Annotated in this window: 93 protein-coding genes, 1 tRNA gene and 1 pseudogene (1 of these 95 only partly in view); 39 read left to right on the forward strand and 56 right to left on the reverse strand. The window is 59.1% G+C overall.

Features of this window, described 5'->3' with window-relative positions; all coding sequences use genetic code 11:
• From DWB67_RS05105 to DWB67_RS05115, 3 genes are all read right to left on the reverse strand, one after another.
• On the reverse strand, nucleotides 1-540 hold the 5' portion of the coding sequence (locus DWB67_RS05105; RefSeq protein WP_119806432.1) for a 3'(2'),5'-bisphosphate nucleotidase CysQ. The gene continues 240 nt to the left of window position 1, outside the view; only the first 540 of its 780 coding nucleotides appear in the window; its start codon is at nucleotides 538-540; its stop codon lies off the left edge, out of view.
• Complete coding sequence (locus DWB67_RS05110; protein ID WP_119806433.1) at nucleotides 527-1,891, reverse strand: TldD/PmbA family protein; 1,365 nt, start codon at nucleotides 1,889-1,891, stop codon at nucleotides 527-529. Before DWB67_RS05110 ends, DWB67_RS05105 begins: the two co-directional genes overlap by 14 nt.
• A 72-nt stretch (nucleotides 1,892-1,963) precedes the next feature.
• Nucleotides 1,964-3,514, reverse strand: a complete 1,551-nt coding sequence (locus tag DWB67_RS05115) for a DUF2125 domain-containing protein (RefSeq protein ID WP_182911494.1) — start codon at nucleotides 3,512-3,514, stop codon at nucleotides 1,964-1,966.
• Between the two features lie 75 nt (nucleotides 3,515-3,589).
• Here DWB67_RS05115 and DWB67_RS05120 point away from each other — a divergent pair, with 75 nt between their 5' ends.
• Entirely contained in the window at nucleotides 3,590-4,204 is a 615-nt protein-coding gene (locus tag DWB67_RS05120; RefSeq protein ID WP_119806543.1) for an enoyl-CoA hydratase/isomerase family protein, read from the forward strand.
• Here the strand turns inward: DWB67_RS05120 and DWB67_RS05125 are convergent.
• Nucleotides 4,195-4,536 carry a DUF2853 family protein gene (locus DWB67_RS05125; RefSeq protein ID WP_119806435.1) on the reverse strand — a complete coding sequence of 114 codons (342 nt, stop codon included), beginning with the start codon at nucleotides 4,534-4,536 and terminating at the stop codon, nucleotides 4,195-4,197. The genes DWB67_RS05120 and DWB67_RS05125 overlap by 10 nt on opposite strands.
• A gap of 227 nt (nucleotides 4,537-4,763) precedes the next feature.
• Here DWB67_RS05125 and DWB67_RS05130 point away from each other — a divergent pair, with 227 nt between their 5' ends.
• The 3 genes from DWB67_RS05130 to DWB67_RS05140 are packed head-to-tail and all read left to right on the forward strand — an operon-like array spanning nucleotide 4,764 to nucleotide 6,938.
• Entirely contained in the window at nucleotides 4,764-5,525 is a 762-nt protein-coding gene (locus DWB67_RS05130; protein ID WP_119806436.1) for an amino acid ABC transporter substrate-binding protein, read from the forward strand.
• A 1-nt stretch (nucleotide 5,526) separates the two neighbouring features.
• Complete coding sequence (locus tag DWB67_RS05135) at nucleotides 5,527-6,201, forward strand: amino acid ABC transporter permease (RefSeq protein WP_119806437.1); 675 nt, start codon at nucleotides 5,527-5,529, stop codon at nucleotides 6,199-6,201.
• Entirely contained in the window at nucleotides 6,198-6,938 is a 741-nt protein-coding gene (locus tag DWB67_RS05140; RefSeq protein WP_119806438.1) for an amino acid ABC transporter ATP-binding protein, read from the forward strand. The genes DWB67_RS05135 and DWB67_RS05140 overlap by 4 nt, the downstream gene beginning before the upstream one ends.
• On the opposite strand, the gene DWB67_RS05145 is transcribed toward DWB67_RS05140, so the two are convergent.
• From DWB67_RS05145 to DWB67_RS05155, 3 genes are all read right to left on the reverse strand, one after another.
• On the reverse strand, nucleotides 6,939-7,367 hold the full coding sequence (locus DWB67_RS05145; RefSeq protein ID WP_119806439.1) for a hypothetical protein: 429 nt from the start codon (nucleotides 7,365-7,367) through the stop codon (nucleotides 6,939-6,941).
• A gap of 72 nt (nucleotides 7,368-7,439) precedes the next feature.
• The gene (locus DWB67_RS05150) at nucleotides 7,440-8,843 is read right to left on the reverse strand and encodes a sensor histidine kinase KdpD (protein WP_119806440.1); all 1,404 of its coding nucleotides are present in this window, start codon (nucleotides 8,841-8,843) and stop codon (nucleotides 7,440-7,442) included.
• On the reverse strand, nucleotides 8,830-9,537 hold the full coding sequence (locus DWB67_RS05155; RefSeq protein ID WP_119806441.1) for a response regulator transcription factor: 708 nt from the start codon (nucleotides 9,535-9,537) through the stop codon (nucleotides 8,830-8,832). The genes DWB67_RS05150 and DWB67_RS05155 overlap by 14 nt, the downstream gene beginning before the upstream one ends.
• Nucleotides 9,538-9,722: 185 nt before the next feature.
• On the opposite strand from DWB67_RS05155, the gene DWB67_RS05160 reads away from it, so the two are divergent.
• The 7 genes from DWB67_RS05160 (at nucleotide 9,723) to DWB67_RS05190 (ending at nucleotide 21,256) form a co-directional block, all read left to right on the forward strand.
• Nucleotides 9,723-10,964 carry an ABC transporter substrate-binding protein gene (locus DWB67_RS05160; RefSeq protein WP_119806442.1) on the forward strand — a complete coding sequence of 414 codons (1,242 nt, stop codon included), beginning with the start codon at nucleotides 9,723-9,725 and terminating at the stop codon, nucleotides 10,962-10,964.
• 68 nt (nucleotides 10,965-11,032) lie between these two features.
• Nucleotides 11,033-11,908, forward strand: coding sequence for a carbohydrate ABC transporter permease (locus tag DWB67_RS05165; RefSeq protein ID WP_119806544.1), 876 nt, complete (start codon nucleotides 11,033-11,035; stop codon nucleotides 11,906-11,908).
• Between the two features lie 4 nt (nucleotides 11,909-11,912).
• Nucleotides 11,913-12,752 (forward strand): carbohydrate ABC transporter permease, encoded by an 840-nt coding sequence (locus tag DWB67_RS05170; protein ID WP_119806443.1) that lies wholly within the window; start codon nucleotides 11,913-11,915, stop codon nucleotides 12,750-12,752.
• 4 nt (nucleotides 12,753-12,756) lie between these two features.
• A complete protein-coding gene (locus DWB67_RS05175) occupies nucleotides 12,757-13,863 on the forward strand; it encodes an ABC transporter ATP-binding protein (RefSeq protein ID WP_119806444.1) in 1,107 nt (368 codons plus the stop codon).
• Between the two features lie 15 nt (nucleotides 13,864-13,878).
• Nucleotides 13,879-14,805 carry a glucokinase gene (locus DWB67_RS05180; protein ID WP_119806445.1) on the forward strand — a complete coding sequence of 309 codons (927 nt, stop codon included), beginning with the start codon at nucleotides 13,879-13,881 and terminating at the stop codon, nucleotides 14,803-14,805.
• Nucleotides 14,806-14,915: 110 nt separating this feature from the next.
• Nucleotides 14,916-16,778, forward strand: a complete 1,863-nt coding sequence (locus DWB67_RS05185; protein ID WP_119806446.1) for an autotransporter assembly complex family protein — start codon at nucleotides 14,916-14,918, stop codon at nucleotides 16,776-16,778.
• The gene (locus DWB67_RS05190) at nucleotides 16,778-21,256 is read left to right on the forward strand and encodes a translocation/assembly module TamB domain-containing protein (protein ID WP_119806447.1); all 4,479 of its coding nucleotides are present in this window, start codon (nucleotides 16,778-16,780) and stop codon (nucleotides 21,254-21,256) included. The genes DWB67_RS05185 and DWB67_RS05190 overlap by 1 nt, the downstream gene beginning before the upstream one ends.
• A gap of 64 nt (nucleotides 21,257-21,320) precedes the next feature.
• Here DWB67_RS05190 and DWB67_RS05195 read toward each other — a convergent pair whose 3' ends face one another.
• Both DWB67_RS05195 and DWB67_RS05200 read right to left on the reverse strand, forming a co-directional pair.
• Nucleotides 21,321-22,916 (reverse strand): PAS-domain containing protein, encoded by a 1,596-nt coding sequence (locus DWB67_RS05195; RefSeq protein ID WP_119806448.1) that lies wholly within the window; start codon nucleotides 22,914-22,916, stop codon nucleotides 21,321-21,323.
• 66 nt (nucleotides 22,917-22,982) lie between these two features.
• The gene (locus DWB67_RS05200) at nucleotides 22,983-24,314 is read right to left on the reverse strand and encodes an ActS/PrrB/RegB family redox-sensitive histidine kinase (RefSeq protein WP_255418557.1); all 1,332 of its coding nucleotides are present in this window, start codon (nucleotides 24,312-24,314) and stop codon (nucleotides 22,983-22,985) included.
• A 92-nt stretch (nucleotides 24,315-24,406) separates the two neighbouring features.
• Here DWB67_RS05200 and DWB67_RS05205 point away from each other — a divergent pair, with 92 nt between their 5' ends.
• The 3 genes from DWB67_RS05205 to DWB67_RS05215 all read left to right on the forward strand — a co-directional run bounded on the left by DWB67_RS05205 (nucleotide 24,407) and on the right by DWB67_RS05215 (nucleotide 26,074).
• Nucleotides 24,407-25,036: an SCO family protein gene (locus DWB67_RS05205; RefSeq protein WP_119806449.1), complete on the forward strand. Its 630-nt coding sequence runs from the start codon at nucleotides 24,407-24,409 to the stop codon at nucleotides 25,034-25,036.
• Nucleotides 25,037-25,111: 75 nt separating this feature from the next.
• The gene (locus tag DWB67_RS05210; RefSeq protein WP_119806450.1) at nucleotides 25,112-25,663 is read left to right on the forward strand and encodes an ActR/PrrA/RegA family redox response regulator transcription factor; all 552 of its coding nucleotides are present in this window, start codon (nucleotides 25,112-25,114) and stop codon (nucleotides 25,661-25,663) included.
• 99 nt (nucleotides 25,664-25,762) lie between these two features.
• On the forward strand, nucleotides 25,763-26,074 hold the full coding sequence (locus tag DWB67_RS05215) for an H-NS family nucleoid-associated regulatory protein (RefSeq protein WP_119806451.1): 312 nt from the start codon (nucleotides 25,763-25,765) through the stop codon (nucleotides 26,072-26,074).
• A gap of 47 nt (nucleotides 26,075-26,121) precedes the next feature.
• Here DWB67_RS05215 and DWB67_RS05220 read toward each other — a convergent pair whose 3' ends face one another.
• The 3 genes from DWB67_RS05220 to DWB67_RS05230 all read right to left on the reverse strand — a co-directional run bounded on the left by DWB67_RS05220 (nucleotide 26,122) and on the right by DWB67_RS05230 (nucleotide 27,829).
• Complete coding sequence (locus tag DWB67_RS05220) at nucleotides 26,122-26,727, reverse strand: HD family hydrolase (protein WP_119806452.1); 606 nt, start codon at nucleotides 26,725-26,727, stop codon at nucleotides 26,122-26,124.
• 6 nt (nucleotides 26,728-26,733) lie between these two features.
• Complete coding sequence (secB, locus tag DWB67_RS05225) at nucleotides 26,734-27,258, reverse strand: protein-export chaperone SecB (protein ID WP_119806453.1); 525 nt, start codon at nucleotides 27,256-27,258, stop codon at nucleotides 26,734-26,736.
• Between the two features lie 61 nt (nucleotides 27,259-27,319).
• Entirely contained in the window at nucleotides 27,320-27,829 is a 510-nt protein-coding gene (locus DWB67_RS05230) for an FxsA family protein (protein WP_119806454.1), read from the reverse strand.
• Between the two features lie 108 nt (nucleotides 27,830-27,937).
• Between DWB67_RS05230 and DWB67_RS05235 the strand changes: the two genes are divergently transcribed.
• Together DWB67_RS05235 and DWB67_RS05240 are read left to right on the forward strand one after the other, a co-directional pair.
• On the forward strand, nucleotides 27,938-28,594 hold the full coding sequence (locus DWB67_RS05235) for a Tim44/TimA family putative adaptor protein (protein WP_119806455.1): 657 nt from the start codon (nucleotides 27,938-27,940) through the stop codon (nucleotides 28,592-28,594).
• Nucleotides 28,594-29,190: a Smr/MutS family protein gene (locus tag DWB67_RS05240; RefSeq protein ID WP_119806456.1), complete on the forward strand. Its 597-nt coding sequence runs from the start codon at nucleotides 28,594-28,596 to the stop codon at nucleotides 29,188-29,190. The genes DWB67_RS05235 and DWB67_RS05240 overlap by 1 nt, the downstream gene beginning before the upstream one ends.
• 54 nt (nucleotides 29,191-29,244) lie before the next feature.
• Here DWB67_RS05240 and DWB67_RS05245 read toward each other — a convergent pair whose 3' ends face one another.
• The 3 genes from DWB67_RS05245 to hslV all read right to left on the reverse strand — a co-directional run bounded on the left by DWB67_RS05245 (nucleotide 29,245) and on the right by hslV (nucleotide 31,392).
• Complete coding sequence (locus DWB67_RS05245; protein ID WP_119806457.1) at nucleotides 29,245-29,424, reverse strand: PLDc N-terminal domain-containing protein; 180 nt, start codon at nucleotides 29,422-29,424, stop codon at nucleotides 29,245-29,247.
• Nucleotides 29,425-29,487: 63 nt separating this feature from the next.
• Nucleotides 29,488-30,795 carry an ATP-dependent protease ATPase subunit HslU gene (gene hslU, locus DWB67_RS05250; RefSeq protein WP_119806458.1) on the reverse strand — a complete coding sequence of 436 codons (1,308 nt, stop codon included), beginning with the start codon at nucleotides 30,793-30,795 and terminating at the stop codon, nucleotides 29,488-29,490.
• Between the two features lie 39 nt (nucleotides 30,796-30,834).
• Nucleotides 30,835-31,392: an ATP-dependent protease subunit HslV gene (gene hslV, locus DWB67_RS05255; RefSeq protein ID WP_119806459.1), complete on the reverse strand. Its 558-nt coding sequence runs from the start codon at nucleotides 31,390-31,392 to the stop codon at nucleotides 30,835-30,837.
• Nucleotides 31,393-31,495: 103 nt separating this feature from the next.
• On the opposite strand from hslV, the gene DWB67_RS05260 reads away from it, so the two are divergent.
• Nucleotides 31,496-32,398, forward strand: coding sequence for a hypothetical protein (locus DWB67_RS05260; RefSeq protein WP_119806460.1), 903 nt, complete (start codon nucleotides 31,496-31,498; stop codon nucleotides 32,396-32,398).
• Nucleotides 32,399-32,433: 35 nt separating this feature from the next.
• On the opposite strand, the gene trxA is transcribed toward DWB67_RS05260, so the two are convergent.
• From trxA to dapB, 6 genes are all read right to left on the reverse strand, one after another.
• On the reverse strand, nucleotides 32,434-32,754 hold the full coding sequence (trxA, locus tag DWB67_RS05265) for a thioredoxin (RefSeq protein ID WP_119806461.1): 321 nt from the start codon (nucleotides 32,752-32,754) through the stop codon (nucleotides 32,434-32,436).
• 80 nt (nucleotides 32,755-32,834) lie between these two features.
• Nucleotides 32,835-36,197, reverse strand: a complete 3,363-nt coding sequence (gene addA, locus DWB67_RS05270; RefSeq protein WP_119806462.1) for a double-strand break repair helicase AddA — start codon at nucleotides 36,195-36,197, stop codon at nucleotides 32,835-32,837.
• Nucleotides 36,187-39,135 (reverse strand): double-strand break repair protein AddB, encoded by a 2,949-nt coding sequence (gene addB / locus DWB67_RS05275; protein WP_119806463.1) that lies wholly within the window; start codon nucleotides 39,133-39,135, stop codon nucleotides 36,187-36,189. The genes addA and addB overlap by 11 nt, the downstream gene beginning before the upstream one ends.
• Entirely contained in the window at nucleotides 39,128-39,802 is a 675-nt protein-coding gene (locus DWB67_RS05280) for a nucleotidyltransferase family protein (RefSeq protein WP_119806464.1), read from the reverse strand. The genes addB and DWB67_RS05280 overlap by 8 nt, the downstream gene beginning before the upstream one ends.
• Nucleotides 39,787-41,181, reverse strand: coding sequence for a tRNA (adenosine(37)-N6)-threonylcarbamoyltransferase complex ATPase subunit type 1 TsaE (tsaE, locus tag DWB67_RS05285; RefSeq protein WP_119806465.1), 1,395 nt, complete (start codon nucleotides 41,179-41,181; stop codon nucleotides 39,787-39,789). The genes DWB67_RS05280 and tsaE overlap by 16 nt, the downstream gene beginning before the upstream one ends.
• Nucleotides 41,182-41,205: 24 nt before the next feature.
• Nucleotides 41,206-42,039, reverse strand: a complete 834-nt coding sequence (gene dapB / locus DWB67_RS05290) for a 4-hydroxy-tetrahydrodipicolinate reductase (RefSeq protein ID WP_119806466.1) — start codon at nucleotides 42,037-42,039, stop codon at nucleotides 41,206-41,208.
• Nucleotides 42,040-42,112: 73 nt separating this feature from the next.
• Between dapB and rbfA the strand changes: the two genes are divergently transcribed.
• The 3 genes from rbfA (at nucleotide 42,113) to truB (ending at nucleotide 44,255) form a co-directional block, all read left to right on the forward strand.
• Nucleotides 42,113-42,547, forward strand: a complete 435-nt coding sequence (rbfA, locus tag DWB67_RS05295) for a 30S ribosome-binding factor RbfA (RefSeq protein ID WP_119806467.1) — start codon at nucleotides 42,113-42,115, stop codon at nucleotides 42,545-42,547.
• Complete coding sequence (locus DWB67_RS05300) at nucleotides 42,537-43,292, forward strand: phosphodiester glycosidase family protein (RefSeq protein ID WP_119806546.1); 756 nt, start codon at nucleotides 42,537-42,539, stop codon at nucleotides 43,290-43,292. Before rbfA ends, DWB67_RS05300 begins: the two co-directional genes overlap by 11 nt.
• A gap of 69 nt (nucleotides 43,293-43,361) precedes the next feature.
• Nucleotides 43,362-44,255: a tRNA pseudouridine(55) synthase TruB gene (gene truB, locus DWB67_RS05305; RefSeq protein ID WP_119806468.1), complete on the forward strand. Its 894-nt coding sequence runs from the start codon at nucleotides 43,362-43,364 to the stop codon at nucleotides 44,253-44,255.
• Nucleotides 44,256-44,271: 16 nt separating this feature from the next.
• Here truB and DWB67_RS05310 read toward each other — a convergent pair whose 3' ends face one another.
• The 3 genes from DWB67_RS05310 to DWB67_RS05320 all read right to left on the reverse strand — a co-directional run bounded on the left by DWB67_RS05310 (nucleotide 44,272) and on the right by DWB67_RS05320 (nucleotide 46,904).
• Nucleotides 44,272-45,084 carry an NlpC/P60 family protein gene (locus DWB67_RS05310; RefSeq protein ID WP_119806469.1) on the reverse strand — a complete coding sequence of 271 codons (813 nt, stop codon included), beginning with the start codon at nucleotides 45,082-45,084 and terminating at the stop codon, nucleotides 44,272-44,274.
• Complete coding sequence (locus DWB67_RS05315; RefSeq protein ID WP_119806470.1) at nucleotides 45,084-46,457, reverse strand: M17 family metallopeptidase; 1,374 nt, start codon at nucleotides 46,455-46,457, stop codon at nucleotides 45,084-45,086. The genes DWB67_RS05310 and DWB67_RS05315 overlap by 1 nt, the downstream gene beginning before the upstream one ends.
• A 69-nt stretch (nucleotides 46,458-46,526) precedes the next feature.
• Complete coding sequence (locus DWB67_RS05320) at nucleotides 46,527-46,904, reverse strand: hypothetical protein (RefSeq protein ID WP_119806471.1); 378 nt, start codon at nucleotides 46,902-46,904, stop codon at nucleotides 46,527-46,529.
• A gap of 141 nt (nucleotides 46,905-47,045) precedes the next feature.
• Between DWB67_RS05320 and DWB67_RS05325 the strand changes: the two genes are divergently transcribed.
• Nucleotides 47,046-47,693 (forward strand): carbonic anhydrase, encoded by a 648-nt coding sequence (locus DWB67_RS05325; protein ID WP_119806472.1) that lies wholly within the window; start codon nucleotides 47,046-47,048, stop codon nucleotides 47,691-47,693.
• Between the two features lie 67 nt (nucleotides 47,694-47,760).
• Here the strand turns inward: DWB67_RS05325 and DWB67_RS05330 are convergent, their stop codons facing one another.
• From DWB67_RS05330 to DWB67_RS05350, 5 genes are all read right to left on the reverse strand, one after another.
• Nucleotides 47,761-48,783 (reverse strand): aspartate-semialdehyde dehydrogenase, encoded by a 1,023-nt coding sequence (locus tag DWB67_RS05330; RefSeq protein WP_119806473.1) that lies wholly within the window; start codon nucleotides 48,781-48,783, stop codon nucleotides 47,761-47,763.
• 73 nt (nucleotides 48,784-48,856) lie between these two features.
• Nucleotides 48,857-49,474, reverse strand: coding sequence for a glycosyltransferase family 29 protein (locus tag DWB67_RS05335; RefSeq protein WP_119806547.1), 618 nt, complete (start codon nucleotides 49,472-49,474; stop codon nucleotides 48,857-48,859).
• A 20-nt stretch (nucleotides 49,475-49,494) separates the two neighbouring features.
• Complete coding sequence (locus DWB67_RS05340; RefSeq protein ID WP_119806474.1) at nucleotides 49,495-50,535, reverse strand: glycosyltransferase family 4 protein; 1,041 nt, start codon at nucleotides 50,533-50,535, stop codon at nucleotides 49,495-49,497.
• On the reverse strand, nucleotides 50,528-51,718 hold the full coding sequence (locus DWB67_RS05345; protein WP_119806475.1) for an MFS transporter: 1,191 nt from the start codon (nucleotides 51,716-51,718) through the stop codon (nucleotides 50,528-50,530). Before DWB67_RS05345 ends, DWB67_RS05340 begins: the two co-directional genes overlap by 8 nt.
• Before the next feature lie 64 nt (nucleotides 51,719-51,782).
• Nucleotides 51,783-52,229 carry a hypothetical protein gene (locus DWB67_RS05350; RefSeq protein ID WP_119806476.1) on the reverse strand — a complete coding sequence of 149 codons (447 nt, stop codon included), beginning with the start codon at nucleotides 52,227-52,229 and terminating at the stop codon, nucleotides 51,783-51,785.
• Between the two features lie 152 nt (nucleotides 52,230-52,381).
• Between DWB67_RS05350 and leuB the strand changes: the two genes are divergently transcribed.
• The 6 genes from leuB to DWB67_RS05380 all read left to right on the forward strand — a co-directional run bounded on the left by leuB (nucleotide 52,382) and on the right by DWB67_RS05380 (nucleotide 60,720).
• A complete protein-coding gene (gene leuB / locus DWB67_RS05355) occupies nucleotides 52,382-53,509 on the forward strand; it encodes a 3-isopropylmalate dehydrogenase (RefSeq protein WP_119806477.1) in 1,128 nt (375 codons plus the stop codon).
• A complete protein-coding gene (locus DWB67_RS05360) occupies nucleotides 53,509-54,468 on the forward strand; it encodes a DMT family transporter (RefSeq protein WP_119806478.1) in 960 nt (319 codons plus the stop codon). The genes leuB and DWB67_RS05360 overlap by 1 nt, the downstream gene beginning before the upstream one ends.
• 47 nt (nucleotides 54,469-54,515) lie before the next feature.
• Nucleotides 54,516-54,592, forward strand: a tRNA-Pro gene (locus tag DWB67_RS05365).
• A gap of 651 nt (nucleotides 54,593-55,243) precedes the next feature.
• Entirely contained in the window at nucleotides 55,244-57,886 is a 2,643-nt protein-coding gene (locus tag DWB67_RS05370; protein WP_182911495.1) for a TrlF family AAA-like ATPase, read from the forward strand.
• 714 nt (nucleotides 57,887-58,600) lie between these two features.
• On the forward strand, nucleotides 58,601-59,260 hold the full coding sequence (locus tag DWB67_RS05375; protein ID WP_119806479.1) for a glutathione S-transferase: 660 nt from the start codon (nucleotides 58,601-58,603) through the stop codon (nucleotides 59,258-59,260).
• An 11-nt stretch (nucleotides 59,261-59,271) separates the two neighbouring features.
• Entirely contained in the window at nucleotides 59,272-60,720 is a 1,449-nt protein-coding gene (locus DWB67_RS05380; RefSeq protein ID WP_119806549.1) for a DUF6880 family protein, read from the forward strand.
• A gap of 124 nt (nucleotides 60,721-60,844) precedes the next feature.
• On the opposite strand, the gene rlmF is transcribed toward DWB67_RS05380, so the two are convergent.
• The 3 genes from rlmF to DWB67_RS05395 form a co-directional block, all read right to left on the reverse strand.
• Nucleotides 60,845-61,765, reverse strand: coding sequence for a 23S rRNA (adenine(1618)-N(6))-methyltransferase RlmF (gene rlmF, locus DWB67_RS05385; protein ID WP_119806480.1), 921 nt, complete (start codon nucleotides 61,763-61,765; stop codon nucleotides 60,845-60,847).
• A 353-nt stretch (nucleotides 61,766-62,118) separates the two neighbouring features.
• Nucleotides 62,119-63,078: a CDF family Co(II)/Ni(II) efflux transporter DmeF gene (dmeF, locus tag DWB67_RS05390; protein WP_119806481.1), complete on the reverse strand. Its 960-nt coding sequence runs from the start codon at nucleotides 63,076-63,078 to the stop codon at nucleotides 62,119-62,121.
• 12 nt (nucleotides 63,079-63,090) lie between these two features.
• Nucleotides 63,091-63,363, reverse strand: coding sequence for a metal/formaldehyde-sensitive transcriptional repressor (locus tag DWB67_RS05395; protein WP_119806482.1), 273 nt, complete (start codon nucleotides 63,361-63,363; stop codon nucleotides 63,091-63,093).
• A 148-nt stretch (nucleotides 63,364-63,511) separates the two neighbouring features.
• On the opposite strand from DWB67_RS05395, the gene DWB67_RS05400 reads away from it, so the two are divergent.
• Nucleotides 63,512-64,402 (forward strand): cation diffusion facilitator family transporter, encoded by an 891-nt coding sequence (locus DWB67_RS05400; RefSeq protein ID WP_119806483.1) that lies wholly within the window; start codon nucleotides 63,512-63,514, stop codon nucleotides 64,400-64,402.
• Nucleotides 64,403-64,811: 409 nt separating this feature from the next.
• Here DWB67_RS05400 and DWB67_RS05405 read toward each other — a convergent pair whose 3' ends face one another.
• The 3 genes from DWB67_RS05405 to DWB67_RS05415 are packed head-to-tail and all read right to left on the reverse strand — an operon-like array spanning nucleotide 64,812 to nucleotide 66,629.
• Nucleotides 64,812-65,270: a DUF305 domain-containing protein gene (locus DWB67_RS05405; protein ID WP_119806484.1), complete on the reverse strand. Its 459-nt coding sequence runs from the start codon at nucleotides 65,268-65,270 to the stop codon at nucleotides 64,812-64,814.
• A 50-nt stretch (nucleotides 65,271-65,320) separates the two neighbouring features.
• Nucleotides 65,321-66,121, reverse strand: coding sequence for a MauE/DoxX family redox-associated membrane protein (locus DWB67_RS05410; protein WP_119806550.1), 801 nt, complete (start codon nucleotides 66,119-66,121; stop codon nucleotides 65,321-65,323).
• 43 nt (nucleotides 66,122-66,164) lie between these two features.
• Nucleotides 66,165-66,629, reverse strand: a complete 465-nt coding sequence (locus tag DWB67_RS05415; protein WP_119806485.1) for a DUF305 domain-containing protein — start codon at nucleotides 66,627-66,629, stop codon at nucleotides 66,165-66,167.
• Between the two features lie 199 nt (nucleotides 66,630-66,828).
• Between DWB67_RS05415 and DWB67_RS05420 the strand changes: the two genes are divergently transcribed.
• Entirely contained in the window at nucleotides 66,829-67,077 is a 249-nt protein-coding gene (locus tag DWB67_RS05420; protein ID WP_246133167.1) for a metal-sensitive transcriptional regulator, read from the forward strand.
• 472 nt (nucleotides 67,078-67,549) lie between these two features.
• Here the strand turns inward: DWB67_RS05420 and DWB67_RS05425 are convergent, their stop codons facing one another.
• The 5 genes from DWB67_RS05425 to DWB67_RS05445 form a co-directional block, all read right to left on the reverse strand.
• A complete protein-coding gene (locus tag DWB67_RS05425) occupies nucleotides 67,550-68,482 on the reverse strand; it encodes a cation diffusion facilitator family transporter (protein WP_119806487.1) in 933 nt (310 codons plus the stop codon).
• A gap of 124 nt (nucleotides 68,483-68,606) precedes the next feature.
• The gene (locus DWB67_RS05430; protein WP_119806488.1) at nucleotides 68,607-69,209 is read right to left on the reverse strand and encodes an SCO family protein; all 603 of its coding nucleotides are present in this window, start codon (nucleotides 69,207-69,209) and stop codon (nucleotides 68,607-68,609) included.
• The gene (locus tag DWB67_RS05435) at nucleotides 69,206-69,679 is read right to left on the reverse strand and encodes a copper chaperone PCu(A)C (RefSeq protein ID WP_119806489.1); all 474 of its coding nucleotides are present in this window, start codon (nucleotides 69,677-69,679) and stop codon (nucleotides 69,206-69,208) included. The genes DWB67_RS05430 and DWB67_RS05435 overlap by 4 nt, the downstream gene beginning before the upstream one ends.
• 5 nt (nucleotides 69,680-69,684) lie before the next feature.
• On the reverse strand, nucleotides 69,685-70,278 hold the full coding sequence (locus DWB67_RS05440; RefSeq protein WP_119806490.1) for an SCO family protein: 594 nt from the start codon (nucleotides 70,276-70,278) through the stop codon (nucleotides 69,685-69,687).
• 97 nt (nucleotides 70,279-70,375) lie between these two features.
• Nucleotides 70,376-71,695 carry an Nramp family divalent metal transporter gene (locus DWB67_RS05445; protein WP_119806491.1) on the reverse strand — a complete coding sequence of 440 codons (1,320 nt, stop codon included), beginning with the start codon at nucleotides 71,693-71,695 and terminating at the stop codon, nucleotides 70,376-70,378.
• Nucleotides 71,696-71,788: 93 nt separating this feature from the next.
• Here DWB67_RS05445 and mntR point away from each other — a divergent pair, with 93 nt between their 5' ends.
• A complete protein-coding gene (gene mntR, locus DWB67_RS05450) occupies nucleotides 71,789-72,241 on the forward strand; it encodes a manganese-binding transcriptional regulator MntR (RefSeq protein ID WP_119806492.1) in 453 nt (150 codons plus the stop codon).
• 9 nt (nucleotides 72,242-72,250) lie between these two features.
• Here mntR and DWB67_RS05455 read toward each other — a convergent pair whose 3' ends face one another.
• Genes DWB67_RS05455 through DWB67_RS05475 form a run of 5 tightly spaced genes read right to left on the reverse strand, consistent with a single transcriptional unit; the run spans nucleotide 72,251 to nucleotide 76,696 of the window.
• Nucleotides 72,251-72,910, reverse strand: a complete 660-nt coding sequence (locus DWB67_RS05455; RefSeq protein WP_045980905.1) for a thioredoxin domain-containing protein — start codon at nucleotides 72,908-72,910, stop codon at nucleotides 72,251-72,253.
• Nucleotides 72,907-73,344: a disulfide bond formation protein B gene (locus DWB67_RS05460; protein WP_370453568.1), complete on the reverse strand. Its 438-nt coding sequence runs from the start codon at nucleotides 73,342-73,344 to the stop codon at nucleotides 72,907-72,909. The genes DWB67_RS05455 and DWB67_RS05460 overlap by 4 nt, the downstream gene beginning before the upstream one ends.
• A complete protein-coding gene (gene lspA, locus DWB67_RS05465; RefSeq protein WP_119806493.1) occupies nucleotides 73,331-73,816 on the reverse strand; it encodes a signal peptidase II in 486 nt (161 codons plus the stop codon). Before lspA ends, DWB67_RS05460 begins: the two co-directional genes overlap by 14 nt.
• Nucleotides 73,813-74,436: an isoprenylcysteine carboxylmethyltransferase family protein gene (locus tag DWB67_RS05470; RefSeq protein ID WP_119806494.1), complete on the reverse strand. Its 624-nt coding sequence runs from the start codon at nucleotides 74,434-74,436 to the stop codon at nucleotides 73,813-73,815. Before DWB67_RS05470 ends, lspA begins: the two co-directional genes overlap by 4 nt.
• A gap of 4 nt (nucleotides 74,437-74,440) precedes the next feature.
• The gene (locus DWB67_RS05475; protein WP_119806495.1) at nucleotides 74,441-76,696 is read right to left on the reverse strand and encodes a heavy metal translocating P-type ATPase; all 2,256 of its coding nucleotides are present in this window, start codon (nucleotides 76,694-76,696) and stop codon (nucleotides 74,441-74,443) included.
• A 90-nt stretch (nucleotides 76,697-76,786) separates the two neighbouring features.
• Here DWB67_RS05475 and DWB67_RS05480 point away from each other — a divergent pair, with 90 nt between their 5' ends.
• The 5 genes from DWB67_RS05480 (at nucleotide 76,787) to DWB67_RS05495 (ending at nucleotide 79,934) form a co-directional block, all read left to right on the forward strand.
• Nucleotides 76,787-77,224 carry a helix-turn-helix domain-containing protein gene (locus DWB67_RS05480; RefSeq protein ID WP_119806496.1) on the forward strand — a complete coding sequence of 146 codons (438 nt, stop codon included), beginning with the start codon at nucleotides 76,787-76,789 and terminating at the stop codon, nucleotides 77,222-77,224.
• A gap of 204 nt (nucleotides 77,225-77,428) precedes the next feature.
• Nucleotides 77,429-77,599: a hypothetical protein gene (locus DWB67_RS18005; protein WP_182911496.1), complete on the forward strand. Its 171-nt coding sequence runs from the start codon at nucleotides 77,429-77,431 to the stop codon at nucleotides 77,597-77,599.
• A gap of 73 nt (nucleotides 77,600-77,672) precedes the next feature.
• The gene (locus DWB67_RS05485; protein WP_182911497.1) at nucleotides 77,673-78,851 is read left to right on the forward strand and encodes a M23 family metallopeptidase; all 1,179 of its coding nucleotides are present in this window, start codon (nucleotides 77,673-77,675) and stop codon (nucleotides 78,849-78,851) included.
• A 42-nt stretch (nucleotides 78,852-78,893) separates the two neighbouring features.
• Nucleotides 78,894-79,361 carry a DUF411 domain-containing protein gene (locus tag DWB67_RS05490; protein WP_119806498.1) on the forward strand — a complete coding sequence of 156 codons (468 nt, stop codon included), beginning with the start codon at nucleotides 78,894-78,896 and terminating at the stop codon, nucleotides 79,359-79,361.
• 27 nt (nucleotides 79,362-79,388) lie between these two features.
• Nucleotides 79,389-79,934 carry a murein L,D-transpeptidase family protein gene (locus DWB67_RS05495; protein ID WP_119806499.1) on the forward strand — a complete coding sequence of 182 codons (546 nt, stop codon included), beginning with the start codon at nucleotides 79,389-79,391 and terminating at the stop codon, nucleotides 79,932-79,934.
• Nucleotides 79,935-80,044: 110 nt separating this feature from the next.
• Here DWB67_RS05495 and DWB67_RS05500 read toward each other — a convergent pair whose 3' ends face one another.
• Nucleotides 80,045-80,683: a L,D-transpeptidase gene (locus DWB67_RS05500; protein WP_119806500.1), complete on the reverse strand. Its 639-nt coding sequence runs from the start codon at nucleotides 80,681-80,683 to the stop codon at nucleotides 80,045-80,047.
• Between the two features lie 350 nt (nucleotides 80,684-81,033).
• On the opposite strand from DWB67_RS05500, the gene DWB67_RS05505 reads away from it, so the two are divergent.
• Complete coding sequence (locus tag DWB67_RS05505; RefSeq protein WP_119806501.1) at nucleotides 81,034-81,699, forward strand: L,D-transpeptidase; 666 nt, start codon at nucleotides 81,034-81,036, stop codon at nucleotides 81,697-81,699.
• A 40-nt stretch (nucleotides 81,700-81,739) separates the two neighbouring features.
• Here DWB67_RS05505 and DWB67_RS18280 read toward each other — a convergent pair whose 3' ends face one another.
• Together DWB67_RS18280 and DWB67_RS05515 are read right to left on the reverse strand one after the other, a co-directional pair.
• Nucleotides 81,740-82,177: a hypothetical protein gene (locus DWB67_RS18280; RefSeq protein WP_240493960.1), complete on the reverse strand. Its 438-nt coding sequence runs from the start codon at nucleotides 82,175-82,177 to the stop codon at nucleotides 81,740-81,742.
• A 203-nt stretch (nucleotides 82,178-82,380) separates the two neighbouring features.
• A complete protein-coding gene (locus DWB67_RS05515; RefSeq protein WP_119806502.1) occupies nucleotides 82,381-83,424 on the reverse strand; it encodes an IS30 family transposase in 1,044 nt (347 codons plus the stop codon).
• A 212-nt stretch (nucleotides 83,425-83,636) separates the two neighbouring features.
• Here DWB67_RS05515 and DWB67_RS05520 point away from each other — a divergent pair, with 212 nt between their 5' ends.
• Together DWB67_RS05520 and DWB67_RS05525 are read left to right on the forward strand one after the other, a co-directional pair.
• Nucleotides 83,637-84,569: an IS5 family transposase gene (locus DWB67_RS05520; protein WP_119806503.1), complete on the forward strand. Its 933-nt coding sequence runs from the start codon at nucleotides 83,637-83,639 to the stop codon at nucleotides 84,567-84,569.
• A 244-nt stretch (nucleotides 84,570-84,813) separates the two neighbouring features.
• Complete coding sequence (locus tag DWB67_RS05525; RefSeq protein ID WP_119806552.1) at nucleotides 84,814-85,554, forward strand: SDR family oxidoreductase; 741 nt, start codon at nucleotides 84,814-84,816, stop codon at nucleotides 85,552-85,554.
• A 262-nt stretch (nucleotides 85,555-85,816) separates the two neighbouring features.
• On the opposite strand, the gene DWB67_RS05530 is transcribed toward DWB67_RS05525, so the two are convergent.
• The 5 genes from DWB67_RS05530 to DWB67_RS18600 form a co-directional block, all read right to left on the reverse strand.
• A complete protein-coding gene (locus DWB67_RS05530) occupies nucleotides 85,817-87,904 on the reverse strand; it encodes a TniQ family protein (protein ID WP_119806504.1) in 2,088 nt (695 codons plus the stop codon).
• The gene (locus DWB67_RS05535) at nucleotides 87,901-88,821 is read right to left on the reverse strand and encodes an ATP-binding protein (RefSeq protein WP_220475097.1); all 921 of its coding nucleotides are present in this window, start codon (nucleotides 88,819-88,821) and stop codon (nucleotides 87,901-87,903) included. Before DWB67_RS05535 ends, DWB67_RS05530 begins: the two co-directional genes overlap by 4 nt.
• Nucleotides 88,822-88,846: 25 nt before the next feature.
• Nucleotides 88,847-90,895 (reverse strand): Mu transposase C-terminal domain-containing protein, encoded by a 2,049-nt coding sequence (locus DWB67_RS05540; protein WP_220475098.1) that lies wholly within the window; start codon nucleotides 90,893-90,895, stop codon nucleotides 88,847-88,849.
• Between the two features lie 89 nt (nucleotides 90,896-90,984).
• Nucleotides 90,985-91,674 (reverse strand): hypothetical protein, encoded by a 690-nt coding sequence (locus DWB67_RS17850; protein ID WP_147385911.1) that lies wholly within the window; start codon nucleotides 91,672-91,674, stop codon nucleotides 90,985-90,987.
• Nucleotides 91,675-91,894: 220 nt separating this feature from the next.
• A complete protein-coding gene (locus tag DWB67_RS18600; RefSeq protein ID WP_370453569.1) occupies nucleotides 91,895-92,179 on the reverse strand; it encodes a helix-turn-helix domain-containing protein in 285 nt (94 codons plus the stop codon).
• A gap of 81 nt (nucleotides 92,180-92,260) precedes the next feature.
• Here DWB67_RS18600 and DWB67_RS05555 point away from each other — a divergent pair, with 81 nt between their 5' ends.
• Nucleotides 92,261-92,779, forward strand: coding sequence for a hypothetical protein (locus DWB67_RS05555; RefSeq protein WP_147385912.1), 519 nt, complete (start codon nucleotides 92,261-92,263; stop codon nucleotides 92,777-92,779).
• Nucleotides 92,780-93,001: 222 nt separating this feature from the next.
• Here the strand turns inward: DWB67_RS05555 and DWB67_RS05560 are convergent.
• From DWB67_RS05560 to DWB67_RS05570, 3 genes and pseudogenes are all read right to left on the reverse strand, one after another.
• Nucleotides 93,002-93,332 (reverse strand): annotated as a pseudogene (locus DWB67_RS05560) (IS5/IS1182 family transposase); the annotation flags it as partial.
• A gap of 564 nt (nucleotides 93,333-93,896) precedes the next feature.
• Entirely contained in the window at nucleotides 93,897-94,433 is a 537-nt protein-coding gene (locus tag DWB67_RS05565; protein WP_370453570.1) for a VOC family protein, read from the reverse strand.
• 602 nt (nucleotides 94,434-95,035) lie between these two features.
• Nucleotides 95,036-95,845, reverse strand: a complete 810-nt coding sequence (locus tag DWB67_RS05570) for a GIY-YIG nuclease family protein (protein ID WP_255418558.1) — start codon at nucleotides 95,843-95,845, stop codon at nucleotides 95,036-95,038.
• Nucleotides 95,846-96,023 lie beyond the last annotated feature (178 nt).

Genomic DNA, 96,023 nt, shown 5'->3' on the forward strand with positions numbered 1-96,023 from the left:
CCGGAATTCCCGTTTGAAGGGCGGCATCACGCCGCTGCGCCAGTATTGGGCATCAGAAATGGCGCGATAGGTCAGCACCTTGGCCCCGTCGATATCGGGATCGGTGGGTGAAATCGGCTGGCCATTCAGCAAGGCGGGACCGTTTGCGGTGGCGGTATAGGTCAGATCCAGCACCGGCAGGTGAACGACCGCCGCGATAATGCGGGCACCATCTGAAATGGCCAATGAATGGGAAAAGCCGTCCTGTCCGTCGATAAAGACACGGGTGCCATCAATCGGATCGACGATAAAGCAATGTCTGGCATCCAGTCGGGCGGGGTCGCTTTCGCTTTCCTCGGACAGCCATCCGTAATCAGGGCGGGCGCTGCCCAGTATTTCCAACATGGCGTCATTGACCGCCAGATCAGCTTCGGTCACAGGGCCTGCATCGCCGCCCTTGTCCCAGACCTCGGGGTTGCGACGCCAGTATTTCATGGCAATGACGCCCGCGTCCTTGGCGGCGCGGGTCAGCAGGTCAAGATCGGCATCAGGCCCCTGCAACGGTCATCCCCTGCACCAACAGGCTGGGCACCTGAACGCCGCGCCACGGCAGGGCGTCATCGGCGGCAATCAGCGTCATCAGCATGTCACGCAGGTTGCCAGCAATGGTGCATTCGTTGACGGCATGGGTGATCTGGCCGTTTTCAACCCAGAAGCCCGCAGCGCCCCGTGAATAATCACCCGTCGTGCCGTTAATCGAGGCCCCCAGCATCGAGGTGACGACAAGCCCGCGCCCCATCTGCGAAATCAACTGGTCCTGCGTGACATCACCGGGCGTCAGGATGACATTACCGTGGGTGGGCGACGGCGATGATGCCATCCCGCGTGCTGCGGATGCCGTGCTGTCCATACCCAGCTTGCGCCCTGTGGCCAGATCCAGCGTCCAGCCCTGCAAGACGCCATTGCTGACGATATTGCGCGGACGCGTTGCTAGCCCTTCGGCGTCGAACGGACGGGACGAGGGGTATCCGACGCGCAAGGGATCCTCGGACAGGGTCATATGTTCGGGCAGGATCAGTTCGCCCATGTCCTTACGCAGCCAGCTGGCCCCGCGGGCAATGGCCGATCCGTTCACTGCTGACAACAGATGCGCGATCAGCGACGATGACACGCGGCGGTCAAACAGGATCGGAAAGGCACCGGTGGGCGGCTTTTTCGCACCCGCCCGCGCCAGCGTGCGTTCGGCGGCCAGCAGGCCGATTTCCTCGGGGGTGGGCAGATCGGCGGCGTAAACGCGGGATTCGCCAGCATAGTCGCGCTCCATCCCCGTACCTTCGCCTGTGATGGCGACGGTGGACAGGACATGGCCGGTCCGCGCATAGCCACCCGAAAATCCGTTCGAGGCCGCCATCCACATCCGCCGGTGGCTGTAGCTGGCATTGGCGCTTTCGATCTGGCTGATACCCTTGACCGACAGGGCGGCCGCTTCGGCGCGCATGGCCATATTCTGCAGATAGGCGGGGTCCGGTTCGGGCGCGTCATCGCAGATTTTCAGGCTGTCGGCATTGCGGATGGTTGCCAGCTGATCGGGGTCGGCAAGGCCAAGATAATCATCGACCGGTGCTTCACGCGCCATGGCGACGGCACGGGCGGCCATCTGTGCAATGGCCTCATCTGAATGGTCCGACGATGATACCGCCGCCTGACGCCCGCCAATCAGCACCCGCAGGCCGATGTCGATGCTTTCGGCACGTTCCGCCTGTTCCAGCACGCCCCCGCGCACATCGATCCCGACCGATCGGCCATCGACAGCCAAAGCATCGGCCTGATCTGCGCCAGCGCGTTGCGCGGCGCTGATCAGCGCCTCGGCCAAAGACTTCAGGCGGTCGGGATTGGCAGGGGTCGCGGTCATGCAGCACTCGTCTATATTGCGAAAAATGGCCAGGGGCCGCGACCATCAAGACCGCGGCCCGTTGTCTGATGGTTACTTGACCTGCTGGCCGTTTGCAAAGATAGAGCCGCCTTTGCGGAATTCCAGCTCGGTCGTCAGGGTTTCGGGGTCGCCTTCGGCAGGGCGTGCGAACATCGCCAGCATCATGCGGATGCCCATCATCTGCTGTTCGGGGGCAAGGCCCATGGCGACGGCATTGTCCAGCAGACCGTTAATACCCGTGAAGGTGCCGTTGATCTTGCCGACCGGCTGGCTGGGATCATCGCCGAAGGTCAGATCACCCGTCACATCCGCCGTCGCACCCACGGCGTCCAGCGACACATCCTTGATGGTCAGCGCGCGTGGCAGCAGGGGCGTTGTTTCGGATTCGCTGAAATCGGGGGCGAAGAAATCCTTGACCATGACGGCCATCCCCTCAAGGTCGACCATCAGGCTGGCCGGATCATGTGGCAGCGTGTTTTGCGGATCGATGGCCTGCCAGATTTCATCGCTGAGGATCAGATCCTTCAGGCCATAGGTCAGGGCAAAGGATTGTTCTTCTTCGGCAGCAAGGACGGGCATCAGGATGCGGAAGCTGTTTTCGGCCACCGAATAGGAAATCGGGAAGGGCAGGTCATCCGAAACCATCTCTGCCGACATATCCTCGGCCTTGCCCTCATAGCTTAGATGGTCCTGATCCATCGACATGGTCACAGTGCCATTGGCGGCGTCAAAAGACCCCGAGGTGTTGCTGGGCTGTTGACCGGGCATGCCAGCTGTTTGCGAGTCGATCGTGCCTGACAATGCCCCCATGGCAAAGCTTGCCTGTCCGGCATAACCCGCCCGCAGCGCACCCGAGGGGTCGGACGCCATATCGGTTTCCTGCGCGGGGGTACTGCCGTTTCCCTGAAAGGTCACGTCCTTCACGGTGATGGCGGATTTGAAGCTGTCCTTGGGGCCGTCGGGATCAACCGGCTTTACAGGCTCGCCGGTTGTTTCGTCATATTGGACCGCGGGGCCTGATGCCGAAATCTGGAAAACTGCTGATCCGACCGAACCTTCGAAGGTCTGGTCCGTTGCGCCGTTATCACCTTCGGATTGCGCCTGCTGCGCCATCAGATCGGTCAGTTTGATCACGACGGGGGTCTTGTTCACCTTGTCCAGCCCCTGACCTTCCATGGTCACCTGCGGTGCGCTGACGCTGTGGTTCATCGCCTCGGGGGTGCCGGTGGTCAGGGTTTCATTGCCGGGGGCGTCGATCTTCATCGCAAAGCCGATGGGGTCTTTATCCTCGGTCTGGCCATGCATCTCCAGATCCATCTGCCCTTCGATCACCGAACGCACATCACCGCCGCCGGTCTGTTGCAGGACAATTTTCGGCACTGTCAGCTTAAGGTCGTGGTCTTTGTCATGGGGCATCAGGACAATGTCGGTGACGGTCAGGGTACCGCCTGCCTCATCCGTGTTACCGACCTGCATCTGATAGCCCATTTCCGTATAGGTTTCGCGCAGGTTGTCCCAGACTTGTGCTGGGGTCACATCGGCAAGCAGCGGGCTTGCACCCAGAACAAGGGCGATGGTCGATGTGGCAATCGGGCGATACATGGCAAAAACCTTTCGGACGCTTGATGTCTGCAGGATTGTTGACACAGTGGCCCCTAAAGGTGAAGGGAACAGTTCGTGATCCACTGCCAGCATACACAGGGTATTTGCCTGCTGACCATTGATCGGCAGGATAAGGCCAATTCGCTGACCGCCGATATGCTGCGCGCATTGACCGCAGCCCTGAAGGTGCCGCACGACACTCGGGCGGTGATCCTGACCGGCAAGGGGCGTGTCTTTTCCGCCGGTGCCGATCTGGACGAAGCACGCGCGGGACTGGCCACGTCGCCCGAATGGGAACGGCTGTCGGCGCGGATGGCCGCAATGCCTTGCCTGACCATTGCGGCGTTGAACGGCACGCTGGCGGGTGGGGCGTTCGGCATGGCGCTGGCCTGCGATATCCGGCTGGCTGTGCCGGAGGCGCGGTTCTTTTATCCGGTAATGAAGCTGGGCTTTCTGCCGCAGCCAAGCGACCCTGCGCGGCTGGTGCATCTGGTCGGTCCGGCACGTGCCAAGGTGATCCTGATGGCAGGCCAGAAAATCACCGCCCCCGAGGCGCTGTCATGGGGGCTGATCGACCGCATCGTCGATCCCGCGGATCTGATGCAGGCAGCGATGGATCTGACCGCAGATTGCGTGACCGCCGCGCCCGAACATGTCGCGGCGATCAAGGCAATGTGCGATCAGGCGTAGGCGGCCTCTTTGCCGAAATGACGGCACAGCATGTAATAGACCACAGCACGGTATTTGCTGCGGTTGCCGCTGCCGTATTGGTCCATCACGGACTGGATCGCACCGTCCAGATCATCGGATTCAGCCAGCCCCAGCTTTTTGACCAGATAGCTGTCGCGAACGCGGGCCACCTCGGATTTGTCGCTGCCGGCGATGGTTTCGGCATCGGCGCTATAGATCGAGGGGCCGCAGCCGATGGTTATTTTGCGCAAAAGATCCATGTCGGGTGTCTGGCCCAGCTTGGTTTCGATATCGCGTGCATATTTGGCGATCAGGTCGTCACGTTTGCCCATCGGCACCTCCCGTTTGCTGTTTGACCTGATCACGATGGTCGCAAGCCAATCATTTATCAAGCGTTTCGGCCATAAGGCGGAACGATGTTCTGTCAGGGCCGTTCTGTGGCGACGGACTGTTTCGGCACGTCGGGTGCCATCCCAAAGATGTCCTTATTTCTGCGCCGCGGCTTGCGACCGGCAGGGCAAGGCCGCATCTAAGGGGCAAGAACACAAGGAGATTTTCGATGCGCCACCTTATCGTTGCAGCCGCTTTGGCCATGACCACCGCCCTGCCCGCCGCCGCTGATACGATCCGTGTCGGCATGTCGGGGGGCTATTTCCCGTTCACCTTTACCCGCGCCGACGAATTGCAGGGCTTCGAAGTCGACTTCCTGAACGCCATCGGCGAAGAAACCGGCGATGACATCGAATTTGTTACTATGTCCTTTTCCGGTCTGATCGGCGCCTTGGGATCAGGTCGCATCGACACCGTCGCCAACCAGATCACCATCACCCCCGAACGCGAGGCGACCTTCGCCTTCACCCAGCCCTATGTCTATGACGGCGCACAGGTTGTTGTTAAAGCGGGCAACGAAGATACAATTTCTGGCCCCGAAAGCCTGAAGGGCAAGTCGGTTGCCGTAAATCTGGGATCGAATTTCGAAACCCTGTTGAACGAATTGCCCTATGCCGATGAAATCGACATCCGCACTTATGAAAGCAATATTACGCAGGACACCGCGCTGGGCCGTGTCGATGCTTTTGTGATGGACCGTGTGTCGTCGTCGCAGGTCATCGCGCAAAGCCCGCTGCCTTTGACGCTGGCGGGTCAGCCGTTTTCGGAAATCCGCAACGCGCTGCCATTCCGCAACGATGACGAAGGCAAGGCCCTGCGCGACCGCGTCGATGCCGCCATCACCACGCTGAAGGAAAATGGCAAACTGGCCGAGATTTCGCATAAGTGGTTGGAAGCTGATGTGACCCAGCCTGCTGCTGCGGCTGAATAATATGCGGGGATTGGACACCGCCTATATGCTGGACCTGATCCCCGTGATCGCCAGCTATGTGCCGCTGACGCTGTTTATGGCGATTATGTCGATGATCGCCGGCCTTGCACTGGCGGCGGTCATGGCGGTCATTCGTGTGATTAAGGTGCCTTATCTGCACCGGATCGTGGCGGTGTTCATCAGCTTCTTTCGCGGCACGCCTTTGCTGGTGCAACTGTTCCTGTTCTACTTCGGCCTGCCGCAACTGGTGTCGGGACTTCAGAATCTAGATGGGGTCAGCGCCGCGATTATCGGCCTGACGCTGCATTTTTCGGCCTATATGGCCGAAAGCATCCGTGGCGCGATCCTTGGCGTCGACCGCAGCCAGTGGGAGGCTGCGGCTTCGGTCGGGATGACCCAAAAGCAGGTGCTGACGCGGATCATCCTGCCACAGGCTGCGCGGACCGCTGCGCCGACCTTGATGAACTATTTTATCGATATCATCAAAAGCACATCACTGGCCTTTACATTGGGTGTGACCGAAATGATGGGTGCCGCGCAGAAAGAGGCCTCTAGCACTTTCCTTTATCCCGAGGCGTTCCTGGTTGTTGCCGTCTTTTATTGGGTCATCGTCGAGACGCTGTCAGCCGGTCAGCGCCGCTTGGAACACAGACTTGGAAAGGCGGTCTCCAGATGAGCTGTCAGATCGACATCAAAGGATTGGTCAAGCGCTTTGGTGATAACACTGTCCTGAACGGCATTGACCTGTGCCTGCAACCGGGTGAACGGATGGCGATTATCGGTCCATCGGGCACCGGAAAATCGACATTGCTGCGGTGTCTGAACTATCTGGATCGACCAGAGGAAGGCCGTATCACGATCGGCGATCTGACAGTCGATGCAGAAAACGCGCAGAAATCCGATATTCTGGCGTTGCGCCGCCGGACAGGCTTTGTGTTCCAGAACTATGCCCTGTTTGCCAATAAAACCGCCCGTGCGAATATTATGGAGGGGCTGACCACGGTGCGCGGCTGGTCCAAGGCACAGGCAACGGAACGTGCCGATCAGATCCTGTCACAGATCGGACTGGGCGACCGTGGCGACAGCTATCCGGCAGCCATGTCGGGTGGGCAGCAACAGCGTGTTGGCATTGGTCGTGCGATGGCGCTGGATGCGGAACTGCTGCTGTTCGATGAACCCACCAGCGCCCTTGACCCCGAATGGGTGGGCGAGGTTCTGGATCTGATCCGCCGCGTTGCCGATGGTCGCCAGACGATGTTGATCGTGACCCATGAGATGCAATTTGCCCGCGAAATAGCGGACAGGATTGTCTTTATGGAAGGGGGTCGGATTGTCGAACAGGGTCCGCCATCACAGATATTCGGGAATGCTCAGGATGACCGGACGCGGGCATTTCTGCGTCGCGTGGGCTGATCACAGCCCTGCGACGTCATAGTAATTCTGTGCGTTGGTGTCGTCGTCAAAACCGATACCAGAAGCAATGATGCAGCTGGTCTGGTCCTGACGGGCAGCAACCAATGTCCAAGTGCCCAATTGGTCCGAACCCCAAAGCTCGGTCCCGTCGACCTGTTCGGCATGAACGGGCATTTCGTTAAAATCATGTTCCAGCGTCTTGGCAATTTCCGCGTCACTGGCACAATAGGGCTGATCTTCGGACGCCTGTTCCGACACGGACAGCGACTGGACGTCGCGCAACAGCGTGGCGGTGTCGGTCCCCTGCATCGCGCTCCAACCCTGAATGGGCTGGTCGGCGGGGGTGGCGGCCAAAGCGGGCATGGCCGTCAACAGCGTCACGCTGCCGACCATTGCAAGGCGGGCGATGCGGGTTGCGGTGCGGGTCATGATATCAGCCTTTCGTTTCGTTCTGTGCGTGTGTTCTGCCAGTAAAACGCGGCTTTTGACGGCAAAGTTCCCCTAGGCCCATTGGCGGGCCAGCATCAGCCGTGCTTCCAGCCCTTCGGTCTGGTGGTGAAACTCCAACCGTCCGCCATGTTGTGCCGCGATGGTCGAGACAATCGCCAGACCCAATCCGACCCCCGTTTGCGCCCCTGCATTTTCGCCCCGCTGGAAGGCACCCGTCAGGCGGGTCATGTCGGATTCCGTCAGCACAGACCCGCGATCGGTGATGCTGACCCATGCTTCATCCGCACTGGCATCCACGGTGACAACCGCTTCGCGTCCGTATTTCAAAGCATTGTCGATCAGGTTCGATAAGGCACGCCGCAGGGACGTCGGCTGGCCGCGCATCAGGACGGTGTGATTGTCGATCATCGGGCGGGTAATGGCCCGCGCAAACAACGTGCCGCTGCGGGTTGGACGGGGGGCAGCGGCAGCCAAAGTGACCGACAGGCCGACATCCTGATAATCGGCGACCACAGCCTCGGCCAGCGATGTCAGGGACAAGTTCCGGAACGGCTCGGCCCCGATTTCGGCGCGGGTATAGGTCAGAACGCCATCGATCATTGTGGTCATTTCGTCAATGTCGCGGTCCAGCTTTTCACGCAGGGCCGCATCCTCGATCAAGGCGGTGCGCAGGCGCAGGCGGGTGGCAGGCGTGCCCAGATCATGGCTGACACCTGACAGCACCATGGCGCGGTTTTCCAACGCTGCACGGTCTTGGGCCACAAACAGATTCACGGCCTCGGCGGTCTGGCGCAATTCCTCGACCCCGCCGATGGGCAGGGCGGCGTTGCGGGCGCGATGATCGCCAAGGGCGGCGGCAAAGGCGGTAAAGGCGCCCGACACTTCGGCCACCCATCCCAGCAGCAGGGCCGCAGCGCCGATCAGAATGGCGGCGGCCAGCAGGCGACGGTCCGGGGGGGCGGATTGGCATCCCCAGACAGGACTGCCATCGACGCGCAGCCAAGGGCCGGTGTCCAGTTGCACAAACAGGCGTGGGTCGCTGCAAAAACTGGCCAGCGTGCGGGTGATCGAGGCCAGCCCCGCGGCTTGCGTCCCGCCACCGACGCTTTCGACGCGCGATGCCGGATACCGGATGTCGGGCGACTGGATGCGGATCGACAGACGCGCCCCGCGCGCCAGATCGGGGCGCCCGCCCCCCGTCAGCGTGATCAGTGTTTCGCGCCATCCGGCAGGCAGTGCGGGCTGGTCCCCCAGTTGCGTCAGGCTGATACCGGCAGGCAATGCGCCGCCATTGTCCAGACTGTCATGCAGGGTCAGCCCTGCGACATAGGCGTCTGTCAGATGCGTCCGCCATGCGGCATTGCTGCCCATCCACAGCCAGACCCCAAGCCCGCCGGACAGCATGGCCAGCATCACCCACAGGCTGGCAAGGCGACGCAGGCTAAGCCGGCTCATCGGCGGTCACTTCGGCGGTCAGCACATATCCGGTGCCGCGTTCGGTGCGGATCAACGCGGGGTCGGTCTTGTTACGCAGACGGCCCACCAGCACGTCGATGGCGCGGCCTTCGGCGGCTTCGTCATCATCCAGTGCTGCGGCGATTTCTTCGCGGGTCAGGGGGATCAGGGGGTTGGCCAGAAACACCCGCAGCAATTTTGTTTCACGTGAAGAGAGCGAAACCTGCCAGCCGCCGGGGGCTGTCACCTCGTCCCGACGGGCATCATAGCGCCAGCCCTGAAAGGTCAGCGCCCCGTCGCGGCGGCGGTGCGACAGGCTGGGCGCGCGACCTGCGCGACGCAGAACGGCGCGGATGCGGGCCAGCAGCAGGTCGGGGTTGAAGGGCTTGGCGATGTAATCATCGGCCCCCACCTCGTATCCGGCCATGCGCTGGTGGTCGGCTGACAGGGCCGAGACCATGATGATCGGCACATCCTGCGCCGCCCTGATTTCCGCACATAACGCCACGCCGTCATCGTCGCCCAGTGACACATCCAGCAGGATCAGATCGACCCGCCCTGCCTTGAGCGCGGCCAATGCGCTGGCGCGGCTGTTGGCCAGCGTCACATACAGCCCCTGTCGTTGCAAATATGCCGCCAGCATTGTGGCCATATCCGTGTCGTCTTCTACCAACAGCAACCGATGCAGGCTCATGCGTTGTCCCCCCTGCCGACAGCACTTAGCACCGTGGCATGGCCTTACGTAACAGTTTGTAACACGGCAGCGTGATTTATGCGTTTTGCATGGCTGCAATGCGTTGCGGTCATGGCTAATGATTTGCCATTATAGGATCAGCATGCGGATGAGCGAATCCGCGCTGACAAGATCTGGGAGGATCCATGAACATCAAATCCGTACTGGCGGCCTCGACCGCTGTGATGCTGGCTGGCCCCGTCATGGCTGAACCGACCGTAGAGGTATTGCACTGGTGGACCTCGGGCAGCGAGGCACAGTCCGTCGCGGTCCTGCAGGAACAGTTCAAAGCCGAAGGTGGCACTTGGACCGATATGCCCGTCGCGGGTGGCGGCGGTGACGCCGCAATGACCGCGCTGCGGGCGCGCGTTCTGTCGGGCAATGCTCCGACCGCCGTCCAGCTGAAAGGCCCCGCCATTCAGGAATGGTACGAAGAAACCGGTCTGGCCGATATCAGCGCCGTGGCCGAAGAAAACAACTGGGCCGACGTTCTGCCCGCCCAGATCGCCGAGCATATGAAATGCGAAGGCCAGTGGTGTGCCGCGCCTGTCAACGTTCACCGCGTGAACTGGCTGTGGGGCAACAAGCAGATCCTTGACGATAACGGCATCGAAATGCCGACGACATGGGACGAATTCAACGCTGCTGCCGAAAAGCTGCAGGCGGCGGGCATCACGCCTTTGGCCCATGGCGGTCAAAGCTGGCAGGATGCGACCATCTTTGAAACGGTCGTGTTGGGTCTGGGCGGGCCGGAATTCTTCCAGAAGGCGCTGATCGATCTGGACCCCGAGGCGCTGAATTCCGACACGATGAAGCAGGTCTTTGACGAAATGCGGATCATCCGCGGCTATGTCGATGACAACTTCTCGGGTCGTGACTGGAACCTTGCCACCGCGATGGTCATGAATGGCGAAGCTGCCTTCCAGATCATGGGCGACTGGGCCAAGGGCGAATTCCTTGCTGCGGGCAAAGAGCCGGGCACCGATTTCGTCTGCGCACAAACCCCCGGCACCGGTTTCCTCTATAATGTTGACAGCTTTGCCTTCTTCGAGCTGGACGGAGAGGAAAAGCAACAAGGTCAGGCATTGTTGGCCAAGCTGATCATGGGTCCGGAGTTCCAAAAAACCTTCAACCTGAACAAGGGGTCGATCCCTGCGCGCACCGATATCGCGCTGGATGATTTCGACAGCTGTGCGGTGGAATCCAACAAGGCGATGACTGCCGGTGCCCAGAACGGTTCGCTGCTGCCGTCCTTTGCGCATGGCATGGCTCTGCGCGGTGCGCAGGCTGGTGCGATCACCGATGTGGTGACGGCGCATTTCAACAGCGACATGTCCTCGGATGATGCCGTGCAACAGCTGGTCGATGCTGTCGCAAATTCAATGTGATCACGACGTGACGGCCCCGCGCCTTGGCCGGATGCCAAGGCGCGGGGTTTTTCTTTGGGAGTAGTCCGATAATGGAATGGCTTGAACGCAACGTACCCAAGATGGTTCTGGCGCCGTCATTCGTGGCAATCATGATCTTTGTCTATGGCTTCATCGCCTGGACCGCATGGATCAGTTTCACGAAATCACGCCTGATGCCGAAATACGACCTTGATGGCATCGGCCAATACAACCGCCTGTTCGCAGCCCCCCGTTGGGATGTCGCGATGAACAACCTGTTCATCTTTGGCGGCCTGTTCATCGTCATCTCGATGATCATCGGTCTGGCGCTGGCGATCTTTCTGGACCAGAAAATCCGCGCCGAGGGTGTCTTGCGCACCATCTATCTGTATCCGATGGCCCTGTCGCTGATCGTGACCGGCACCGCGTGGAAATGGATCCTGAACCCCGGTCTGGGCATTCAGGAAACCGTGCGCGGCTGGGGCTTTGAAAGTTTCACCTTCGACTGGATCATCCGCCCCGAGATGGCGATCTATACCATCGTTCTGGCCGCCGTCTGGCAGGCATCGGGCTTTGTCATGGCGCTGTTCCTTGCGGGCCTTCGGTCCGTCGATGGCGAAATTATCCGCGCCGCACAGGTCGACGGCATCCCGACGCATCGTATCTATTCCGCCATCATCATCCCGACGATGGCCCCGATCTTCCTGTCGGCCTTCATCGTGCTGGCCCACCTTGCCATCAAGGCCTTCGATCTGGTGATCGCGCTGACGGGCGGTGGCCCCGGCTATGCGACCGATCTGCCCGCGACCTATATGTATGCCATGGCGTTTTCGCGCGGTGATCTGGGTCAGGCGGCATCAAGCGCCATGATCATGATGATGGTCATCTTCGCCATCGTCGTTCCTTATCTTTACAGTGAATTGAGGCCCCGCCGTGACCAGTAAAACCATGCTGCGACTGGGCCTGTATCTGATCCTGATCCTGTTCGCCCTGTTCTATCTGATGCCTCTGTTCGTCATGCTGACGACATCGCTGAAATCGCTGGAGGAAATCCGCACCGGCAGCCTGCTGGCCCTGCCCCGCGACATCACCTTCGCCGCATGGTCCGAGGCATGGTCAACCGCCTGCGCGGGCACCAAATGCGAAGGCCTGCGTCCGTTCTTCTGGAACAGCGTGTTGATGGCCGTGCCTGCGGTGATGATCTCGACCGTGGTGGGCGCGCTGAACGGTTACGTCTTTGCGCAATGGCGCTTCAAGGGCGCGAACCTGTTCTTTGCGATGATCCTGTTCGGCTGCTTTATCCCGTTTCAGGTCGTTTTGTTGCCGATGGCGCAGATGCTGGGCCTGATGGGTCTGGCGGGCACCATCCCCGGACTGATCTTTGTCCATGTCATCTATGGACTTGGCTTCACCACGCTGTTCTTCCGCAACTATTATGTCACCATTCCGCAGGAACTGGTGAGGGCGGCCAAGGTCGATGGCGCGGGCTTCTTCCGCATCTTCTGGTCGATCTTCCTGCCGATCTCGCTGCCGATCATCACCGTCTCGGTCATCTGGCAGTTCACGCAGATCTGGAACGACTTCCTGTTCGGCGTCAGCTTCAGCGGGGCGGGCAGCCAGCCTGTCACGGTCGCGCTGAACAACATCGTCAACTCCACCACCGGCGTCAAAGCCTACAATGTCGATATGGCTGCTGCGATCATCGCCGCGCTGCCGACCTTGCTGGTCTATGTCGTCGCCGGAAAATACTTCATTCGCGGCCTGACCGCCGGTTCCGTGAAAGGGTGATCCCATGCCGATCCTAGAAATCGACCACCTGCAGAAATCCTATGGTGACACCCATATCCTGCACGACATCAACATCAGCATCGAAGAGGGTGATTTCCTTGTGCTGGTCGGGCCTTCGGGCTGCGGCAAGTCCACGCTGCTGAACTGCATTGCAGGGCTGGAACCGATCAGCGGCGGCGATGTCAGCATCGCGGGGCGCAACGTCACCGGCGTCAGCCCCAAGGACCGCGACATCGCGATGGTGTTCCAGTCCTATGCGCTTTACCCGACGATGTCGGTCGCCAAAAACATCACCTTCGGCATGAAAGTGCGGGGCGTCGACAAGGCCACGCAGGACCAGAAGCTGGCGCAGGTTGCGGGCCAGTTGCAGATCGAACCGCTGTTGCACCGCAAGCCCGGTCAGCTGTCGGGCGGCCAGCGTCAGCGTGTCGCCATGGGCCGTGCCTTGGTGCGTGACCCCAAGCTGTTCCTGTTCGACGAACCTCTGTCCAACCTTGATGCCAAGCTGCGCGTGTCCATGCGGACGGAAATCAAGAAGCTGCATCAGGATCTGAACGCCTCCATCGTCTATGTCACCCACGACCAGATCGAGGCGATGACGCTGGCCACCAAGATCGTCGTCATGAAGGGCGGCGTGATCCAGCAGATCGGCACGCCGGCGGAAATCTATAACCGTCCGGCGAATATGTTCGTGGCTGACTTCATGGGCAGCCCGGCGATGAACCTGATTCCCGCCAAGGTCCGCGCCGAAGACGGCCAGACCCGCATCCAGATTGAACGCGCGGGCATGGACCCGCTGGTCATTACCGATCCGGTGGCCCGCAACCTGCCCGCCGACATCATCCTTGGCGTTCGCCCCGAGGATATCCATGAAGCGACGGGCAATGCCCATCTGCCCGGCACCGCCGAAGGCGCGGGGGGCGATGTGATGATCGACATCGTCGAACCGGCGGGTGCCGACACTTTCGCGGTGACGCAGCTGGGCGGTAAGGCGGTCACTGCCCGATTGCGGGCAGAAAGTGCTGTTAAGGCCCGTCAGCCGTTTCCGCTGGCATTCGACCTCTCGAAAGTGTCGTATTTCTCGCCTAAGGATGGCGAACGGCTGAACTGAGGAAGGGTGACGGCGATGGCAATGCTTTTGGGCGATGTGGGTGGAACCAATGCGCGGCTGGCGATCGCCCGCAACGGGGCCATCGATCCGGCGACTGTCACCCGTTTCAAGGGCGACGATTATGCCAGCTTCGATGATGTTGTGCGCCAGTATATGGCAGAACAGCATCAGCCGCATGTGTCATCCATGTGTATTGCTGTGGCCGGTCCGGTCAGCGGCGGGCGGGCCAGCCTGACAAACCGCGACTGGTCCTTTGATGAAACCAATCTGGCGCGCCTGACCGATGCCGATCATGTGCGCCTGATTAACGACCTGACCGCACTTGGCTATGCCACGCCGGTCCTGTCGGGCGATGGCGTCAGCGTCCTGCGCCCTGCCCTCGAAGATCGCGCCCGCAACGGCCAGTCGCTGGTTGTCGGTCTGGGCACCGGCTTTAACGTCTGTGCCGTGCGGGTGTTGCCCGGCGGCACCATCACCGCGCTTGAGGCAGAAGAGGGTCACACCCACCTGCCCGCTAATATCATGGCATGTCTGATTGACCGCGTGGGTGCAAATGCCGCCGCCGGTTTCTTCTCGACCGAGGAAACATTTGCAGGTCGCGGGCTGTCGCGTCTGCACGCAGCCATGACTGGTACCGAACCCGTCCGCAGCGAACAGATCGCTGCCGCGGTGGCGGCGGGCGATCCGCAGGCGATTGAAACCTATGACTTCTTCGCCCGGCTGGTCGGTCTTTTGTGCCGCGAACTGGCTTTGCGTTTCATGCCGCTGGAAGGGCTGTTTCTGGCAGGCAGCGTCGGGCGCAGTATTGCTGACCGCATGGGCCACTTCGAACCGGCCTTCCTGTCGCAGACCCATATGGGCCATATCCCCGAAAATACGCCGGTTATGCTGATCCGTGACGATATGGCGGCGTTGCACGGATGTCTGGCCGCGCTGGGCTGAATACCGCCGAACGCAGGTGTGCCATACGCATCTGTTATCCAACTATTGCTGGATTCCATGACCTAACCCTGTTTCAATTGCGTTAAGCAATTAAGAAACAGGGCGGTGCGATGCAGGCATATTTCAAGGCAATTCTGGTGGCCTCGACGGCGCTTGTTGGTCCGGGGGCGGCTTTGGCGCAATCCTCATCACCATTTTCGGGGCTGTTCGGCGGTGGTGACAGTCAGGCCGACAGCCCGGTGACACTGGACATCAATGTCACCGGCCCTGACGAGGGGCTGGAAAGCCAGATCCGCAACACCTCGTTGGTGTCGGGTGCGTTGGATGAAGACCGCACCACCGGACAGGACGTTCTTGCCGCCGCACGCGGCGATTACGCCCGTATCCTTGGCGTGCTTTACAACGAAGGCTATTACGACGGCACCGTGGATATCCTGCTGGACGGGATCGAGGCGTCGTCAGTGGCCCCGCTGGATGCCCCCGAGGTGATCCGCCGGGTCGAAATATCGGTCAATCCGGGTCCGGTTTTCCGCTTTTCGCGTGCTGAAATGGCACCTGTTGTCCCGGGCAGCAAGGTATCGGACGAATACGCCGTCGATCAGGTGGCAGGCACCGGCACAATCCGTCGTGCTGCATTGGCAGGGGTTGATGACTGGCGCAACTATGGTCACGCCAAGGCGGATCTGGGCAGTCAGGACATTATTGCCGATCACGACCGGCAAAGCGTCGACAGCCGCATCGCGCTGAACCCCGGGCCTGCAGTAACCTTTGGCCAGATGACCGTCAGCGGCAATGAACGCCTGAATGAACGTCGCCTGCGCAAGATGGCCGGCTTTCCCGAAGGCGAACGCTTTGATCCGAAAGAATTGGACACCGTCCGCACCCGCCTGCGCCGCAGCGGCGTGTTTTCGGCCATCACGCTTCAGGAAAGCGACAATCTGAATGCCGATGATTCACTTGATGTCGATCTGGCGGTGATTGAACAGAAGACGCGCCGGATCGGGGCAGGGTTCGAAATTTCCAGCACGGACGGGGCGCAGGTGTCGGCCTATTGGTTGCACCGTAACCTGTTTGGTGGCGGCGAACGTCTGCGTATCGACGGAGAGATCAAGGACGTCGGGTCCGACACCAGTGGCCGCGATGACGCCTTTACCATCCGTCTGGATCGCCCTGCGACGATCACCCCCGATACCACCGCCTATATCGAGCTGGAAACCGAACGTAACCGCGAAGAGGATTACGACGAGGATACGGCCAGCATCGGGGTCGGTTTCAACCATATCTTCAACGAACAGCTGACCGTGAACACCGAATTGGAATACCAGTATTCGCGTGTTTTCGACGATGGCGAAGAAACCGACTTCAATGTTCTTGCCCTGCCGACCGAGGTGACATGGGACAAGCGCGAAGAACCCAATAACGCCAAGCGTGGCTTCTATCTGTCGGGCGAGATCGAACCCTTCATCGGCTTTGACGACACCGGATCGGGCGCAAAGGTTCTGGGTGAGGGGCGCGTCTATAAATCCTTTGGCACGGATGACAAATTCACACTGGCCGGACGCGCCCGCTTTGGCAGCATTTTCGGCAGCGAGATCGAGGAAACTCCGCGCAACTATCTGTTCTTTTCCGGCGGTGGCGGCACCGTGCGGGGGCATCCTTATGAATCACTGGGCGTCGATGTGATCGAAGGCACGGATGGCACCATCACCACCGGCGGGATGAGCGTGGCAAACGCCACCGCCGAAATCCGTTTCCAGGTCCGCGAAAAGATCGGCCTGGTGGCCTTTGCCGATTACGGCGAGGTCTGGACCGAGGACGGTTTCGGCGGCGACAGCGGCAGCCAGTCAGGGGCCGGCGTCGGCGTCCGCTATGACACGCCGGTCGGGCCTTTGCGCTTTGACGTGGCAGGCCCCGTCAGCGGCGATACCGCTGACGGGGCGCAATTCTACCTTGGATTAGGGCAGGCATTTTGATGCGCAAGTTCTGGATATACGCTTTCGCCCTTCTGTTTCCGCTGGCCATCATGGCCCAGAGCGTGGCCGAAATTTCCGAAGATACGGATGACGACAAAGGCTTTCTGACAAACCTTCTGGAAAAGAACCTGTCCGGCGATGGCCGTCAGGTGCAGATTGACGGCTTCGAGGGCGCATTGTCGTCCCGCGCCACCTTTACCGAAATCCGCATTCTGGATGACGACGGCGCATGGCTGACGCTGAAGAACGGGGCCATCCAGTGGAACCGTTCGGCGCTTCTGCGCCGCCGCGTGGAAATTGCCGAACTCTCGGCCGAGGAAATCCTGCTGCCACGCAAACCCTCAAGCCAGGATTCGGACGTGCAGGCCGAAGCAACCGTTTTCGCACTGCCCGAATTGCCGGTGTCGCTGAACATCGAAAGCATTCAGGCCGATCGGGTCGAATTGGGCGAACCTGTAATCGGGGTCGAAGGTGCCTTGCGCATCAGTGGCGGCCTGTCCCTTGAAGGGGGCGAAGGTAAGGCGCAGCTGACCATCGACCGCCTTGACGGCCCGCGCGGCCAGTTCGTTCTGGATGCAGGTTACGCCAATGAAACACAGGTCCTTAGCCTGAACCTTGCCTTGGACGAGGCGAAGGACGGCATTCTGGTCAACCTCGCCAATATCTATGAAAAGCCCGCCGTGACCGCGCAGATCAGCGGAGAGGGCGAAATCAAGAATTTTGCCGCCGATATCCGCCTGTCCACCGACGGCACGCAGCGCATTTCGGGCCGCGTCAGTGCCAATGGCGAACAGCAGGACGGTACGGATGGCACCGGATTCCGGTTCCAGCTGGGCGGGGATGTCGCCAGTTTGCTTAGCCCCGAAAACGGTGCGTTCTTCGGGAAAAACACCCAAGTGCTGGCCGAAGGCTGGCGTGCCGAAACCGGTCGTCTGGAAATTCCCGATCTGGACATCCAGACCGAGGCGCTGCGTATCAAGGGATCGCTGTCGACCAATGACCAATCCGCCCCGCAAAAGGCGGCACTGCTGGTAACGCTTGGCCGTGATGCCGATGCACCGCAGGTTCCGGTCCAGATGCCCTTTGCGGGCGAAAACTCGACCGTGGAAAGCGGACGACTGTCGCTGGATTACGACGCGGCCCAAGGTCAGGGCTGGACGTTGGACGGGCGCGTCGGTGCGCTGAACACCGGACAGATGCAACTGGGTGATCTGGACCTGAACGGTTCGGGCGAGGTGGTTCTGGACAATGGCGCCCTGTCAGCTGTCACCGGCGGTATCGAATTTGCCGCCAGCAGCCTTGGCTTTGCCGATGCCGGACTGGCGCAGGCGATCGGCGATAAGATCGACGGCAGCGCCAATTTCGATTTTGCCCCAGGCAATGCGGTCGATATTTCGGATGTGACGATCAACGGGTCCGATTACGGGGTCGACGGGAACTTCCTGATTTCGGGCCTGTCCAGCGGCATCACCCTGTCGGTCGATACCAATGCCCGATATTCCGATCTGGGACGGCTTTCGACGCTGGCCAACCGGCCCGTGTCGGGACGTGCCGATGCCTCGGTTACGGGGTATTATACGCTGCTGAACAACAGCTTCGATATTGATGCACAGGTGGTCGGCAATGATATTGCGGTCGATGTGCCTCAGGCGGATCGCATGCTGGAAGGTCGGTCGACGATCGATCTGAAGGCCCGCCGCGACGAAATCGGCATCGAGATCGAGAATTTCGCCGTCAATGCCAAGCGCCTGACTGCCACAGCGCGGGGTCTGATCAGCAGTCAGTCCAGTGATGTGACGGCGCAAATCTCTATGCCGTCCTTGGCCGATGCCGATCCGTCCTATGGCGGGTCGTTGCAGGCTGATGCCCAACTAAGCGGTGCACAGAACGCACGACGTCTGACCATCACCGGTCTGGCCGATGATCTGAAGATCGGGATCGAGGCGCTGGACAATGCTCTTTCGGGTACCACCAACCTGACCGTCGTGGCCGCAGAAAGCGACGATGGATACCAGTTGGAACACTTCCAGCTGGCCAATCCGCAACTGAGCGCGGATGCCAGCGGCAGCTTTGCCGAAGGGGCACTGGACGCGATTGCCGAATTCGATCTGGCGGATCTCTCCTCGATCAAGCCGGAATGGTCGGGCAATTTCAACGCCCGCGCCACGCTGGGTGAACAGGATGGCGCAAGGGTGATCGATGTGACCGGCACGGGCCAGAACCTGTCGCTGGGACAATCGGGCGTTGACGGAGCCCTGACCGGCACCACGCAGCTAAGCCTGAAAGCGACCGAAAAAGACGGCGTTGTCACCATTCAGGACGGTGTTCTGAAGAACAACCAGATGAACGCCATCGTTGCAGGCACCTATGGTACCGGCGTTACGGATATTACAGGCAACGTCGATATTGCCTCGCTTGCGCCCTTCGGGGCTGGCTGGCGCGGTACGCTGAAAGCCGATGGCAGCTTCCGCGAGGCCGGCGACGGTATCCGCCAGCTGGAACTGAACGGCACCGGCAGCAATCTGTCATTCGGGCAGGCGCAGGTGGACGGAGCTTTGGCCGGCGAGACCCGTCTGCGGGTGACGGGCACCGAACAGGATGGCATCTTTACCATTCAGGACGCAGAGGTCGAAAACCCGCGGCTGACAGCCTCGGCCACGGGGCAGGTTGGCGTGGGGGCAACGGATGTCGATGCCACCATCAACGCCAGCGACCTGCGGTTTATCGGCAATGGTATCCGCGGCGCGGTTACGGCTGATGCCCAGATCTCGGATGACGGGACGACGCGGCGCATTGCGGCCACAGGGACCGCGGATGGTTTGGCCATCGGACAGGACAAGGTCGATCCGGTTCTGGCAGGCCGGACCAGCTTTGATCTTGCGGCCAGCATGGATGGTCAGGGGCTGTCTGTGCAGCGGCTGAATGTGCAGAACCCGCAGGTCACTGTCACCGCAGACGGATCGCCTGCGTCTGGGATCAATCTGGATGCGCGTCTGGCAAATCTGGGGGTGATCGTTCCGGAATTCCCCGGTCCGGTGACGGTTGCAGGGACCGTCCGCGAACAGGGTGCCAATGTGGCGGTTGATCTGCGTGCCACAGCACCGGGGGATGCGGATTTGCGTATTTCGGGAACGGCAGCACGGGATGGCTCGACCGTGGATCTGGCCATTAACGGCAGTGCGGATTCATCGCTGGCCAACAGCAGCCTGCGGACCCGCAGCGTGACCGGCCCGCTGGCCATCGACCTGCGCGTTCAGGGGGCACCGTCGCTGCAGGCGCTGGCCGGTCAGGTCAGGTTGCAGAACGGCCAGATGTCCGATCCGGGTCTTGGCATGCGGCTTGAGGGGATCAATGTCACCGCCACCTTCAACAACGGTCGCATCAATGTCGATGGGGTGTCGAATGTGGCCGCTGGCGGCAGCCTGTCGTTGCAGGGGCCGGTTGATATTTCGAACCGGACCGTGGATATTGCGATCGGTCTGAACGATGTCACGCTGCGCGACCCGAACCTGTACCAGACCGAACTGGCAGGCAATCTGCGGATTGCAGGTTCGATGACGGCGGGGCCACTGGTCTCGGGGCGTATCGATCTGGGCCAGACGGAAATCCGTATCCCCTCTACGGGTCTTGGGGGGGCGACGGCCATTCCCGACATCACCCATGTCGGCAGCCAGCGCCCGCCGGTGCGGGCCACGCGCGCGCGGGCAGGTCTGGACGGCTATCCCAGCAAGGCCGCATCCGAGGCGGGGCTGGCAGGTCCGCCCGCCACGCCGCCCGCCAATCCCCCGCGGCTTGATCTGGTGATCAACGCCCCCAACCGCGTGTTTATCCGTGGTCGCGGTGTGGATGCCGAACTGGGCGGCAGCTTCCAGATTCAGGGAACGACGCGCAATGTCATTCCTGTCGGCAATCTGGAACTGGTGCGTGGTCGGGTCGATCTGTTGGGCAACCGCTTCGATCTGACCGAAGGTCTGGTCGAACTTCAGGGCAGTCTGATTCCGGTTATCCGCCTTGTTGCCGAAACGGAACAGGACAGCATCACCACGCGTATCATCCTTGACGGTGAAGTGACCGATCCTGTCATCACCTTCGAATCCTCGCCCGAACTGCCGCAGGAAGAGGTTCTGTCCCAGCTGTTGTTCGGCCGCGGTCTGGACAGCATCAGCGCCCTTCAGGCCGCGCAACTGGCCAATGCCATTGCGGTTCTGGCTGGCAAAGGCAGCAGTGGCATCATCAGCAATCTGCGCGACAGTGCGGGACTGGATGATCTGGACCTGACGACAGATGATGACGGTGACGTGCAGTTGCGTGCCGGACGTTATCTGTCAGAAAACGTCTATACCGATGTGCAGGTGGGTGAAGGGGGAACAACCTCGATCAACCTGAACCTTGATATCACCAAGACATTGCGCGCGCGTGGTTCGGTCGGAAGTGATGGAGACAGTTCGCTGGGGGTATTCTTCGAGCGCGATTACTGATCGTTTCTGTCACATGAATGCGAAAGGCCCGCACCTGATTGGTGCGGGCCTTTTCATATCCGGCTCAATCGACACCGATTGCATGGGCCAAAACCGACGACGGATCACCCTGCCCCAATGCGATCGGTTGCCCCGACCCCACCCGCAGTCGCAGCATCTTGCGACCGCCGCTTAGGTAATTAACGGTCCAGCCCAGCAACTGACCTTGTGGTCCCGCCATGGCGCCGCTTGTGGGTGTATGACCGGTGGTTTGCATCAAGGCGTCGCGCAGCGCCGCAAAGCCGGGACCTGTCTTGCCGGTAAGGCTGCATGCGGCCAAGGCATCGGACAAAGTGGTGGCAGGATGGTCCCACAGATCGTGATAGATCTGGTTGCCCAGAACCAGTTTGCCGTCCGGTGCAAAGACCGCAATGCCATCATCCAGCGCGTCCAGCACATGTGACCCCAGCAACAGGTCGGCCCTGAACTGGCGGGTCAGTGACATTTCCGATGTGATATTTTCGAACAGGAAGGCCACGGCCCCGTCCGGATGGGGCCGTCCGGTGACGCGATAGGTCTGGCCGTCGGGCAAGGACCATGTTTCCAGATGGTGGCCGGTGGCGGCTGCATTTTCCAGATTGGCCATATGCTGGCGCCAGCTGCGATAATCCTTGGGTTCAGGTACCATACGCTGTTCGCGCAGCTGGTCCAGAAAGTCGAACAGCGTCGGTCGGGCGGTCAGAAATCCGGTTGGCAGGTGGGTCAGATCGATCAGAGCCGGATTGAACAGCTGCAATTTGCGGCTTTGATCGAAAATGGCCAGCCCGATGGGAAGATCGGCGAATGTCTTGGTCAGGGTCTGCACGAATTCCCGCAAGGACCGTTCCGCACGAACGGCAGCATCGGCGGGCAGGGCGAACATCATCAGATGGTCACCGATCCGGTGGCTGTGACAGTCGTACCATGACACGATGCCCTTATCCTCAAGCGCGGCGCGGCGGTTGCCGTGGCCTGCGCCCGGAACGGGGCGGGGGGTGTCCAGAAGTTTGGGCAAAGGCCAGCCAAGGGCCCCTTCGCTGCGCGCCTCGGCGCGGCGCAGATAGGCGGCATTGGCCCACGTGACCTGTTCATCCGCATCAAGACGCCAGACCAGCATGGGCGTCTGGTCCAAGGCACCGCGCAGCAGATGCAATTCCTCCTCCATCGCTTGCAGGGACATCGAATCGACGACCGTGCCACAATGCTGCGCTTCGGGGTCGGTGACGGTGACGCGCCACAGACCATCGCCCAGATCCTCGGCCAGCAGGCGCAGGGCGGCACTGCCCTGCCCCTGACGGCCCAGCATTTCGACCCGCCCCAGTTGCGCCAACTGTGACAAGCGCTCGGCGGCATTGTCAAAACGCGGCCCGATCCATTGCATCAGACGCAGCCAGTCGTCATCGGGCAATGCCACATGTTCCAGAAAGGCACGTGCGGGGGATGTCGCGTCGATCAGGCGGTTTTGCCGGAACAGGAAGACGACCGGCTGGACCTGACCGTCCATGGGGGCGGCAGGTCGTGTTACACTGCCCTGCCCTTGCCTGCGCCGGTCCCACATGCGGATCATCCCCACCGCCAGCAGCACTGAAACGGTTCCGCATGAAACCGCTGTCAGGACAAGTTGTGCGCCTTGCATATCCATTCGAAACGTCCCCCTGATGTCTGACGGAACATAGGACGGGCGTGATTAACAAGCTGTTAAGATGCGTCAGCTGTCGATGTTGGGATTATGTGACAGTGCCAGCCGGTCCACCGAGCGGATGCGGTCTATGGGCCAGCGCACGGATACGATGGCCCCCGGCCCGCCGTTGGCAAAGGACAGCTTGGCCCCCGACCGTTCCAGCAAGGTCTTTGCGATGAACAGCCCCAGACCCATGCCTTCGTAACTGCCGCGCTGCGCCTCCGAGCGTCGGCTGAGGTAAGGGTCGCCGATCCGTGACAACAGATGTGGCGGATAGCCCGGACCATCATCGCGCACGGTAACCGTCAGCGTTTCCCGCGTGACCTGCGTTTCGATCACCACGCGGTTTTCGGCAAAATCCACGGCGTTCTGGATCAGGTTGCGAAGGGCGTGGATGATGGCGGGATCGCGGCGGATCACGGGGCCATCGGCGATAATTTCCACCAAGGGGCCGCGATCGGCGTGGGGGGCTGCGGCATCCTCCAGCACGGCGCGCAGGGGGGCGGCGCGCATATGCAGGTCGTCTTTGCCCGCGCGCCCCATGCTGCGCAGAATTGCAGCACAGCGGTCGGCGGAATTGCGCAGGGTAATCGCATCGGCGTGCAGGTCGGGATCGTCGCTCAGCTCATCGGCCAACTCTCCGGCGATCAGTTTGATGGTGGCAAGGGGGGTGCCCATTTCATGCGCTGCTGCCGCGACAACGCCGCCCAGATGCTGCAGCCGCTGTTCGCGCGACAGCGCCATTTGCGTCGCAAACAGGGCGTTTGCCGTGTCCGACAGTTCTGCCGTGACGCGATGGGCGTAGCCTGCGAAGAATACCACCCCGATGACCAGCGCGACCCAATGGCCAAGCTGCAAGATCGGCTCCATCCGCAGGATATCACCGTCGGGTTCGCGCAACGACAGGCCAAACACCGCCGCGAACGAAATCAGCGCCACGGTGGCCAGTCCAAGCGCCAAGACCTGCCGCCCGTTCAGCGACGCTGCAGCAATGGTCACAGGTGCCAGCACCAGAAGCGCAAAGGGATTTGCCATCCCCCCCGTCAGCGCCATCAACGCTGAAATCTGCACCAGATCGAAGCTGAGCTGCAGCACCGCCCGATTGGGCGATGTCCGCTTGGGCGGACATAGAAACAGCCACAGGTTCATCAGGATCGACGCTGCGATCAGCAAGATCACCGGCGTTTTGACAAAGCCCACACCCATGAACCATGCCACGATCACTGCCGCCATCTGTCCCGATATCGAAAACCAGCGCAACAGAACAAGTGTCCGCATGCGGATGGGTTCGGCATTGGGTGTGTTGCCGGTACGCATGGCTTTGGTCAGCGGGTCGTCGGCTGGGGGCAATTGGGTCATCATGAGCCTGTGCTGCGACATAGGAAGCCTTGATACCCCTGACCCGATAAGCGATCAATGCGCGCATTTGACACTCTTAACAGGAGGCCAGCATGGTCGACCGCAAAATCCTGCTGATCGGATCCGCAGCCACGATCGCCGTATTGCTGGCGGGCACTGTGATCGTGACACAAAGCCGTGGCGGGGATGCATATGCCCAATGCACCAAAAGTGCTGTCGCGGGGGGTATGGACAGCTTTGGCACCGATTTCACCCTGACGCGTGATGATGGCGTCCGCGTTACCGCCGCTGATGTATTCACCAAACCGACGCTTCTTTATTTCGGATATACCTTCTGCCCCGATGTTTGCCCCTTGGACAGTGCACGCAACGCCGAGGCGGAAACCCTGCTGCAAGAACAGGGTAAAGATGTGCAGACCGTTTTTATAACTGTCGATCCAGCGCGTGATACTCCAGAAGTTCTGTCAGATTTTACCAGTTTGTTTTCGGATGATATGATCGGGCTTACCGGTTCCGAAGATGAAATCGCCGCAGTTAATAAAGGATGGCGAAACTACTTTAAATTGCAGAACGAAGATGAACCGGAATACTATCTGGTCGATCATATGACCAATACATATCTGGTTATGCCCGGCAATAAAACGGTTGAGTTTTATAACCGTGATACAACCCCCGAGGTTATGTCTGAAAGCGTAGGTTGTTTTATGGATGCCGCAGCCTAAGCCAAATTGTCACAGAGGTTTGAAAACGGGCCTTTTAGCGCCCAAATTCAAATGAATTGGATAAAGAGCGCAAGGATGGATAAAATGAATGTGAAAGTTGGTCCCGATCCCACGCTTTTACTTGTCGATGACGATGAAATATTCGTGACTCGCCTTGCGCGTGCGATGGAAAAGCGGGGATTTCAAACCGAAACCTCTTTGACGGTGGCCAGTGCTTTAAAAAATATCCAGAAAAACGCTCCGGCCTATGCCGTGGTCGACCTGCGGCTGGAAGATGGTAACGGTCTGGATGTTGTCGAGACTTTGCGCGAAAAGCGCCCCGATGCCCGTATTATTGTTTTAACCGGTTATGGCGCGATCGCGACAGCCGTTGCTGCTGTTAAAATGGGGGCGACTGATTATCTGGCCAAACCGGCAGACGCAAATGACGTAACATCGGCATTACTTTCCAGTGGAGAATTATTGCCGCCCCCCCCTGAAAACCCGATGTCTGCTGATCGGGTGCGTTGGGAACATATCCAACGTGTATATGAGCAGTGCGACCGGAATGTCAGCGAAACGGCCCGTCGCCTTCATATGCATCGTCGGACGTTACAGCGGATTCTTGCCAAAAGAGGTCCGCGTTAATTGTTTCTTAGCATTTATATCCTAAGGGATATATTGAATTAATATTATATGCTAATATATATAATGTTAATTATTCAGCGAATGTAAAGAAAAGCACAAATGAGCATTGATTTTGACAAGATGTCCCTGAAAGAAATGCAGGATCTGCGGACCCGTTTGGACCGCGCTATAAATTCCTATGAGGACCGTAAACGCCGCGAGGCATTGGTCGCGATCGAGGAAGCAGCGCGTGAACATGGTTTCAACCTGTCCGAACTGACCGGCAGCAAGCCAAGCCGTACGGGCACCGTTGCGCCGAAATACGCGAACCCGCAGGACCCGACGATGACGTGGACCGGTCGCGGTCGCAAACCGCGTTGGGTTCAGGAAAGCCTTGCCGAAGGTAAGGAACTGGACGACCTGCTGATCTGAGGCATACCGATTTTGTGATTTTCTTCAAAGGGGGGCATTGCCCCCCTTTATCTATTGTCGATCAATTTTAACAAATAGTCGAACTGACCCAGAAAGGCCTGCCGCGTTTCAGCGGGCGGTCGCAGGGCGATTGTCCAGTCTGTCTGCCCCAAGGCTGCAGGAATCGGAAAGAAACGCTTGGCTTCCGGTTCCGAAAATCCGGCAATGGAGGTCGCCTCAAGCCGTGCCGAGATACGATCCGCTGCTTTGATCCGTTTCTTGACGACAACAGGCAAGACCGCTGGCAATCCGAACCGGCGATGGATGGCAGATGCCAACCGTTCGTCCATGGCACCGTATTCATGCCCAAGGGCGGCTTTGACGGGCGAGATCATGTCACCGATGACATATTCCGGTGCATCATGCAGCAACGCCGCCAGTCGCCACTGCGGTTCGGCTTCGGGGTGGTGGTGGGTAAAGATCTGTTCGACCAGCAAGGAATGCTCGGCCACGGAATAGGGCCAGTCACCATGCGTCTGGCCATTCCAGCGGGCCACAAAGGCCAGCCCATGGGCGATGTCGCCAATTTCGATGTCGAAGGGGGTGGGGTCCAGCAGGTCAAGCCTGCGGCCCGACAGCATCCGCTGCCAGGCACGCGTGGGCCGGGTGGCCATCAGGTCTTACGACAGACGCTGGTCAGCAGGGGGTTGGTTCTGCTGGGCGCGGCGCGCCAGTTCCTGACGGTACAACGCCACAAAATCGACCGGATCCATGTTGAACGCGGGGAAACCGCCGTCGCGGGTCAGATCCGATACGATGCGACGCACAAAGGGGAACAACATGCGCGGGCATTCGATCATCAGGAAGGCATGCAGCTGGTCTTCCGGAACGCCGTCGATCTGGAAGACCCCGCCGTAATCCAGCTCGGCCAGAAACAGCGTGCTGCCTTCGGTCTTGTTGGTCGAGGTCACGCGGTATTTGGTGATCACCTCGAACTGGTTGTCACCACCGCGCTTGCGCGCATCAAGGCTGACCTGAACCGAGATTTCTGGTTGGACATCACCGCTGGGTGCGCCTTTCTGGGCGACCATATTCTCGAACGACAGGTCGCGGACGAACTGTGCCAAAATCTGCATACGGGGCTGTTGCTGCTGCTTGGGCTGCGGCTGTGCCTCGGCACCGTTTTGCGTGTCTTCGTCGGCCATGTTCTTCCCTCAACGTTTATTTCTTAAATTAGCATGCTTGTATCAGGCAGCATTCACTCCCTCAATCCCGTGTCCAGCCCGAACTGCCCGGAGGGTCAAGTTCCTGCGGATTACGGGGACGGGTTGGCTGATCGGGATCGGTGACGACGAATTCGCCATCAATGGTCCCGTCATCCCCACGCGGGCGATAGCCGTTGCGGTTCATCTGTGCACCCATCTGCGTCACGGTGACACGGCTGGCGATCTGTTGCATGACCTTGTCACGCAATTTCGGGATCAACAGCAGCATGCCAAGGGTATCGGTGAAGAACCCCGGTGTCAGTAGCAGCATACCGGCCACCAGAATCATCACGCCATGGGCCAGCGGTCGGGTCGGGTCGCGCATTTCGCTGAAGCTACGCTGGACTTCCTGAAAAGCCTGTGCCCCCTGACTGCGCATCAGACTGGTGCCGACAATGGCGGTCAGAACCACGATGGCCAGCGTCGGCCACAGCCCGATCAAACCGCCGACCTGAATGAACAGGCCGATTTCGACGATGGGGACCAGAAGAAACAGCCAGAACAGCCGCATGGGAATTCCCTTTCCTTTCGGCGCGGAAACTGGACTTGCGCCTGTACCGTCCCTACATAATGGCCTAACCGCCATTTACAAATCCGTATCGATCTTGAGGTTGCCCTTATGTCCAACCCTTTGCTTCAGCTGCTTGTCCTTGCCGGCATCGCGATCTTCCTGATCCTGCGGCTGCGAAACGTGTTGGGCACCCGCGACGGTTTCGAACCGCCGAAGGTGGAAACCCCATCCTCTGCCCCTGCCAGATTCGAGGTGATCGAAGGATCGGCCGATCAGGTGGATCACGACATTCAGGACCACGCCGAGGATGGCACCCCTGCCGCCGCTGCACTGGCCGCGATGAAGCAGGTAGAACCCTCGTTCGGTGTCCGCGACTTCCTGTCGGGATCGCGTCAGGCCTATGAAATGATCCTGATGGCCTTCGAACGCGGTGACCTGTCCGATGTTCGCGCCTTTCTGTCCGAACCGGTCGCGCAGGCGTTCCAATCGGTGATCGACCAGCGTACCGCACAGGGTCAGACGGTTCAGGCGCAATATTTGGGCACCCGTGATACCGCCCTTGCCGCAGCCGAATTCGATCACGCGACCGGTATAGCCGAAATCTCGGTCCGGTTCGTGGGGGAATTGATTGCTGCAACGATGGACGCAGATGGCAATGTCGTTGAAGGTGATCCCAAGGTTGCCCGCAAACAGAAAGACGTTTGGACCTTTGCCCGTCATATGGGCGAAGATGATCCCAACTGGCAGCTTGTCGCGACTGGCTGATGCGGCGGCGCAAGGGTCTGACGGCCGAAGATAAGGAAATCTGGGCGCTTGTGGCCCGAACAGCCACGCCGATGCATAAGACATCGCTGCGGCTGCCAGGCGCGGCTGAAGAACATTCGGCTCAGCCCCGCACATCTGTGACGCCACCGGTTCCACAGCCCTTGCCCCGTTTCCGCGTCGGTCAGACAGCATCCCAGCAAGCACCGCGACTGGCGAAACCCGTTTCCCCCGCCGAACGTCTGTCTGCGGCCGATCTGCGGATGGACGCGAAAACCCACCGCAAGATGAGTCAGGGCAAAATGCGGCCCGAGGCGCGGCTGGACCTGCACGGTATGACCCTGTCTGCGGCACAGCCCGAACTGATGCATTTTATCATGTCCTGCCATTCATCCGGATTGCGGCTGGTGCTGGTGATCACTGGCAAGGGGCGCGGCGATTATGGTCCGTTGCCGACGCGGCCGGGGGCCTTGCGGCATCAGGTGCCCTATTGGCTTCACAGCCCGCCTTTGTCGATGGTGGTCCAGCAGGTCACGGCCGCACATTACAAGCATGGCGGCGAAGGGGCCTATTACGTCTATCTGCGCCGGCATCCCTGACCCATGAAAAAGCGCGCCCCGATCGGGACGCGCTTTTTGTCATATCAGTCGCGGTCAAAGCGGTTTGCTTGTCTTTGGCCCCGCGAAATACCAGATGATGAAACCAATCACCGGCAGCACAAGGATCAACAGGATCCACAACAGCTTTGCCTTGGTGCTGGTGTTCGTATTGATGATCTGCGCGATCGCCCAGACATCCAAAACGAAGATGATGACGCTAAATAGCCAACCCATGTGATCCGTCCTCTGTCAGAATTCACCAACCGAACACGGTCACATGGTATAGGTTCCCTTGCCTTACAGCACGTAGCGCGACAGATCGACCGAACGCGACAGATCGCCTAGATGCTTTTCGACGAAGGCATCATCGACGCTGATGGTTTCGCCTTCGCGGTCCGGCGCGTTGAAGGACAGTTCCTCGAACACGCGTTCGATTACGGTATACAAACGCCGCGCGCCGATATTCTCGACCGAGCTGTTGACCTCGGCGGCGATGCGGGCAAGGGCGGCGATACCGTCATCGGTAAAGCTGACCGTCACCTTTTCGGTGGCCATCAGCGCCGTATACTGGCGCGTCAGGGCGTTGTCGGTTTCGGTCAGGATGCGGACGAAGTCACCTTCGGTCAGCGCACGCAATTCAACGCGGATCGGCAGACGGCCCTGAAGTTCGGGCAACAGGTCCGACGGTTTGGCGACATGGAACGCCCCCGAGGCGATGAACAGGATGTGGTCGGTGCGGACTGCGCCATGTTTGGTGCTGACGGTCGTGCCCTCGATCAGGGGCAGCAGGTCGCGCTGGACGCCTTCGCGACTGACATCACCGCCACGGCCTTCGTTCTTGGCACAGACCTTGTCGATTTCATCGATAAAGACAATGCCGCTTTCCTGGACATTTTCAAGGGCGGCAGCTTTCACCACCTCATCGTCCAGCAGCTTGTCAGCCTCTTCGGCGATCAGCAGGTCATAGCTTTCGGCGACGGAGACCTTGCGACGCACGCGACGCCCGCCGAATGCCTTCATCAGGCCCGACAGGTCCATCATGCCGCCCATCTGCTGACCGGGCTGGCCGGGCATTTCCATCCCGCCAAGCGGGTTCGAATTGTCCTGCAATTCCAGCTCTATCACGGTGTCGTCCAGCTGGCCGTTCTTCAGCTTGTCCCGGAACATCTGGCGGGTGCCGTCGCGGGCATCCTTACCGGCCAGCGCCTCGATCACGCGATCCTCGGCGGCTTGGCGGGCGCCTGCCTTGACCTCGTCGCGCATGCGTTCACGGGTGTCGATGACGGCGGCATCGACCAGATCGCGGATGATCTGTTCGACGTCACGACCGACATAGCCGACTTCGGTGAATTTCGTCGCCTCGACCTTGATGAAGGGGGCATTGGCCAGCTTGGCCAGACGGCGGCTGATTTCGGTTTTGCCGACACCTGTTGGTCCGATCATCAGGATGTTCTTGGGGTACACCTCGTCGCGCAGGTCATCGCCCAGTTGTTTGCGGCGCCAGCGGTTGCGCATGGCCACGGCCACGGCACGCTTTGCCTCTTGTTGTCCGATGATGAAACGGTCCAGTTCGGACACGATCTCGCGCGGGGTCAGGTCGCTCATGGTGGGGAATCCTTTGTTGGCCTTGGGGCGAAACGGGTCTTAGCTGTCCGCGGTTTCGACGGTCAGACGGCCATTGGTGTAAACGCAGATGTCCGAGGCAATCGCCATCGCCTTGCGGGCCACGGCTTCGGCATCCAGATCGGTTTCCAGCAGGCCACGCGCAGCCGCCAAGGCGAAATTCCCGCCCGAGCCGATGGCCGCCACGTCATGTTCGGGTTCCAGAACATCACCCGCGCCTGTCACGACCAGCAGGTCGATGCCGTCGGTGACGATCAGCATGGCTTCCAGATTGCGCAGGTATTTATCGGTGCGCCAGTCCTTGGCCAGATCCACACAAGCACGCTGCAACTGGCCGGGCGCTGCCTCCAGTTTTTTTTCCAGCCGTTCCAGCAGGGTAAAGGCGTCGGCGGTCGATCCGGCAAAGCCGACAATCACATCGCGGCCACCGGGGGACAGGCGGCGCACCTTGCGGGCGGTGCCCTTCATAACCGTCGGTCCGACGCTGACCTGACCGTCACCGGCCACAACCACCTTGCCGCCGCGGCGCACTGCCAGAATGGTGGTGCCGTGCCAGCCGGGGAATTTGTCATCTGCCATGGGGCGCTGCTCCGAAAAGATTTACGTTATGTTGCAGATATGAGCGGCCCGCCCCGCTTGCAACCCGTTGAAAATCACGCATTCGCGCCCTAGCGTGACCGATATGGGCATTGAAAAACTGCTGACCGTCTATCTGCACCAGCCGATCCTGCAAACCGCGCAGGCGGGCAAGCTGGGCTTTCTGAACCGGATGACGGCGTTGCTAAAGGCGCAAGGTTGGCAGGTCACGATCCGTCAATCGGGGGAAGCCGCGCGTGCGCAGGCCCCCGACCGGCCCGGCTATGCGCTGTTCAATATGGAAAAGCCGACCCATGACCGTGCTTTGACCTTCCGGCTGGCCTATCACTATCCCTTCTGGCGGCTGGAGCCTTTGGCCGAACGCTGGCGCTGGCCGGTGGCTTTGGCAACATTTGACGGGGCGCAGATCGATCATGCGGCGTCGCGTGATTTCGCACAAAAGCTGCGCGACCGCGTTCTGCCGGGGCCTGATCCTGTGCGGGGCGACCATGTGCTGATCCCGCTGCAAGGCCATATACGCCGCCAGCGCAGCTTCCAGTCGGCCAGCCCGCTGCAGATGGTGCGTGACGTGGCCGAAACTAGGCGGCCCTGCACTGTCACCCTGCACCCGAAAGAGGTTTACGACGATCAGGATATCGCCGCCCTGCATAAGGTCGCCAGCGCCCGTCCGAACCTGACCATTGGCGGTGATACCAAGGCCCTGCTGCGCGATTGTGCCTTTGTTGTTACACAAAACAGCGGCGTCGGGTTTGACGGGTTAATTCTGGACAAGCCAGTAGTGCTGTACGGATTGTCCGATTTCCACCATATCGCGCTGAATGTGGCACAAATGGGGGCCGATAAGGCATTGGCCCGCGCGGCGGACCACAAGCCACCGACGGCCAAATACCTTGACTGGTTCCTGCGGCAGACCGGTCTGGACATGATGGCCCCTGATGCGGATGCCCGCCTGTTGGCAGCCATGAAAAAAGGCGGCTGGCCCGTCTAAGGGGCCGCCGCCTTTCGTATTGCCTGATCAGGCGATCAGATGGATTCGTCAATCCAGCTTTTCAGCGCCGCTTTGGGGGCAGCGCCCATGCGGTTGGATACGACTTCGCCGCCTTTGAACATGAAAAGGGCCGGAATGCCGCGCACGCCCAACTGGGCCGCCTGTTCGGGGTTTTCGTCGACGTTGATCTTCACGATCTTGATCTTGCCGGCATATTCATCCGACAGTTCTTCCAGTGCGGGGCCGATCTGTTTGCAAGGGCCGCACCATTCGGCCCAGAAATCAACGATCACTGCGGTATCGGCCTGACGGACCTCGGCGTCGAATTCTGCGTCATTCACATGCACGGTTGCCATGCTCAGCTCCTATTTATTCCAGGGCCGGAGGGGACCGGCGATCGGGTTCCCCCAACAGCTAGGATCGGGGGGCGCTTTGGTCAAGGGGCGCGCATGACGCTATCTAATGCCTGATCCAGTATCGCATCAGGCAGCTCCATCATGTTTTGCGTCTGTGTCCACAGCACCGCGACCTTGACAGACCGGTCCGGCCAGATGCCCCGCAATGCCGTGCGATAGGCAGCCATCTGGCGCAAAATCCCTTCGGGCGTGGCCTCGGGCGTGTCGGGAACAGTGCTGTTGGTTTTGTAATCCACGGCCAGAACTTCCGTCGGGCTGATGACCAACCGGTCGATGATGCCGTTCAGGATACGGCCATCGGGCATGGGGGTGGTGATTGCAACCTCGGCCAGAACCTGCGTGTCGGGGGCAGGACGCAGAACCTGATCCAGCGCGGGGGCGTCGATCAGCAGCGTCACCTCGGACAGCAGGTCGTCGATTTCACCAGCATCGGCCAGACCGCCTTCGGCACCCGACAGCAGGGTACGCGACAGGCCCGCCCATGTGTCGCGCGGATAGGCGGGCAGATGTTCCAACAGCAGATGCAGCCGCGTGCCCCGCAGCATTGCGGCATCACGGTCGCCCTGCGATGGTCCGCCGATGACCTTGGCCCCGCCCAGACCGGTTGCGGTCAGGACACTGACATAATCTGCCGGATGTGGCGGCATCCGCATGGCCCAGTCGGGCGGTGCTGTCGTGACCACAGGGGCGGTTTCGGCATCGACCGCCTGTTCGGGCCAATCGCCAAAGGACAGACGCAAGCCGTCGCCCAATCCGGCCACTGGCAGTTTGCTGCGGACCAGATCGGTGCGCGTGGCCCCGTCTGCAATCATCGAATACCAGCTTTCCAAAGCATCGCCGGTATCGCCCGCCGCGGCCACGACCAGCCAGCTTTCCGCACGCGTCATCGCGACATAAAGCAGGCGGCGGCGTTCCTCGTCCTGTTTCTGGTCCCATTCGGCGACGGCCAGTGCGACGGCGTCACAGCGTTCGGTGGCAGCCCCTTTCCAGACGGGCATATCATCGACGCGCACAATCCGCTGGCGGCTGTCGGCACGGCGCTTTTGCGTTTCGGGCAGGATAACCACGGGGCTCTCCAGTCCCTTGGATCCGTGAACCGTCATCACGCGGATCAGGCCGCCCGCGCCGCTGGGCAGCTGGCGTTTGACCTGCACGTCATCGCTCTGCAGCCAGACCAGAAAACCGGTGAGCGAGGGCGTCTCGACCTCTTCATAGGCGATGGCTTGGGACAGCAGTTCGTCAATGCCGTCCTCGGCCTCGGGGCCAAGGCGGGCCAGAAGGGCGGCGCGACCGCCGTGGCGGGTCAGCAGGCGGGCGATGATGTCATAGGGGCGGACATAATCGGCACGGGCTGCCAGATCGTTCAGGATATCCAGCGTGGCCGTATGATCCGATTCCCGCAAGCGTTTCCACAGGAATTCGCCCTTTTTGCGTTGGGACAGGCGGAACAGGTCGTTTTCGGACATGCCGAACAGCGGCGACCGCAGGGCGGCGGCCAGTGACAGGTCGTCTTCGGGGGTCGCCAGAACCGAAAGGGTGGCGGTGATGTCGCGCACGGCCAGTTCTGCCGCCAGTTTCAGCCGGTCGGCACCGGCCACAGGCAGGCCGGCGACCTTCAGTTCGGCAATCAGCGATGTGAACAGATCACTGCGTCTTTGCACCAGAATCTGCACATCTCCGGCCCCGATGGCGCGCAGCTTGCCGGATTTTGCATCCAGAATGGGCGTGCCTAGCATGTCGCGGATCTGGCGGGCGACGATACGTGCCAGTTCGGTATTCGCATCGTTTTCGGCGGGCGCATCGACGGGTTGGGTCCAGTCGGGGCGGTCGGGCGTGTCGGGATCGGGCAGGGCGGGCCAGATGTCGACGCGACCGGGCAGGGTGCTGCGAAAGGCGACATGGCGGGGCGGATCGCCCAGACCCTGCGCTGCATCACCCTGAAACACCGCATCGACCAGCGACAGCACCGCGGGGGATGACCGGAAGCTGTGCGCCAGACCACGCCGCTGCATGGGTTGCTGGACAGCGTCGAAATCTTTGTCAAAGCTGTCGCGCATATCCTCGAAGACGGCGATATCGGCGCCTTGGAAGGAATAGATCGACTGTTTGGGATCACCCACCACGAACAGCGTGCGGGGGCGGTCCTGCGCGCCTTCGCCATTGGTGAATTCATCGGTCAGGCGGCGGATCACGCGCCATTGGTCGGGGCTGGTATCTTGTGCCTCATCCACCAGAATATGGTCGATGCCGCCATCCAGACGCCACAGCACCCATTGCGCCATGCTGGATTCTTCCAGCAGTTGCGCGGTGCGGTGGATCAGGTCATCGAAATCCAGCCAGCCATGGGCCGTCTTTTCCGCTGCCATACGGGTGGTAAAGGCATGGCCAAAGCGGTGCAACGCCAGCGTTTTTTCAGCGGTGGACAGGGCCAGCGCCTGCGGACGGGCCAGTTCGACGCGCACCATCAGGTCTTCGAAATCAGCCATAAAGGGCACGCAGGCTCCAAGACGCAGGTCTTTGGTGGGAATGCTGCCGGTCTTGGCGCTGAACGGAACCTTGGCGCTGCCGCCGGTCAGCAGACAGCCGCACAGGCGCCACAGATCAGCCATCGACGGATCGCGCCATCGGCCTTGGGACAGGGTGGCGGCCAGTTTGGCATCGGTGGATTTACCGGTCCGCAGAACGGGGATCAACGCGTCGAACAGATCGCCTTCGGACCCGGTAAAAACATCCGACAGCAGAGCGTCGGCGGTGACACCGCGCGGCAGGTCCAGCGCGGTCCAGATGGCATTGGCATCGGGGGGCGTCAGATAATCGCCTTCTGACAGGCCCGCCAGAAAGCCGTCCAGATTGTCGCCCGATTGCAGGCTGGTCAGATCGCGAACAGCCGGATCGTTCTTTTCGGCCATTTCATCCAGAATACGCGCACGCAGGGTGCGGGCGCTGCGATCATCCATTTCGCTGAAACCCATCGGCACGTTCGCCTCTAGGGGAAAGCGGCGCAGCAGAGCGGCGCAAAAGCTGTGGATGGTCTGGACCTTCAGCCCGCCGGGGGTTTCGATGGCACGGGCGAACAGACGCCGCGCCTCGGCCAGATCGGGGTCGCCGCCTTCACCCAGCTGCGCCAGTTCGGCCCGCAGATCGGGTTCGGGCAGCATTGCCCATTTGCCCAGACGCGACAGAAGGCGGTTCTGCATCTCGGTCGCGGCGGCTTTGGTATAGGTCAGGCACAGGATGCGTTCGGGCGCGGTGCCCGCCAGCAACAGGCGGGCCACACGATCGGTCAGCACGCGCGTTTTGCCGGACCCTGCATTGGCGGTCAGCCATGTGGTGCGGGCCGGATCGGCGGCGGCAATCTGGTTCTGCGTGGCTTCATCCATCATCGCCCACCTTTTTCGGTTCTGCGGTATCGGTCAGCGCCCATTCGCCATAACGGGCCAGATGGTCATAATCACCGGCATAGGATGTTTTTTCGGGCGCGCGCATGGCGGTAAAACCTGCCTGACCGGTCAGATAGGCGGCGATCAGTTCGACAAAGCCGTCCCATGTTTCGCCTTCGATACCGTCGCTGTGGTCACGTTCGAATGTCTTTCCTTCACCGCCCAGCTGGATATAGCGGATGGCTGTTACCTCCACCGGCCCAAGGTCGGAAAAGCCGCCACGGCGGGCCATAGCGGCCTCTAGCATTAGCTGCTTGTCGAAATGGCGGATCTGGGCATCGGTGGGCGGGCTGCCGGATTTATAGTCATAGACCACGACCTGACCGTCATTCAGCAGATCGATGCGGTCGGGTTTGGCGGTCAGGGTAAACTCCATCCCCGGCACCGACACGCGGCCACGGTTTTCAATGACCGTCGGGCTGCCTTCGCCAAGGCGGGCCAATTCGTCGGCCACGATGCGGTCGGCGATGCCTTCGATCCGTGCCGCCCAGAAGGCGCGGGCGGTGGGCCATGGCACTTCCTGTTCAAGGGTCGCATGGGTGATGGTCAGAAATTGCGCCTTCAGAACCTCGGGCGGGGTGTCGGGGGCGGGGCGGGACTTCAGCAGCGCCTCGACGATGGCATGCAGGGTCTGGCCGCGCAGCGCCGCATCCGGTTCCGAGCGTAGGGGCGGCAGAGGGCGCAGGTTCAGCACGCGCTTGGCATAGACCGCATAGGGGTCGCGGATCAGCAGCGAGATATCCGTCACCGGCAATTCGCCAAAGGGTGGCGCGGGCGGAATGGGGGATGGACGGCGCGCGGGTGCAATGGTTTCGGTCGGGCGTGCCACAGCGTCGGCCTTGGCCAGCCAGTCATTGCCACGCGCACGCATATCGGACAGCGCCTGCGGGCCGTTGCGTTCGGGCAAACCGCCCATCAGGTTCATCATCCGGTTCAACCAGCGTGAAGGGATGGTTTCCGCCTCGGCGTCGCGGCGGGCGCGGGTCAGGATGACGCGCTCGGCGGCGATCCCCTGTTGAAAGTCATGCGCCGCCAAACCGATCTGGCGTTCGGGCACCGGCAGACCAGCCGCCAGCCGCATCTGGCGCGACAGCCACGGGTCGGGGGTCAGGGGCTGCGGCCAGCCGCCTTCGTTCAGCCCCGACAGGATCACGGTGCCATTGGCATAAAGACGCGCCTCGCGCGGGCCACGGATGCGCAGACTGTGCCAAGTGGCGATATCTTCGCGCACGGCCTTGGCTTGCAATTCGGTAATCAACAGCGACCGTAGATCGCTTGGCCCGATATCGGGGCCATGATGGGCATGTTCCAGCAGATAGTCCAACACGGCGCGCGACATAGTGCCCGCTTTGTCCTGCCACAGGCGCGACGTTGCCGGATCGCCATCGGGACCCGCGGCCAATGCCTCGGCCAGTGCAATCACATCGCGCAGGCGGTCGGCCAGAGGTCGGGGACCACGGTCCAGTTCCAATGGGGTGATGCGGTCTAGAATACCGGCCAGCCAGCCAGCCCAGACCTTGCGGCTGTCATCGCCCTTGGTGGCCCAATCGGCCAATGTGTCGCTGTCGGGAAAGGCGGGGCCATGCTTACGCAACTGCAATTCCAGATCGCGGGTGTTGCGCAGGATGTCATTGCGGCCAATGACCTGCGATCCCGTGGCGGTCATCGGATGTTTCAGCAGGATCAGCAGGCGGTCAACGGTCAGCGCCTCGCCGAACAAGGATGCGATCTGGCGCAGGAACAGGCCGGGGGCGGTCAGCGACAGGGGACGGCCCGCGCTGTCATCGGGCATGATATGCCAACGGTCCAAAGCGGCGGCCACGCGGCGGATCAGCGAACTGTCGGCGGCCATCAGGGTGACGCATTCGTCGCGTTCGGCAGCATCGCGCATGACAAGGGCGATGGCTTCGGCCTCCTGGCCGGGCTGGTCGGCCTCGATCAGGGTCAGGTTTTGCGTGGCGGGGATCAGGTCGGGCAGGTCGGGACCTTCGGCAATCCATTGATCGGTCACGGGCGCGGGGCGCAGGGCCAGCGACATCAGCTTGTTCAGTTCAGGTGATGTCGGCTGGGCATCGGTCCAGCGCGTTGGATAGCCCGCATCACGAATCAACAGTGCAAACCGTGATTGCGGGTGGTCATCTGCCGCGTCGCCCAAGCTGTCCCAGACCGGTTGTGGCTGGTCGAAATCGAAACCGGGCAGGACGACGGCCCCCTGCGGCAGCGCGGCAACCGCCTGCATATACATCCGCGTCGCACCGTGGGACGCGGTCGATCCGGCGACAATCACCGGCCCGTCGGGAATGTTCAGCCCTTGCGCCCAATCGGTCAATGCAGCTTCGGCTGCGACGCGCTGGCGGGCGGCGCGGTCGCGCCATGGTTCGTCCAGATGGAATTTCGCAGCAATCGCCAGAAATCCCAATGCGTTTTGCCAGTGACGGGCGTGATCACCGGTATCGATATTTTCCAAAACCTCGAAATCCAGCCCCTCGGTCTGCATTTCGGTCATCAGCTTGGACAGAGAATCTGCCAGAGCGGGGATGGAATGTCCCGCCCCCAGTTCGGGGCGCAGTTTGACAAAGCGGTCAATCAATTGCGCCAGCTGCAGGCGGCGCGCCAAAGGGGCCTCGGGCAGTTGCGGCATCAAGACCGGCCCCGGATCGACCGAGGTGATGGTCCGCAGCTTGGGCAGCAACAATGGCCCCGCGCGGTCGAACGCCAGACGGATTTCGCCCATCGTTTGCGAGGCATTGACCAGAATGGTGACGCGGGCCAAAGCCTCGGGGGGGTGACCGGCCATGCGGGCCATCAGGCCACGGACGAATTCCTCGGCGAAATTGACACCGGGGGGCAGGGCGTAAAGGCCGCGCATGTGATCACCCATCCAGCAGCGCCTGTGCCATCGGGATGGCGGCGGGATAGCCGACATCACACCATCCGCCGTCATGGACCATGCCAAAGACGCGCCCTTTGGTGATCAGCATGTCCCACAGGATGTTCAGCGAAAAGGCCGTGTCGGTAATGTCGGCCAGTAGGTCTGGCCGGATGATCTGGGCACCGGCATAGACGTAATCGCCCTTGCGGGTCAGGCCACCGGTGGCGTCCATGCTGAAATCGCCAGCACCTTTGCGGGCTGTTGCCTGTGCGATGGGGATCAGCACCAGCAGTGCGTCCATCCGGTCGCCGTCCCATGCCGATTGCAGCGTGGCCAGCGGGTTCGGTCCGGTCCAGACGACATCGGGGTTCAGCGTCATCACCGGCCCGCGGCCCAGCAAAGGCAGCGCCTGACGCAAGCCGCCGCCGGTATCCAGAATCAGGTCAGGTTCGGGGCTGATCGCCACATCCTGTCCCGCCAGATGCGCGGCAATCTGATCGCCCAGATAATGCGTGTTCACCACCACAGGCGCACAATCTGCGTCCCGCCCCAAATCCAGCGCGCGGTCCAGCAGGGTCCGGTCCCCGACCTTGACCAGCGGCTTCGGGCAGTTGTCGGTCAGCGGGCGCATGCGTGTGCCAAGCCCCGCTGCAAAGATCATCAGGGGCAAGGGCATTTGGCGCGGGTCCTTTCGATCAGATCGGCATCAGGGGCGGGCAAGGCATTGACCTGCGCGGCCAGTTCGGCAAGCGCCGGATGTGCAAGGTTGCGTTGGATGAATTCCCAGACGCGCGGCATGAAATCCAGATAGCGCGGCTTGCCGTCCCGCAGACACAATCGGGTAAAGATCCCCATGATCCGCAGGTTCCGCTGTGCGCCCAGCAGGGCATAGGCGGCGCGAAAGCTGTGACCATCATGGCCGGTGGCGGCAAGGTAACGGTCGATGCAGGATGCCTCGATTTCGGGGGGCACATCGCGGCGGGCATCTTGCAGGGCCGATACCAGATCATAGGCCGGATGGGCGGCCACCGCGTCCTGATAATCGATCAACCCAAGGGGGGCGGACCCGCGCCAGATCAGGTTTTCGGCATGGAAGTCGCGCAAGGCAACGACGGGCGGCAGGGTTGCCAGCTGGTCATGAAGGCGGGCGATGATGGGGGCAATTTCCGCGCCACCCGTGATACCAGCCGCCTGCGGATACCATTCGGCAAACAACCCAACCTGATCGGCCAGTGCCGTCGCGTCCAGCGCGGGCATGAAATCAGGCACCGGCTGGCGGTGCAGATCGACCAGCAGATCGGTCACGCGGTCATAGACCGAGCGCGCGGCATCGGGGTCACGTTCCAGCACCCGCGCCACCAGATCATCGCCCAGATCCTGCACCAGTGCCAGACCGTTGACCTGATCCTGTGCCAGAACAGCAGGCGCACCAAAGCCGTGGTCCGTCAGCCAATTGGTCATGGTCAAAAACGCAGGCATCGCACCTGCGGGATCATCCATCAAAATCGCCGTGCCCTGTGGCCCATGCAGCCGGAAATATCGCCGCGCCGAGGCATCGCCCGCCAGCGGCATCACCCGCGCATCGCCCCAACCGGCCTGCGTGACAAAGGTCGCGCGTGCGGCCATGCGGTCGGCACCCGCGAAATCCAGATCGATCTGGCGCAGGTCGGGGTCAGGGCAATTGGCAATGGCGATCCGCAAGGGGTCGGGCGGGGTTACGTCCAGCCGGTCGGGCCATTCGATCAGGCAGATGGCGTCCTGCATGGCGTCATCCAGACCCAGCTCGAACAGCTCGGACGGGTCGGTCAGGCGATAGAGGTCGGCGTGCCAGATCTGGCTGCCCATCGGGTCGTCATAGGTCTGGACCAGCGTAAAGGTCGGGCTGGGCACATCCTCGGCCAGATCGCCTTGGCGGGCGCGGATAAAGGCGCGGGCGAAATGCGTTTTGCCCGCCCCGACAGGACCGTCCAGCAATACGGTCTGACCGGGGTGCAGATCGGCGGCCAGCATACGGGCCAGCGCGGCGGTCAGGGTTTCATCGGCGATCAGGGTCATATGTCGGCCTTTCGCAAGATTGGATTACAGCCCCAGAACGTCGTTCATATCATATTCCCCCGGACCTTTGTCCTGCCCCCAGATGGCGGCGCGGATCGCACCACGGCCAAAGATCGCACGATCGGTCGCCAGATGGCGCAGCACGACACGTTCGCCGTCGGCGGCAAAGATCACATCATGTTCGCCAACCACATCGCCGCCGCGAATGGCGGAAAAGCCGATGCTGCCGGTGTCGCGCGCGCCGGTGATGCCTTCGCGGGCAGGGGTGCGCAGGTCGTCCAGACTGGCACCGCGACCTTCGGCGGCAGCTTCGCCCAGCATCAGGGCGGTGCCGGACGGGGCATCGACCTTGTGGCGGTGATGGGCCTCGACAACCTCGATGTCCCAATCGGTTCCAAGGGCGGCGGCAACCTTGCGGGTCAGGCCGACCAGCAGGTTGACGCCAAGGCTCATGTTGCCGGCGCGGATGATGGGGGCGTGGCGGGCGGCGGCGGTCAGCTTGTCCAAGTGGTGCTGTTCCATGCCGGTGGTGCCGATCACATGCACAGCGCGGGCCTGTGCGGTCAGTTCGGCAAAGGCGACGGTCGCATCAGGGGCGGTAAAATCAATCACGGCTTGTGCCTGTGCGATGGCGGTGACGGCATCATCGGTGACGGTAATCCCCACCGCATCACGGCCCAGCACCTGGCCGACATCGCGCCCGACCCATTCATTGCCGCTGCGTTCCAGGGCCCCTGCAAGGCGGACGTCGGGGTTGTCAAGAATCAGCCGGATCAGCATCTGGCCCATGCGTCCGGACGCGCCGGTGACCACAATTCCGGGGCGTGCCGGTGCGTCTGTGTTCTCAAAATCACTCATCTGTCACCCCTGTTGGCTTTTACAGCGTCATATCCCGTTGCGGGCCGGCCCGCGACCCCCTACATCGGGGCACATGGCAGAGAACCGCAATTCCCAAGGTCGTGGCCCGTCGCAGCGTCAGTTGCGTGTGGGCGAATTGATCCGACGCACCCTATCCGACGTGCTTTTGCGCGCGGATGTGCATGACCCGGATCTTAACCGTCACTCTATCACCGTGGGCGAGGTTCGCATGTCGACCGACCTCAAGGCTGCGACAGCATATGTGCTGCCGCTTGGCGGGCGTGACGCGCAAGAGGCATTGGCCGCCCTGCGCCGTAACATCCCCGAGCTGCGCCATCTGGTGACCAAGAAGATGACGCTGAAATATGCGCCCCAGCTGATCTTCCAGCTGGACGAAACCTTCGACCGCATGGACGAAACCCGCCGTCTGTTCGAGGATGAGCGCGTCCGCCGCGATGTCGAGACACCCGATGAAGACGACATGCCCGAGGATGGCGATGACCGCTGATCTGCCCCGCCGCCTTGCGGTTGCGTTGGGGATGCTGGTCGCGTTGGCCCTGCCTGCGGGCGCGGCCACCTGTGATCGTGTCGAACATGACGGTCAGGGATATGTGCTGTGCACGGTCCCTGCATCCGAACAGGCTGATCTGCAGCTGTGGCAGAACGGGGCCGATGACAAGCCGCTGCGTAACTTCAACAATGTTCGCCGGACGTTGGGCGACGGGCAGTCGCTTGGCTTTGCGATGAATGCGGGGATGTTCCATCCCGATTATCGCCCCGTGGGCCTGCTGGTCATTGACGGTCAGGAACTGTCGCCCATTGTCACCGGTGCCAGCGACGGTAATTTCGGTCTGTTACCGAACGGTGTGTTCTGTGCGGGCGGGGACCGTCCCTTTCAGGTGATCGAAAGCCGCGCCTTTGCGGCAGCACGTCCGCAATGCCGTCTGGCAACGCAATCTGGACCGATGCTTGTGGTGGATGGTGAATTGCACCCGCGCTTTTTGGAAAACAGCGACAGCCGCTATATCCGCAACGGAGTTGGTGTGTCGCCCGACGGGCAGACCGCATGGTTCGCCATTTCCAGCCGCCCCGTGACCTTCCATGAATTTGGCCGGATGTTCCGCGACAAACTGGGCGTGCGGGATGCGCTGTATTTTGACGGTTCGGTGTCGCGGCTTTACGCGCCTTCGGTCAATCGGGCAGATTTCGGACGCAGCATCGGGCCGATTATCGGACTGGTCGAACAGAACTAAGCCCTTGGCCGGTTGACGGCGGGCACGGGCGGGGCTATGCCCCCGCCCCTTGATTTTCAGGAGTATCGGATGGCACGCAAAAAGGGCCGTGAGGTCAATGGCTGGCTGATCGTGGACAAACCCGCAGGGGTCACCTCGACCGCGGTTGTGGCAAAGGTGCGTTGGGCACTGGATGCCAAGAAGGCGGGCCATGCAGGTACGCTGGACCCCGATGCGACGGGCGTTCTGGCCGTGGCACTGGGTGAGGCGACAAAGACCGTTCCCATCATCACCGACGCGCTGAAATGCTATGATTTTCTGGTCAACTGGGGGGGCGAAACGGCCACCGACGATGCCTCGGGCGAAGTGGTCAAGACCGCCGATGCCCGTCCGACTGAAGCGCAGGTGCAGGACGCCTTGGCCACCTTCACCGGCGAAATCATGCAGATCCCGCCCGCCTATTCCGCCGTCAAGGTCGATGGCGAGCGCGCCTATGATCTGGCCCGCGAAGGCATTGAAATGGAATTGGCCGCCCGCCCCCTGTGGGTCGAAAGCCTGAAGTTGCTGGAGGCCGGTTCCGACACCGCGCGTCTGGAAATGGTGTGTGGCAAGGGCGGCTATGTCCGGTCCATCGCCCGCGATCTGGGCCGTGCCTTGGGCTGCCTTGGTCATGTCGCGCATCTGCGCCGCACATGGTCCGGCCCGTTCGAGGCCGAAAACGGTGTTGCCTTCGACAAGGTCGACCGTGAAGGTCAGGAATGGCTGGAAAGCCAGCTTTTGCCACTGGAAACAGGTCTGGCCGACCTGCCCATGGTTCGCGCCACGACCGAAGGTGCCATTCGCATTCGCAATGGCAATCCGGGCGAAGTGACCAATGGTGCCGAATGGGGCGAACTGGTCTGGGTGTCCGATGCGACCGGTCCGGTTTGCATTGGCCGCTATCAGGGCGGCATGGTCCAGCCGGAACGCGTCTTCAATCTGTAAAGCCGACCGGCGCGCGTCACCTTGGGCGGCGCGCGCCCTGAAACGGCCCGTGGCCCGCCGCATCGATGCGGGCAATCGCATCGGGGATGGATTCGCGGATCACCGCCATCTGCCATGCCGTTGCGTGGATCATCATGTCAGATGACAGCGCCACCGCCACATGCCCCGGCCAGAACAGCAGATCACCGCGCTGGATGCTGTCTGTCACCGGAAACGCATCACGTTGCAGATCGCTGTCACCGGGGCAGGAAATGCCGCATTCGGTCAGTGACAACTGCGCCAGCCCCGAACAATCAATGCCCGACCGGCTGTTACCGCCCCACAGATAGGGCGTCCCCAACAGCGTTTCCGCCACCTGCGCCGGATCGGTCGCAGGCTGGTTGCCGATATGCTGGGCGGGGATAAAGCCGCCGCCGGCCAGTTCGGCAAAGCCATCGGCAATCGCCACAACTGACAGACGCGACCCGCGCGTCAGGGACATGCGTTCGGGCTGTTTCATATTCGCGACCGGATAGACATGCGTGGCAGGGGCCGTGACGCGATGGGTTAGCGTGGGCAGGTCATAGGTCAGCGCATCTGCGCGGACCCAGCCGCAATACCGGTCCAGTCCGGACTGGATAAAGGCAAAGCCGTCCTGTTCGTCGATCACTGTCAGGTCAGTGCCAAACACCAGCTGCCTGTCGCGACGACCGTCGGGGGCAGTCAGGATATCGGTCAGCGGCACGACCAGCCGCGCAGGGCGTCCGGCGGTATAGGCGGGGCGGTCCAGCTGGCCGCGCAGGGTATCCAGCGCGACGCGGTCTGTGGCGGGGGTCAGACGGCGATCCATCAGGACAGGATCGCGGGCAGGGCGGCCAGAATGGCCCGCGATCCTTGGCCGACGCCACCCTTGGGGCGACCGGGGGCGGCGGTGGGTTGCCAGCCATAGATGTCCAGATGGGCATAGCGACCTGCGCCATCTGCAAAGCGCTTCAGGAACAGCGCTGCCGTGATCGACCCCGCCATACCGCCCGATGGCGCGTTATCCAGATCGGCGATGCCCGGTTCGATCAGACCTTCATAGGGTTCCCAGAAGGGCATGCGCCACAGCGGGTCATCGGCCTGCATCGCTGCCGATTGCAGCGCAGTGGCCGTCGCATCATCATCGCAATAAAACGGCGGCACATCCGGCCCCAAGGCCACGCGCGCAGCCCCCGTCAGCGTCGCCAGCGAGATCATCAGATCGGGGTTTTCCTCGGCCCCGTAAGTCAGGGCATCGGCCAGCACCAGACGGCCCTCGGCGTCGGTGTTGTTCACCTCGACCGACAGGCCCTTGCGGCTGGCAAGGATGTCACCGGGGCGGAAGGCATTGCCCGCGACACTGTTTTCGACCGCCGGGATCAGCACCCGCAGCCGGATGTTCGCCGCCGCACCGGTTTTTACCAGCATTTTCAATAGACCAAGCGCCGTCGCCGCCCCGCCCATATCCTTTTTCATCAATCCCATAGAGGCACCGGGCTTCAGGTTCAGCCCGCCTGTGTCATAGCAGACGCCCTTGCCGACAATGGTCAGCATCGGTCCGGTGTCACCGATACGAATGTCCAGCAGGCGCGGCTCGGTTGCCGAGGCACGACCGACGGCATGGATCAGCGGGAAATTGTTTTTCAGCAGGGCGGTGCCGGTGGTTACCTCGATCTTGCCGCCCAGATCGTTGCAAAGGGCACGGGCGGCTGCCTCCAGCTTGTCGGGGCCAAGGTCGCTGGCGGGGGTGTTGATCAGGTCGCGGGTCAGGAATTCGCCCGCTGCAATGGCCAGCATGCGGTCCATATCCACGCCCTGCGGACAGACCAGACGCGGACCCTGCGGGGCCACACCGGCATAGCGGGTAAAGCGGTACTGGCCCAGCAGCCAGCCAAGCGTCAGCTGGTCGGGGGTCAGGCCGTCGGGCTGGTTGGCCAGATGCCAGTCGCCTTTCGGCAGCGCATGGGCGCGGGCCAGCTGGAAACGGTCACGTCCGCTGGAATTGCGGTCGCCCAGACCCATCAATGCCCCGCGAACCCCGCCATCTTCGGACGGCAACAGGCAGATCTGACCGGCCTTGGCAGTAAAGCCACTGGCGTCGGGCCATGCGCCTGCCTTTGCCTCGGCGGGCAGATCCTGACCGCTCCACAGCAGCCACAGGGGGCGAGTGGTTTCGGAATCGGTGGCGAATTCGGGGGTCATGATGTGTTCCTTAGCAGATCGGCGCCAGCCTACAGATCGTGCAATTCGCTGCAACCCCAACCGCCGGTGTCACGATATGGCCGCCCGATCCCAGATAGCGGTCAGGGAAAGGTTGCCCACACGTTGCAGCCGCGCCCTGATGGCGGCCAATGCGGGCAGATCGCCCCGTTCGGCTGTGCTGCCCAGATCCATCGCCACGCCTGCCAGCGATAAAAGCCCGATCTGCCACGCCAGACGCGCCATATGTTCTGAATCGGCCACGGTTCTGGCCAGATCACCTGCGGCCAAGGCTGCTTCGGTCGTGGTCAGGATGGTGGCCAGTTGTTCCAGCGCCAGCCCGATAACATGCTGCGCTGCCGTGTCGCCAAGTTCCGCCATGATGCCAGCGATGCGCTGGCTGTCCACCCGAACCGCCTCTGATACGGTCAAACTCAGGATTTCTGCCATTCGCATCTCCGATGGGTGTTGCCCCGTTTCAGGGGGAACATGAGGGCAACCCGTGAAGAAAGCCTTGCCAGCCCGCGAAGAAAACGCTCGAATTTGTTTCAATCCGTGCCTATTACGCATGTTCAGAAAGTGAGGTTCCAGATGCACAACCTGTCTCCGTTGCCGCAATATCTGATCAAGCGCTATCAGGGGTGGAAAGCCACGGCGCATGCCGAAAACCACGCATGGTACCGCCGCCTTGCCACCGAAGGTCAGCGCCCCCGCGCGATGGTGATTTCCTGCTGTGACAGCCGCGTGCATGTCACCAGCATCTTCGGGGCTGATTCGGGCGAATTCTTTATCCACCGCAATATCGCCAATCTTGTCCCGCCCTATGCGCCCGACGGATTGCAGCACGGCACCTCGGCGGCGGTCGAATATGCCGTGGCCGCGCTGAAGGTCGCGCATCTGATCGTGGTGGGGCACACCCATTGCGGTGGCGTTGCGGGATGCCACGCCATGTGTTCGGGTCACGCCCCCGAGCTGGAAGAAAAGACCAGCTTTGTCGGTCGCTGGATGGATATCCTGCGCCCCGGCTATGATCGCGTAAAGGAACTGCCCGAGGCCGAGCAGGTCGGCGCGCTGGAACAGGAAGCGGTTCTGGTGTCCATCGAGAATTTGATGACCTTCCCCTTTGTCCGCGACGCGGTCGAGGCGGGCACGCTGTCTCTGCACGGTCTGGTCCATGACATCAGCGAAGGTACGTTGTTGCAGGCCGAGGATGCAGGCAAGAAATGGGTCCTGATCTGACGGACGCCATGAAAAAGGACGGCAAGGCTGATGCCTGCCGCCCTTCCTTATCTGTCTGAAAGGCTGATCAGCCTTTTTTCAGAATCTTGTTGCCCAGCAATTCCGCGATCTGGACGGCGTTCAGGGCCGCGCCTTTACGCAGGTTGTCGCTGACGCACCAGATGTTCAGGCCATTGTCCAGCGTGCTGTCCTGACGGATGCGGCTGATGAAGGTCGCGTAATCACCGACGCATTCGACGGGCGTGGTGTATCCGCCGTCTTCGCGCTTATCGACGACCATGATGCCGGGGGCTTCGCGCAGGATGTCGCGGGCCTCGTCCTCGTCCAGGAAATCCTCGAATTCGATGTTGATCGCTTCGGAATGGCCGACAAAGACAGGGACGCGGACGCAGGTCGCGGTGACCTTGATCGACTTGTCCATGATTTTCTTGGTTTCGGCGACCATCTTCCATTCTTCCTTGGTCGAGCCGTCTTCCATGAAGACGTCGATCTGCGGAATCACGTTAAAGGCGATCTGCTTGTGGAATTTGTTCGGGGCCACTTCCTGACCGGGGACATACATGCCCTTGGTCTGGTTCCACAATTCGTCCATGGCATCCTTGCCGCCGCCCGACACCGACTGATAGGTCGAGACGACGACACGCTTGATGCGCGCACGTTCATGCAGGGGCTGCAGCGCCACAACCATCTGCGCGGTCGAGCAGTTGGGGTTGGCGATGATGTTCTTCTTGGAATACTCGACGATGGCTTCGGGGTTCACTTCCGGAACGATCAGCGGGATATCGGGGTCATAGCGATAGAGCGAGCTGTTATCGATGACAACGCAACCGGCAGCCGCCGCGATGGGGGCGTATTTCTTGGTGGCGTCCGACCCGATGGCGAACAGCGCCATATCCCAACCGGTGAAATCGAATTGTTCGATATCCTTGATCTTGAGAGTCTTGTCGCCAAAGCTGACTTCGGTTCCCTGACTGCGACGCGATGCCAGCACGGCAATCTCGTCAATCGGGAACTGGCGCTCATCAAGGATGTTCAGCATTTCGCGGCCCACGTTTCCGGTGGCACCTGCGACGACGACTTTATAACCCATTTTCCGGGGACTCCTTCTTCTGCGGTCGCAGGGCATTTACCGCAGTTGCAGGGTTATGGAAAGGGCTTGGCCCCTAGCGCCGCAGTCGCAGGCGTGAATCGCTGTGCAGCAGATCCTCGACCCATGCGCCTTCGGCACCGAAATCATGGGGGACATCATCGGCACTGCGGCGACCCGACAGGCTGAGGCTGGCGAAAAAATCAAATCCGTAGAGCGTCAGCGATGCCAAGGGGGCCCGCAGCAACAGATCGATCATCATCGCGCCGGTGGTGGGCGGCGCGGCCAGCCGGTCGCGCAGGGCGTCGTAATCGGCCAAGGGGTGCAGATAGAACCCCGCGCCGCTGGCAGATTGCCAGTCCAGCCGCTTGCGCTTGGGCGACATCCACAGGATGCGGTCGGGGTCCAGACGTTTGCGATCCGCGTCAGGCAGGCGGGTGGCCAGCGCCAGCCAGTCGGTGCGGCTGCCATGACTGATGGGGCTTGGCATGGGCGCGCGGTTGATACGGATGACCAGATCGGCGGCGTCGATATCCGCGCCGTGCCGCGTTTCGGCCAGTGATCGCGCATTGCCGATCAGCGCGACATGCCGCCCGTCCAGATCGGCGAGCAGGTTTCCCTGCGGGATCGACATGCGGGCAATGCGACTGTCGTTGCGCAACAGTCGCGCGGCGGTGAAATCAAGCCGTGACAGGGCAGGGGCGTGGGGGTCGCTCATGATTTCGCCAGCAGGTCCTGATAGACGGCGACGATGGCACGGGCCTCGCCCTCGATCGCGTGGTTGGTGGCGACATGGGTGCGGGCGGCATGGCCTGCGGCTGCGCGGCCCGCATCATCATCCAGCCAGCGGCCAAGCGCGGCGGTCAGGGCAGGGGCGTCATCCTTGGGAACAAGACTGCCGGTTTCACCATCGCGGATCAGCGTTTCATAGGCACCGACGCGCGCAGCGACGGTAAGAACGCCGCAGGCCATCGCCTCTAGCGGAGTCAGGCCGAAGCCTTCCCACCGGGCGGGGGCTGCGAACAGGTCCAGCGCCTGATAATGCCGCACGACCTGATCCCAAGGCAATTCGCCCAAGAAACGGATCCGGTTCGAAAGGCCCGCGGCCTTGATCTGCGCCAGCAGGTCATCGGTGAAGGCGCGATTGTCCTGCGTGATGCGGCCAGTGAAGATGATCTGGGCCTTTGGGTGCTTCGGCAGCAATTCCAGCCCCGCCTGCACCAGCAGATCGACGCCCTTTTGCGCACGCACCCGCCCGAAACAGCCGATCAGCACCGCGTCAGGGTCCAGCCCCAGTTCGGCCCGCAGGGCGGCGCGGTCGGGTGCGGGGTGGAACACCTGCGTGTCGACACCGTGCAGGATCACCGTCGCGGGGCGTTCCAGATAGCTGGCCGCTTGCGGCGATGTCGCGATCAGCGCGTCCTGTTGCCGGATCAGCCAGCGGGTAAAACCGGTGTGGCTGCGCTGTGCGGCCGATGTGAACAGCAGCCGATATTTGCGGCGCAGCACGCGGCGCAGGATCAGCCCAAGCGCCATCTCCGTATTGCGCCGCGCATGCCAGACGCGCCAGCGGTCGCGGGGCAGGGTGGCCGCGCGTGTCAGCGGGATATGCGGCACGTCATCGGGCAGGCCCGGTCCGGTGGCGCGAATGGCGATCATCCCCGCCTGCACGGGGATCAGGCGGACCACGGTGGCGGTGACGCCGGACAGCCGGCGCTTCAGGTTCGGTGCCACGACCAGTGGGGTGTCATCCATTATCAGCCTCGGGCGTCAGGAAATACAGCAGGAACCCGACCACCAGCGGGATCAGGAAGAACAGCCACAGCATAGCGAATGCCTGCGCCGAGGGGTAGGCCGCCTGCGCTGCCCCGAAAACCGGCCGCGAGGCAAACTGCATCACCCCCGCCCCGCCAATTGAAAACATATTGAGGAAGGTCACCCCGCGCCCGACAAGATGTTGTGGCAGAAAGGACTTTCCATGCGCCATCAGCAAAGGATAGCCGGACCCGAAAAATCCCAAGGTCATCAGCTGGATCACCGCCCAGAACGATCCCAGCCCGGGGGCCAGCCACATGGTCAGCAGGGCTGCGATCATCATGCAGGTGAAAACCATCATTGCCCGCCGCGCCCCGCCCAGCAACCTTGTCGCAGGACCGGCGCAAAAACTGCCCGCCACCATCGCTAATCCCATAGCCAGCGTATAGCGACCGATCTGTGTGGCATCGGCGTGGTGGACCTGCTCCAGCCACGGCCCCGCCCACAGCCCGCGAATGGCCGCAGCCACGGCATAGTTCACAGCAAACAACGGCAGAATAAACCACAGCGCCCGCAGGCGGACGATCTGCCCCAGTGAACCCCGCGGCTGATCGTTCCCCAGGCGTGCAGGGTCGCGCACCTGCGCCAGTATCAGCCCAGCTGCGAACAGGGTCACCACGACCAATCCCCAAAGGGTGGGCCGCCAGTCGAATGTCTGGACAATCCAGACCAACGGTGCCGCGCCCAGAATATTGCCAAGCGACCCGAAGCCTACCAGCATTCCCGCCAGTGTCCCGAAAGCCGACGCAGGATATTCGCGGGCGAAGATGTAATAGGGGCCCATCAGGGCGGGCGAACAGCCGACACCCAGCATCGTCATGGCAAGATGCAAATGCCAAGGCGCTGCGGCCAGTGCAAAGACAGCTGCGCCACCCGCCCCGCCAACCGCCAGTAAAACCCCGACGGTGCGCCGCGGGCCCCAGCGGTCAAGCGCGGTTCCGACCGGCAGTTGCATGGCAGCGAATGCCAGAAACCATAGTCCTGACGACAGGGCCAGATCACCTGCCGTGGCACCCAGTTCCTGCCGCAGGGTGGGGGCAAGCACCGCCAGAAATGCCCGATAGAACTGGCTGAGCATATAGCCCAACACCAGACTGATAAGCCCCGCTGAAAATGCCGGCATGTGATCCTCCGTTCCCCGAAGGCAGGCTGTGGCATCGCAGCGGCGTCCGCAAGTCAGGACAAACCTAGTTTGCGGCAGGCATCTGTTCGGCAGGTTTGGTGTCGCCGCCCATCGCGATCAGGCGATCGACAGTGCCCTGCACATCTGGACCAAGGGTCTGGCAGGCGTCGGCATCCTCCATCACGCTGAAAGCGGGGCGGAAATATTCGCGGTCATAGGTGATGGGATCCAGCCCCAGCTTTGCCGTCAATGAATCGGTCGTGCCTGTCATCAGCTGCCATGCGCCATCGCTGACATCATATTCCGGACAGTTCGAGGTGATGACATTGGCCTGCGCCAGTTCACGGGCCAGATCCTTGGCCTGCGCGTCATCCAGCCCCGAAATATCGGGCAAAGGCACAACCAGCCTGTCGCCTGGAACCCCGTCGGCCCCTTGTGCCCATGCCGTCGCACCCAGCAGGATCGTTCCTGCCGTTACCGTTGCGGTGATGATGACATTCCAGCTTTTCATCGCAATTTCCCATCGGTCACTTTGCAGATAGCGTGGGCGAGGCTATGCGCATCTGCAAGGCAACTCACCGTGATCGCCCTCGTGATCTTGACCATGCGACAGGGCACGTCTAACCCCGAAGGCACGCCGTGCCTGGCGTCAATGGAGGGATCATGTCGGACCAATACTCGCTTCTTATCTTGCCCGGTGACGGGATCGGCCCCGAAGTCATGGCCGAAGTCGTCAAAGTGATCGGGTGGTTTGAAACCCATCGCGGGATGAAGTTCGATGTCAGCCACGATCTTGTCGGCGGTGCCGCCTATGACGCGCATGGCGCGCCGTTGTCGGATGCAACCATGGCCAGGGCCCAATCTGTCGATGCGGTGATGCTGGGCGCTGTTGGCGGCCCGAAATACGATGTGCTGGATTTCAGCGTCAAACCCGAACGCGGCCTGTTGCGCCTGCGTAAGGAAATGGACCTGTTCGCCAACCTGCGCCCTGCACAATGCTTTGACGCGCTGGCCGATTTTTCCAGCCTCAAGCGCGAAGTGGTGGCCGGTCTGGATATCCTGATCGTGCGTGAACTGACCAGCGGTGTCTATTTCGGCGAACCGCGCGGCATCCATTCCGATGATAACAACCCTGAAAACGAAGGCGGCCGCGTCGGCATCAACACCCAACGCTATACCAGCGGCGAAATCCGTCGCGTGGCCCGTTCGGCATTCGAACTGGCCCGCCGCCGCACCAATAAGGTCTGCTCGATGGAGAAGGCCAACGTCATGGAATCAGGCATCCTTTGGCGCGAGGAGGTCCAGTGGGTCCACGACAACGAATACCCCGATGTCGAACTGACCCATATGTATGCCGATAACGGCGCGATGCAGCTGGTCCGTCGTCCGCAGCAATTCGACGTCATCGTCACTGACAACCTGTTCGGTGACATCCTGTCGGACGCTGCCGCAATGCTGACCGGCAGCCTTGGCATGCTGCCTTCGGCCAGCCTTGGCGCGAAAATGGCCAATGGTCGCCCGAAGGCCATGTACGAGCCCGTCCATGGATCTGCCCCCGATATTGCCGGTCAGGGCAAGGCCAACCCGATTGCCTGTATTTTAAGCTTTGCGATGGCTTTGCGCTATAGCTTCGACGAAGGCGACGCTGCGGCGGAACTGGAACGCGCTGTCGAGCATGTCTTAGCTGATGGAATACGCACGGCGGACCTGATGGGTCCCGAAGGCGGCACGCCGGTTACGACGGCGCAAATGGGTGATTACATCATCAAGGCTTTGTCACAGGAGAGTTAATGGCACTTTCAGGGAACGTAAAAGGAGCCCTGCTGCAGCTTGCAGCTATGGGGATCTATGCAACGCATGACGTGGTCATCAAAACGCTTGGGGAAACCTATCCGGCGCTTCAGATCCTGTTTTTCGCATCCCTTTTATCCTTCCCGCTGGTGTCCCTAATTCTGATGAGCGACCCCCAGCCCGGCACATTGCGTCCCAGTAATCCGGGCTGGGTGATCCTGCGAACAATCTGCGCGGTCATTTCGGGGATGGCAGGCTTTTATGCCTTTTCGAACCTGCCCCTGACACAGGTCTATGCGATCCTGTTCACCACGCCTTTGCTGATCACATTGCTCTCTATTCCGTTGTTGGGGGAACGTGTCGGTATCCACAGGCTGGCCGCCGTTGTCGTCGGCCTTTCGGGCGTCATGATCGTGCTGCGTCCGGGCACGCAGGAACTGCAACTGGGCCATCTGGCTGCCATGTGCAGTGCATGTGCCGGTGCAATTGCTGCTGTTATCATCCGCCGCCTTGGCCGTCGTGAACGCCCGATGGTGCTGATGATGTGGCCAATGCTGGGCAATTTCATGGCCACCGGTGCCGCGTTGACCATCAGCTATGAACCCATGCAGCTGATCCATTTCGGCATGACGGGCATCATTGCCAGCCTTGGCCTGATCGCCAGCTTTCTGGTCATCATCGCCTATCGTGCCGGAGAGGCAGCCATCGTCGCCCCCATGCAGTATTCGCAGATCCTCTGGGCCACCGGCTATGGCTGGTTCCTGTTCGGTGAAAGCCTTGATATGCCGACCCTTATAGGTGCCAGCGTGATTATCGGATCGGGCATCTATATCGTCGTGCGCGAAGCCCGCGGAGGCGTATCCACCAATCGCCCCGTCACATCATCCCGCATGCGCAGTGAAACCGTCACCGCCCCCAAATCGACAATCATGCAAAGAATGTGGCCCCATCGCCGCTGAATCCGGCTTGCATCCCACCGTTTAGGGGTTTATTTCGCCCCTACGGTCGGAGCGTAGCGCAGCCTGGTAGCGCACCTGCTTCGGGAGCAGGGGGTCGGAGGTTCGAATCCTCTCGCTCCGACCATTTTCCCGATTGTAATTCGTCACTATAGTTGTCCTTTTTCGACAACTATTCTTCCTTTTTCGCCAGTTTGAGTTTCCTCAACCGGCCTGAAGACCTCTTTTGCATACAAGGCTGATGTTCAGACGGCATGTAAGAATTGAGGCGAAGGGGTCGCAGCAATCATGCGGCGTTGCGGAAAATGGACCGATGTCCCATGCAAACTAGCATGATGCTTTCGGCCCACCGCCGAAATTCGCTATGGTAGTCATAGCTGCAACGCAGCTTCCCCGACCGACCTTTCGTGACATCGCGCAGCAAAATCGGGTGAGCTGAAGGTCTGCTGTGCGGGTGTGGTTTCAACTGATCACTGCAAGCGCGAAAATCAAACGAAGACCAGATTGGCATCAACAGAAACGGCGGGAAGCAGACATTCTCTGCAGGTGCGAAACGGTCACTGCCACGCTGATGGTGCAGACATTCAGCAAGCGATTGTAGGCGGCTTGGCGGTGTGCCACACTCCAGATACAAGAGTTTACATTTTTTTGGGCATTAAAAAGCTTTGAGAACGTTGCACGAAATCCAGTGCCATCATTTTTGAAAGAATGGACAACGGACTTTAGCGGCGAATTCACAAACCATAGTAGGCTGAAACCCTGACGCGGAGAATAAGTCATGAGTGAAGCAGTGGGGGATTTCTTTGCCCACGGTACCAGATGGGTTCGAGCCGATTTTCACTTACACACGCGGGCAGACAAAGAGTTTAAGTTTGATGGCGAAGGAGATCGCTTCGTCTCATCCTACGTTGAGGGGTTACAGGCAGCGGGCATCGGTCTTGGCGTAATCACCAACCACAACAAATTCGATGTTGGAGAGTTCAAAGCGTTGCGTCGAAAGGCGCGCAAAGCGGGCATCGGGTTGCTTCCAGGGGTCGAGTTATCGGTCAATGATGGCTCGAACGGCGTTCATACTTTGATCGTGTTTTCAGATGAGTGGCTTGAAGGTGGAAACGACTATATCAATCAGTTTCTCGGGGTCGCATTTTCCGGCAAAGTCCCAAGTCAGTATGAGCAGGAGAACGGTCGTAGCAACGATGATCTTCTTGCTACACTGAAGAAGCTCGAAGCCTACGGGCGTGATTTCTTCATAAATTTTGCCCACGTAGAGGCCAATAGCGGCCTGTGGAAGGAGATCAGTGGCGGTCGCATGAGCGAGCTGGCAGCTCAACCGCTTATTCAGAAATACACTCTCGGGTTTCAAAAAGTTCGAACACACGACAAGGCCGATGCTGCTTGTCGGACCAAAGTTCAAGGCTGGTGGGGGGATCAGTATCCCGCTGAAGTTGAGGGGTCTGATCCCAAGGCTGTCGAAGAAATTGGTAAGGGGCGAAAGAGCTATATAAAAGTTGGCGATCTAGGGTTTGATGCCGTCAAGTTTGCCCTTACCGACCACGGGTTTCGGGTTGCCCGTGAAGCGCCTACCGTCGAACACTCTCATATCAACGCTATCCGATTTGAAGGTGGGCTTCTGGATGGCAAGCGGGTGACGTTCTCACCCCATCTAAACTGCTTGATCGGCATACAAGGCAGCGGAAAGTCCTCGATCCTTGAAAGCTTACGCTATGCCCTAGACGTACCATTCGGAGATAAAGCTCAAGATCAGGACTATAAGAAGGGCCTTTTGCCTTTCATCTTGAAGAGTGGTGGCAAGATCGTTGTGGAGGCTACCGATCGCCACGGTACGCGCTTCGAGATTAGACGCCTTCTCGGTCACGCGCATGAAGTCTACGTTGACGGTGTGCTCCGGCCCGGCGTTTCTATCCGTGAAACCATCATCGCGAAGCCTCTTTACTTTGGCCAGAAAGACCTTTCTGCCGCAGGGAAAGGTTTTGGACACGATCTCGTCGAGAAGCTGATGGGTGATAGTTTGAAGGACGTTCGGCAGAAAATTGAGGAGCGTCGCGGTGTGCTTGAGCAGGCCATCGACGCGCTGAAGTCCTTGCATAGCGATGTCGAAGATCAGGCCACACTGGAAGAGGAGCTCAAGGATGTCGAATTTCGCCTGGAGCAATTTGACAAACATGGCGTCAAAGAAAAGCTAGATAAGCAAATTGCCTTCAGTAGTGACTTGAGCTTCTGCGAGAGCGTCGATGAAATTGCCAAAGAATGGCACGGATCGTTGGATGAAGCGGTTACCGAGACCGAAGAGCAACTGGCTACGCTCGAAGCGCAGAAATCAGATTACAATGCAGAATTCTTTGAACGATATGCCAAGAAGATCGAAGCGCTAAAGAAGAGCGTTAGCTATGCGCGTACGATCGTTGTTTCCTCAGGGACCGTTAGCACCGATCTTTTGGAACTCCGAGAAGAATTGTCGGCTGTGAAAGACGGTCTCAAAGAAGAGTTTGCCGAAGTTGAGCGTGAGCTGGTTCAGGCTCTCGAAGAGCAAGGCGTAACGTCAATCGAGCCCGATGCCTACATCACGCTGACAGATCGAAAGAGCGAACTGGTTGCCGGGATCTCGGATCTCACGAAGAAGACTGCAAAAGCTCGCACTAGGCATGATGAGGTGCTTATGGCACTCGCTTCGTTGAACGACGCGTGGCACGAAGAATATAATCTGATCTCGAAAGCCTTAGAGACCATCAATGACTCGCAGGGCTCACTTAAAGTTGAGGGCGTCTTCAAGGGTGATAAGGCAACGTATAAGTCTCACATTGACGGTTTGTTCAAGGGGAGCGGTCAGCGTAAGGAGACGTATGATTCACTTGCGAAGGAGTACCCTGACTTTGGAGAGGTCTTTAAAGACCTAGAGGAAGCATCCAAGCACGCAAAGAGTAAGGCGACTGCGTTCCAGGAACTTTTCTTGGGCAGCATCAAGGAGCTTCTGACTTTCCAGATTCCGAACAGCTATGATGTGACATATCATGGTAGGCCTCTGCGCTTGCATTCACTTGGTCAGCGCGCCTCTGCGATGATGCTTTTCCTTTTAAGTCAGGTAGGAAATGACCTCTTGCTCATCGACCAGCCCGAGGACGATCTGGATAGCCAGACAGTTTATGAGGAAGTCGTCAAAATTGTCAGAGCCATAAAGCCGAACCGGCAGTTTATCTTTGCAACCCACAATGCCAATTTTCCGGTACTCGGCGATGCGGAGACCGTTACAACATGTAGCGCCACAGATGAAGAAATAGCGGTCGCTGTAGGAAACATCGACGACCGGGCCTGCCAAGAGAAGGTCATCAAGATCATGGAAGGCGGTCCCGAGGCGTTCGAACGTCGAAAAACAATCTATCAAATCTGGAAGCCGTCTGCTTAACGCTAAGCAAATTGGATAATTTTTGATATGTTTGATTTTAACGCCCTTTTGCTCGAGAAAGTTCAGAAAGTACCCAGAGAATTCGCTAAGCCCATCATGAATTAATAGCAGCTTCGTCAGCATAGCTGACGTCTACAAGTCTTCTGATAACGCGATCACGGCGAAAGTCTGGTTTGACGGGCTGCACTGCAGCATTGAGCTAACTGTGTGGATGGCAGCTTTGGGCCGGGAGTGACGCGCGCACCCGCGATGACTAGGCGCGACCTCTGCTGCACCGCCGAAAGTCCGCTCCGAGCCCATGCTGTTGAAAAACTCCTTCAATCCGCGTCGGCAGGCGCTGGATCAGAATTTTGTTCTGCCAGAGGGCGAATTTGCCTCTTGAACGGGGCGCTATCCTCGCTGGCGAAAACAAGCGTTCTGAAAATTCAGGCTGCTTTGAGCCCGCCCGACTTTTTCAACAAAATAAGCCCATCAGCGACATTGATGCCAGCTGCAGCGAATGCAGGCGCGGCAGGAACGAACGACCCTTAGCTGCCTTTGACGCAAAGGAATGGTCGCTGCGGTGCGGGCCGCAAGATTCGTCATTCGCCGCGGTTGCAATATTGACAAAGGGCTAAGGTCGGCACTGCGGTAGGCGCGGTCATTTTCTTTACGTTTCGAGCCTATCAGGATCTTCCTTTTGCGGGCGCACATTATTCACCCTAAAGTGGACCAATGACCCAAGATATTTTGACCACACCGCAACCGATCCTGTGGAGCTTTCGACGCTGCCCTTATGCAATGCGGGCGCGGATGGCAGTGTTGAGCGCGGGGCTAGAGGTAGAACTGCGCGAGATCAAATTGAAAGATAAACCGCAGGCGTTTCTTCAGGCCTCGCCCTCGGCCACGGTGCCGAATTTGCAAGCGAGTGATCTGAACTTGGATGAGAGTCGCGACATCATGCGATGGGCGCTTGGGAAAAGTGATCCGCATGGGTTGTTGAACATGCCGAGTATTGGCGAAACCCTGATTGCCCAGAACGATGGGCCTTTTAAAGCTGCGCTGGATCACACGAAATATTCAGACCGCTATCCTGATCTGGATGCCAAATCCGAACGGGCGCAAGCATCCAACTTTATTCAGTCTCTTGAGACACAGCTGGCAAAGTATCCTTTCTTGACGGGCGACAGGCCCACACTCGCTGACATTGCGATTTTTCCGTTTGTAAGGCAGTTCGCCCATATCGACCGTGCCTGGTTTGAAGCGCAGCCTTGGCCCAATGTGATCCTTTGGCTGGACAGTTTTATTCAGAGCGCCGACTTTCAGAAAGCCATGACGAAAGTCATTGTTTGGGAAGAACACGCGAGTCCATATCTTTTTGGCCAAGCATCTTAATAGGTCTGATGATGGCAGGAAAATCTCTTAACAAGAAGAACTTGGAAGCCTTGGGCGCCGAAGTTCTAGCTGAGCTGCTTATGGACGCTGTCAAAGGCGATGCGGCCCGGCAGCGGCGGGTGCGGATGGCATTGTCCTCAGAGCAAAGCCCGAAAGAGGCCGCCGCTGACATCCGCAAGCGGATGGCACAAATCCGGCGCGCCAAAAGCTGGATCTCCATGCGAGGGCAGCACATGTTGGCCAAAGAACTTAATGGTTTGATTGACGTTATTTTGAACCGCGTTGCATCTGAAGACGTGGGCCTTGGCTTTGATCTGCTTTGGTCGTTATTGCAACTTGCGCCCGACATTCATGCCCGTACCGACGACAGCAATGGTACAATCGGCGACGTCATGGATGCTGTGATGAACGCGATCCAAGCACTCGCCCCACGTCTTGATCGCAACGCCGAGCAGCTTGCGGATCAGGTGTTTGAGGCCCTCCAAGACAACGGCTATGGCGAATTTGATGGCGCTATCCCTGCGTTGTCGCAGGCATTGGGCGATCAGGGTTTGACAGCGCTTAGGGTACGTGCGGAAATTGCGATGGATGCGCCTGTCACCTTGGACGAAACAGAGTATTTCGGGGTTCTTATGAGCGCCGAACGTCGCCTTGAAATGGCAAAGGACAGTCAGAACAGAACGCTTAGAATGATCCTATCGGACATTGCTGATGCCCAAGGCGATGTGGATGCGTGGCTGTCGCAGTACAGCGCACAGCAATTGACGTATCACACGATTGCGCCGGATGCAGCGCGGCGGCTCTTGACGGCGGGCCGCGCCGAAGATGCCCTGCGGATCATGGACACCTGTATCGCCTCTGAGAAGGACAAAGACCGCACCTTTGATACGCCAGAAGTCGACAGCGCCCGTTTCGCCTGCCTCGAAGCCTTGGGCGACGAGGACAGCCTGCGCAGCGCCATGTGGTCCCGGTTCGAAACGACGCTTTGCGCCGAGACCCTGCGCCGCTATCTCTCACGCCTGCCCGATTTTGACGATGATGAGGCGCTGCTGAATGCCCGCACCCATGTGCGCACCCACCCAGATCTTCTCCAGGTACTCATTTTTTGCATGAGTTGGCCCGATGCAAGGCTTGCCGCTGATGTGATACTGTCGCGATACGCAGAACTGGATGGCAATACCTATGAACTCCTGACCCCGACATCCGAGTTTCTCAAGGCCGAACATCCCCTGGCCGCTACACTGGCTTTGCGGTCGATGATAACCTTTTCCCTTCAAAACAACCGCGCCAAACGCTACCGCCATGCCGCCCGTCATCTCGCCTCCTGCGCCCAGGCCGATATGGCTATTGCGGATTACGGTGCCTTTCAAAGTCACGATGCCTTTTTCAACGACCTACGCCGCAAGCATCCACGCAAACACGCTTTTTGGGACAAGGTCGAACAACAGGGCCGGATCTAAAAGACGTATGAGAAAGTGGCTTCCGGCCCAAACCAGCCTGCAAGGTACTCTAGGAAGTTGCGAAGCAGCTTCAGCGAAGCAGAAATAGCTTTCGTTACAGAGCTGCGACAGAGGGGCCTTATGGTTAGCCGCTCTTCGCGAACAAGGACCGTTGGTTTTTGTTCATATAAGTCCAGGCCACAAAGCGACTTGTTTTTTGCCCCTGTGCCATATCGACGACTTTATACTCAGCAACCTTTGCTCTCTTTAAAATTCGACCGAGCGGCTGGAGGTTGTCCTTTTTCGACACAAGAGAGGTAAACCAAAGGCATTGGTCAGCAAACTCAACGCTCTGTTCAATCATACGAGCAACAAACTTTATCTCGCCGCCCGGATACCAGAGTTCAGTATTTTGCCCACCAAAGTTGAGTTTTGTTGAATGCCCTTTTCCAAGGTTCTTCCACTTTCGCTGGGTGCCCTTGTTTGCTTGCCCGATGGACGCATGAAAAGGTGGATTGCACATAGTCAAATGAAAAGCCTCATTGAGCTGGATCACCCCGCGAAAAATATTCTCGGGTTTGCTCTGTTGCCTAAGGGTAATTCCCGAACTATTAAATTCACAGATTTTCCGTGCCGAGTTGATCGCTCCGGCGTCGATATCGACGCCTGTGAAGTGCCAGCCGTATTCGCTTTGCCCTGTAAGCGGATACACCAAGCTCGCACCAGTACCTATGTCTAAAACCTTTATATGACGCCCTCGCGGGGTCGTCCGGTCATTGCTCTCTGCAAGCAGATCCGCGAGATAGTGGATGTAGTCGACGCGGCCCGGAATTGGTGGGCACAAGTAATTTGCGGGAATATCCCAATAATCGATATCGTAATGCGCTTTTAGCAACGCACGATTTAGCATCCGGACCGCGTTCACGTTCTGAAAGTCAATCGTCGTCTGACCTGACGGGTTGCGGGTTGTAAATGCCTCCAGCTCGGGTGTCTGCGCCACCAGACGAACGAAATCGTAGCCCTCTGAGTGTTGATTACGAGGGTGCAGCTTTGGTTTGGTGGCCATGGAAACGCCTTCATCAAAGTTTGGTGGACGTCGCTCGCCAGACGGTTCCATCCTTGTAAGCTTTCATGCGTAAATAGTAAAATACAGAGCTGCTTGTGGGTCGCATGACCGGTCGCTCCGCGCGCGGAGGCTGGAGATTTGGTCAGTAAGCTGATTTTCCCCAGCGCGCTGTGTTACTCAGTTCTAGTAGGTCAGTACGGAAACGGCCCTTAGCCGACCTTCGCCCCACGGTCCGAATGCTGCGGTGCGGCCCGTCGAAGCAGCCGTTCGCGCATCGCGCAGCATTTTTCGACTAATACGTCGGTCTGCGGACGAAGCAGACCTTCACCGTGTCATCGCCGATGTCCGCTTCTCTAGCTTTTCACACTGACAGCCTCGGTCTCGATGGTCACATGGGAAAGCTCTGCCAGATGAGCGAGTCGCTCACGGTATTCCGACGGCTGGCGCGGCGCCTTGGCACGGACGGCGATGATTGCCCCGTGATGACCGGGGCCGAGTTGCCAGACGTGCAGGTCCGTTACCTGCTCCCCCTCGTTTTCGATGGCTTCGCGGATCCGGGCAGGAAGATCCTCGTCCTCGGGAAGGTAATCGACCAGGACGGCACCGGCGTCGGCAACAAGCCCCCAGGACCAGCGGGCGATAACCAGGGCGCCAACGATGCCGATTATCGGATCGAGCCACACCCAGTCGTAAGCGCGACCGGCCAGCAAGGCGACGATCGCGAGGACTGATGTAAGCGCGTCGGCGAGCACGTGAAGGTAGGCTGCGCGAAGATTGTTGTCGGTCCCGTGGTGGTGATCGTGCGCGTGGCCATGATGATGTCCGTGCCCGTCGTGCAGAAGTGCCGCGCAGCCGAGATTGACGATAAGACCGATGATCGCGACGACGGTTGCCTGTCCGAAGTTGATATCGACGGGGTTTGCCAGCCGCACCAAGCTCTCCCAGCCGATCAGCAGTGCGACGATGCCCAGCACCACCGCGCTCCCGAACCCGGCGAGATCCCCGACCTTGCCGGTGCCGAAGGTAAAGCGTGAATTGCGCGCGTGGCGCTTCGCATAGCGGTAAGACAGGGCCGTGATCATCAGGGCCGCAGCATGGGTCGACATGTGCCAGCCGTCGGCCAACAGCGCCATCGAGCCGTAATAGGTGCCGGCTGCGACCTCGACCACCATCATCGTGGCGGTGGTGGCGATGACGGCCCAGGTGCGTCGGGCGTTCCGGTCGTGCTGAGCGCCAAGAAAGACGTGATCGTGCGTTCCGTCTTGAGTCGCGTCAACTGCCGATGAGCCATGGTTGTGAGCGTGATCGTGCATGATAATGTCCCTTTATTTCAGGTAGCTGCGCAGGACGGAGGACAGATCTTCGACGCCTTTTCGCCGCTCCTCTTCGTCATCGGCACCGAGCACGTGATGCTGGAGATGCGCCTCAAGAAGCTCATTGGTCAGTCCGGCGATGGCGCCGCGAACGGAGGCAACGAGATGCAGGACCTCCCCGCATTCTTTCTCCTCGTCGACGGCGCGCTCGATCGCTTCCATCTGCCCGCGCAGCCGCCGGACCCGTCCGAGGAGCTTTGTCTTGTCACTGGTCAGATGGCTCATCGGGTTGTCCTTATATAGGGTAGGGGGTATAGGTATTTTGAACACGTTCCCTGAAGAAGTTCAAGCGTGGAGCGCCAAGGCGCACTAACTGCTCATCAGACCTTGTTCCGCCGGAAAGCGGCGTTTCACCAATCGTCGGAGCCCATTAATGTCGACAACCATCAAGCTCGCGATCGGGAGCATCTTCGTCGGCGTGATTGTCCTGGCGATCAAGATGCTCGCATGGTGGCTCACCGGATCGGTGGCGCTGTTTTCCGACGCTCTCGAGAGCACCGTCAACGTCGCAACCGCGTTCGCAGCTCTGATCGCGATCCGGATCGCGGCGCGTCCGGCGGATGCGTCCCACCCTTACGGTCATGACAAGGCCGAGTTCTTTAGCGCGGTGCTTGAGGGCGTGATGATCATAATCGCCGCGCTTCTGATCCTGCGCGAGGCATACCACGGGTTTCTGAATCCGGTGGCACTCGACCTGCCGATCGAGGGCCTCCTAGTGAACGGTGTTGCGACCGCCATCAACGCAGTCTGGGCGTGGATTCTCGTGAGACGTGGTCGCGCGGCGAAGTCGCCGGCACTGATCGCCGGTGGGAGGCACCTCTTTACCGACGTCATAACCTCTGCCGGCGTAGCGTTCGGGGTTCTTCTAGCGATCGTGACCGGGTGGTGGATACTCGACCCGATGATGGCAGCAGGGGTTGCGATCAACATCCTCTGGTCTGGGTCAAAGGTGGTGAAGGAATCATTGAGCGGGCTGATGGACGAGGCCGTGCCGCAAAATACGCTTGAAACCATTCGCACTGTCATCTCGAGGGAAGCCGATGGAGCGATGGAAGCCCACGATCTGCGGACCCGGCATGCTGGCAGCTCGACGTTCATCGACTTCCATCTCGTGGTGCCCGGCGAAACGACAGTGTTTGATGCGCACGAGATCTGCGATCACATCGAGGCTGCGCTTATGGAAAGAGTGCCTGGCGCGATGATCACCATACATATCGAGCCAGAGCACAAGCAGAAGCACTCTGGTATCGTCGTCTTGGCGTGAAGGTGACGTCCGCTGAGGTTAACACTGCTTCTGGTGGATCATAGCGAACGTTCTTGGCTGTCCAGCCATATCAGCCATTCGCCACTTTACAGAAATTCGGCAAATTGGGCTCAAACCGGACTTGCGGCGGTGCGGCACGTAAACCTTGACCTTGCAGGCTTCGGTGCGACCAACCGGATGACCGGTTCCAGCCTTGAGCGGTCTCATGTTTTGTGACCAGTCAGTCGAGAGAGCACATGCAGGGAAGGCGAAAGCAGACACTCGCAGCCATCTACATCAGCGTCTGCTAAGCAGCACAAAGTATGAATTCACCGCGTTTGCGCCACTGGCCGTGTTCATCAAAAAGCTGTTTTTGTGTTATACGTCAAAGAGATTGCTGCATGTCTCAAACCATGCAGCCAAACCCTTATCACTCGGCGTTCTCGACCAGCCAGGTGGCCATCTTTTCAATCTCACCAACCTGTGCGGCAATAATTTCGCCTGCAAGTTCGATCATCTGCGGGTCATCGCCATGCTCGAGCAGAACCTGCGCCATGTCGATTGCGCCTTGGTGGTGGGCGATCATGGCACAGGCGAATGCCACATCGGCATCCTCATGCATAAGACCTTCTTCCATTGCTGGCATGGTGATTGCCATCCTGCGCATGTTTTCCCGCACATGTTCTGGCATTGAACCTATATTGGTGCTCTCGGGCACCGTATCGTCCGCCTGACCACCGTGGCCCATTGCCGAATGATCCATTTCCCCTGATGCAGAGGCAGTCGTGCATTGTTCGGGAAGTCGGAACTCGGCATCCTGCGCAAGGGCCGGTGCTGAAAGTGCAAATGCCGCAATGGCAGCTGCGAAGGCGGTCGTCGTCATGTTCATTTTAGAACTCTCCGGTTTTCATCGACATAAAAAATTTTGTGAGGGACGTTTCAGGCCAGGATCCACATCGCCAGCATCCAGAGCCCCATGCCGAGCATGATCAGGTTCTCGCTAAGTGAAATGAACCCAAGCGGCACATTCGATCCGCCGCCAACACAGGCGCATTTCAGGTCACGCTTTTCGATATAGACCGCTTTGATGACGCTCACCGCACCGATGGTGCCGATGAAGATGCCAACCGGTGCCACCAGCCAGATCAAAGCGGAACTGGAGCCGATCAGAGCCATCATGCCCACGCCCGCATAGAGTTCGGCGAAAGGATAGGCAAAGCCGTAGGGGACGTATTTCTGGGCCAGCAGATCGTAGCCGAGAAAGCCATTCACGAAGCCCTCTACGTCCTGCAGCTTCTGGATCGCAAGAACGACCATCGAGGCGGCGAAAAGCCACTTGAGGAACGTGAGGAATGGAAAGCCGTCGTAAAGGTTCATCACGATGGCAAGCGCCATCAACGCCGTGGCGGAAAAGATCGCGATGACGGGCGTATAGGTGGTGTCGTCCTTGCCCAGAACCTTATGGCCGAAATGTTTCTTCAGGTCGGTATAGCCGCCGACCTGTTCGCCGTCGATGAAGGTGATTGGCGTTGTAGCAACGCCATGCGCTTGCTTGAAGGCGTCCACTTCGTCGCGGGTCGTCAGCAGGTTGTCATCTACGGTATAACCTTTGCGCTGCAACATGGATTTGGATTTCAAGCCGAAAGGGCAAAGATGGCCTGGCATGACCATCCGATAGAGTGACGCGGTCTTTTCCGGGCCCTTGCTTTTGGCGCGGGCGGTCTCCGGACCATCGATCATATCTGCAGTCGGCATGAGATGTTCTCCGTTTATCTGCTGTCGGTCACTTGTATTGTTCATCGCGGGGGGTGCCTGCAGGCGCATCTCCATTCGCCTCGATATCCGCGATGTAGAGCTTCATTTCCGCAATTTCGGCGCGCTGCGCGTCAATGATCGCATCGGCGAGTGCCCGCACGCGGGGGTCAGAGATATTGGCACGTTCACTGGTCAGGATCGCGATGGAGTGGTGTGGGATCATCGCTTTCATCCACGCCACATCGCTGACCGTCGCCTGTGACCGGACCATCCCAAGGCCAAGTGCAAACGCAGCCAAGGCACCGACGAAGATCGCCACGTTCGCACGTCTGTTGGCATACATTCCCAGCATAAAGGCGAGCATGATGATCGCCATGATGCCCCCCATGTAGAGGGCCATCCACATACGGGTCTGCGAGAAGAAAACATGATCAAGCGAATAGGTATTGAGATACATCAGCCCGAACATCACGACCGTAGAAGTCATGATCATCCAAAGGAACCGTCCGTATCCGCCTCCCTTGCTGCCAGACCTATCGTGATGCGTCGCGCGTCGATCCACTGTAATGTCTTCTTTCTGTGCCATCGCTTGCCTCGCTCATATACCCATATGGGGTATATAACAAGAAAGTCGATGGCAGGTTCCAGAATGCAGGGAGACGCGAAACGTGAAGGCAAATAAGGACAGGACGTTGGACCGGCTTTCCCGGCTGGAAGGACAGGTGCGAGGGGTCGCCGGTATGGTCGAGGCGGACCGCTACTGCATGGACATTCTGGCGCAGACCGCGGCAATCCGTTCTGCGATCCTTGGTGTCGAAAAGCTTATCCTGGAAAACCACGCAAAGCATTGCGTCGAAACCGCCATCCAAAGCGGTGACCCTGAAGAACAGCGCGCGAAGTTTGCCGAGCTAATTGGGCTTCTGCAAAAGGCGTCGCGGTAAAGTATCCGGTCAGGCTACTTTGGAGGCGTCAACATTCATCGTTTTTGAACACTGTGAGATAGGTGCAGGAGAGGCGGGCATTCAGTGATCCGCGTTACAGCTTTGGAACTGCCGCTTGTGAATGCGTTTGCCCGCCTGTGAAAGCAGTATGACCTTTTGGTCGGGCAAAAGGTCAAAATAGCGTTTTTGCTTGACACTCGCAGGCTGTCTTCGGGATCGGCAATTACGGTTCTAGTATTGCCCGCCTGACAGTGGATTCCCCGTCTGGAATGTGTGGGCGACGCTCTAACAGTGTGCGGCGCAACGTTGCCGCTCCCCCGATGGGATTCATGCGTCAGGTGTGGAACACTAGCTATAGTCACATCTCTTGGGCAAACTGTTTCACAGCTGTAGAACAGCATCGACGCGAAGAGACTATAGTCCGTTCATTCAGCGAGGGCCTTTGGCATCCTCCAGCATCAGATCGTCATGGTCACGACGACAAGTCACCTTTCTCATGTCCAAACAGCTGAGCGCCCTGATGCGCGTGATCTGGCCTTTCGAACTCGAGGGTCGAATGCAAGATGGCAAACTGCTCACTCAGGCGGTGTTTGATCGCTGCCTTCACAGCCTCGATGCTGCGCCATCCCTGGTCGGTCAGGATCACGTGGCAGTCGAGCGCGGCATCGTGTTCCTGCATCTGCCAGAGATGGACATGGTGGACATCCTGGACGCCCTCTGTTTCGCGAAGTGTGCGGACAACGGCATCTCCATCCATGTCCGGGGGGCTGCCCAGCATCAGCGTCCGGATCGGATCGCCAATTTCGGTCGCCGCCAGATAAAGAATATAAAGAGCAATCCCGATCGTGATGGCCGGATCGACCCACCACAGGTCGTAGAGCAGGATCAATGTGCCACCGACTATGACTGCAACTGATGCAAGAGCGTCGGACAGGTTGTGCAGAAACAGTGCGCGAATGTTGACGCTGCCTTTTTGCATCGACCAGGTCAAAAAGGCCGTCAGCGTATCGATGACCAGCGCCACGCCACCGAGGATCACGACGGTCCAACCGGCCACCTGCGGCGGGTCGATCAACCGCATGCCGCCTTCGTAGAGCAGGTAGACCCCGATCAGGATCAGCGTCGTGTAGTTGATCAAGGCGGCGACGATTTCGATCCTGCCATACCCGAAGGTCATGGCAGCATCTGCTGGACGGCGGGCGATCTTGCGAGCGGCGAAGGCGATGACCAGCGACGCCATATCCGAGAAATTGTGAAGCGCATCGGCAATCAGTGCCAGGCTGCCCGACAGAAGGCCGCCGATAATCTGAGCAACTGTCAGGAGGGCATTGGCCCATATCGCCAGCGATACGCGGCGATCGCCGCTGGAGGCATCGAGATGCGTGTGACCCTCACCATGTGGCATGTTTCATCTCCAAGGCTGTTGTCGATGTCATTGCTGTTCGTATCCTGACCAAGCGCAAATCTAAAAACAATCGGAATTCATCGGGACAGGGTCCCATATCCGATCTATCCAACGCGAGATCCTGCTATTCCAATGCGCGGCGGATCTTCGGCACCGCATAGCGATAGTCCTCATGATAATCGATGATGCTGACAAAGCGTCCATCAGCATCGAACAGGAACACGCCCGCCGTGTGATCCATCGTGTAATCACCGTCATCCTGGGGCACTTTCCTGAATGACGCTCGAAACCCATCGACGGCCTGTTCAATCTGGGGCAGAGGGCCTGTCAGGCCGATGATCCGGGGATCGAAATTCGACAAGTAATCGCCCAGGATCTCAGGCGTATCCCGCCCCGGATCGACCGAAATCAGCACCGTGTTCATCCGGTCGGCCTCGGGACCGATCTCTTCCAGCCAGATCGAGATATCGCTCAACGTGGTCGGGCAGATGTCGGGGCACCAAGTAAAGCCGAAAAACACCATCGTCGGACGGCCGAGCCAATCCTTGGGTTGAACCGTGTCGCCCGATTGGTCCGTCAGGGCAAAGGACATTTGATCGATCGGCAACGGCAGGATGCCCGCCGCCTGCCGATCCCCATCGCGTGTCTGCCACCAACCGAGAACGAGCATGAACAATACCGCGGCAACTGCTACGACGCCGACGCGCATCAGGGTTGGAGGCTTCATTCGTCGGGTGAGGGGCAGGTGGGTTCGCTGGCGCCGATATTCTGGATAGTGACAGGGATGGTCACCTTACCCGCATCTCGGAACGTCAGGGTCACGGGAAAGGTCTCGCCCTCTTCCAATACCTGTGTCAGCTCCATCAGCATGGCGTGATAACCCCCCGGTTCCAGCGCGACCTGGCCCTCTGCGGGGACCGGAACCTCCATCGCATGGGGCATCGAGGCGACGCCGTCGGTCATGACCGTCTGGTGCAGCATGGGCATATCTGCTGCAGGTGTGGTGATGGACATCAGTGCATCATCTGCCGTGCCGGAATTTCGGATGGTTAGATAGACCACGCCGGGCCGCGCTGTGCCAATGGAGGCACGGGACCATGCCTGAGAGACCTCCAGGGGACCGACCGTCACGGTTTCGCAGGCCAGGGCAGGGCCCGCGGCGGCGATCAGGGCGAGGGTGGCGAAGATGCGTTTCATGTGGGTCACAATCTGGCTTGAAGGTCGGCGACGATTTCGGATGCGGGCGTGCCGTAGGTGAACTGGCCAAGCCAGTCCCCCTCGGGGCTGATCAGATAAAGACCAGGGCTGTGGGACATGGCATACCCATCAAGAGCCTCCAAATTGGCTTCACGCTCGTAATAGATGCGAAAACTGTCCGCCGCAGCGCGGGTTTGTGCCGCATCTCCGGCAAGGCCCAGGATTGAGGGATGAAACGCCTCGGTATACTCGGCAAGACCCATTTCCCGGTCGCGCTCGGGGTCGATCGAAATGAACAGCGGCTGCACCTTGCCTGCCTGATCACCCAGATCGTCCATGACCTGAGCCACCTCGGCCAAGGTGGTCGGGCAGATATCAGGGCAGTTCGTGAACCCGAAAAATACCAGAAGATGCTTGCCCTCGAAATCGGCCGGGGTGCGCAGACGTCCTCCCGCGTCGGGTAGGCTGAAGGTCGGACGAAACGCCGCCTGAGCGATCGGTTCGGGGCTGCGGTCGACGAGCAGAAAGACCGCGCCGACAGCCACCAGCGCCACGGCAACAGCCGCCCAGAGAAATTTTTGAAGCGTGGTCAGCCGCATGTTGCCTGCATCCGTGATCGTTTCCCGAGGCCTAAAGCCTCTAGCCACATGAGCTTCAAGCGAGAAAGCCTGCCGTCACGCATTGGTGACACCAAAGTCAGCCCAGAACTGTCGCCAACAGGTTCACGTTCAGCACGATGATGGTGACGGCGATCAGGGCGCACAGGCCGGTCAGCCAGCGCGGGGATACCATCGGCCCCATCTTGGCGCGGCTGGCGGTGAACATCACCAGGGGCACGATTGCAAAGGGCAGCTGGAAGGACAGCACGACCTGACTAAGGATCAGCAATTGTCCTGTACCCTCTGTGCCGTAGATCAGGATCACGACGGTCGCGGGCAGGATTGCGAACCCCCGGGTGATCAGGCGCCGCAACCAGGGTTGCAGCCTTAGCCGGACAAAGCCCTCCATGACGATCTGTCCGGCCATTGTGGCGGTCACGGTCGAGTTGAGACCCGAACACAGCAGCGCAATCCCAAACAGGACCGGAGCGATGGATGATCCCAGAAGCGGCTCCAGAAGCAGGTGCGCCTTGTCGATCTCGGTCACGTTGTTTTCCCCGGCCGTGTAAAAGGCTGCGGCGGCCAGGATGAGGATCGCGCAATTGATCAGCAGCGCGAACATCAGCGCGATGGTCGAATCCCAGGTTGCCAATCGCAGGGCCTCCCGTTTGGAGGGCAGGTCCAGCCCGTAGGCGCGTGTCTGCACGATCCCCGAATGCAGATAGAGGTTATGCGGCATCACGGTGGCCCCGATGATGCCAAGCGCCAGATACAGCATGTCGGAATTGCCGATGATCTCCCGGCTTGGTGCAAAGCCCGCGATCACCGCACCCCATTCGGGGTCGGCCTGCGCGATCAGCACCCCGAAGCAGACAGTGATCGTTCCCAGCAAGGCGATGATGAAGGCCTCGACCCACCGGAAGCCCTTGTTCTGAAGCCACAGGATCAGGAACACGTCAGCAGCGGTGATGAAGATCCCGATTTCGAGGGGGATGCCGAAGAGTAGATTTAAGCCGATGGCGGTGCCGATGACCTCGGCCAGATCGGTGGCGATGATGGCCAGTTCGGCAAAGATCCACAGTGGGATCGACACCCACCGGGGATAGGCATCGCGGCACGCTTGCGCCAGATCGCGCCCCGATGCGACCGCGAGGCGGGCGCAAAGCGATTGCAGCAAGATCGCCATGATATTCGACAGGAGGGCTACGAACAGCAGCGTGTAGCCAAATGCAGCACCGCCCGCCAACGAGGTCGCCCAGTTGCCGGGGTCCATATATCCGACGGCGACCAGGTAGCCGGGACCGATAAACGATAGAAAGCGCCGGAAGCGGGTCGTGCCGCCGCCCACGGCGATCGTGCGGAACACTTCGGACAGGGACGGGGTGTCGCGCTCATGGCGCCAGGCAGAACGAGACATTCAGCGCGACCTTCTTCGAGAGGAAAAGTTAGCTAAGGCTAACAATCTACCCGCCGGCTTTACCCGTCAATCGATAAGTGCGACACTTGCCAGATGACCGCAGATATTCATGTAGCCGAAACCACCAGCGATCCTGTGCACCCGGACAATCGGGCGGAGGCCTTTCATGGCGTCCGTGCTGCCCGGCGCAACGAGCTGGCCGAAGATTACGTCGAACTGATCGCAGAGCTGATCCATGAACAGGGTGAAGCCCGGCCGGTGGATATCGCGGCACGATTGGGGGTGCGCGCGCCGACGGTCACCAAGGCCCTGGATCGCCTGGCCCGTGAGGGACTGATCACGCGCGAGCGATACAGGTCCGTCTTTCTGACAGAAGAGGGACGACGACTGGCACTGGAATGCCGCCGCCGCCATGCCATTGTGCTGCGGTTCCTGATCCGCCTCGGCCTGGATGCCGAGACGGCGGAACGAGATGCCGAAGGGATCGAGCATCACGTCAGTGAGCGCACACTGGCCTTGTTCGCGGCCTACGCCGATCGGGCCTAGGCCGCCCGGTCAGGATGCCTCCACGGCACTGCGCACATCCGCAAGCAGGCTGTCCATGCTGATATCCGTCATCTGGCGACCATTGAGAAAGAAGGTCGGTGTCTGGCGTACACCGATCGCCGCGATATCGGCCGCGTCCTGATTGAGGATGCCGACGATATCGGGGGACAGACGGGCTGTCTGCGCCTTTTCCATATCCAGACCGGCCGCAGCCGCAATTTGCCATGCAAGGTCCATTCGCGGTGCGCCATGGACAGCCCATTCCGGCTGCCGTTCCAACAGCGCATCGAGGACAGGCTCGAACTTGTCCTGCATACGCGCGGTCTCCAGGATGCGGACCGCCTCGTCGGACCCCTCGTGAAACACCGCATAGCGCATCACGATGCGGACCTGATCGGGAAATTGTGCGCGAATGTCCTGAACGACCGGATGAAAGGCGCGGCAAGCCTCGCAAGATGGATCGAAGAACTCGACCAGCGTGACCGGAGCGTCTTCTGGTCCAAAGCTGGGCGCGTGACCGCGGACCAGCATGTCTGTTTCCACAGCCGGGGCAGCAGCGGCCAGGGTATCCGCTTCGGCCTGACGATTGCGCGTCAGCACGAGCGCGCCGCCGGCAAAGGCGGCAATCCCGATGGCAGATGTTCCGATGAGCACGGTGCGGCGGTTCATGGGCGTTTTCCTTTCGACAAGATGAGGCAGGCCAGAACGGCTGCAAAGGCGGCGAATGCAAGATAGGGAATGGGCAGGTTCAGGATCGTCTGCGCCTGGTCGGTGCAGGACGGGCCGTCCTTGGTGCAAGGCGCGATGCTCTGCGGGATCAGTCCTGCGTAAAGTCCCGAATGCCAGCCGGAAAGGACCAGCCCGGCCAGCGCCAGTGGCAATCCGTAGAGACGTGCCAGACCGTCACCGCGCCACAGCGAGATTGCCAAGACAGGCACTAACGGAAACATGGAGATCCTCTGATACCAGCATAGGGTGCAGGGCATCTGCCCCAGTATCTCGCCGATGAACAGCGCGCCGAGCGTAGCGGCGAGTGCGACCAGAAAGGCAGTTGATATTGCAATATCATTCCGGGACAGGCCCCGGGGGTCAGGTGCGGTCAAAAGAGAGTTCCTTCGAGCGGGAGGGACGGAGCATCGCTGTCAGCACAAGCAAGGCGCCGAGGCTGATCGCGATGTCGGCCCCGTTAAAGGTCGGCCAGTGCCAATCACGCCAGTAGACATCCAGAAAATCGGTCACGGCACCTTGCCGCAGGCGGTCGATGATATTGCCCACAGCACCCCCCACGATCAGCGCGAGGCCTATGCCTTCGCGCTTCGTATCCGCCCGGAAGGCCATTCCCGCAAAGATGATCGCCAGGGCACCTGTCAGGGCAACCATCAGCAAGGGACGACCTGCCATTAGGTCGGACATCATGCCGAAACTCGCCCCTTCGTTGAAACCAAGCGTCAGATTGAAGCCGGGAGAGACGGAATAAATTTCCCCGGGAGACAAGCTCCGCAGGACCGCGAGCTTGGTGATCTGATCGGCAGCCGCAGTAGCGACGATCATCCCCAGGATCAGAAGCGACTTCATTGCAGTGACCTTTCCCGGATGCCGATCCAGCGCGGAACAAACTGGCAATATGTGTCGTAAGCAGGGCCAAGCGTCCGCCGCAATTCACGTTCTTCTGAGCGGACCTGAACAAGCGCCGAGCCTGCAAACAGCAGGACCCCAAAAATTGTCGGGATGGAGGGCACGGCCAGAGCGGTTCCGAGCAGCAACATGAGCTGACCCACAAAAACCGGGTTGCGGCTGAAACCGAACAATCCAGCCGTGACAGGTGCGCCGGTCGCCCCCTCGGCCACCCCGATCCGCCATGACGCAGCCATCGACATCTGGGCCGCGAATGCCAGCATCGCACCCAGGCTGGCCGTGAACAGTCCCGCCAGACCGATCCACACAGGATTTTGGAAGGACCGCAGGGGATCAAGATCGCCCATGCTCGGCATGAGACGCCATGCCAACGACCCAAGGAGGGCCAGAGCGAACGCAGCTCGGAAGCCTAGCGCTGCAAGACGGTCGCCGCCCGTGGCGTGACGGAACAACCAGACCGGACGATGCGCCTCCCGGGCATTGATCGCAGAGCCCCAGAAGAACAGGGCCAGATAGGCGCCAAGAAGAACCAGCGCTGCATTGCCCATTCCAGTCATCATCGCCTCAGCGCTTCTGTTCGGGATTGTAGCGCAAGAGGCGCAGGGCGTTCAGGGTCACCAGAACCGTCGCGCCCGTATCAGCCAGGATCGCAATCCATAGACCGGTCATGCCAAGGACGGTGGTGACCAAGAAAATAGCCTTTAATCCTAGCGCGATACTGACGTTCTGCCGGATATTGGCCATCGTGGCCCGCGCCAGCCGGATCTGGGCCGGAATATCAGTCACCCTGTCGCGCAGGATGGCAGCATCGGCCGTCTCCAGAGCGACATCCGTGCCGGAGCCCATCGCGACACCGATGCTGGCCTGTTTCAGGGCAGGGGCGTCATTGATGCCATCCCCGATCATCATGACGCCACCTTGAGCGTTCATGTCGCGAATGGCGGCCAGCTTGTCTTCAGGCATCATCTCGGCCTCGAACCGGATATTGAGCCCCTCGGCGATGGCGGCAGCTGTGCGGGGGTTGTCGCCGGTCAGCATGATCGAGGAGATGCCCATTTCGGCCAGCTGGCGCACAGCCTCCGCCGCATCGGGCCGCAGCTCGTCACGCATGGCGATGAGACCGAGCGGGACGCCTTTGCGATAGACGGCGACGGCGGTCTTGCCCTCATCCTCGAAGATGGTCGCCTGACGCAGGCCAAGACTGTCCAGGCCATCGTTCTCCGACGCATGCCGGGGTGAACTCACCCATGCCAGGGCATCTCCCACGGTCGCCTCGACCCCTCGTCCGGTCAGGGCGCGTGCATCGCGGGCGGGCAGGGGAGTGACGCCCGCCGTCTTGGCCCTGTCCAGGATCGCCACGGCGAGGGGATGGCTCGATCCGCTCTCGACGCCCGCGGCGACCTCCAGCAACTGCGCCTCAGTCGTGGTTCCGAACGTCACCAGGTCAGTGACCTGCGGACGTCCGTGGGTCAGCGTCCCGGTCTTGTCGAAGGCGACATGGGAAACCTTGGCCGCGGCCTCGATCACTGCGCCGCCCTTCATCAGCATTCCCCGGCGCGCGCCGGTGGACAGGCTCGATGCGATCGAGGCCGGAACCGAAATCACCAGCGCACAAGGGCAGCCGATCAGCAGGAGCGCCAGTCCACGATAGATCCAGGTATCCCATGACTGACCGAACATCAGCGGCGGGAGCACGATGACAAGCGCCGAAACCGCAACGATGGCAGGCATGTACCACCGGCTGAACCGGTCGATGAAGCGTTCCGTGGGGGCGCGGGCTTCTTCCGCTTCCTCGACCAGCCGGATAATCCGGGAAATGGTGTTGTCCTCGGCCGCCTTCGTCACAGTGACCCGCAGGACAGCTTCGGTGTTGATCGAACCAGCAAAAACATTTTCGCCCGGGCCACGTGTCCGGGGAATACTCTCACCCGTGACCGGGCTTTCATCGATGCCCGATGTGCCTTCCGTTATCTCGCCATCTGCGGGAATGCGATCACCCGGCCGGACCAAGACGGTCTGGCCAATGACGAGGCTGGATGCTGCAACCTCACGGGTGGCGCCGTTTTCTTCTAGCAATGCAGTCTTGGGGACGAGATCGGCCAAGGCCCGTATGCCGTCGCGTGCCTTACCCGCCGCCACACCCTCCAGCACCTCACCCACAGCAAAGAGAAAGACCACCAGTGCCGCCTCTTCGGCGGCATTGATGAACAGCGCGCCCAAGGCGGCGATGGTCATCAATCCCTCGATGGTGAAGAACTGGCCCAACCGTGCTGCGGCAAAGGCGCGACGTGCGACGGGGGCAACACCGATAAGGCAGGCCGCAACAAAGGCCCAGGTCCCGATCTGCGGGGCGATCAACTCCATTGCCCAAGCCGCAGCCAACAAGAGCCCGGTCAGGATGACCAACCTGCCCTTGCCGGTCTGGTACCATGCCTTGCCGCGGTCGGCCGGGTCGTCATGGACGTGACCGGGGCTGCCATGGCCGGAGTGGTCGGTCTTCGCCACAGCGGGGTGATCGGCGTGACTGTGGCCATCATGGCTCTCCGGCCCACTCCCCGGGAGCACGAAATCCTTCTTGCCAGGTGCGCGCGGTGAAATGCCGTAACCGAGCGACCGAACGGTCTTTTCGATCTTGTCCTGATCGGTTTTGCGTTCATCGAGGGTCAGGCGCAAGCGTTCGGACATGATGCCGATCTCCACGTCACTGACGCCCGGCAGGCGGGACACGGCGCCCCGCACCTTTGTCGCGCAGGAGGCGCAATCCATGCCGGACACCGTCCAGTCGCATGCCGTCGTGCCGGTTTCGTTCGTGGTCGTCATCATTCTCTCCTCTGCGGAAAGCAGGGCGGTTGCCATCATCGATTCGGAGGTCTACGTCCTCTAGCAACTATAGGTTCAAGGAGAATCTTCATGCTGACCATCGGAAAGCTGGGAACGTCGACGGGGGTCAAGGTGCCGACGATCCGCTACTACGAGCAAATCGGCCTGCTGCCCGAAGCCGAGCGCAGCGCCGGTAATCAGCGCCTTTATACGCACAAGGCCCATGAACGACTGGCGTTCATCCGACACGCCCGCGAGCTTGGCTTTTCCCTGGAGGCGATCCGCGACCTTCTCAGTCTGTCGGACGATCCTGATCAGCCCTGCGCCGCAGCCGACGCCATCGCCAAGGCGCAGCTTGCCGAAGTCGAAAGCCGCCTGGCCCGCCTGACAGCCCTGAAAACCGAACTTGAACGCATGGTGGTCCAGTGCGCAGGTGACCGGATATCCGATTGCCGGGTCATCGAGGTATTGGGCGATCATTCGCTGTGCGTCACGAACCACCCCACGATCGGCGATGCCGGTCAGTGAATGGCTGGCGATGACCGAAGCAGATGCTGGTGAGTGTAAGGCCCGAATGCAGCGGACATCCCGTCAGAGCATCCGGTGCCCTGACAAGACCGTGATCAAGAGGCATTTTATCTTGAACCTCTAGCTGCTTTAGGTCGCAAAACGCGCGTGTCGATGACGAGAGGCGAAAGACGGCATGAACCAACAAAAGCGGCGACAAATTCGATGCTGACGGTCATTGCGGCCCTGATAGGCGGGGTGCGTGGGTTCCAGCGTGCTGGCGCCCTGGGTGGCACCCGACTGGACAAGGCTCAATATGTGGTTGGATACGCGATCGCTTTTGGCCTGGCAGGAACATTTGCCGGTGTCTGCATCGCCCGCCTTTTCGAACTGTAGACGACCTATCGATGCTGCGTGGGGGCCTGCTCCCCAATGCCAGACCTTATTGCCTGACGGGAAACCAGACCTGATGATCTTGCAAGCCTTGCTGACTGCCGGCGCGATTGCCGTCACGACATCATCGCACGCCGAAACCCCGGCCGAACTGTCTCACCTCACCGAGGCAGTCGCCCCCATGTCGCGACATGAGGTCGTTCCGGGAGACACGTTGGATTCGATATTGTCGCATGCTGGTATCGGCGTGTCTCTCCGGACCGAGGCGGCGCTGGCGATTTCCGATGTTTTTGATCTCTCGACCCTCAGCCCTGGACAGATCCTCAGATGGAGCGTGTTTTCCGACGATCCCTGCCAGCTTGCCCGTCTTTCGCTTCTAACCCAAGACGGAACGGACATCGTTCTCGATTTCACGAAACCTCTCGAAGCATCCTTGATCAAGACGGAGATCCTTCTTCGGGACCGCCGGGAAACTTTTATTCTGGACAGCTCTCTCTTTGAGGCACTCGCCGCCCGCAATGCGCCCGAAAGTTTCGCAGTTGACCTTGCGGCGCTACTGGCAGGCCAGATCGACTTTCGAGACCTTGAAGGAACCGAGCGCATCGCATTGATGTGGAGCGAAAATATCTTGCCTGACGGAACGGTCGTGGGTGAACCGCAACTCGCCTACGCTCGGGTCGAAAAGAATACGGACATCTTCGAGCTCGTGACCGGCTCGGTTGAACAGCCTTTCATCCTGTTTCGGAATGGTGCGCAGGTCCAACAGTCCGCGCGGCCTGTCGCGGGAGCCCGGCTGTCTTCGGTCTTCGGCAAACGCCGGCACCCCGTGCTTGGCACGCAACGAATGCACACGGGGGTCGATTACGCCGCACGGACTGGAACACCCGTCAGCGTCACCGGAGCAGGAACGGTTGTTTTTGCAGGAACCATGCGGGGATATGGTCGGACGATCGATGTCGATCACGGCGGGGGCGTTTTGACGCGCTATGCGCATCTTTCGCGTTTTGCCGCAGGGATCGCTCCGGGTGTCGAGTTGAACGCCGGGGCCAGGATCGGTGACGTAGGCGCAACCGGCCTCGTCAGTGGACCTAACCTTCATTACGAAGTTCGCATAGACGGTAAGCCAACGGATCCCATCAAGGAAACACCAGCGCCCCGAACAGCGATCGCCAAACCGACTGACCGCGTCATGCTGACAGTAGCGCGTCTCTCCACCGGCTACTTTCTTCGCGACGACACGGGAACGGAAAGCTGATGGCACTCAAACATCTTCATCGGCCGGATCGAGGGGCATAAAATGATCAAACTGACACGACGCGCCGTAATGATGGCAGCCGCAGCCAGCGGTCTGCCGTCTCTATCCTGGGCTGAAAGCCTTCCTACCATCCATGTCGTTGAGGGCCGCGGCTGCGAATGTTGCAAACAGTGGACCAATTATCTTCAGGAAATGGGTTTTCAGGTCACGAGTGAAGAGCGGTTTGGCACCTTGTTGATGCAGCACAAGATCGATCTGGGCGTACCGATAGAACTGACTTCCTGTCATACCGGCAGCGTTGATGGCTACTTCCTGGAAGGACATGTCCCTGCTGACGATATCCGGCGCCTGCTCCGAGAGCGCCCAGAAGCTCTCGGTTTGACAGTTCCCGGAATGCCATACGGAAGTCCCGGCATGGGCCCGGAAACAAAGCGCGACGCATACGATGTTCTGCTTGTGCGCCGAGACGGTACCAGTGAAGTGTTTACCCGCTATCCTGAAGCAACATAAAAAAACATCCGAGCAGGAAACACATCGATGACAAACTTCTCCCGGCGCCATGCCTCGCTAGCTTTGCTTGCTCTTCTCGCTGCATGTGGAAAATCCGGGCCGTCGACCACCCCGGCACGAGGAGCGATACCTCAGTTCAAACGGTACTCAGGCCCCCCTGTCACTCAGGTCGTGGTCAACAAGGCTGAACGACGGATGTTTCTGCTGAACGGGCAGACCGTTCTGAGATCGTATAACTTTGGCCTCGGTAACCAGCCGCTCGGCCCAAAGCAATTCGAGGGAGACGGAAAAACGCCCGAGGGGCTATACTACATCGACCGTTTCAACCCACGGAGCCGATATCACCTATCGGTGGGCATATCTTATCCAAATGAACAGGATAAAGCTTATGCGGCTCAATTCGGCCGAAGTGCGGGCAGCGATATCATGTTCCATGGCCGCGGCCCCGAAGGCAATGTCTTCGCACCGAAGAACCGTGACTGGACTGCGGGTTGTCTGGCGTTGACCGATCAGGAAATCGAAGACGTCTACGCGATGTTGCAGCCCGGTGTGCCAGTGATGCTCTACCCGTAGCAGGAGACGAACAAGTCAAGGCCGAAACATAAAATTGCAACGCAGCCTATTCCAACGGCGCCCCTTGTGCCGACGGCTGAAAAGTCGTCGGCGCAAGTGGTATTTCGCTGTCAGAACACCGTGACTTGGGTGCCTATCTCGGCGACCTCGAAGAGTTGGGTGACATGTTCGTTATAAAGCCCATAGCACCCGGACGACGATTTCCGCCCGATCTTGCGCGTATCTGCGGTGCCATGCACGAGATAGGCTGGCCAGGACAGATAGAGCCCGTAAGCTCCAAGGGGATTTAAGGGATCGCCGCCCGCCACCCGCTGCGGAAGATTGGGATCTTTCTCGCGCATGCTGGCCGTTGGTGTCCAGGGCGGGTTCTTCACCTTCCGGACGATTTCTGCCTGACCCCGTCGCGTCAGATCTTCAGTCATCGGGATCGAGCAGGGAAAGATAAACTGGACACTTTCGTCGGCCGACCAGTAATGCACCGCTCGGGATGTGACGTCCGCCAGAATGACACCTTTCCCGATTGTGGGATAGAATTCGCTCCAATGCCGTGCCCGGAATGACGACAGATTGCGCTCCGGCGCACTACTGGTCGCGGCCGGGACGGGTGCCGGCGTACTTTCATAGATAGGCTGCCCGGTATAGGGATCGAGACCCTGACCAAACGCCGATGTCGCGGGGACAACGACCCCGGCCGCCGCCAGTCCCCGAAGAAAAGTCCTCCGATCACTGAACGTGGGATGATTGACCATTTCCGCCTCTCGTGTTCGCCCTTGGCATCTCTGATCAGACAATAGCCAACCACCGGACACCAACCTAGCCCAAGTGGGCGATAATTTGCGCCGACGTGAGATGTTCGCAACACGCACGACAATATGATCGTTTGGCCTGACTGATAATCTAAAATGATCAGACTTTCGTCACGATCGAGACCTACCGGGTGAGGCAAATCAGGGGCAATTAGATCATCAGAACCTTCCGACGCCAAAAATCAGCCGTTAGCACAAGCGAACTTGATCTTGGGGCTTTATTTTTTGTGTTGGGCCGGTTGCATCAAAGCACATGCTGTAACGATGTAAAACGCAGTATAGGAGCACACAACATGTTGACACGGCGACACTTTATTCAAACCACCACTGCGCTGTTTTCAGCGTCCGTTTCCAGCCCACTGTTTGCGGAATCATGGCCGACTGTTAGTCAGAAGGCAGTATGGGACGCACAGGTTACCCCTCCCGGCTATAATGCAGCAACGTCTAACCCGTGGGGCTTGCACCCGCGTTTCTTACCGCAAAGAGTGCAGGCCAACGAGGGCCTGGTGCCGGGTGATATCCATGTAGATGCTGTGGCAAAGTATCTTTACCACATCGAAGCAGGCGGAACCGCGATGCGGTACGGCGTGGCCATCGGCAGGGGCGATCTGTATGAGCCTGGAGTTTATACGATTAAGCGAAAGGTCGAATGGCCACATTGGACACCCACGCAAAGCATGATTGCCCGAGAGCCAGAGATTTACGCTCAATTTGAAGGTGGGGTGGAACCCGGCCCTGAAAATGCACTCGGCTCACGAGCTCTTTACCTCTATGTCGGCGAAAGAGATACCTACTTGCGCATCCACGGAACCCCGTTTCCCAGAAGCATTGGCACAAGTGCCAGTTCTGGTTGCGTCCGGATGGTCATGGCGCACATTAACGATCTCTATTCGAATGTCGAAATCAACTCTACCGCATTTCTTTATTCGGCTGCGGAGAGCGTAGCGACACGGAGCTAGAGTAGCCTCGGTTGTGAAATCCGACCCCGGCACAACTCGATCAGGTTGAACCCTGCGATTGCATGCAAATCGGACGACCCTCAGCTGTAGTCAGCGGAAGCAGGGTTGTTTCGACCTGCCCGCGATGTTCGTACCAATAGCAGTTATCATCCGGGAGAAGCCGCGCCGTGGCAACGTCCTGCCCCGGCGCGACGAGAGCTATGAGGGTTGGCGGAAGATTTTGGATATCGGTTTCCGGCGCTGCTGTCCGGGCTGTCATGTTTCCACAACCGGCGGTGATCAAGACAGCTGCCAAGACCATGAAGGATCTATTGTTCATTTCTGTGTCCTCGTGCGCGTTCGCCTTGTGAGCATATCTTTCGCATTCAACATCGCTGCGCACAAGCTCGCCGGGTAGGCTCCTGGAACCCATCGTCTTGATCACGCGACAAGGATTGCGCACCAATTGGGCGGGGAAGATCTCATAGGCGCGCTGCACGACGCGCGCAGCCTTTGCGGCTCCCGCCGCAGGGGATGAGAATGTTCGGGTCTGGGACCTGAGCTTCCAAGAGTTGCCCTTTGGATGAGTACTGCTCACTGGTGCGTCTTCACAAACAGGGAATTTATTAAATCAAATATCTCAATTTGTTGTTATATTTCTGTCTGTCCCCGGAAACGTCCGTAGACCCCACCCTGGAAGCGCTAGCCCAAATGCGACAATGGTTGCCGGGAGAGTTTCTCCCGTCTGTAGCCGCGTCCGGGTATGTTAGCCTTGAACACCTCGGCAGGCGTTCGGAAGCCGAGGCACTTGCGCGGCGTAGCATTGAGGCCCGCGCAGAGCTGACGGAGCTCCTCCTGGGAAAGCGTGTTCGGATCGGTGTCGCGGCAGAGCCATCGTCTGAGACGCTTGTTGGCGTTCTCGACGGCGCCTTTCTGCCACGGTGACTGCGCCTCGCAGAACCAGGTTTGGGCGCCCACCTCCGCCTGCAGATGCGGCCAATCGATGAACTCGGAACCACGGTCAAAGGTGATCGATCGGCAGGCATGCCGGGGCAGGGGCGTCAATGCTTGGGCGATCTGCGCCATGATCGGCTTGGTGCGCTTTTCGGTGTTCTTCAACGCGACCAGGAAGCGACTTGTGCGCTCGATCATGGTGGTGACATTGGCCGGCCCGTACTTCTGCCGGAACAGCACCAGGTCAGCCTCCCAGTGACCGAACTGCTTGCGATGCGCGATGATGTCCGGGCGGAACAAGATGCTGAGTTCAGGCGCAAATCTCGGTGGCGGGCGCTTGCGAAGCCGGTAGCCCCGACGGCGCCGGCGGCCAGAGGGCAGGTGGCGCCACAGCTCACCTCGACGACCGTCCTCGGAATAGATGTGCTGATAGATCGTCTCTTGGCAGACCCGGCGCGGGGCACTCTCATATCGCATCCGGCCGGCAATCTGCTCGGGGGTCCAGCCGGACCTCAGGCAGCGCTCGACTTGGTCACGGAGCCCGGGATCACGCACCAGCTTGCGCTGCCGGGTCCGTCGTCCATCCGAATAGCTTTGCGCTACGACGCACCAATAGCCGCTGAGCTTCGGGATCTCGCCGTCATGGAAGTGATTGCGCCGCAGCTCGCGGAAGATCGTCGAGCGGTGCCGGCCAAGCCTGCGCGCCATCTCGTCAGGGCTCAGCTTCATCTGCCGCCAGCGCTCGATCTTGCGGCGCTCGGAAAGGGAAAGGTGAGAGAACCGAACCTTCATTCTATGATCCTTTCATGGCTCAACCCATTGTTGAGCACAGAAAGTCGCATTTCAGGATAGCGCGTCCCCCCTCTAGTTCATACACTCCAATAAGCTATGTTATGTAACGCTGTGCAATTTTTTGGTCATTGTCATCGCTTCGCCGCGGCGTTGTTGCGCAACTCCGACGATGAAGGATTCACTTCGTGAATCCATACCGTTAGAGGCGCCTGATGAGCAAACCATCACCCGCCCGCTACCGCACCACGAACTGGTCCAGCTACAACGCATCGCTGCGGAAGCGGGGGGCCCTGCTGATCTGGGTCGACAAGGACATGACCTGGCGCGCGCCGCGTGGCGGTCGGCCCGGGCGCCCGCCTACATTTTCCGATGCGGCCGTGCAGTTCTGCCTGTCGATTAAGGTGCTGTTCAAGCTGCCGTTGCGCCAGACCGCAGGGATGGTGGCCAGCCTGCTGAAACTGGCGGGGCTGGACTGGCCGGTGCCCGACTTTTCCACCCTGTGCCGCAGGCAGAAGACGCTGGCCGTGCAGATCCCCTATCGCCGCTCCGACGGGCCGCTGAACCTGTTGGTGGACAGCACCGGGATCAAGTTCCTCGGCGATGGCGAATGGCAGGCCCGCAAGCATGGGGTGCAGGGGCGGCGCCAATGGCGCAAGGTGCATCTGGCCATGGACCCGGCCACATCCGACATCCGCGCCGTGGAATTCACCACAAGCCGTGACGGCGACAGCCCTGTGCTGCCGGACCTGCTGGGACAGATCCCGACGGACGAGCAGATCGGCACGGTGACCGCCGATGGCGCCTATGACACGCGCCGCTGCCACACCGCCATCCTCGCGCGAGCGGCCAACCCAATCATTCCGATCCGCAAGAACGGGCGGCTGTGGAAAGACGATTGCCCGGCCGCGCGCGCCCGAAACGAAACACTGCGCGCAACCCGACATTATGGCAGGGCGTTCTGGAAGCGCTGGACCGGATACCACGCCCGCAGCCGCATCGAGGCGAGGATGCGCTGCCTAAAGGCCTTCGGTGAGCGCATCATGGCCAGAGATCCCGACCGCCAGACCGCCGAAATACACATCCGCATAGCCCTCATGAACCGCTTCAACACCCTCGGCACCGCCGAGATCGTTCGCGTGGCCTAACGTCATAGGGGTAAGGGGCAGTCACGTCTCAGGCACGAGTTGCGCAACAACGCCTATTCGAATAGCTGTTTTTCATGAACAGCTTGGGGATTGCCACAGTTTTGACGCTGATCGCGACACCCGCCATGTTGATGTTTGGCGAAAAGAAGGGGCGGCGCGATAAGCCCGCAACAGCTGCTGTGCCTGCCAAATGAGGAAAAACACGTTTTCAGACAACCGCCCTATGCCCGCCAAAGGAAGCATCATGACAGAGACGAAACAAAAAACAGCCATTGTAACCGGCGCATCGCGCGGAATAGGCGCAGCGATCGCGGCGAGGCTTGCCCGCGATAGCTTTAACGTGGTCGTCAACTATTCTGGGAGCGAAATGGCGGCCTTGGAAGTGGTGGCAAAAATCGAAGCTGCTGGAGGGCGTGCGATGGCAATCAAAGCAGATGTCTCTGACGTATCGGCTGTGAAACATCTATTTGACAGCGCCGAGACAACATTTGGCGGCATAGACGTTTTGGTGAACAATGCAGGCATCATGAAGCTGGCAAAGATCGTCGATAGCGACGACGATCTTTTCGACAGTCAGGTCGCTATAAACCTTAAAGGCACGTTCAACACCATGCGCGAGGCCGCCACGCGCCTGCGTGACGGCGGCAGCATCGTGAACCTGTCCACCTCGGTCGTCGGGCTCAAGCTGGAGACATACAGTGTCTATGCGGGCATCAAAGCCGCGATTGAGACGATGACCGGCATCATGGCCAAAGAGATGCGAGGCCGCACTATCACCGTGAACTCCGTCGCCCCCGGCCCGACCTCTACCGAGCTATTTCTGGACGGAAAGTCCGATGAGTTTATCAATAAACTGAAGATGATGTCGCCGATGGAGCGCCTTGCCACACCAGAAGATATCGCCAACGCTGTGGCGTTCCTTGCTGGTCCAGATGGCACTTGGATCAACGGTCAAACCTTACGTGCCAACGGTGGTCTGGTCTGAGCTAGCTCAGTGAAAGGGAAACCAGCCAAGAGCAGCCGAATAATAAAAGAAGGGGGCCCCCTTCTTTTTAGGTTTCAGCCGTCAGGCGCTATGCCTGCTTTTAACAAGACGGCATGCTCGTCGTTTTTCCGCATCAATGACTGGCGTTGCGGATGCTTTTTAGAAATTCGCGCCCGCAGCGAAGGTCTGCAATCCGCCCTTTCTACAAGATGCAGTCAAAAACTTGGAACGTCTTGATCGGTCACATGAACCAGTGAACCGGTCACGGCAAATTCGTCTTCTTCCGCTTTTCAATGGTCGTTAGGTCATGGCGCTTCCAAATTACCCTGACGCACTGGCTTGAAATATTAATACCTTCGTTCCGGAGTTCTTGAGACAAGCGGGCCTGCCCCAGAGCGGGTCGCGAACGGGATCTTTTCAGAATGGCAACTTCAGCTAAAGCTTTTTCTTCTGGCAGCAGCTTGGACCATGTTTGTCCAGATTTAGGCCTTGGCTTAACTGGCAGAAGGTAAATCTGAGGCTTCTGAACATCAGCTCGACGATAGAATTTGCTGAGGCTCTTTTTATCAATGTATGGTGTAATCCCTCGGTTCTTTAACCTGTTGTAGATTACGCCAGGTACTATTCCCGTTCCACGGGATATGTGGGCAAGCGTAATATATTTTTTTTGGAAAGCGACCATAGATTTCCAAGTGATCATTTCGATCATATAGCGGCTATCAGAATTGAAAGCTCTGACTGACGAAAGATAATCATTTTCCAGCAGCCAGTTGAGCGTCGTGTTGGAGACTCCGAGATGCAGGAAAGCAGCAATCCGGGGTAGCCCTGGGTTCTCGGTTTTTGGCAGAGCAGCGCGAAGCTCGGAAACAGAGATAACCAGATGATCCAGCCGATATTTGCCGTTCAGCAATCCTTTCGGCTTGATTTTCCCCTTTAAAATGATCTCAACGATCTCTGCCAGGTTGCTGTTTACTCGAACAGGAACCTTTGAGATCTGGCCCCAGTCATTATTTTGCAGAGGTGAACGAAGCGTAGGAAGGTTGCCGCAAAGTGCTTCTTTGAAGGCATCGACGTCGTCGACCAAGTAATCGCAATACTTCCTTTTCTTATGACTCTGGTCTGTTCGCGGGAGCAAAAGGCGCGCAGCAGCGAGTTTTCGAAACGATTCGACTGTAATACCCAACTGTTTGGCTGTCTCGGCTTCAAACAGCAGACTGTCTTTTTGACGTCGCAGCCCTTCGACAACTTCTACAGTCAAGGGGCCAGACAGTATCACCTGACCAGCCGCGCCTTGTGTTGCTAACCCATGCGCGACGAGCATGTCCTTGAAAAATTCAAGGCGCTTCTTGACTCGGATGCACGCGGAATTCAACGAATGCAGTTTTCGTTCAGGCAGCACCTTTCCCAATACGACAGATCCGCTTTTGAACGGGAAACACTCGATAAAGTACTCCCTTACTACCTCTGTGATCGGCACAGTATTCGTGCTTAGGATTTTTCTTGAGTTGGCAAGAAATCTTTGGAACTCTCCAAACTGTGGATGTGGCTGATTGCCAACCATTTCAGGGTCACTTCGACGCAATTCCTCCAGTGTGTTGATCAAGTGTGCGGGGCCTTCAGCCAAAATAATGAAACCAACTTCAGCTGCCTGTCTTCGCTGCTCATTTGTCAGGGTAAGAAACCGGCGTTGCTTACCATGCTTAATAAGGCTTCCAAGGAGCTCAGCCGCTTTGCATAAAGTCGAAATTTCAATCTGGTCTACCCAGTCGTCGCTCATGAGACGATAGAGCCGATGGGAGAGATAGGCTTCCATACTGGTCGCAGGATAGGCCTCGCTGCTACTCGCCGGATGGGTTATTTTATCCCAATCAGCGACGATTCTTGCAGTGACATCGCGATAGTTCACCGGTTCATTCTTCTGGGGCAAGGTAATGAGCCGAACCGCATGCCGGTCACAGGCTGCTACATGTCTAAGTTGCCAATGTAACTGGTGTGTCGGGTGCCATTTCGGGTCCTGACCCGCATGATCTTCCTTGAGGCAACAAGGACAGACATATAGGTTTGTACGTGTTAGAGCTTGTCGATGCAGCACTTGCTTGCCGACAAAAAACTCTTTCGAACTCACTACCTTGATCGTCGTGAATTCGAAGGTTTCCGAGCCAAGACCTGCCAATTCACGCAATTGGTTTAAAGAGATATCATCGCCGCGAGCCAGCGCATCAAGATCAATACCGAGATCTTCTGCAAACTGGCAAACAGACCCTGCAAGATTGCGCCGGGCTAGTCGCGAAAAATACGCTACTGGGTATTCACGGGCGGAGAGTGGCAGGGTTAATGCAAGGCGGGTCATTCCTCACCTTCCCGACCAAGCAGCTTTCGGACATCAATACGTTCGAAATCATCCGCGAGGAAAGGATTGAGTCCGGCGATGCAACCAGAGCGTCTCGAAAAGGCCATAGCAAAATGTTCGATCGCGAGGCTTGACGCACCTGAGTGCAACGCTTCCTCAATGCCATCGATTGTTATTTCGATCAGCAGGCCAAATTCCCTGTCTGCAGCGTGAACCAGTCGAGTCGCGACATCTGATGCTATTGTCTCTGGACCCCAAGGAATACCCACTTCTTTCGAATAGAAGCCAACTAAAGTTCGAACCTCGCTTATATCACCCAAAGGGCTGAGACGCGGAAGCTCTATCGGAAAGACCCGCCTCGCCAACTGCGGGTCATAGTTGAGAAGATCCTTCAATCCTGGCGTCCCAGATAAAATAAGGCCAACGGGCCAGCTTGGAGATTGCATAAGTGATTTTAAAGTGTTGATCACCGACTGCATTTCTTTTGGCGTCTGATGCCTGGCAATATCCTGCGCTTCGTCAAGATGTAAAAAGAGGACTTTCCGCTCTTGGAGAAAAGCCTTCACAAGTTCCCAGATCGCGTCGGTGGTACGTTCTCGCCGCAGGGGACGGCCAAGTGCTTCAAGGATAGCTCGTCCCACAGATTTTAGTGTTGCGGGTGATGGAATTATTAGGCTGACGATGTCGCAATAATCTTGTCCCTCTTCGGGCAGGATTAGATCAGGTGTCTTGGTCAAAAGACGATTTATAGCAGTGGACTTTCCGCTTCCTGAAGCTCCGATCAGGGCTATAGCACGTGCTTCGCGCGCTTTTCCAATATCGACCTCTACTCGTCGATTGCTCAGAAGGCGTTCAAACTGTCCTTCTAGTTGTTCATAAATCGGGTGGTGCGCGAAATGCGTTCTGAGCATCAGCATACTCCGTGCAATGCTTTGACCAGTGTCAGTCACGTGAAACCCTCCAGCTAGGCGAAGGATCTGTACTGGGATCAATGCGAGTGTCATTGTCATTGCAATGATCAGTCGGCGATATCGATACTTGCGAATGAATCACATCATTCAGCAGATCACCTGTGCCGACGGCTGGAGCACCACTCGCGCATGTTCCTTCAGGCCCGATGCTAATGCCCATGAATAAATGGCGTTCGGCACGTTCCAGATCAGCCGTGGACAACTGATTTGGCATAATTCTTCTGAGCGCCTGTGCGCGCGTGTCAATTGTCTTGATCTTTTGACGAGCATCCCAAATGTCCTGCACGGAGAGTTGGGCTTGGTCCTTGAAGCTGGTCCGCAAATTTCGAACAATCGATTGCCATTCTTCAAGAGACAGCGCCCATACCGCTTGGTTCACAGCTTCAGCAGTATACCATTTGTTGCCGATCCAAACCGAAATATATGTCAGAGAAAGTGGGTCGACACGAATTTTCACATCCCGCTGTCTGCTGTGAAGAAGCATTTCTTGTAGCTTGGTGCTGGTGTAGTTTATCCCAAACACGCGAACGCCATGGCGGGATAGTTTTCGCTCGAGTTCGAGCCCAAACACCGCTCGTCGGTTGTTGGCATCCGGCGGTAGCGTGACCCCTTGTTCGGAAGCAAGCCGCTTCCAAGCATTTTCTGGGGTTTCCCCGCCCAATCCTGCATGCGGTGATTTGTGGTAAATATCGACGATAAAGAGAGTGATGATTTGCGCCAAATCATCATCTGTCAGTGCGGCAAGTTTTTCCGACGGGTAATCGCCTCGTTCTCTTGGGTTGCCAAAGGTTCGTCCGGTCAGCATTGGAGCGAGCTGCTGACCCAATGTTCTAAAGATCCTTTCGACCCGAGCTCGCAACTTCGGCTGCCCAGCAGCGGGAGCCTCATAGGTACCACCCAAATCGCTGACTGCCATCCGAATTAATTTTGCAGTAAGAGTTACACCCTGATCGGTGACGACGGTGCCGATACCACCATATTGATTCCAAGGCGAAGAGCAATTTGCGGCTTGCGAAATGGGGGTCTTGTCTTGGGTGATCAGATGCAGCACCGCCAGCGCGTTTTCCGTCTCAGGCTTTTCAGTCAGGCGAAATGCGACAATGCATCGGGTCGCACAATCGATCGCAAGACAGAGCCATCGACGCCCGACATCCAAACGTGCCCGCTCTTCTGAAGAAAAACGATCAAGCGCACCGCTTTCGCCAAGAAGCGACATGAGATCAATTTCCCAGTCGTCCATCTCGATCCGCTGCATCGGATGCTCAGCAAGGATTCCGTTTTCATAAAAACTAAACTTGTGCTTCGCGTATTCGATACCGTGACGCTGCACGGTAATCTCGAACGGATCCAACTGTCCAATGCGCCTTTCCACGGTCCGGATAGAAGGAATTTTGAGGGGCCGTTTGCCGTGTAGCACCCGTTCGATATTGCACTCTGTAAATATCTGGCGCGTATCACTAGCGATTTTCGTTTTTGTCGGCCGCCTGAGATCCAGATAGTTTGCAACGCATTCTGTGAGGAGTTCCTTTTCTTCCTGCTGGAAATGAATGTAATAACTCGATGGAGAGCGCTGTTTGCGCATCAGCGCCAACGGTGTTCCTCCGTATCTCTCGTACTGCCTTACCCATGAGAGCAGTGATTTCGGACAAGGTGCTTGTCGCGATTTCAGTTCGAAACCTACGCGCCGCTGTTTCCCAAAATACTGCCGGCGGTAATCTTCATCGTTGATGCGGTTGGTCATAGACGGAAGGCTTTTAATTACAGACCTTTCCGTTCTCTTCACTTCACCCTGTCGTTCGGCAAATAAAAACAACTCTACCCATGCAGCCTGCCACAGTAGCCGCTCGCTGTGTTTCGCCGGTAGAGATGATAAGTATCGGGTATCACCGCGAAGACGACGTGCTGCCGAAGATGCGGTGAATTCCCCGCGCAAAAAGGCTACATCTGGCGCGGCAAGAAGGTCTATAATTTCGCTATGTGTGTATGATCGGCTAATATTTGGGTCTTCAATGCGTTCCAAAATAATTCCGGATGAGCACTGAGACTGAACTCTGTGCTTAACACCCGAGATGCAGACGCAATCGGTTGGAGAAAGGCGGAAACGGACAGTCATTTGCCAACCTCCGCATGGATAACCGTCGAGGGACGGATGTCCACTTTACCGATCGTACTCGCTAGTCCCATGTAGACAGCCCGGAAAATCGCACGAAAACCGCGTCCCTCTAGCCCGCTGGACGCGACTAAAGAAGCAATGGTGATGTCCGTATTCAAATTTGCCAAAAGGTCTAAAATTTTTGCGTCGGCTTCCGGATCTGTATGTCGACGAAATTCATGGAACCGTTCTGCATTTCTAGCCTCGCAAGGTGCAAAGCTCTGTTCGGTAATAAGAACCAGTTCCTTCGCATAGCTAAGAGGCATATCTATGCGAATGAGGGCAAGTTCGTCACGAAAGCAGGTACGTTCGACGAGACGATGAGGTTTTACTGCTATCGCCAATCTGGTCCCGCATCGCTGTGTTACCAAGAAGTCTGGGAAATGCTTTTTTAGGCAGCCTTGGCGACTTCGGTAGGAAATGGGGGCTGATTGCTCATGGATATTGACGATGTCACTACGCCCAGAGAGCAAGTAGAATACCTTTTGCTCCAGCTTGCTCTCAAACACAAAGTGCCGTGGTCCCGAATCTTCCGGAAGATGAGCTGTAATCAGCCCCCGACTGCTGCCACGTGACCGCGCCGGCGGCATTCGTGCAGAAAGACTGCGAGATGGCGGTTCGTAAATGTCGATTTTGTTATTGATCATGATGTGTCAGCCCGGCGACCGGTCGCTCACGACCGATCACCCAAGGGCGTGCCTCCTTTGACATGAAACATGGATCAGGCGCCGCTTGAAGCGGTGCGCTGCCTTGACTTTTTGAAGCTGTCGCATAAAGATCGGAGGACGAGTACCAATCGTGATCCGACCTCGGGAGCGCAAGCTTTCGAGGTCATTTTTTATTAAACGGTCATGATCACACTCCTTTCTACTTTGCAGGATAACGGTCAGGCCAGATTTCTCTTGGATTTAGCTTCAGATGGTCCGCAATAGCTTTTTCGATCCGTTCTGAACGTCGATGTCCTTGACTGACCATAGTCACAAAGCTTGATCTGCATCCTAGCTCGGCAGCTATGTCGACAAAGGTCACGCGCAGCACACGCAACTTACGTTTCACTTCGTCGTGGCGTTCTATGTCCAAGCGCATCCGAATTCCCAACATCTGGTGTAGTGGAGAACCGATAGTAGTGAAAAGATAACATATACGAATCATGCAATCAACGTAATAAAGTAAGATATATCATGTGGTTGTCAGATTTGGACCCGCGGTGAGCCATAGCATCTAGGAGGGGAAATGGTAGGAATTCCGCCGTCAGCCGAGTTGTTTACTAAATACTGCCGAAGTCAGCCAAACCTGCATTATCTCCTGCCCCATCCGCTCTATCCTGCTCTGCCCGAAATCGCTCCAGAATTGCTTCTTCCTGGCGGGAAGACGTATCAAAGCGATCAGCGAGCAAGGCGAATGTCAGAGCTCTTGAAAAAGGATCCGCGCAACGCATACGCTCTGGCGGCGAGCGAGGGCTTGAAACCAGAGCAACTTATTATTGAGCAATATGCTGCAGGCATGACGATCCGGTACATTGCGGCTATTTTTCACAAGCGTCGCTTATTTATCTCAGCAATTGTTCAACCAGTTTTTGGCAAAGTGGCATCGGGAAACCACTGTCGCAACATCTCGAACGATTGTGTTCGCGCCACTTATATTGGGGCTGGTCAACGTAGCACTCGCAAGACTGCAAAGCTCCTAGGTGTTTCTGCAGATACGATTTCACGAAGACTGCAGCAAACCATCGATGGCTACCTGGGGTCATGAAATTTTCACTTAAGTGACGAGAAAGCCTGATGCGCGTCCTTTCGGGTCTAGTGCCTACCAAAATCGTTCGTTGTAGGACCTACACTATTTGACGCAGATCGAACCTAGCAGGCTGCTGAAATAGTCGACGCTCGGGAACGTTGTTCTGCCGATCTGGTGAATGCAACCTTCGCTGGTCAACAGGGGGCCGAGATTTTCACCCCCATGCAGTCGCCTCTGGCTTCATGCCCTCAGCGATCTGGGTAGTCGGGCCAGGTTATTGGCGGCCATCGTCAAAATGAAGTGGGATCGCACCCGTTCGACTTTGCAATATACAGTTTGCGCCATGCCGCCGCCTGTCTTGGCCCGGCCGAAGGCCTCCTTGATCCGCTTTCAAGACTTGATCGATAAGGCGTATCCCTGATGTCGGGTCGTGCGCCTGTCGATCGCTGAGTATCGTAATTTCTGCGCGACATGTGGGGGGGGCGCAGGCCTTCCTGGGGTCGGAGACGAACTAAGCAGCATCATACCCCTTATCCGCCCCGGCCGTCAGTCGCCGGGTCGATTTGGGGGAAACCGCCTTTCGCTTATGTCAGACGTTCGTAACACTGTTCCGAGGCAGAATGGCAGTTTCGGCGTTCTGAGCCACTGGTTCGTTGCATCGCCGGTAGGCCGCTTCCCGCCCGCCTTGTTCATCGGTGCATCCATCAATCACCGATGGATCACCTCCTCTATTAAAACGAAGAATATCACCTTGGCGAGAAGGGAAAGGTTCATTGACAGAAAACAGCATAAGTATCTGATATCACGTCATCAGAAAGGCAAAGTAGCTTGTCGTTTTACAATATTTGTAATTCGTCACTATACTTGTCCTTTTTCGACAACTATTCTTCCTTTTTCGCCAGTTTGAATTTCCTCAACCGGCCTGAGGACCTCTTTTGCATACAAGGCCGATGTTCAGACGGCATGTAAGAATTGAGGCCAAGGGGTCGCAGCAATCATGCGGCGTTGCGGAAAATGGACCGATGTCCCATGCAAACTAGCATGATGCTTTCGGCCCATAGCGGACCTTCGAGCGCCGCGCAGCGATTGCCCGCTTAGAGCCCAAAGTTTGCTAATGCTGCGCGTGGGGCGAATGTCAGCTTCCGTGTAATTCATCGCGCCCAGGTTCATTCGGGTCACTGGAGAACAGCGCGATCTTGTTGCCGTGCGGGTCACGAAGATAGCCTACATAAAAGTGGGGGCCGTATAACGGACGAAAACCAGGCTGCCCATCGTCGGAGCCGCCTGCGGCCAGCGCTGCGCCATGAAGGTCACGAACCTGGCTTTGTGATCGCGCCTGAAACGCGACCATGACGCCGTTCCCAGCCGACGCAGATTGCCCATTGAAGGGGGATTTGACGTAGAAATCTGGCTGAACGGGGGGCTGACCTGGCACTGTAGGCAAGATGTAGCTCAGGTCTCCTTGATACTCTTCGAGCCCGTAGCCCAGAGCTGGGAGGAACGCCGAGTAGAAGCGCTCTGCCTTCGCGATGTCGTCTGCTCCAACGGTGACGTAAGCTATCATATTGAGGCTTTCCTCCAAGTAGTTCGGCGTTGATGGTGGGATCACCGTGTCGATGACAGAATAGCACAATCGGAAGCTGTCATTGTAGTAGCCGCAGCGAAAGCTCACTTTGTCCGCATAGCGGATATCGGTGCGGAACGCGGCGAAGGTCGGCTATCCGCCGTGTTCGCCGGTGCATCCATCAATCACCGATGGATCACCTTCGCTATTAAAACGAAGAATATTACCTTGGCGAGAAGGGAAAGGTTCATTGACGGAAAACAGCATAAGTATCTGATATCACGTCATCTGAATGGAAAAGTAGCTTGTCGTTTTACACCGATGAAAAGCACCAGATAGTTCTTCCTTTTTGGTCAAAGAAACTGCCTCTGCCCGAACGAGGCGTGACAAAAGCGTCCTTTTGCTACGTCGTGCATGAGAGCCCTTTGTGCGGGACGTTTCAGCCATTCGGTGAGGTAGTCTTCAAGGCCCAGAGCCGACCTTCGCAACACGCCGCAGCGGATGGCCGGTCCAACTCCCATTGCGGACGTTGATGCTTAGCACAGAACGTAAATACCGATTTCGGAAACGACATTTCATAAGGATCCGAAGCACGACCAAGCGGCTTTAATATATTTGCCAACCAGAGCGCACCGACGTGCATGGCACATTTAGCTTGCTGCGGTGGAAGAAGGTTGCCTACCAGCACGACATCACAGGAAGACGACACCTTACTTTCTCGAAAAACGTGCCATGCCGGGCAGTGAACAAAAGACGGAATTAGCGTCGTCGAGCCTGCCCCAGAAGAACTCTCGGCCCAAGCTCTCCAGTCGAGGTACCGCATGTTGCTTGAAGATCGCTTCGCTCGTTGCAGCTGATTCCTTGTTGGTGAAGGCCTGAGAGATCATGCTGATCGTCCATTTGCCGCGGGCGGCTGGGGGAATGCCCTCGTTCAATTCCGACAGTCGACGCTTTACGTCGTTCGAAACACCGATTTTCATGGCAACAGCCTTGTCTCCGAACTCTCTCTGCCGATCGAGAAGGGCATGCCCGTCGCCGTCAAAAACAGCGAGGTAGACGTAGGTCTCGCCATCCTGATAGGTGGCTGTGCGCTCGCCGTGGCTGCCAGGAAAAGCCCGAGACGGTTTGAATACGTTGCTAAACGGGACCGCTTCTGCCTGCTGCGTTTCCACCGGGGGGTCACCGAAGACATTGACCTCCCGAACCTTGATCTTCAGGGCCTGTTCGATCTCGTCGTCATCTAGGTCCGCTCCGTGAACGGCCAGCGCCTGCCCAGCCTCAGCGCGATAAGAGCGATAGGCGATCTGGCTGATCAGCAGCTTCTCCTCGGTACGCCATGCGCGGCGCACTGGAATGGCGTGGCTCCATCGGCCCAACCAACCTCGCTCGCGTTTACGCGCCATGCCGACGTCCGATGCTTTGTCCTCATCGCGGATCGGGCGCGCTTCGATTTCGAGGAAGCCCAGAACGTAGGAACGTTCGGCCTTGTCGGTCTCGGAGGTGCTGGCACCGTAGATCATGATCAGATCGCCGTCGTTCAGCTTGCGCAGATAGGCGTCGCGGTCGGTCGCCTTGGACCAGCCAACGTAAGAGGTGGTCGCAGGAATTCGGACCAGTTGCTAAGCTTTAGCGATTGACGAAGGACTGACCTGAGATGACGAAACGAAAGCGCTATTCTGCGTAGTTCAAGGCGAAGGT

Origin of the sequence: Paracoccus sp. JM45, from assembly GCF_003590715.1 — a bacterium.
In the GTDB taxonomy this organism is placed as follows: domain Bacteria; phylum Pseudomonadota; class Alphaproteobacteria; order Rhodobacterales; family Rhodobacteraceae; genus Paracoccus.

Coding starts and splice junctions, on each gene's coding strand:
- DWB67_RS05110 (WP_119806433.1), bottom strand. CDS start 1,891: ATGACCGCGACCCCTGCCAATCCCGACCGCCTGAAGTCTTTGGCCGAG.
- DWB67_RS05115 (WP_182911494.1), bottom strand. CDS start 3,514: ATGTATCGCCCGATTGCCACATCGACCATCGCCCTTGTTCTGGGTGCA.
- DWB67_RS05125 (WP_119806435.1), bottom strand. CDS start 4,536: ATGGGCAAACGTGACGACCTGATCGCCAAATATGCACGCGATATCGAA.
- DWB67_RS05130 (WP_119806436.1), top strand. CDS start 4,764: ATGCGCCACCTTATCGTTGCAGCCGCTTTGGCCATGACCACCGCCCTG.
- DWB67_RS05135 (WP_119806437.1), top strand. CDS start 5,527: ATGCGGGGATTGGACACCGCCTATATGCTGGACCTGATCCCCGTGATC.
- DWB67_RS05140 (WP_119806438.1), top strand. CDS start 6,198: ATGAGCTGTCAGATCGACATCAAAGGATTGGTCAAGCGCTTTGGTGAT.
- DWB67_RS05145 (WP_119806439.1), bottom strand. CDS start 7,367: ATGACCCGCACCGCAACCCGCATCGCCCGCCTTGCAATGGTCGGCAGC.
- DWB67_RS05150 (WP_119806440.1), bottom strand. CDS start 8,843: ATGAGCCGGCTTAGCCTGCGTCGCCTTGCCAGCCTGTGGGTGATGCTG.
- DWB67_RS05155 (WP_119806441.1), bottom strand. CDS start 9,537: ATGAGCCTGCATCGGTTGCTGTTGGTAGAAGACGACACGGATATGGCC.
- DWB67_RS05160 (WP_119806442.1), top strand. CDS start 9,723: ATGAACATCAAATCCGTACTGGCGGCCTCGACCGCTGTGATGCTGGCT.
- DWB67_RS05170 (WP_119806443.1), top strand. CDS start 11,913: ATGCTGCGACTGGGCCTGTATCTGATCCTGATCCTGTTCGCCCTGTTC.
- DWB67_RS05175 (WP_119806444.1), top strand. CDS start 12,757: ATGCCGATCCTAGAAATCGACCACCTGCAGAAATCCTATGGTGACACC.
- DWB67_RS05180 (WP_119806445.1), top strand. CDS start 13,879: ATGGCAATGCTTTTGGGCGATGTGGGTGGAACCAATGCGCGGCTGGCG.
- DWB67_RS05185 (WP_119806446.1), top strand. CDS start 14,916: ATGCAGGCATATTTCAAGGCAATTCTGGTGGCCTCGACGGCGCTTGTT.
- DWB67_RS05190 (WP_119806447.1), top strand. CDS start 16,778: ATGCGCAAGTTCTGGATATACGCTTTCGCCCTTCTGTTTCCGCTGGCC.
- DWB67_RS05195 (WP_119806448.1), bottom strand. CDS start 22,916: ATGGATATGCAAGGCGCACAACTTGTCCTGACAGCGGTTTCATGCGGA.
- DWB67_RS05200 (WP_255418557.1), bottom strand. CDS start 24,314: ATGACCCAATTGCCCCCAGCCGACGACCCGCTGACCAAAGCCATGCGT.
- DWB67_RS05205 (WP_119806449.1), top strand. CDS start 24,407: ATGGTCGACCGCAAAATCCTGCTGATCGGATCCGCAGCCACGATCGCC.
- DWB67_RS05210 (WP_119806450.1), top strand. CDS start 25,112: ATGGATAAAATGAATGTGAAAGTTGGTCCCGATCCCACGCTTTTACTT.
- DWB67_RS05215 (WP_119806451.1), top strand. CDS start 25,763: ATGAGCATTGATTTTGACAAGATGTCCCTGAAAGAAATGCAGGATCTG.
- DWB67_RS05220 (WP_119806452.1), bottom strand. CDS start 26,727: ATGGCCACCCGGCCCACGCGTGCCTGGCAGCGGATGCTGTCGGGCCGC.
- secB (WP_119806453.1), bottom strand. CDS start 27,258: ATGGCCGACGAAGACACGCAAAACGGTGCCGAGGCACAGCCGCAGCCC.
- DWB67_RS05230 (WP_119806454.1), bottom strand. CDS start 27,829: ATGCGGCTGTTCTGGCTGTTTCTTCTGGTCCCCATCGTCGAAATCGGC.
- DWB67_RS05235 (WP_119806455.1), top strand. CDS start 27,938: ATGTCCAACCCTTTGCTTCAGCTGCTTGTCCTTGCCGGCATCGCGATC.
- DWB67_RS05240 (WP_119806456.1), top strand. CDS start 28,594: ATGCGGCGGCGCAAGGGTCTGACGGCCGAAGATAAGGAAATCTGGGCG.
- DWB67_RS05245 (WP_119806457.1), bottom strand. CDS start 29,424: ATGGGTTGGCTATTTAGCGTCATCATCTTCGTTTTGGATGTCTGGGCG.
- hslU (WP_119806458.1), bottom strand. CDS start 30,795: ATGAGCGACCTGACCCCGCGCGAGATCGTGTCCGAACTGGACCGTTTC.
- hslV (WP_119806459.1), bottom strand. CDS start 31,392: ATGGCAGATGACAAATTCCCCGGCTGGCACGGCACCACCATTCTGGCA.
- DWB67_RS05260 (WP_119806460.1), top strand. CDS start 31,496: ATGGGCATTGAAAAACTGCTGACCGTCTATCTGCACCAGCCGATCCTG.
- trxA (WP_119806461.1), bottom strand. CDS start 32,754: ATGGCAACCGTGCATGTGAATGACGCAGAATTCGACGCCGAGGTCCGT.
- addA (WP_119806462.1), bottom strand. CDS start 36,197: ATGATGGATGAAGCCACGCAGAACCAGATTGCCGCCGCCGATCCGGCC.
- addB (WP_119806463.1), bottom strand. CDS start 39,135: ATGGGTGATCACATGCGCGGCCTTTACGCCCTGCCCCCCGGTGTCAAT.
- DWB67_RS05280 (WP_119806464.1), bottom strand. CDS start 39,802: ATGCCCTTGCCCCTGATGATCTTTGCAGCGGGGCTTGGCACACGCATG.
- tsaE (WP_119806465.1), bottom strand. CDS start 41,181: ATGACCCTGATCGCCGATGAAACCCTGACCGCCGCGCTGGCCCGTATG.
- dapB (WP_119806466.1), bottom strand. CDS start 42,039: ATGAGTGATTTTGAGAACACAGACGCACCGGCACGCCCCGGAATTGTG.
- rbfA (WP_119806467.1), top strand. CDS start 42,113: ATGGCAGAGAACCGCAATTCCCAAGGTCGTGGCCCGTCGCAGCGTCAG.
- DWB67_RS05300 (WP_119806546.1), top strand. CDS start 42,537: ATGACCGCTGATCTGCCCCGCCGCCTTGCGGTTGCGTTGGGGATGCTG.
- truB (WP_119806468.1), top strand. CDS start 43,362: ATGGCACGCAAAAAGGGCCGTGAGGTCAATGGCTGGCTGATCGTGGAC.
- DWB67_RS05310 (WP_119806469.1), bottom strand. CDS start 45,084: ATGGATCGCCGTCTGACCCCCGCCACAGACCGCGTCGCGCTGGATACC.
- DWB67_RS05315 (WP_119806470.1), bottom strand. CDS start 46,457: ATGACCCCCGAATTCGCCACCGATTCCGAAACCACTCGCCCCCTGTGG.
- DWB67_RS05320 (WP_119806471.1), bottom strand. CDS start 46,904: ATGGCAGAAATCCTGAGTTTGACCGTATCAGAGGCGGTTCGGGTGGAC.
- DWB67_RS05325 (WP_119806472.1), top strand. CDS start 47,046: ATGCACAACCTGTCTCCGTTGCCGCAATATCTGATCAAGCGCTATCAG.
- DWB67_RS05330 (WP_119806473.1), bottom strand. CDS start 48,783: ATGGGTTATAAAGTCGTCGTCGCAGGTGCCACCGGAAACGTGGGCCGC.
- DWB67_RS05340 (WP_119806474.1), bottom strand. CDS start 50,535: ATGGATGACACCCCACTGGTCGTGGCACCGAACCTGAAGCGCCGGCTG.
- DWB67_RS05345 (WP_119806475.1), bottom strand. CDS start 51,718: ATGCCGGCATTTTCAGCGGGGCTTATCAGTCTGGTGTTGGGCTATATG.
- DWB67_RS05350 (WP_119806476.1), bottom strand. CDS start 52,229: ATGAAAAGCTGGAATGTCATCATCACCGCAACGGTAACGGCAGGAACG.
- leuB (WP_119806477.1), top strand. CDS start 52,382: ATGTCGGACCAATACTCGCTTCTTATCTTGCCCGGTGACGGGATCGGC.
- DWB67_RS05360 (WP_119806478.1), top strand. CDS start 53,509: ATGGCACTTTCAGGGAACGTAAAAGGAGCCCTGCTGCAGCTTGCAGCT.
- DWB67_RS05370 (WP_182911495.1), top strand. CDS start 55,244: ATGAGTGAAGCAGTGGGGGATTTCTTTGCCCACGGTACCAGATGGGTT.
- DWB67_RS05375 (WP_119806479.1), top strand. CDS start 58,601: ATGACCCAAGATATTTTGACCACACCGCAACCGATCCTGTGGAGCTTT.
- DWB67_RS05380 (WP_119806549.1), top strand. CDS start 59,272: ATGGCAGGAAAATCTCTTAACAAGAAGAACTTGGAAGCCTTGGGCGCC.
- rlmF (WP_119806480.1), bottom strand. CDS start 61,765: ATGGCCACCAAACCAAAGCTGCACCCTCGTAATCAACACTCAGAGGGC.
- dmeF (WP_119806481.1), bottom strand. CDS start 63,078: ATGCACGATCACGCTCACAACCATGGCTCATCGGCAGTTGACGCGACT.
- DWB67_RS05395 (WP_119806482.1), bottom strand. CDS start 63,363: ATGAGCCATCTGACCAGTGACAAGACAAAGCTCCTCGGACGGGTCCGG.
- DWB67_RS05400 (WP_119806483.1), top strand. CDS start 63,512: ATGTCGACAACCATCAAGCTCGCGATCGGGAGCATCTTCGTCGGCGTG.
- DWB67_RS05405 (WP_119806484.1), bottom strand. CDS start 65,270: ATGAACATGACGACGACCGCCTTCGCAGCTGCCATTGCGGCATTTGCA.
- DWB67_RS05410 (WP_119806550.1), bottom strand. CDS start 66,121: ATGATCGATGGTCCGGAGACCGCCCGCGCCAAAAGCAAGGGCCCGGAA.
- DWB67_RS05415 (WP_119806485.1), bottom strand. CDS start 66,629: ATGATCATGACTTCTACGGTCGTGATGTTCGGGCTGATGTATCTCAAT.
- DWB67_RS05425 (WP_119806487.1), bottom strand. CDS start 68,482: ATGCCACATGGTGAGGGTCACACGCATCTCGATGCCTCCAGCGGCGAT.
- DWB67_RS05430 (WP_119806488.1), bottom strand. CDS start 69,209: ATGAAGCCTCCAACCCTGATGCGCGTCGGCGTCGTAGCAGTTGCCGCG.
- DWB67_RS05435 (WP_119806489.1), bottom strand. CDS start 69,679: ATGAAACGCATCTTCGCCACCCTCGCCCTGATCGCCGCCGCGGGCCCT.
- DWB67_RS05440 (WP_119806490.1), bottom strand. CDS start 70,278: ATGCGGCTGACCACGCTTCAAAAATTTCTCTGGGCGGCTGTTGCCGTG.
- DWB67_RS05445 (WP_119806491.1), bottom strand. CDS start 71,695: ATGTCTCGTTCTGCCTGGCGCCATGAGCGCGACACCCCGTCCCTGTCC.
- mntR (WP_119806492.1), top strand. CDS start 71,789: ATGACCGCAGATATTCATGTAGCCGAAACCACCAGCGATCCTGTGCAC.
- DWB67_RS05455 (WP_045980905.1), bottom strand. CDS start 72,910: ATGAACCGCCGCACCGTGCTCATCGGAACATCTGCCATCGGGATTGCC.
- lspA (WP_119806493.1), bottom strand. CDS start 73,816: ATGAAGTCGCTTCTGATCCTGGGGATGATCGTCGCTACTGCGGCTGCC.
- DWB67_RS05470 (WP_119806494.1), bottom strand. CDS start 74,436: ATGATGACTGGAATGGGCAATGCAGCGCTGGTTCTTCTTGGCGCCTAT.
- DWB67_RS05475 (WP_119806495.1), bottom strand. CDS start 76,696: ATGACGACCACGAACGAAACCGGCACGACGGCATGCGACTGGACGGTG.
- DWB67_RS05480 (WP_119806496.1), top strand. CDS start 76,787: ATGCTGACCATCGGAAAGCTGGGAACGTCGACGGGGGTCAAGGTGCCG.
- DWB67_RS18005 (WP_182911496.1), top strand. CDS start 77,429: ATGCTGACGGTCATTGCGGCCCTGATAGGCGGGGTGCGTGGGTTCCAG.
- DWB67_RS05485 (WP_182911497.1), top strand. CDS start 77,673: ATGATCTTGCAAGCCTTGCTGACTGCCGGCGCGATTGCCGTCACGACA.
- DWB67_RS05490 (WP_119806498.1), top strand. CDS start 78,894: ATGATCAAACTGACACGACGCGCCGTAATGATGGCAGCCGCAGCCAGC.
- DWB67_RS05495 (WP_119806499.1), top strand. CDS start 79,389: ATGACAAACTTCTCCCGGCGCCATGCCTCGCTAGCTTTGCTTGCTCTT.
- DWB67_RS05500 (WP_119806500.1), bottom strand. CDS start 80,683: ATGGTCAATCATCCCACGTTCAGTGATCGGAGGACTTTTCTTCGGGGA.
- DWB67_RS05505 (WP_119806501.1), top strand. CDS start 81,034: ATGTTGACACGGCGACACTTTATTCAAACCACCACTGCGCTGTTTTCA.
- DWB67_RS05515 (WP_119806502.1), bottom strand. CDS start 83,424: ATGAAGGTTCGGTTCTCTCACCTTTCCCTTTCCGAGCGCCGCAAGATC.
- DWB67_RS05520 (WP_119806503.1), top strand. CDS start 83,637: ATGAGCAAACCATCACCCGCCCGCTACCGCACCACGAACTGGTCCAGC.
- DWB67_RS05525 (WP_119806552.1), top strand. CDS start 84,814: ATGACAGAGACGAAACAAAAAACAGCCATTGTAACCGGCGCATCGCGC.
- DWB67_RS05530 (WP_119806504.1), bottom strand. CDS start 87,904: ATGACCCGCCTTGCATTAACCCTGCCACTCTCCGCCCGTGAATACCCA.
- DWB67_RS05535 (WP_220475097.1), bottom strand. CDS start 88,821: ATGCTGATGCTCAGAACGCATTTCGCGCACCACCCGATTTATGAACAA.
- DWB67_RS17850 (WP_147385911.1), bottom strand. CDS start 91,674: ATGATCAATAACAAAATCGACATTTACGAACCGCCATCTCGCAGTCTT.
- DWB67_RS18600 (WP_370453569.1), bottom strand. CDS start 92,179: ATGATTCGTATATGTTATCTTTTCACTACTATCGGTTCTCCACTACAC.
- DWB67_RS05555 (WP_147385912.1), top strand. CDS start 92,261: ATGGTAGGAATTCCGCCGTCAGCCGAGTTGTTTACTAAATACTGCCGA.
- DWB67_RS05570 (WP_255418558.1), bottom strand. CDS start 95,845: ATGATCTACGGTGCCAGCACCTCCGAGACCGACAAGGCCGAACGTTCC.